The 112761-nt window shown below is 58.9% G+C and carries 102 protein-coding genes and 8 pseudogenes (1 of these 110 cut by a window edge); 59 read left to right on the forward strand and 51 right to left on the reverse strand.

The window, feature by feature from the left end; genetic code table 11:
• The 3 genes in view from HGP16_RS18920 to HGP16_RS18930 are tightly spaced (at most 38 nt apart) and all read left to right on the forward strand, a layout consistent with a single transcriptional unit that may run on beyond the window.
• Positions 1 to 274: the 3' end of a peroxiredoxin-like family protein gene (locus tag HGP16_RS18920; protein ID WP_168841550.1), read on the forward strand. The gene continues 377 nt to the left of window position 1, outside the view; 274 of the gene's 651 nt are visible here — the last part of the coding sequence; its start codon lies off the left edge, out of view; the stop codon is at positions 272 to 274.
• Between the two features lie 38 nt (positions 275 to 312).
• Positions 313 to 1119, forward strand: a complete 807-nt coding sequence (locus HGP16_RS18925; RefSeq protein ID WP_168841551.1) for an SDR family NAD(P)-dependent oxidoreductase — start codon at positions 313 to 315, stop codon at positions 1117 to 1119.
• A 14-nt stretch (positions 1120 to 1133) separates the two neighbouring features.
• Complete coding sequence (locus HGP16_RS18930) at positions 1134 to 1436, forward strand: putative quinol monooxygenase (protein ID WP_168841552.1); 303 nt, start codon at positions 1134 to 1136, stop codon at positions 1434 to 1436.
• A gap of 59 nt (positions 1437 to 1495) precedes the next feature.
• Here HGP16_RS18930 and HGP16_RS18935 read toward each other — a convergent pair whose 3' ends face one another.
• Positions 1496 to 2242, reverse strand: coding sequence for an alpha/beta hydrolase (locus tag HGP16_RS18935; RefSeq protein WP_205927533.1), 747 nt, complete (start codon positions 2240 to 2242; stop codon positions 1496 to 1498).
• A 199-nt stretch (positions 2243 to 2441) separates the two neighbouring features.
• Here HGP16_RS18935 and HGP16_RS18940 point away from each other — a divergent pair, with 199 nt between their 5' ends.
• Positions 2442 to 3140, forward strand: coding sequence for a thioredoxin family protein (locus HGP16_RS18940; RefSeq protein WP_168841553.1), 699 nt, complete (start codon positions 2442 to 2444; stop codon positions 3138 to 3140).
• A gap of 82 nt (positions 3141 to 3222) precedes the next feature.
• On the opposite strand, the gene HGP16_RS18945 is transcribed toward HGP16_RS18940, so the two are convergent.
• From HGP16_RS18945 to HGP16_RS18965, 5 genes are all read right to left on the reverse strand, one after another.
• The gene (locus HGP16_RS18945) at positions 3223 to 3360 is read right to left on the reverse strand and encodes a hypothetical protein (protein ID WP_168841554.1); all 138 of its coding nucleotides are present in this window, start codon (positions 3358 to 3360) and stop codon (positions 3223 to 3225) included.
• 143 nt (positions 3361 to 3503) lie between these two features.
• On the reverse strand, positions 3504 to 4208 hold the full coding sequence (locus tag HGP16_RS18950) for a glutathione S-transferase family protein (protein ID WP_168841555.1): 705 nt from the start codon (positions 4206 to 4208) through the stop codon (positions 3504 to 3506).
• A 75-nt stretch (positions 4209 to 4283) separates the two neighbouring features.
• Complete coding sequence (locus HGP16_RS18955) at positions 4284 to 4697, reverse strand: CopD family protein (RefSeq protein WP_168841556.1); 414 nt, start codon at positions 4695 to 4697, stop codon at positions 4284 to 4286.
• A 6-nt stretch (positions 4698 to 4703) separates the two neighbouring features.
• Positions 4704 to 5444 (reverse strand): haloacid dehalogenase type II, encoded by a 741-nt coding sequence (locus tag HGP16_RS18960; protein ID WP_312867322.1) that lies wholly within the window; start codon positions 5442 to 5444, stop codon positions 4704 to 4706.
• 36 nt (positions 5445 to 5480) lie between these two features.
• The gene (locus HGP16_RS18965; RefSeq protein WP_168841557.1) at positions 5481 to 6848 is read right to left on the reverse strand and encodes a 50S ribosomal protein L11 methyltransferase; all 1368 of its coding nucleotides are present in this window, start codon (positions 6846 to 6848) and stop codon (positions 5481 to 5483) included.
• A 191-nt stretch (positions 6849 to 7039) separates the two neighbouring features.
• On the opposite strand from HGP16_RS18965, the gene HGP16_RS34560 reads away from it, so the two are divergent.
• Positions 7040 to 7339: a carboxymuconolactone decarboxylase family protein gene (locus tag HGP16_RS34560; RefSeq protein WP_312867323.1), complete on the forward strand. Its 300-nt coding sequence runs from the start codon at positions 7040 to 7042 to the stop codon at positions 7337 to 7339.
• Between the two features lie 265 nt (positions 7340 to 7604).
• On the opposite strand, the gene HGP16_RS18975 is transcribed toward HGP16_RS34560, so the two are convergent.
• The 8 genes from HGP16_RS18975 to HGP16_RS19010 all read right to left on the reverse strand — a co-directional run bounded on the left by HGP16_RS18975 (position 7605) and on the right by HGP16_RS19010 (position 14184).
• Positions 7605 to 10226: an MGH1-like glycoside hydrolase domain-containing protein gene (locus HGP16_RS18975; RefSeq protein WP_168841558.1), complete on the reverse strand. Its 2622-nt coding sequence runs from the start codon at positions 10224 to 10226 to the stop codon at positions 7605 to 7607.
• A gap of 52 nt (positions 10227 to 10278) precedes the next feature.
• Positions 10279 to 10473, reverse strand: a complete 195-nt coding sequence (locus HGP16_RS18980) for a DUF2934 domain-containing protein (protein ID WP_168841559.1) — start codon at positions 10471 to 10473, stop codon at positions 10279 to 10281.
• A gap of 545 nt (positions 10474 to 11018) precedes the next feature.
• Positions 11019 to 11225, reverse strand: a complete 207-nt coding sequence (locus HGP16_RS18985; protein WP_168841560.1) for a hypothetical protein — start codon at positions 11223 to 11225, stop codon at positions 11019 to 11021.
• Positions 11222 to 11992, reverse strand: coding sequence for a hypothetical protein (locus tag HGP16_RS18990; RefSeq protein ID WP_168841561.1), 771 nt, complete (start codon positions 11990 to 11992; stop codon positions 11222 to 11224). The genes HGP16_RS18985 and HGP16_RS18990 overlap by 4 nt, the downstream gene beginning before the upstream one ends.
• A gap of 2 nt (positions 11993 to 11994) precedes the next feature.
• Complete coding sequence (locus tag HGP16_RS18995) at positions 11995 to 13089, reverse strand: Rieske (2Fe-2S) protein (RefSeq protein WP_168841562.1); 1095 nt, start codon at positions 13087 to 13089, stop codon at positions 11995 to 11997.
• Positions 13086 to 13247 (reverse strand): hypothetical protein, encoded by a 162-nt coding sequence (locus tag HGP16_RS19000; RefSeq protein WP_168841563.1) that lies wholly within the window; start codon positions 13245 to 13247, stop codon positions 13086 to 13088. Before HGP16_RS19000 ends, HGP16_RS18995 begins: the two co-directional genes overlap by 4 nt.
• Position 13248: 1 nt before the next feature.
• A complete protein-coding gene (locus tag HGP16_RS19005; RefSeq protein ID WP_168841564.1) occupies positions 13249 to 13464 on the reverse strand; it encodes a hypothetical protein in 216 nt (71 codons plus the stop codon).
• 6 nt (positions 13465 to 13470) lie between these two features.
• Positions 13471 to 14184 (reverse strand): SDR family NAD(P)-dependent oxidoreductase, encoded by a 714-nt coding sequence (locus tag HGP16_RS19010; RefSeq protein ID WP_246705564.1) that lies wholly within the window; start codon positions 14182 to 14184, stop codon positions 13471 to 13473.
• A gap of 248 nt (positions 14185 to 14432) precedes the next feature.
• Here HGP16_RS19010 and HGP16_RS19015 point away from each other — a divergent pair, with 248 nt between their 5' ends.
• The 5 genes from HGP16_RS19015 (at position 14433) to HGP16_RS19035 (ending at position 20342) form a co-directional block, all read left to right on the forward strand.
• On the forward strand, positions 14433 to 15761 hold the full coding sequence (locus HGP16_RS19015) for a tetratricopeptide repeat protein (RefSeq protein WP_168841565.1): 1329 nt from the start codon (positions 14433 to 14435) through the stop codon (positions 15759 to 15761).
• A 28-nt stretch (positions 15762 to 15789) separates the two neighbouring features.
• Positions 15790 to 16272, forward strand: a complete 483-nt coding sequence (locus HGP16_RS19020) for a hypothetical protein (protein WP_168841566.1) — start codon at positions 15790 to 15792, stop codon at positions 16270 to 16272.
• Between the two features lie 90 nt (positions 16273 to 16362).
• The gene (locus HGP16_RS19025) at positions 16363 to 17991 is read left to right on the forward strand and encodes a thiamine pyrophosphate-binding protein (protein WP_168841567.1); all 1629 of its coding nucleotides are present in this window, start codon (positions 16363 to 16365) and stop codon (positions 17989 to 17991) included.
• Positions 17963 to 19120: an OpgC domain-containing protein gene (locus HGP16_RS19030; protein WP_168841568.1), complete on the forward strand. Its 1158-nt coding sequence runs from the start codon at positions 17963 to 17965 to the stop codon at positions 19118 to 19120. The genes HGP16_RS19025 and HGP16_RS19030 overlap by 29 nt, the downstream gene beginning before the upstream one ends.
• Before the next feature lie 7 nt (positions 19121 to 19127).
• Positions 19128 to 20342 carry a CaiB/BaiF CoA transferase family protein gene (locus tag HGP16_RS19035; RefSeq protein ID WP_168841569.1) on the forward strand — a complete coding sequence of 405 codons (1215 nt, stop codon included), beginning with the start codon at positions 19128 to 19130 and terminating at the stop codon, positions 20340 to 20342.
• A gap of 168 nt (positions 20343 to 20510) precedes the next feature.
• Here the strand turns inward: HGP16_RS19035 and HGP16_RS19040 are convergent, their stop codons facing one another.
• From HGP16_RS19040 to HGP16_RS19060, 5 genes are all read right to left on the reverse strand, one after another.
• Complete coding sequence (locus HGP16_RS19040; protein WP_168841570.1) at positions 20511 to 21122, reverse strand: DsbA family protein; 612 nt, start codon at positions 21120 to 21122, stop codon at positions 20511 to 20513.
• A gap of 36 nt (positions 21123 to 21158) precedes the next feature.
• On the reverse strand, positions 21159 to 22985 hold the full coding sequence (gene dsbD, locus HGP16_RS19045; RefSeq protein WP_168841571.1) for a protein-disulfide reductase DsbD: 1827 nt from the start codon (positions 22983 to 22985) through the stop codon (positions 21159 to 21161).
• Positions 22986 to 23335: 350 nt separating this feature from the next.
• Positions 23336 to 23800, reverse strand: coding sequence for a YHS domain-containing (seleno)protein (locus tag HGP16_RS19050; protein WP_168841572.1), 465 nt, complete (start codon positions 23798 to 23800; stop codon positions 23336 to 23338).
• Positions 23801 to 23902: 102 nt separating this feature from the next.
• Complete coding sequence (locus HGP16_RS19055) at positions 23903 to 24448, reverse strand: hypothetical protein (protein WP_168841573.1); 546 nt, start codon at positions 24446 to 24448, stop codon at positions 23903 to 23905.
• Between the two features lie 135 nt (positions 24449 to 24583).
• Positions 24584 to 25393, reverse strand: coding sequence for a PHB depolymerase family esterase (locus HGP16_RS19060; protein WP_168841574.1), 810 nt, complete (start codon positions 25391 to 25393; stop codon positions 24584 to 24586).
• Positions 25394 to 25872: 479 nt separating this feature from the next.
• On the opposite strand from HGP16_RS19060, the pseudogene HGP16_RS34040 reads away from it, so the two are divergent.
• Positions 25873 to 26209: pseudogene (locus tag HGP16_RS34040) on the forward strand (DDE-type integrase/transposase/recombinase); the annotation flags it as partial.
• Between the two features lie 32 nt (positions 26210 to 26241).
• On the opposite strand, the gene HGP16_RS19065 reads toward HGP16_RS34040, so the two are convergent.
• Positions 26242 to 26961 (reverse strand): substrate binding domain-containing protein, encoded by a 720-nt coding sequence (locus HGP16_RS19065; protein ID WP_246705574.1) that lies wholly within the window; start codon positions 26959 to 26961, stop codon positions 26242 to 26244.
• Between the two features lie 18 nt (positions 26962 to 26979).
• Positions 26980 to 27153 (reverse strand): annotated as a pseudogene (locus HGP16_RS34045) (LysR family transcriptional regulator); the annotation flags it as partial.
• A gap of 140 nt (positions 27154 to 27293) precedes the next feature.
• Between HGP16_RS34045 and HGP16_RS19070 the strand changes: the two are divergent.
• The 3 genes from HGP16_RS19070 (at position 27294) to HGP16_RS19080 (ending at position 29729) form a co-directional block, all read left to right on the forward strand.
• Complete coding sequence (locus HGP16_RS19070) at positions 27294 to 28400, forward strand: NADH:flavin oxidoreductase (protein ID WP_205927534.1); 1107 nt, start codon at positions 27294 to 27296, stop codon at positions 28398 to 28400.
• A gap of 126 nt (positions 28401 to 28526) precedes the next feature.
• Positions 28527 to 28850, forward strand: a complete 324-nt coding sequence (locus tag HGP16_RS19075) for a hypothetical protein (protein WP_205927535.1) — start codon at positions 28527 to 28529, stop codon at positions 28848 to 28850.
• Between the two features lie 168 nt (positions 28851 to 29018).
• On the forward strand, positions 29019 to 29729 hold the full coding sequence (locus HGP16_RS19080; protein WP_168841576.1) for an SDR family NAD(P)-dependent oxidoreductase: 711 nt from the start codon (positions 29019 to 29021) through the stop codon (positions 29727 to 29729).
• A 21-nt stretch (positions 29730 to 29750) separates the two neighbouring features.
• On the opposite strand, the gene HGP16_RS19085 is transcribed toward HGP16_RS19080, so the two are convergent.
• Positions 29751 to 30638, reverse strand: a complete 888-nt coding sequence (locus HGP16_RS19085) for a LysR family transcriptional regulator (RefSeq protein WP_205927536.1) — start codon at positions 30636 to 30638, stop codon at positions 29751 to 29753.
• Positions 30639 to 30761: 123 nt separating this feature from the next.
• Between HGP16_RS19085 and HGP16_RS19090 the strand changes: the two genes are divergently transcribed.
• Entirely contained in the window at positions 30762 to 31460 is a 699-nt protein-coding gene (locus HGP16_RS19090) for a peroxiredoxin-like family protein (RefSeq protein WP_168841577.1), read from the forward strand.
• Between the two features lie 594 nt (positions 31461 to 32054).
• On the opposite strand, the gene HGP16_RS19095 is transcribed toward HGP16_RS19090, so the two are convergent.
• Positions 32055 to 33050: an IS110 family transposase gene (locus tag HGP16_RS19095; RefSeq protein ID WP_168841650.1), complete on the reverse strand. Its 996-nt coding sequence runs from the start codon at positions 33048 to 33050 to the stop codon at positions 32055 to 32057.
• 568 nt (positions 33051 to 33618) lie between these two features.
• Between HGP16_RS19095 and HGP16_RS19100 the strand changes: the two genes are divergently transcribed.
• A complete protein-coding gene (locus HGP16_RS19100) occupies positions 33619 to 34287 on the forward strand; it encodes a hypothetical protein (RefSeq protein ID WP_246705565.1) in 669 nt (222 codons plus the stop codon).
• 286 nt (positions 34288 to 34573) lie between these two features.
• On the opposite strand, the gene HGP16_RS19110 is transcribed toward HGP16_RS19100, so the two are convergent.
• Positions 34574 to 35206 (reverse strand): TetR family transcriptional regulator C-terminal domain-containing protein, encoded by a 633-nt coding sequence (locus HGP16_RS19110; protein WP_168841579.1) that lies wholly within the window; start codon positions 35204 to 35206, stop codon positions 34574 to 34576.
• A gap of 249 nt (positions 35207 to 35455) precedes the next feature.
• Here HGP16_RS19110 and HGP16_RS19115 point away from each other — a divergent pair, with 249 nt between their 5' ends.
• The 18 genes from HGP16_RS19115 to HGP16_RS19200 all read left to right on the forward strand — a co-directional run bounded on the left by HGP16_RS19115 (position 35456) and on the right by HGP16_RS19200 (position 55000).
• A complete protein-coding gene (locus tag HGP16_RS19115; protein WP_168841580.1) occupies positions 35456 to 36283 on the forward strand; it encodes a uracil-DNA glycosylase in 828 nt (275 codons plus the stop codon).
• Positions 36284 to 36288: 5 nt separating this feature from the next.
• The gene (locus tag HGP16_RS19120; RefSeq protein ID WP_168841581.1) at positions 36289 to 37911 is read left to right on the forward strand and encodes a GMC family oxidoreductase; all 1623 of its coding nucleotides are present in this window, start codon (positions 36289 to 36291) and stop codon (positions 37909 to 37911) included.
• Between the two features lie 10 nt (positions 37912 to 37921).
• Complete coding sequence (locus HGP16_RS19125; RefSeq protein ID WP_168841582.1) at positions 37922 to 38260, forward strand: NIPSNAP family protein; 339 nt, start codon at positions 37922 to 37924, stop codon at positions 38258 to 38260.
• Positions 38261 to 38366: 106 nt separating this feature from the next.
• Positions 38367 to 39389, forward strand: a complete 1023-nt coding sequence (locus HGP16_RS19130) for a BMP family ABC transporter substrate-binding protein (RefSeq protein ID WP_168841651.1) — start codon at positions 38367 to 38369, stop codon at positions 39387 to 39389.
• A gap of 127 nt (positions 39390 to 39516) precedes the next feature.
• Positions 39517 to 41112 (forward strand): ABC transporter ATP-binding protein, encoded by a 1596-nt coding sequence (locus tag HGP16_RS19135; RefSeq protein ID WP_168841583.1) that lies wholly within the window; start codon positions 39517 to 39519, stop codon positions 41110 to 41112.
• The gene (locus tag HGP16_RS19140) at positions 41109 to 42146 is read left to right on the forward strand and encodes an ABC transporter permease (RefSeq protein WP_168841584.1); all 1038 of its coding nucleotides are present in this window, start codon (positions 41109 to 41111) and stop codon (positions 42144 to 42146) included. The genes HGP16_RS19135 and HGP16_RS19140 overlap by 4 nt, the downstream gene beginning before the upstream one ends.
• Positions 42143 to 43036: an ABC transporter permease gene (locus tag HGP16_RS19145; RefSeq protein ID WP_168841585.1), complete on the forward strand. Its 894-nt coding sequence runs from the start codon at positions 42143 to 42145 to the stop codon at positions 43034 to 43036. Before HGP16_RS19140 ends, HGP16_RS19145 begins: the two co-directional genes overlap by 4 nt.
• Positions 43037 to 43052: 16 nt before the next feature.
• Positions 43053 to 43484, forward strand: coding sequence for a VOC family protein (locus tag HGP16_RS19150; RefSeq protein WP_168841586.1), 432 nt, complete (start codon positions 43053 to 43055; stop codon positions 43482 to 43484).
• Positions 43481 to 44419, forward strand: coding sequence for a nucleoside hydrolase (locus tag HGP16_RS19155; protein WP_168841587.1), 939 nt, complete (start codon positions 43481 to 43483; stop codon positions 44417 to 44419). The genes HGP16_RS19150 and HGP16_RS19155 overlap by 4 nt, the downstream gene beginning before the upstream one ends.
• Complete coding sequence (locus HGP16_RS19160) at positions 44416 to 45948, forward strand: amidohydrolase family protein (protein ID WP_168841588.1); 1533 nt, start codon at positions 44416 to 44418, stop codon at positions 45946 to 45948. Before HGP16_RS19155 ends, HGP16_RS19160 begins: the two co-directional genes overlap by 4 nt.
• 693 nt (positions 45949 to 46641) lie before the next feature.
• Complete coding sequence (locus HGP16_RS19165; RefSeq protein ID WP_168841589.1) at positions 46642 to 47676, forward strand: ABC transporter substrate-binding protein; 1035 nt, start codon at positions 46642 to 46644, stop codon at positions 47674 to 47676.
• A 5-nt stretch (positions 47677 to 47681) separates the two neighbouring features.
• On the forward strand, positions 47682 to 48494 hold the full coding sequence (locus tag HGP16_RS19170; RefSeq protein WP_168841590.1) for an ABC transporter ATP-binding protein: 813 nt from the start codon (positions 47682 to 47684) through the stop codon (positions 48492 to 48494).
• On the forward strand, positions 48485 to 49324 hold the full coding sequence (locus tag HGP16_RS19175; protein WP_205926496.1) for an ABC transporter permease: 840 nt from the start codon (positions 48485 to 48487) through the stop codon (positions 49322 to 49324). The genes HGP16_RS19170 and HGP16_RS19175 overlap by 10 nt, the downstream gene beginning before the upstream one ends.
• A 27-nt stretch (positions 49325 to 49351) precedes the next feature.
• Positions 49352 to 50710: an FAD-dependent oxidoreductase gene (locus tag HGP16_RS19180; protein WP_168841592.1), complete on the forward strand. Its 1359-nt coding sequence runs from the start codon at positions 49352 to 49354 to the stop codon at positions 50708 to 50710.
• A complete protein-coding gene (locus HGP16_RS19185) occupies positions 50707 to 51864 on the forward strand; it encodes a CaiB/BaiF CoA transferase family protein (protein WP_168841593.1) in 1158 nt (385 codons plus the stop codon). The genes HGP16_RS19180 and HGP16_RS19185 overlap by 4 nt, the downstream gene beginning before the upstream one ends.
• On the forward strand, positions 51861 to 52637 hold the full coding sequence (locus HGP16_RS19190; RefSeq protein ID WP_168841594.1) for an enoyl-CoA hydratase-related protein: 777 nt from the start codon (positions 51861 to 51863) through the stop codon (positions 52635 to 52637). Before HGP16_RS19185 ends, HGP16_RS19190 begins: the two co-directional genes overlap by 4 nt.
• 35 nt (positions 52638 to 52672) lie before the next feature.
• Positions 52673 to 53596 (forward strand): LysR family transcriptional regulator, encoded by a 924-nt coding sequence (locus tag HGP16_RS19195; protein WP_168841595.1) that lies wholly within the window; start codon positions 52673 to 52675, stop codon positions 53594 to 53596.
• 6 nt (positions 53597 to 53602) lie between these two features.
• Complete coding sequence (locus HGP16_RS19200) at positions 53603 to 55000, forward strand: amidohydrolase family protein (protein WP_168841596.1); 1398 nt, start codon at positions 53603 to 53605, stop codon at positions 54998 to 55000.
• Between the two features lie 18 nt (positions 55001 to 55018).
• Here the strand turns inward: HGP16_RS19200 and HGP16_RS19205 are convergent, their stop codons facing one another.
• From HGP16_RS19205 to HGP16_RS19230, 6 genes and pseudogenes are all read right to left on the reverse strand, one after another.
• On the reverse strand, positions 55019 to 55909 hold the full coding sequence (locus tag HGP16_RS19205) for a dihydrodipicolinate synthase family protein (RefSeq protein WP_168841597.1): 891 nt from the start codon (positions 55907 to 55909) through the stop codon (positions 55019 to 55021).
• A 21-nt stretch (positions 55910 to 55930) separates the two neighbouring features.
• Entirely contained in the window at positions 55931 to 56272 is a 342-nt protein-coding gene (gene fdxA / locus HGP16_RS19210; RefSeq protein WP_168841598.1) for a ferredoxin, read from the reverse strand.
• A 324-nt stretch (positions 56273 to 56596) separates the two neighbouring features.
• Positions 56597 to 56723 (reverse strand): annotated as a pseudogene (locus HGP16_RS34050) (IS6 family transposase); the annotation flags it as partial.
• 98 nt (positions 56724 to 56821) lie between these two features.
• Positions 56822 to 57522 (reverse strand): annotated as a pseudogene (locus tag HGP16_RS19215) (DUF72 domain-containing protein).
• A gap of 239 nt (positions 57523 to 57761) precedes the next feature.
• A complete protein-coding gene (locus HGP16_RS19220) occupies positions 57762 to 58403 on the reverse strand; it encodes an alginate export family protein (RefSeq protein WP_246705575.1) in 642 nt (213 codons plus the stop codon).
• Positions 58404 to 58736: 333 nt separating this feature from the next.
• Positions 58737 to 61091 (reverse strand): response regulator transcription factor, encoded by a 2355-nt coding sequence (locus HGP16_RS19230; RefSeq protein ID WP_168841599.1) that lies wholly within the window; start codon positions 61089 to 61091, stop codon positions 58737 to 58739.
• Between the two features lie 136 nt (positions 61092 to 61227).
• Between HGP16_RS19230 and HGP16_RS19235 the strand changes: the two genes are divergently transcribed.
• From HGP16_RS19235 to HGP16_RS19275, 9 genes are all read left to right on the forward strand, one after another.
• Positions 61228 to 62256: an ABC transporter permease gene (locus HGP16_RS19235; protein WP_168841600.1), complete on the forward strand. Its 1029-nt coding sequence runs from the start codon at positions 61228 to 61230 to the stop codon at positions 62254 to 62256.
• On the forward strand, positions 62256 to 63137 hold the full coding sequence (locus tag HGP16_RS19240) for an ABC transporter permease (protein ID WP_168841601.1): 882 nt from the start codon (positions 62256 to 62258) through the stop codon (positions 63135 to 63137). The genes HGP16_RS19235 and HGP16_RS19240 overlap by 1 nt, the downstream gene beginning before the upstream one ends.
• Before the next feature lie 3 nt (positions 63138 to 63140).
• Positions 63141 to 64787 carry an ABC transporter ATP-binding protein gene (locus tag HGP16_RS19245; protein WP_168841602.1) on the forward strand — a complete coding sequence of 549 codons (1647 nt, stop codon included), beginning with the start codon at positions 63141 to 63143 and terminating at the stop codon, positions 64785 to 64787.
• Positions 64788 to 64804: 17 nt separating this feature from the next.
• Positions 64805 to 66361 carry a hydantoinase/oxoprolinase N-terminal domain-containing protein gene (locus tag HGP16_RS19250; protein ID WP_168841603.1) on the forward strand — a complete coding sequence of 519 codons (1557 nt, stop codon included), beginning with the start codon at positions 64805 to 64807 and terminating at the stop codon, positions 66359 to 66361.
• Positions 66354 to 67487, forward strand: coding sequence for a DUF917 domain-containing protein (locus tag HGP16_RS19255; RefSeq protein ID WP_168841604.1), 1134 nt, complete (start codon positions 66354 to 66356; stop codon positions 67485 to 67487). Before HGP16_RS19250 ends, HGP16_RS19255 begins: the two co-directional genes overlap by 8 nt.
• Positions 67488 to 67528: 41 nt before the next feature.
• Positions 67529 to 69124: an ABC transporter substrate-binding protein gene (locus tag HGP16_RS19260; RefSeq protein ID WP_168841605.1), complete on the forward strand. Its 1596-nt coding sequence runs from the start codon at positions 67529 to 67531 to the stop codon at positions 69122 to 69124.
• 170 nt (positions 69125 to 69294) lie between these two features.
• The gene (locus HGP16_RS19265) at positions 69295 to 70371 is read left to right on the forward strand and encodes a DUF917 domain-containing protein (protein ID WP_168841606.1); all 1077 of its coding nucleotides are present in this window, start codon (positions 69295 to 69297) and stop codon (positions 70369 to 70371) included.
• Entirely contained in the window at positions 70368 to 71906 is a 1539-nt protein-coding gene (locus HGP16_RS19270; protein WP_168841607.1) for a hydantoinase/oxoprolinase N-terminal domain-containing protein, read from the forward strand. The genes HGP16_RS19265 and HGP16_RS19270 overlap by 4 nt, the downstream gene beginning before the upstream one ends.
• 91 nt (positions 71907 to 71997) lie before the next feature.
• Positions 71998 to 72942, forward strand: a complete 945-nt coding sequence (locus HGP16_RS19275; protein ID WP_168841608.1) for an isoaspartyl peptidase/L-asparaginase family protein — start codon at positions 71998 to 72000, stop codon at positions 72940 to 72942.
• On the opposite strand, the gene HGP16_RS34705 is transcribed toward HGP16_RS19275, so the two are convergent.
• From HGP16_RS34705 to HGP16_RS19305, 6 genes are all read right to left on the reverse strand, one after another.
• Entirely contained in the window at positions 72924 to 73163 is a 240-nt protein-coding gene (locus tag HGP16_RS34705; protein ID WP_168841609.1) for an RHS repeat-associated core domain-containing protein, read from the reverse strand. The two genes, HGP16_RS19275 and HGP16_RS34705, sit on opposite strands and share 19 nt — an antisense overlap.
• Positions 73164 to 73242: 79 nt before the next feature.
• On the reverse strand, positions 73243 to 74355 hold the full coding sequence (locus HGP16_RS19285) for an ABC transporter permease (protein ID WP_168841610.1): 1113 nt from the start codon (positions 74353 to 74355) through the stop codon (positions 73243 to 73245).
• Between the two features lie 2 nt (positions 74356 to 74357).
• Positions 74358 to 77129: a ribosome-associated ATPase/putative transporter RbbA gene (rbbA, locus tag HGP16_RS19290; protein ID WP_168841611.1), complete on the reverse strand. Its 2772-nt coding sequence runs from the start codon at positions 77127 to 77129 to the stop codon at positions 74358 to 74360.
• Complete coding sequence (locus HGP16_RS19295; protein WP_409526852.1) at positions 77126 to 78241, reverse strand: HlyD family secretion protein; 1116 nt, start codon at positions 78239 to 78241, stop codon at positions 77126 to 77128. The genes rbbA and HGP16_RS19295 overlap by 4 nt, the downstream gene beginning before the upstream one ends.
• A gap of 175 nt (positions 78242 to 78416) precedes the next feature.
• Entirely contained in the window at positions 78417 to 78677 is a 261-nt protein-coding gene (locus tag HGP16_RS19300; RefSeq protein ID WP_168841612.1) for a hypothetical protein, read from the reverse strand.
• 664 nt (positions 78678 to 79341) lie between these two features.
• A complete protein-coding gene (locus HGP16_RS19305; RefSeq protein WP_168841613.1) occupies positions 79342 to 80586 on the reverse strand; it encodes an acetate/propionate family kinase in 1245 nt (414 codons plus the stop codon).
• Between the two features lie 138 nt (positions 80587 to 80724).
• Here HGP16_RS19305 and HGP16_RS19310 point away from each other — a divergent pair, with 138 nt between their 5' ends.
• Positions 80725 to 83097 carry a phosphoketolase gene (locus HGP16_RS19310; RefSeq protein ID WP_168841614.1) on the forward strand — a complete coding sequence of 791 codons (2373 nt, stop codon included), beginning with the start codon at positions 80725 to 80727 and terminating at the stop codon, positions 83095 to 83097.
• Between the two features lie 615 nt (positions 83098 to 83712).
• Entirely contained in the window at positions 83713 to 86286 is a 2574-nt protein-coding gene (gene mgtA, locus HGP16_RS19315; RefSeq protein ID WP_246705566.1) for a magnesium-translocating P-type ATPase, read from the forward strand.
• 29 nt (positions 86287 to 86315) lie between these two features.
• Here the strand turns inward: mgtA and HGP16_RS19320 are convergent.
• From HGP16_RS19320 to HGP16_RS19350, 7 genes and pseudogenes are all read right to left on the reverse strand, one after another.
• Positions 86316 to 86935: pseudogene (locus HGP16_RS19320) on the reverse strand (alcohol dehydrogenase); the annotation flags it as partial.
• 56 nt (positions 86936 to 86991) lie between these two features.
• A complete protein-coding gene (locus HGP16_RS19325; protein WP_168841615.1) occupies positions 86992 to 87420 on the reverse strand; it encodes an EF-hand domain-containing protein in 429 nt (142 codons plus the stop codon).
• A 98-nt stretch (positions 87421 to 87518) separates the two neighbouring features.
• Positions 87519 to 89744 (reverse strand): copper-translocating P-type ATPase, encoded by a 2226-nt coding sequence (locus HGP16_RS19330; RefSeq protein WP_168841616.1) that lies wholly within the window; start codon positions 89742 to 89744, stop codon positions 87519 to 87521.
• Entirely contained in the window at positions 89737 to 90414 is a 678-nt protein-coding gene (locus tag HGP16_RS19335) for a methyltransferase family protein (protein WP_168841617.1), read from the reverse strand. The genes HGP16_RS19330 and HGP16_RS19335 overlap by 8 nt, the downstream gene beginning before the upstream one ends.
• Positions 90407 to 90673, reverse strand: coding sequence for a DUF2933 domain-containing protein (locus HGP16_RS19340; protein WP_168841618.1), 267 nt, complete (start codon positions 90671 to 90673; stop codon positions 90407 to 90409). The genes HGP16_RS19335 and HGP16_RS19340 overlap by 8 nt, the downstream gene beginning before the upstream one ends.
• 54 nt (positions 90674 to 90727) lie before the next feature.
• Positions 90728 to 92209, reverse strand: coding sequence for a multicopper oxidase family protein (locus HGP16_RS19345; protein WP_168841619.1), 1482 nt, complete (start codon positions 92207 to 92209; stop codon positions 90728 to 90730).
• Between the two features lie 110 nt (positions 92210 to 92319).
• On the reverse strand, positions 92320 to 92697 hold the full coding sequence (locus HGP16_RS19350) for a hypothetical protein (RefSeq protein ID WP_168841488.1): 378 nt from the start codon (positions 92695 to 92697) through the stop codon (positions 92320 to 92322).
• A 588-nt stretch (positions 92698 to 93285) separates the two neighbouring features.
• Between HGP16_RS19350 and HGP16_RS19355 the strand changes: the two are divergent.
• The 3 genes and pseudogenes from HGP16_RS19355 to HGP16_RS19365 all read left to right on the forward strand — a co-directional run.
• A pseudogene (locus HGP16_RS19355) lies at positions 93286 to 93444 on the forward strand (aldehyde reductase); the annotation flags it as partial.
• Between the two features lie 403 nt (positions 93445 to 93847).
• Positions 93848 to 94075, forward strand: a complete 228-nt coding sequence (locus HGP16_RS19360) for a hypothetical protein (protein WP_168841620.1) — start codon at positions 93848 to 93850, stop codon at positions 94073 to 94075.
• 126 nt (positions 94076 to 94201) lie between these two features.
• The gene (locus HGP16_RS19365) at positions 94202 to 94642 is read left to right on the forward strand and encodes a DUF4189 domain-containing protein (RefSeq protein ID WP_168841654.1); all 441 of its coding nucleotides are present in this window, start codon (positions 94202 to 94204) and stop codon (positions 94640 to 94642) included.
• Positions 94643 to 94917: 275 nt separating this feature from the next.
• On the opposite strand, the gene HGP16_RS19370 is transcribed toward HGP16_RS19365, so the two are convergent.
• From HGP16_RS19370 to HGP16_RS19380, 3 genes are all read right to left on the reverse strand, one after another.
• Entirely contained in the window at positions 94918 to 95790 is an 873-nt protein-coding gene (locus tag HGP16_RS19370; RefSeq protein WP_312867326.1) for a group II intron reverse transcriptase/maturase, read from the reverse strand.
• Positions 95791 to 96655: 865 nt separating this feature from the next.
• Positions 96656 to 97051, reverse strand: coding sequence for a DUF805 domain-containing protein (locus HGP16_RS19375; RefSeq protein ID WP_168841621.1), 396 nt, complete (start codon positions 97049 to 97051; stop codon positions 96656 to 96658).
• 786 nt (positions 97052 to 97837) lie between these two features.
• Positions 97838 to 98305, reverse strand: a complete 468-nt coding sequence (locus HGP16_RS19380) for a hypothetical protein (protein ID WP_168841622.1) — start codon at positions 98303 to 98305, stop codon at positions 97838 to 97840.
• A 627-nt stretch (positions 98306 to 98932) separates the two neighbouring features.
• Between HGP16_RS19380 and HGP16_RS19385 the strand changes: the two genes are divergently transcribed.
• Positions 98933 to 99352: a hypothetical protein gene (locus HGP16_RS19385; RefSeq protein WP_246705568.1), complete on the forward strand. Its 420-nt coding sequence runs from the start codon at positions 98933 to 98935 to the stop codon at positions 99350 to 99352.
• A gap of 117 nt (positions 99353 to 99469) precedes the next feature.
• Here HGP16_RS19385 and HGP16_RS19390 read toward each other — a convergent pair.
• A pseudogene (locus HGP16_RS19390) lies at positions 99470 to 99888 on the reverse strand (IS5 family transposase); the annotation flags it as partial.
• A 192-nt stretch (positions 99889 to 100080) separates the two neighbouring features.
• Between HGP16_RS19390 and HGP16_RS19395 the strand changes: the two are divergent.
• The 3 genes from HGP16_RS19395 (at position 100081) to HGP16_RS19405 (ending at position 101896) form a co-directional block, all read left to right on the forward strand.
• On the forward strand, positions 100081 to 100320 hold the full coding sequence (locus HGP16_RS19395; protein WP_168841623.1) for a hypothetical protein: 240 nt from the start codon (positions 100081 to 100083) through the stop codon (positions 100318 to 100320).
• A 207-nt stretch (positions 100321 to 100527) separates the two neighbouring features.
• A complete protein-coding gene (locus HGP16_RS34710) occupies positions 100528 to 100857 on the forward strand; it encodes a helix-turn-helix domain-containing protein (RefSeq protein WP_168841624.1) in 330 nt (109 codons plus the stop codon).
• A gap of 718 nt (positions 100858 to 101575) precedes the next feature.
• A complete protein-coding gene (locus HGP16_RS19405) occupies positions 101576 to 101896 on the forward strand; it encodes a low affinity iron permease family protein (RefSeq protein ID WP_168841625.1) in 321 nt (106 codons plus the stop codon).
• A 313-nt stretch (positions 101897 to 102209) separates the two neighbouring features.
• On the opposite strand, the gene HGP16_RS19410 is transcribed toward HGP16_RS19405, so the two are convergent.
• The 4 genes from HGP16_RS19410 to HGP16_RS19420 all read right to left on the reverse strand — a co-directional run bounded on the left by HGP16_RS19410 (position 102210) and on the right by HGP16_RS19420 (position 105748).
• A complete protein-coding gene (locus HGP16_RS19410) occupies positions 102210 to 103874 on the reverse strand; it encodes an alpha-amylase family protein (RefSeq protein WP_168841626.1) in 1665 nt (554 codons plus the stop codon).
• 218 nt (positions 103875 to 104092) lie between these two features.
• Complete coding sequence (locus tag HGP16_RS19415; RefSeq protein WP_168841627.1) at positions 104093 to 104257, reverse strand: DUF1328 domain-containing protein; 165 nt, start codon at positions 104255 to 104257, stop codon at positions 104093 to 104095.
• 96 nt (positions 104258 to 104353) lie between these two features.
• Complete coding sequence (locus tag HGP16_RS34430; RefSeq protein ID WP_281408231.1) at positions 104354 to 104488, reverse strand: hypothetical protein; 135 nt, start codon at positions 104486 to 104488, stop codon at positions 104354 to 104356.
• An 834-nt stretch (positions 104489 to 105322) separates the two neighbouring features.
• Positions 105323 to 105748 carry a DUF3592 domain-containing protein gene (locus HGP16_RS19420; RefSeq protein WP_168841628.1) on the reverse strand — a complete coding sequence of 142 codons (426 nt, stop codon included), beginning with the start codon at positions 105746 to 105748 and terminating at the stop codon, positions 105323 to 105325.
• 174 nt (positions 105749 to 105922) lie between these two features.
• On the opposite strand from HGP16_RS19420, the pseudogene HGP16_RS19425 reads away from it, so the two are divergent.
• From HGP16_RS19425 to HGP16_RS19455, 7 genes and pseudogenes are all read left to right on the forward strand, one after another.
• Positions 105923 to 106491 (forward strand): annotated as a pseudogene (locus tag HGP16_RS19425) (IS6 family transposase); the annotation flags it as partial.
• Between the two features lie 224 nt (positions 106492 to 106715).
• Complete coding sequence (gene bioB, locus HGP16_RS19430) at positions 106716 to 107684, forward strand: biotin synthase BioB (protein WP_312867328.1); 969 nt, start codon at positions 106716 to 106718, stop codon at positions 107682 to 107684.
• Positions 107685 to 107689: 5 nt separating this feature from the next.
• Positions 107690 to 108823, forward strand: coding sequence for an 8-amino-7-oxononanoate synthase (locus HGP16_RS19435; protein WP_168841657.1), 1134 nt, complete (start codon positions 107690 to 107692; stop codon positions 108821 to 108823).
• On the forward strand, positions 108820 to 109458 hold the full coding sequence (gene bioD, locus HGP16_RS19440) for a dethiobiotin synthase (protein ID WP_168841629.1): 639 nt from the start codon (positions 108820 to 108822) through the stop codon (positions 109456 to 109458). The genes HGP16_RS19435 and bioD overlap by 4 nt, the downstream gene beginning before the upstream one ends.
• Positions 109455 to 110726: an adenosylmethionine--8-amino-7-oxononanoate transaminase gene (locus tag HGP16_RS19445; RefSeq protein ID WP_168841630.1), complete on the forward strand. Its 1272-nt coding sequence runs from the start codon at positions 109455 to 109457 to the stop codon at positions 110724 to 110726. The genes bioD and HGP16_RS19445 overlap by 4 nt, the downstream gene beginning before the upstream one ends.
• A complete protein-coding gene (locus HGP16_RS19450) occupies positions 110723 to 111709 on the forward strand; it encodes a beta-ketoacyl-ACP synthase III (RefSeq protein ID WP_168841631.1) in 987 nt (328 codons plus the stop codon). Before HGP16_RS19445 ends, HGP16_RS19450 begins: the two co-directional genes overlap by 4 nt.
• A gap of 113 nt (positions 111710 to 111822) precedes the next feature.
• On the forward strand, positions 111823 to 112458 hold the full coding sequence (locus HGP16_RS19455) for a GntR family transcriptional regulator (protein ID WP_168841632.1): 636 nt from the start codon (positions 111823 to 111825) through the stop codon (positions 112456 to 112458).
• Positions 112459 to 112761 lie beyond the last annotated feature (303 nt).

The raw sequence follows: 112761 nt of genomic DNA on the forward strand, positions 1-112761 counted from the left end.
TTTGACATTCGAAGTGCTCAGCGACGCCGGAAATGTGGTCGCGAGGAAGTTCGGGCTCGTCTACAAACTATCTGACGACCTCGTGTTGGACTTTCCGTCGTTCGGCGTCGATCTCACCGCCATCAACGGCGATAACAGCTGGGAGCTGCCGATAGCCGCGACGTTCGTGATCGGTCGCAACGGCCGTGTGCGGCTTGCCAACCCTGAAACAGATCAGCGCAAGCGACTGTCTCCGGAGGCGATCGTTGACGCATTGGTGGCGGCTGGCGTGTGAGCCGAAACTGCATCCAAAGAGGAAGCGAGACGAAGAGCATGAATCTCGAAGAAAAGCGTGTTCTGATCACGGGTGGCTCGAGTGGCATCGGCTTGGCGATCGCGCGGGCCATGCTGGCAAAAGGCGCGAGGGTTGTTGTCACGGGCCGCAACGGCAAGCGGCTGGCGGAGGCGGTCGGGAGCCTCCAAACGGGCGGTTTGCCCGCTACAGGGTTCGTGGCGGATGTAGCGACGCAACAAGGTCGGGCTCTGACCCTGCAGGAGGCAACGGAAATCCTCGGTGGACTTGATGTGCTGGTGAACAACGCCGGCGGCGTTCGGGCCGGGCGTCTGGAAAACATGGCCGAGGAGGAAATAAGGACGATGGTCGAGGTTGATCTCGTCGCGCCGATCCTGCTGACGCAGGCCGCTCTTCCGCATTTGCGTGCGTCAGGCGATGGACTTATCGTCAATGTGACTTCCGGAATCGCTCTCGTGGGCGCGCCGTTCTATACGACCTATGCCGCCGCGAAAGCGGGGCTCTCAAGATTCGGCGAGGCTTTACGGCGAGAATTGAAAGGCGAAGGGATCCACGTTCTGACACTCTATCCCGGCGCAACCGATACGCCGATGATGGGAACCTCCAGAGCCGGGTCGGAGCTTGGCTTCACGCGAGAACCGGCGAGCGCCGTCGCCGATGCCCTGATCGATGGCATCGAGGCAAACGTCTTCGAGGTGATCCGCGGAGGGGAAGCGCGCGCAAAGATGATTGCCGCCAATCGCGACGATCCGGCGACAATCGATGAACGCTTTATGACGATGAAACCCGCGCTCGAAGAGGCGGTCAGCGACCACTTTGCACTCTAGAAGAGGAGACGACCATGACCAAAGTAGCTCTGTTTGTGCAGCTGAAGGCTAAAGCTGGAAAGGAAGAGGAGGTCGGCGCGTTTCTGAAAGGCGCGCAGGCGCTCCTTCCGCAGGAGCCGCTGACCGTTGCGTGGTTTGCGGTTCGCTTTGACGCCTCGACATTCGGTATATTCGACGCTTTCGAAGCCGAAGAGGGACGCCAGGCACATCTCAACGGGCAGATCGCAGCTGCCCTCATGGCAAGGTATGACGACCTATTCGAAGGTCCGCTCGACATCAAGCAGCCTCAAGTCCTTGCCGACCGATTACCCGGCTGAGACGCTCGCTGCGAAGCCGGGTGCCCGCCCGGCTTGGTATCGTGGGGACGCGGGGTCGATCAACGACGCGGGAAGGCACCATCGAGAAAGGCCATCACATGCTTCCAGTTTTCGGAGGCACCCTGTGGATCTTTGTCGATCCTAAGCGTCGATGATCCGTGGACGCCGTTGTGCGGAACATATTGAACCGCTCTATGATCCGGTACAGCCCGCGCCAGCGCTTTCGCGCTCAAAATCTCATCATTGTCCGGCGCGGACGTGATGAAAACCGGAATGGAGAGCTTTGCGGCTTCTTTCTCGATGGAATGGCCCGATATGTATTCGCCCGGCGAAAATGCAAGCAATGCCTTTACCTCGGGATGCCTTGCAGCAGCGACGAACACCAATGCCGAGGAATAACTTGATCCCCAGAGAGCAATGGGACCGGAATGTTGCGCATTGCCATAGGCTATGGCTGCCTCCAGATCCGGCAAAGCGTCCGCGTATCCGGCGCCAGCCTTTATTTTGGCTGCGGTCTGATTGACACTGCCCCAAAGATCGCCACCAGAGCGCTGGTCGATCGCAAGCGTGGCGAACCCCGCCCTATTGAGAACAGGCGCCAGGGGTGCATACTCCTGTCTGTTGGACCCTGCCATATGGAACAGCAGGATGGTAGCCCTCGGCTTACCCTCGGGGCGCTGGAATTCGCCATATATTTTCACACCATCCTTCGCATTGAAGGAGACTGGTTCGGCGAAGGCTAGCATGGCCAACGCGGCACAGATCGCTGTCGTCGTGCCCAGAACGATGGATCGGAACGGAATCATGGTCTCTCCCATAGAAAATCGTGATGACCCAACACATACGCAGGCGGTGGCCCAGTCGTTACGATGGAGCCAATCACTGTTTTGTCATCGCGATTTGACGGATCACGAAGATGTGACGCTGTAACTTTATCGCTGGCTCGAGCGAACTCCCTTTAGTCCGCCCGGATTGCCTGGTGCGGCCTCGGTTAGGAGCATCACCATGGATAAACCCGGCAGGATCGGCGGATCGATCCTCATGTCCTTGTTAACGGCCGTTGCGGCAACTCCGGTTGCGGCGGCTGACTTGCAGCCGAAAGTCGTCGAACTCTTCACCAGCCAGGGCTGTTCGTCTTGTCCTCCAGCAAACGCCAACCTCATCAAGATGAGCAACCGGAAGGATGTGCTCGCTTTGAGCTTCTCGGTAACCTACTGGGATTACCTCGGATGGAAAGATACTTACGGGAAGCCTGAATTTACCGAGCGTCAAGTGACCTACGAGCCCGCCTTGAAACAAACCGGACCTTTTACGCCGCAGATGGTCGTCAACGGTGCGTCCACGGTGGTCGGAAATGATCTGTCCGAAGTTGAAAAACTTCTTGCCCAAGCAGCTCCTCTGAAAGGCCCGGCTCTGGCGTTCAGCGGAGACCACATCGAAATCGGTGCGGGCGCTGAACACGCAAATGCCGACGTCTGGCTGGTGCGATATGATCCCCAGGTCGAGGCCGTGCCGATCGCGCGAGGAGAAAACGGCGGAGCAACATTGCAGCATACGCACGTGGTCCGTCGACTGGATCGGTTGGGCACATGGGATGGCAGCAAGACCTCATTCTCCCTGCCTAACAAGGTCGCGGGATTGAAAACCGCGGTACTCGTACAGCGCCCCGAAGGTGGCCCGATCCTGTCGGCGATCACTGACTGACGGAGTGACCAGACACACTCGAAAGCCCGGCCGCCGGAACAGAAAAAGAGCGAGCGACCGGCCGGGCGACTTAGTGGGAGTATCATGGCTCGCTAGGGGCGCGTGCCTCCAGCTTTATCTCAGATTTCGTGTCGACATTGGAGGCGATTGCAAACAGCTCCTCCACCGTGATCGTGACCTTCTGACGATCTGGCGCGCCAAGCCCGTAGAAGCTGACCACGCGGTCTCGGCAATCTCTTTCCTTGGATCGCAATGGATGCCGGCTGATTGATATCGGCGAAAACGTCATCCGTTGGTTGGGAAAGGCTCAGATTGTCGGCAAGGCTAAATCCTCAGTTTCCGATCCGGCAATCCCTGCGTCGCTTATGCTGTGGGTGGATAATTCGACGGAAAGAGAGCTCTTCTCGTTTCCTCGTCGTTTACCCGCTTGAATGCATGATCCTTTCCCACCGCGCGAGCGCGGGCGACCGCTGGACGCGCGTCGACTGTGCCAAAGAGGCGTTTCAGGTTCGGATATGTCGCAAAAGGATCTTCCGTCCCCTTAAGCACCCTCGACGCCCGGTCCAGCCATCCCCAAGCCGACATGTCGGCAATCGTATATCCACTACCGACCAAAAAGGACCGTCCTTCCAGATGGTCATTCAACACCTGATAGTGGCGTTCCGCCTCACGCCGATAGCGGTTGACCGCATAGTCGAGCCCTTCTGGTGCGGAATGCTGGAAATGCACCGCCTGACCGGAAAAGGGCCCGAGGCCAGTCGCTAGAAACATCAGCCAGGAGAGCAGTTCTGGCCGGTCTTCCGGCGAACCCAAAAACTGACCGGTCTTCTCAGCGAGGTAAATAAGGATTGCCGTCGAATCAAAAACCCGGGTCTCATTGCCACTAGGTCCGTCTGTATCGATAATCGCCGGCACCTTGCCGTTGGGATTGATCGACCGGAAAGCCGGCTGATGCTGCTCTCCCTTGCTGGTATCGACGGGCACCGTCTCGTAAGCCAGCCCCGCCTCTTCAAGAAAGAGCGCGACTTTAGCGGGATTGGGTGTGGGATGAAAATAAAAGCGGATCACTTGCGTCTCCTGTGTTTGTCACTCTTTATGCGCCGCGTTCGATCTATCTTCGCCACCGCACGGTCGGCTGCCTCATCAAAAGGGCTTGGCGATCGCTAGCCAGTCGACCGCCGCAAAGGCCAGAAGGATTGCAATTGGCGCCCTCCGGTAGAGCGCGATTGATCGTCGGCTCTGGAGAAACCGCTTCAAGGCCGATCCTTGGAAAAGGTGCATGCCGGTTAGAAACGCAGCGGGAACCAACTTGAGCAAGAGCCAGGATGAACTGGTCCAACCCGCACCGAATGCCATCGTCAAACCTGCCATCCAAACCACCGCGAGTGCCGGCGTCGTTACCAGGCCGTCCCACCGCAGAAGGTATTCGCCGAGTCGCCGGGCGGCCATGTCGCCCGGCATGATCGCGAGGATCCGCAGTGCAAATGCCATGGCAAGCATTCCGCTGATGAGGAGAACGACGGCAAAGACATGAACCGCTTTCACATAGAGATACATTAGGCGTCATGCCCCCGGGCTTTCAAAGATGTGCGGAATTTCCGCCAGCGAGCGCACGGTTAAATCCGCAGTGTAATTCAAGGTCTCGGCCCGACCGCGCAGAAGATCGAATAGAGCGCGCTCGTCGACCCGCCGGCGCATGGCCTTATCGCGATCTCCCGAACGCGCGACACGAATAACCGTGAACCCAAAACTCTTCGCCCCGCAAATATCGAAGCCGTTCGAAGACACGAAGACGACCTCGTTGGGCCTTACGCCGAACGTCTCACCGACCAAGGCATAGGCGTCTGGAGCCGGCTTGAACGCTTGTTTGGTGTCGACGCTTAGCACGCGATCGAAACACTGATCGAACCCGGAGAATTTTACAAGTTCGGCAAGCATCGCGGGACTACCGTTCGACAATATTGCGCGCTTGTGCGCAATCAGCCCATCGAGACAATGTCGCGCGTCATCATAAGGCCGCAGGTGGAAATAGGCAGCGGCTATGCACTCGACACGATGTGCCGTCGCGTCCAGATGGAGCGAACGAAGCGTATAATCGAGAGCACGCTTCGTCAGAACCCAGAAGTCCTCGTACTTGCCCATCATCGACGTGAGCCATGTGTATTCCAGCTGTTTCATTCGCCAGACGGCGGTGATTAGGCTCCCGTAGCCCGGAAACGCGGCCTCTACCGTTTGCTCAACCGATCCGATGTCGTAAAGCGTACCATATGCGTCGAAGACGAATGCCTTGATCCCTTGTCGCACCGATTTCCCTCTCACGAAAATGAGTTTGAAACGCTATCAGCCAGTGCGCGGCGCCGCCATCACGATCAGGCTGTTACGGTCATGACCGACAACGACCTTGAATGTCGAACCCTGCACGACTGAGATCGGCGCTGGAAATGGATGCAGGACCTGCAGCCATCCACCGTCTGAATAGTCGTCTGGATGGTTGGTGAATTCGATTCCTTCTGCAAGATCGATCTTCAGCCATTGCACGATGCCGGCGGCCATTCCGTTCGATGTGACGGGAATGTCGATGACGCGATATTCCCCGGCGTGAATCGGGACGGTTAGGTCGATGGTCTGCAAATCAATATCGTGCGACAGACGCTTCCATTCGGTCATCGTTCCGTGGATTGGAAGCTTATTCGGCGCGAGCGATGAAAAAGCGGAGACGTCAAAGCCAGAAACTTCGTCGACAAATGCGTATTTGCTTAAAATCTCGCTTTCTACGAGGCAACCGACCGCGGTCGCGCCTCGCGGAATGATAATCGCATCCGCGTTGATCAACCGCTTATGTGCATCCTCGAAGGTCTCGACAACATCCTCTGCGAGAAGATCACTCGACAGGATTTCCGATACGAGGATGTCGGCCCGGCAGTCCATATCCCTGCCGACAACAAGTTCGGAAGAACTTTTGTTGACCACGACGACGCGATCGGAAAGGCCATTTTGCTCTACAACTTTTCTGGCCGTTTCGGCGATAATCGGGACAACCTCACAGGTGACGACGTGCTTTGCCCCTGCTCTCGCCGCCATCATCGACAGCAGCCCACTGCCGGTCCCGATATCAAGAATTTGCGCATCCGGTCCCCGATCGGCGATCGCTTTGGCAATAGCCGCTTCGAACGCATCGTTCCGGGGAGCATCGTTCAGCATCGGAATATGCCAGAACGGCACGATGCGGGACGTCAAGCGACGAAGCTGGTGTTGCGCCAAGACGTTGCTCGGTTGATGTTGCACCAGGGCGCGGAACTTCTCCAGAGCATCATGTTGGCGATTGGCTTGGGTAAGCGCGACCGCGAGATTGTTGAGTGCGAGCATATTATCCGGGGAGCCCAGCGTTGCAGCTTCAAAACAGCTCACTGCCTCAGCGGCCTGCCCCACTTTCAGGTGAAGAGCGCCTTTTTCGAGAAGCGCGACCGGGTGGTCGGGACGAATCCGCAACAGGTCGTTCCAATATGCAATCGCGGCCTCGTACTTTCCACGCGCGCCTACCACCCCCGCAAGCAATGGTAAGATGTCCGGGATCCGGTAGCTTTGCTTCAACACTTCGACATAATACTGCTCCGCAGGTCCGAGATCGCCGGAGGCGTGGAATTTCATAGCTTCATTCAGGAATTCACGCGCCTTTGAGAAGTCCTGTTGCAAAGGTTCTGCCGTCATCAAATGTCCCCCAGCGACTAGATCGATCCTCGTGCATCTTCGCTGGCAGAACTAGTTTCGTTACAGTCGCTCGCAGAAATAATCGGAATTCGTCGCCTTCCCTGCGCCCGGACCGTCGCTCCGCCGTCCGCACACGCCTTCATGATTTCGAACCACAATCCCATTCTCTGAATTATCAAGAGATCATCTCCGTGAATTGCGCCTATCCGGCCGCTCCCGAAGGATATCTGAACCTCTCTAACACGCTGGCCAAGAGCAAGCTTGCAGCACCGACCCGCGAACGCATCGCGCTTGTCGTCGCACAGATCAAGGGTTACGACTATTGCCTTTCAGCCCATCACTACCTCGGCAAGAACCTTGCCAAGCTCGACGAAGCCGAAAACGCTGCCAACCCAAATGGTGCTTCGAACCATCCCGGGACCGATACGGCGGGGCGCTTTGCCACTGAGGTGGCACGCGAGCGCCGCCATGTCGAGGACCTCTCTGCATAGACGTGGCGCCGGCTACAGTGATGGCGAGATTATCGAAATCCTCCTTCATGTCGCTTTGAACATCTGGACGAATTATCTCAACGAAATCGCCAAGACCAATATTGATTCCCAGCACGTGACGACGAAGCCATGGCCTCCCGGGATTCCCCCTCGAGCAGGGGTTTCCGATCTGATAACGATTTGGCTCCGTTGACGACCGGCTATAACAAGGCGGCGGCCGAAACGACTTCGCGATATGCGGTCGCTCACACGGTCTAAGGTGACATTACCGCTGGATGAGGTTCGCGATAAGCGCAGTCCAGCCCGTCTGATGTGCGGCGCCAAGGCCCTTGCCGGTATCGCCGTGGAAGTATTCGTGGAACAACAGATTGTTGTCAATCACCGAATCCGACGTCAGCGCGGCGCGGCGTCCGTTGGCGTCTGCAATGAAGAGCCGTTGCAGGCGCCGACTCAGCTCGTCGGCGACGCCGGCAAGACTGAGCATCACACCCGAACCGACAGGGCATTCCACACGGTAGTCGTCGCCGAAGTAGGTGTGAAGCTTTTGCAAGGAGTCGATCAGCAAAAAATTGACCGGCATCCAGATCGGTCCCCTCCAATTCGAATTGCCTCCGAAAAGTCCGGTCAGGGACTCTCCGGGCGTATAGGTCGCGTCGAAGCGCATACCGGCAAATACGAGATCGCAAGGAGCCTTAAGATGGGCCTTCGACATGGATCGCACGCCAAAATCCGATAGAAATTCCTCCGGATCGAGCATTCGGCGAAGCAAATCTCTCAAGCGATCGCCATGCAGCAACGAAAGGAGGGCGCGTTCCCCGGATCCAGGTTCGGTCCACTTGGGAACAAGGTTTGCAAGCTGTGGTCGATGCTGCAGAAGCCAACGCAGACGTTTTGAAAATTCCGGAACCTTGTCGAGCATTGCCTGATCGAGAACCTCGACTGCAAAGATGGGGATCAGGCCAACCATCGACCTCACTGGAATCGCCTGGATTTCGCCCCCTCTCGTATGCAAAGTGTCGTAGAAGAAGCCGTCGGCCTCGTGCCAGAGGCTTTGCCCGCTGCCTGCCACGTCAGCCATTGCGCCGGCGATCGAGAGGAAATGCTCGAAGAACTTTGTCGCGACATCCTCATACACCGGATCTGTCATCGACAATTCAAGTGCAATGCGCATCAGGTTGAGCGCATACATTGCCATCCAGGCGGTGCCATCCGCCTGGTCGATCGAGGCACCGTCCGGCAGGATCTCCGAGCGATTGAACGGGCTGATGTTGTCGAGGCCGAGAAAGCCTCCCTGAAAGATATTCCGGCCCCCACTGTCCTTGCGATTGACCCACCAAGTAAAGTTCAGCATCAGCTTGTGAAATATTCTTTTGAGAAAAGCCGTATCGGCAATACCGGTAAGGCTGCGATCCGCCTGATAGACCTTCAAAGCTGCCCACGCATGAACCGGCGGATTGACGTCACCGAACTCCCATTCATAGGCAGGAAGCTGCCCGTTCGGATGCATGAACCATTCGCGAGTAAAAAGAACCAGCTGGTCTTTCGCAAAACCCGGATCGACAAGAGCGAGAGATACGCAGTGGAATGCAAGGTCCCAGGCCGCATACCAAGGATATTCCCATGTATCTGGCATGGAAATGACATCGGCATTGTTGAGATGGCGCCAGTCGGCATTTCGGCCCTTCAGCCGCTGGATTGGCGGCGTTGGCTGAGCCGGATCCCCCGCCAGCCAGATCGGGACGTCAAAATAGTAAACCTGCTTTGACCACAGCATGCCTGCGAGCGCCTGCCGATGGATTCCGCGCGCATCCGCATCACGGATACCTACCTGAACGACCTCGTAAAATTCATTTGCCTCCACGATACGCTGGTTGAAGATCGCATTGAAGTCTTCGAAAGGTTCGCTTGCAACGCCGTCCGGGCGCCAGCGCATCCGGATCTCGCGACTTCCAAGAGGTGGCAGGTCGAGAATAATATGAGCCGCTGCTTTCGTCCCGAGCCCATCGACGCTGACGGCGGTCTTCGTTGCGTTGACGACGTAGTCGTTGATGCCATCCTTGAACAGGCCCAGACCCGCCGAACCGAACAAAAGAGGCGCGTTTGTTTCGTTTTCACAAAACAGCAACTCCGCGGTACTGTCGCTGCTCCAGCGCCACGTCTTCTTGCCTGCCCGACACGCCAGCACGTCCCCGGATGCGGTCGCCTTGAGGATCGGCCGTTCGCTGCCCGGTTTCCACGACCATGTGTTTCTCGCCCAGACATGCGGCAAGACGTGGATACGTGCGGCGTGTGATGCAGCACTCTTGACCGATACCCGCATCAAGATGTCATCCGGTGATGCCTTGGCGTACTCGACCGTGACGTCAAAAAAGCGCCCATCGGCAAAAATACCGGTGTCGCCGAGTTCATACTCCGAGTCCCACCTGGAACGCTGTCCGTTGACCCGGATCAGTTCCTCATAGGGAAACGCCCCTTGGGGGTAGCGATAGACCATCTTCTGATAGGAATGTGTCGGGGTCGCGTCGAGATAGTGATAGACTTCCTTGACGTCCTCCCCATGATTGCCCTGTTCGTTGCTGAGACCGAACAGCCGCTCCTTGAGAACCTTATCCTGGCCGTTCCACATCGCCAATCCGAGGCACCATCGCATGCTCTGGTCACAAAAGCCGGCGATTCCGTCTTCGCCCCAGCGATAGGCGCGGCTACGTGCATGATCAAAGGTCAGCGCGTTCCACGCATCACCATTGGCGCTATAGTCTTCCCGGACGGTGCCCCACTGCCGTTCCGCGAGATAGGGGCCCCACCGGCGCCAGCCGACGCCGGTCACTATTTCGCGCAGGCGCCTGCCTTCGCTGGTTTCGAAGATCGATGAGATAGTTGAGGCCATGGTGGTCCCGTGTCAATTCGGGGGTCAGGGAAACTGTCCCCCGAAAGAATTACTAGTTCGTTGCGTCCGCCCCGGTCGTAACGGGATCGGTTTTGGAAATTGATCCAAGCGCGTCGGCACGCGCCTTGTGCCAATGCTCATCGGCCAGTCCTTCCGGCTGGCCATCCTCAAGCCACAGCAAATAAGCCCGCTCGCGGATGATGTCCTCGTCAATATCTCGTCTCGTCTCGTCGGCTGTTGTTTTCATGGGCGTATTCCAGATTTGCGTTTCGGAAAGTCCTCTTGAAGATCTTTCGTTTGCCAGTGAGCGACGAAAGATGGGACATCCCATATTCGCCGCCACAGCGCAAAACGTTACAGCACATCGCGTTTTTGGGTAACTCAAACCCAAGAATCTCAATTCTACAGTCGGTGGGTCAACGCGACCCGCGGCGGGCCAGGGTTCGTCGTATTCCGTCTATGCCATCACAACGGAGCCGAACTGTCCCTTCTCATCGACAAATGGGCGTCGGCCGATCCATGGCTTTGACCGACAGTTCCATAGAACCGGCTTCATCAAGGTGCGGATGGTTGGAAAGCCGGTGGCGCGGCATCTCATCAGAGTACATGTCGGCATGGGCCAACGCGCATTTTCACGTCACCTCGACCAGATAATCAGACGTCTCACGTTCGGCGGAGAGCATAATGGCAAGACACCGCAAGCGTGATAGATGTTCGGCGGGAATGTCACGCAATCGGGTTGCATCTCACATCGCTCGGCAATGGAACAGTCATACTGATCCTTTTGGTGGCTCACATCAGCTTCGTCATGAGGGCGTTCAGGCCCGAAAGAAGTCCAATCACCACGACGCCGAAGATTGCGTATCGCAGTTCCTCGAATGGTGTCCCGTCGAGATAATCGAGCGCATACTCCCAGATGAGCACGATGACGGCGATGGCGATGGCAGCCGCCAAAAGGCCAAACAGATGACGCCACCTGCCCTGGACAGGGACCGTCATGCGCCCGTTCCGTTCGCAAAGCGATCGACTCTGAAGATGAAGAGATCGTCCCGACGCTCGATGCGACCTTCAAGCACAACCGGTACACTCGTCTTGTCGAGTAGCCCTGCCGGCATAGGGCCACCATCTTTCGACGCGAGCATGAAGAAAATACGGCCGTCGACCGGTGCGGTGGAGACGAAGACCGGCGGAACGCCGCCGGAAATGCAAAGATTGGCGCAGGCCTTGTGCGCGAGGCCCGTCCCGGGCTTCATTGCCCCGCCTCCGCATTTCCCGTCACAGATCTCGCCGGTCAGCCGCCATCGTCCGAGATCCTGCGGGGCCGAAATCGCAGGCGCTGCGGGACTTTGCGGGTCAGCGGCCTTCAATTCATCTCCCCCGCCCACGAGAAGCATTTCGAGATCTCCGCGCTTGACGAAGATGCCGCCAACCCTTGCCGCTTTGCCCGCAAGTGGCAACGCTCGGTCATCGACGCCAAATTTGCCGGACCCTGCCAGCATAATGGCGCGCGCAGGTGTCGTACCATTTCCAGGCACGCGCAATATCGGATAAGGTTCGACCTCCATCGTGCCAGTCAAGTGCTCGCCGTGTAGCGCGTCGGCATAGCTTCCCGCGCCGGGACTTTCGGTATTAAGAGACAAAAACACCGATGCTGATGCCATGCCGGCGAGAAAGAATACCATGAAGCCGATCATCAGCGCTCGCACATCGGACGGCACCGTCTTGAAGTACCCGACGAAAAATCCTCGTTCCCTAGGTCCTAGCATCACTATCCACCTAACTTGGCTGAGCCGGCAACCGCGGCAAGCAACTCCGCGGGAATACGAAACGGCTCCATCTTCGTTCCAAGCGGCAGGGGCTCAGGATCGACGAGGACGCTCGAACCCTGCATTTGCACACGATATTTGCGGATACGCTCCCGGAACGGCGGCGGTGAACAGCCATCTTCAAGCCGATACTGATAGCCGTGCCATGGACATGTGATGAAACCGGCAATGACCTTGCCCTCGCCGATCGGCCCGTTTTGGTGCGAGCAGACATTCGATACGGCGGACAAACTGCCCTTTGAGCGAAAGACCGCGATCCGTTCACCGCCGGGAGAAGCGCCAATGATCGCCCTGCCCTCGGCGATCTCGGAAAGATCGCCAACGATGATCCAGGGCTCCTCCGGCGCCTTGGCGGAGGCGGCCGCATCTGCTGCCGTCTCTCGGCGCCCGGCGATCAGATGTAGCGTGCAGAGCAGCGCCAAGCCGCCAATCAGTAGCAAGCCGAGGGCAAGATCGTGACGATCGAGCAGCGCGCCGAGCGCCACATGGCAGACGATTGCGGCATAAGCGAAATAGACGCTCATGTGGATGGCCTTCCACAAGGGCGGCGTCAGAAAGGAAAGCCAGAAGTCATGGCTGGTGGCCGCGAGAACAGCCAAAACGACGAGCGCGAAGACACCAAACAGCTCGAACGGAAAGCCGACGACGCTTGTAAAACTGGTATTGCTTGTAAAGAGGGCCGTCAGTTGCGGGGTTGGACTGTAGGAAAAATACCAGCCGAAAACGTAATAGGAGTGCGTTGCCGCAACGATCGCCGTCATCACGCCGAAGTGGCGCCTGTTGTAAAGCAGCGGAATGAAGCGCGTATCGATGCGAGCGAGCGGCCCGATCGCCAGCACGATTGTAAGCATCAGCAGCGCCAGCGAACCGAAAGCGCGCATCCTCTGCGTCGGGAGATCGATATCGCGCAGCGCTGGTGAAAGCAACGGGCCGGCCTTCAGGAAAGTTAGGATGTAGATCACGATGCCGGCGAGCAGCACGCCATCGTAGATCATTTTGGTTCGGTTCCAGATGACCGGCTTGTAGGACACGCTCATGGCTGCCCTCCGCCCGCGACCTTGCCGTCGAGACGGATTGCCGGCGCGTCGGCCGGCAGTTTCGGCGCACTTGCAAAGATGATGGCAAGAAACAGCGGTAGAGCCACTGCAAGTCCAGCCCAGATCGCGGCATGGGCGCGACGATGGCGACGCTGCATCTTACCGTCCTCCCCTCACGAGGCTCAGCCAACGCCAAATGACGAGCGGCCAAAGGAGAACGAGGCCGGGAATGAGAAGGGGCCTCACCGCATAGGCATCATGAGCGCCCGGATCGACCTTGTCGAAGCCGTAAAGCAGAAACGCAGCAGCGACGATAAGCCCGACCCCGGCCCATAGCGACAGCGCTGCAGCAATCGGATCGGATGAATTGAGCATAGTCCCTCACACGCGTCCCATTGCCGGGATCGCCGCGCCCGTGACGATGCCGCCTGCTGGCGAGACAAGAAAACCAATAAGCTTGGCAATATCGGCCGGCTGAACCCAGGCGTCTGTCTTTGCGTTCGGCATCGCCGCTCGATTTTGTGGTGTATCGATCGTGCCAGGCAGGATGCAATTTGCGGTGATGCGCCGATCACGGTTTTCCGCGGCGATCGCCTCCGTGAGGCGGATGACGGCACTCTTCGACGCGGCGTACGCTGCCTGGCTGGCACCCGCCTTCAACCCGGGTGCGGCCGCGATGTGGACGATACGGCCGTAACCTGTGTCCTGCATGGGCTTCAGAGCTGCGGCACTGATTGCGTAGGCGGTCCGAGCATTCATCTGGAACATGTGGTCCCATTGGTCGAGGCCCTGCTCCTCGACCGGTCCGGTCTGGAAGCCGCCAACCGTGTTGACGAGCGCATCGAGGCGGCCAAAGGCATCAAGCGTCCGCCGAACAGCGTCCTGACAGGCGGAGAGGTCCGTGAGATCGATACCCTCAAGGTCCAGGATTTCGCCCTTCTGCCAACTGGCACGCCTATCTTGATCAAGCAAATGTCGTTCGACAGCTGCCACCTTTGCACCGGTATCAAGGAACTCCGCAACAACCGCGCCGCCGAGATTGCCGGCGGCACCGGTGACCATCACGACAAACTTGTTTCTTGATGCTTCTCCCATTGGCGTGCCCCTTTTCGCTCTACCGATCGGAAATCATAACTGCATTTGTACGAACTAGACATTCATTTTGTTACGGATGTTTTAAAACTTTTTCCAGCGTCATTGAATCCGAAGGCGATTTGCTGCGGTGGCGAAAAAAGTGTCGGCCGATGTAACGAACCCGGCGCCACCACCGTAAAGGCCATTGTCGGACCTGAGCTTCTGGTTTTCCCAATCCGAACTGAAAGGCCCTCCTGAAGGAGAATAGCATGAGACGTGATGCATACGACCTTGTAACCAGCACGGACAGCATGGAAGCACAGCGCGCGTTTGAAAGCGCCGTGTTCGGAATCGCGGCGCACAGGCCCAACACCGGTGCGGCACTTCAGGCGACGCTTGCGGCCGATCCGCACCATATCGCCGGTCATGCGCTGAAGGGATTTGCAAACCTGATCCTAGCCCGCTCCGAACTTACGACGGTTGCCGCTGGTGCCTTGGGCGACGCACGGACCGCGCTGCTGAAGAACAACGGTGGAACGACAGATGAGCGCATCCTGGTTGCAGCGCTTGAGGCGGCGGAGGCTGGCCTTTTCGCACAGGCCGCCCGTATTCTGGATGCCGGCTTCGAAGACCGCCCTGCGACCTTCCTTCCTTTCAAGCTCGCCCATGCGCTGCGGTTCATGGTCGGCGATGCTGCCGGTATGCTCGCTGCGAGTGCGCGCGCCGCGCGGCATATCGATACGGCAAGCAATGCGGCAGGGTTTGTCCTTGGCTGCCATGCGTTCTCGCTGGAAGAGCACGGGCGCTATGGCGAAGCATTGCGGATCGGCCAACGCGCCGTTGCGCTGCAGCCTGACGATGCCTGGGGATTGCATGCCGTCTCCCACGTCTTCGAGATGAAGGGCGACGCGAAGCAAGGGATCGACTGGCTCGAAGGCAGCCGCAAGAGCTGGTCGCGCTGCAACAATTTCTCGTTCCACATGGCCTGGCACCTTGGCTTGCTACACCTCGAGCGCGGAGACCACGACCGTGTACTGGCACTCTACGACGACGAAGTCCGTCCGCAACAGACAGATGACTTTCGCGATATGGCCAATGCGATTTCCCTCCTATGGCGCCTTGAGCAATCCGGTGTGCATGTCGGGAATCGCTGGGCGGATGTTGCGGAGATTGCCCGCCGGCGCACGAGTGACACGACGCTCATTTTTGCGGCACTTCATAACCTGGCTGCCCTGGTAGCGGTTGGCGACCGCGAGGGCGTCGCCGAACTTGTGGCTCAGATTGACGCCAAGGCGCTCGGCTTCGACGATCAGGCCCATATCGCAGCCGAGATCGGCGTTCCGATGGCGCGCGTGCTGGCCGGTCTCGACGCGCCTGCCGATCAAAGGATGATCGACCGGATGGTCGCCAATCTGCCCAAGATCGGCGGCAGCAATGCCCAGCGTGACTTTTTCGTCCTGGCCCTGGCAAAGACGGTGGGTGCGGGCGGCGATGGTGCCGCGGTCTATCGAATCGGCCAGATCCGCCAGCGGCTGAAGGCCGACGACCAGCTTTTCAAATCGATCGAACGCTCCGTCGGCATGCGCCTGTCGGCCTGAGATTATCTGTGGAATAAGGAGAACTTCAATGTCCATGATGGAAATGCAGAAGGCGAATGTCTTCCCCGACATCCAACCGACCCTCGCCCGAACAATCGTATTGTCGGGACTTGCCGCCGATATCACCTGGGAGATCTGGGCTCGCATCATCACGCCGCTTTGGGTCGGCGGACCGCTCGAACCCGCTGCACTGGTGCAATCGGTCTTCGGCTTCAACAACCTGCTGCTGGCAGAATTGATTCACGCCGTCGTCGGCATCATCTTATACCCGATCGGCTATCTGTTCATCGCTCGTCCACTGCAGAGATTGATTTTTCCGAGACTGCCGGTGCTTCTGACGGGTATCGGCTTCGGTACGGGCCTGTGGGTGTTTGCACTTTATGTGATGGCTCATCTCTTCGCCGGATTGCCTGCATTTCTCGGCTTCATCACGCTGACCTGGGCCTCACTGATCGGCCATATGCTGTTCGGCACCGTCGTCGCGTCCGTCGTCCGCCTGACGGAACGTTGACAAGTGTCGCAGAGGAGGCCTGTCCGGTCTTACCATCCACCGGACAGGCCTCTGACCGAAAGCATCCTTCAATCGAAATGGCTGTTTGCAATGTCTGAAACAGAAAACCCCACACGCGTCGCGGATATCGTTGCACGGACACTGCATGGACATCAGGTTCGCCACGCCTTCGGCGTGCCGGGCGGAGAGGTCGTCGCTCTGATCGACGCTCTGCAGGCCACCGGCATCGCTTTTAACCTGACACGTCACGAAACATCAGCCGCTATCATGGCAGCCGGTGCCAGCACCATCAGCGGCAATCCCGAACTGCTGGTGACGACCGTCGGTCCCGGACTTGCAAACGCAGTCAACGGCATTGCCGATGCGCTTCAGGAACGTGTTCCGCTGATTGTCATTTCCGGTGTCGTCGATCGCGCCACCCGGGCACGCTATACTCATCAGGTGATCGACCATGCCCAGCTCCTGCGTCCGCTGGTCAAGGCCTCTTTCGAAGTCGAACCTGAAAGCGCTGCTTCCACCGTCGCACGCGCTGTCGCGATCGCAACGGCCGAGCCGATGGGGCCGGTGCATCTGGATCTTTCGCCCTCGGTTGCAGCAATGATCGCTCCGAATGTCTCTGTAGCCATCCCTCCGAAGCGGTTTGCAGCAAGTGCTTCAGTGACGGATCCGGCTGTTCGCGCTCTCTCGGAACGCCTCCGTACGGCCGACCGGCCGTTGATCATCGCTGGCCTGGAGGCGGTACGCAGCAACGCGGGGCCGTCTCTGCAACACCTGGCCGAGACGATTGGAGCGCCCCTCATTACGACCTATAAGGCGAAGGGCATCATTCCCGAGGACCACCCGCTGTCCCTTGGTAGCGCCGGCCTGTCGCCGCTTGCCGACCGCGTCCTACTTCCCTTGTTCGAGAGGGCGGATCTGGTGCTCGCCTTCGGCTACGATCCAATCGAGATGCGGCTCGGCTGGCTCGACTTCGTGGCCGACCAGACGAAGCTCATCGATATTTCCAAAGCCCCCCGCGACCATGGGATGCATCATGCTGGAACGTGGATCTCTGCCGAACCTCGGAGCATATTACAAGCGCTCAATGGTTCGCTGGTGGAGCGCAAAGCCTGGGCCGGCGGTGAACCGGCTGAAGCGAAAGCCGAGCTTGATCGCGTCTTTTCAACCAGGCATGCGTGGGGCCCGCACGCCATTGTCGACCACCTGAATGAAGCAGCGGGGACAGATGGCCTTGTTACGGTCGACAGCGGCGCCCACCGTATTCTGCTCTCGCAAAAATGGCGCGCGGCAACACCGCTCTCCCTCCTGCAGTCGGCCGGGTTCTGCACGATGAACGCGGCTTTACCGCTGGCGATCGGCGCAAAGGTCGCCGACCGCTCGCGGCGGGTGTTTGCGGTCATGGGTGATGGTGGTCTGGAGATGGGTATTGGCGAACTTGCGACCGTTCGGGATCTCGGCCTCCCGCTGACGATCATCCTGTTCCAGGATCGCAGCCTCGCACTGATCGCCATGAAACAGGCATCCGCCGGCCTGGCGCCAGCGGGGGTCACCCTCGGTGAGACAGATTTTGCCTCCGTAGCGTTTGGGTTCGGTGGCTACGGCGTGAATGTGGAGACGATCTATGACTTCCGTAACGAACTTGAGGCTGCCGGCAGACGCAAGAGCTTCAGCCTCATCGCCTGCAAGTTTGATGCCAGCGCCTATGATGGCGCTTTCTGATGCCACGTCGGCGGTAACACCAGCCGGACAAAAAGTGAAGCGTCCTCGCGATCCGCGCCTCGACTTCTTTCGTGGCGTCGGCATGCTCATCATCCTGCTTGCGCATATACCGAGTGACGGATGGGCCCTTTGGATTCCCGCCCGCTTCGGTTTCTCCGACGCCACAGAGATGTTCGTCTTCCAGTCGGGCATGGCTTCCGCCATCGCTTTCGGCTCTACCTATGACCGCAACGGCGCGATTGCGCTGATTGCGCGCGTTGCTCAACGCGTATGGCAAATCTTTTGGGCACACATCCTGGTCTTCATAGTGGTCGCAGCCGCCATGGTGGTAGCAGGAACCCGATATGACGGCGTCACCTATGTTGATAGCCTGAACCTCATGCCGTTCATGAAAGATCCGGGTCACCTGCTAGTCGGGTTGCTGACGCTGACCTATGTGCCCAATTACTTCGACATCCTGCCGATGTATGTCGTCATCCTGGCGCTGATGCCGGTGATGATCTTCAGTTCGATAGCCGGGCGCTATCTGCCGTTTTTTCTGATGACGGCCTTGTGGGTTGCTACACAATTCGGCCTGACGCGTCTGCCGGCTGAACCGTGGTCGGATCGGCCATGGTTCTTCAATCCGTTCGGCTGGCAGCTTTTATTCTTCACCGGTTTCTTCTTGATGCGAGGCGTCCTGCCGGCGCCTGGCTATGACCGTCGACTGATGAGGCTCGCAATTGCTGTCGTTATCCTGACTGTTCCTTTTGCATGGGTTCGCTTCCAGGAACTCCATCCGTTCTTCCAACAGGCAGCCGCACGGATCGCGCCGCTGACCGACAAAACCGACTTCGGCCCGCTGCGCTTCGTCCATTTCATGGCACTGTGTTACATCGCCGTCCATCTGGTCGGCGAGAATGGATCGCGGCTGCGGGGACGGGTCGTCCAGGTCCTGACCGTCGTCGGTCAGCAATCGCTCGCGGTTTTCATCACGGGCATGCTGATCGCTCAGCCGATCGGTATCGCACTGGATCACGCCGGTCGCACGACCGCCGCAGAGGCCGTCGGGAATCTGTTCGGGTTCGCGACTCTTATCGGCACCGCCTATCTCGTCCGCTGGTTCAAGTCCTCTCCCTGGAAATCGTGAGGCATCGATGTCCGATCATCAAAAACCCGCCAGCCTCCAGGGTCTTCGCATCCTCGATCTCTCACGGATCCTCGCCGGTCCGACAGCGACACAGCTTCTCGCCGATCTCGGAGCGGATGTCATCAAGGTCGAGCGGCCGGGGGCAGGGGACGACACGCGCGGCTGGGGCCCGCCGTTCGTCCCGAACGCGGATGGAACCGACAGCGATCTCAGCGCCTATTTTCTTTCTGCCAACCGCAACAAGCGATCGATCGCCATCGATCTTGCAAGTGAGGACGGGATCTCTCTCGTCAAACGGTTGGCGGCGATCTCCGACGTGGTGATCGAAAATTACAAGCCAGGGGACCTCGCCCGCCGCGGCCTCGGCTACCAGGATATCAGCAAGATTAAACCGGATATCGTCTGGTGCGCGATTTCCGGCTTTGGCCAGACTGGGCCTTATGCCGATCGCACAGGCTATGACTTTCTGATCCAGGCGATGGGCGGGATCATGAGCATCACAGGCGACAGCGATACCAACGGCGGCCGTCCCGTCAAAGTTGGTCTCGGGATCGCCGACGTCATGTGCGGCATGTACGCGACCGTCGGTATTCTTGCCGCCCTGCGTCATCGCGACAGCACTGGCGAAGGGCAATACATAGATCTCGCTCTCTATGACACGCAGGTGGCATGGCTTATCAATGCCGCAACCAACCACCTCGTGTCCGGTAGCGTGCCAGGGCGTATCGGCAACCGGCATCCCAACATTGCACCTTATCAGACGTTTGCTACGGCCGATGGAGAGATTGCCGTGGCCGTCGGGAACGATCAGCAATTCCAGCGTTTTGCCGTAGCGATCGGCAGGCCGGAGCTATCTAACGATTTGCGTTTCCGCCGTAACCGCGACCGGGTTGTCAATATCGATGCGCTTGACGCGTTGATCTCCAGCGCGCTCGCACACGGCACCGCCGACGGATGGGTCGAGAAGATCCTTGCGGCAGAGGTTCCTGCCGGAAAAGTGGCCGATATCGGTCAGGTCCTGAGCGATCCGCACACGCTTGCCCGTGACATGGTCGTCACCATGCGGGCCGATAGGCTCGGTGACGTGAGGCTGCTCGGCAACCCATTGAAAATGTCCGCCACGCCGGTCCAGTTCCGACGACCTCCCCCTCATGTTGACCAGGACCGCCTCGATGTTCTCGCGGAACTCGAGGCGATCGAGGTCCGAGGGGAAAACGAATAGATGCGCTGCCTCCACCGGTTCTCGAAGAAGGTAGAGCCCATCTGTGGAGACGGATCTTCCGATGGGCAAAAGCTTGTCAGACGCCAACATTTATGGCGAAGACGCGACTGATGTGGGTGAGATCCTTCCCACTCTCACCAGACCGGCGGTCAAGTGCGAAGCCATTTCCTAGACGGCACGCGCTTGTCGTATGGCTTCAATCAGTTGCTCCTTCCCGAGCACGCCCGAAAAAGTGCTCTTTCCGATCACAAAGGACGGCGTACCGGCAAAATGAAAAGCCACGGCCTGATTGTAATTGCGGGTAAGGAGATCTGAAATCTTCCTGTCATTGCGCTGCACGGCCTCAGCGATCTCGGAAAGATCAAGACCAGCCGACGTCAGAAGTCTTTTGACGTCATCTTCACTGAGCGATGCGGGCGTTGCCATCAATGCATCCATGGCTTTCCTGTAGGCGCCGATCTCGTTCGCGCCAAGAACCGCCTGCGACGCGAATACGGAAACGTCGCCGAAGACCGGCCAGTCCTTCATGATCAACCTGACATTGCCATCTTCGGCAACGACCGATTCCACGTCTCGATAGCTTTTCTTGCAATAGGGGCATTGATAGTCAAAAAACTCGACGATGGTTACGTCGCCATGGGGGTTGCCAAGAACCGGAGCATCTGGATCGCGGAAAACATCGTCCTGCGTCAACTGTTGGGCAAGGCTCAGCCGAGGAGCCAAAGCAGCAGCAACGACGCCTCCGGCGGCGACAGAAAGAAATTGCCTGCGAATGAACATATCGTTTTCCTATTTTTGAATAATGCCGTCTTGGGCCTAGGGATCGGCTCTTGCGGCCAAAGCTGCTTTCAAGACTTCGTCTGCGCCGAACTCACCAATCAACCGTCCGACAGTGTGTCCGCCATCGGCCGGAAAGAAGATCATTGTCGGCGGCCCTACGACGTTCAGTTCGCGCATCAACTCACGCCGTTCAGGACTGATATCGGTCAGATCGACCTTGAATGTCTTCAGCGGCGTCAGCGCATCGGCGACGTCCGGCCTGGAGAAAACATTGCGATCGATCGAGCGGCAGCTCACACACCAATCGGCAGTAAAATAGACGAGGCTCGCCTTGCCAGCCGAACGCGCTGCATTGAGTTGGATGGCGAGCTGCGAGTTCGATGCGAGTGACGACATTTGGGCTTCCGGGTCCGCCCGCGAAGCGGTACGCACGCCGGCGAAGCCATCAAGCGGACGTAGCGGATCGACGGAACCTGCAGCAAAGCCGACAAGCAGCACCACCGCATAGACGGCCGCAAGCAGCCCCAGTGACTGCAAGCCCATACGAATTGGGGTCGTGCGGCCTTTCGCGACGTCAAATGCGCCCAAGAAAACAGCGATCGCCATGGTCCAGATAGCCCAGAGAGCAAGAGGTAGCCATTGCGGCAACACGGGTTGCGCCATCCAGATCGAAAAGGCGAAAAACATGAAGCCGAACACATACTTGACCGAAGTCATCCAAGCGCCAGCTCGCGGCAAAGCCTGAGCGCCAGCTGTTCCGAAAATCACCAGCGGGATGCCCTTGCCGAGACCGAGGGCGAAGAGCGTCGCCGCCCCGAGAACGATATCTCCCGTTCGAGCGACATACAGTAACGCACCCGCGAGCGGCGCTGTCACGCAGGGACCGATGATGAAGGCGGAGGAAAATCCGAGTATCGCGGCCGAACCAACCGAGCCGCCTCGCTTCTTGTCAAACCGGCTGAGACCCTTCACCCAGGCCGAAGGCAGTTGGAGTTCGAACATACCGAACATAGACAACGCCAGAAGAGCAAATATGCACGCCACGGCGGCGATCGTTATCGGCGATTGAAGGGCGATCTGCAGGTTTTCTCCCGTCCAGGCAGCCGCCGCGCCAAAAATCGCAAACGCCGAGGCGAGCGCGATTGCATAGCTTGCAGACAGGACGAAACCGCGCTGCGCAGTCAGCCTTTCTCCTTCGCGCGCGAGTGTGGCCGCCAAAATCGGATAAAGCGGGAAAACACACGGGGTAAACGCCAAGAGAAAGCCAAACCCAACGAAAGCGGCAAGGAGAAGCGGGACGCCCCCACGCGACAGGAAACCACCGACGATATCGTCCTCATTTGCCGCAGCAACTGCTGATCTAGCATCCACGGAGGTTGGCGCATCAGTAGCGCTGTCAGCCGTTGTCGGATTGGACCATGCTGATTGTCCGCCCATCGGTGGTGAAAAGACCGGCTGTTCGGAAACCGCAAGCGTTGTCGGATCGATGATGCGCCGAGCTGGAGGATAGCAGAGACCATGCTCCTGGCACCCCTGGTAGGTGACAGTCACGGACGAGCTCACGGGACCGAGCTCCGCATCGGCGTGATCGAAATAAACCTCAGATGTGCCGAAATTCGGGTCATTCTTTTCCGCTCCGGGCGGAGTTACGAGCGGAACAGAAGCGCCACCTGCGGTCTTGGCTGAGAGATATTGTCGGTAGAGATAATATCCTGGCGGCATCCGCCACAGCAGACGGATCGATCCGGACGACGTGCGATCCACTGAAAACTTGAATGCGTCGTTCATCGCAAGCGGCGTCTCGGCCGCGAGTACCGGGCTGGCGGCAAAGATGAATAAGAAGACAAAGGCCGGGAAGCGCATGCTTTGCTCGCAGAACGTGGAAACACTAAAAACGCCAGGCCGCTACGCGACGCGGGGCGACGGCTGGCCAACTAGTCGACCATTGTGCGAAGCAAGCCATCTGCGTCTTCCGGTTCGGCATCCAACAGGTCGGCACAGACCATGACGACCTCCCCGCCTGCTCCAGCCCGCAACGGTTGCCCGATCGATCAGGTTGTCAAGATCAGTGACAATCGATCTTTGACAATCGTGAAGTCGGTTCGGATGGTCATGGGAAATACGAGGTGCAGCGATCATGGCTTGGGACCTGAAATTGGTGATGTTCTGCCCGCCCGCGATCGCGGACGAGCGATGCTTGGTGACCGCGTCAGTCATGGAGCAGGCTGGGTCCTTACAGCATCCCAATTGGCATTTGCCTTTTTGATGTAACCGCCAATGTCGGACCGCCAAGTCTTTGCGACCTCGTCGTTGTAATTGAGATAGAGCTTATCATTGACGACGGTGAAAGCTTGCGGCTGGGTGGGCGCCTTGTGCCCCTCGGCGGTCCCGAAGGCGCAGTATCCACCATATTGCGGAGCATAGTGTCCCGGGTTCTTTGCAAAGGCATCGCGATGTGCAGCGGACGCGAAATAGAAAGTCGCGCCCTTGTAAGAGGTCGAGAACTCTCGCGCGCCCTTTACCGGCTTATGGTCGGTGAAATATGCGACAGCGTCGTAGCCGTTGATGGCAATGCCATCGGTTGTGAAGATTTCATCGGCGAAAGCGATCGACGCCGAAGACAGCGCGAGGACGGCTGCCGCCGCGAGAGGCACGATACGCGGGATGAACAAGGTCATGGTCTTCTCCTCTTAAGTTGACGAACAACCCCGATACGCAGATGGCCGGAAAGACGTTACAGGTCACAGCCTTCACGATTTTGTGCGTCCCTGTGCAGAAGCTCACTGCGAGCACATCGCAAGCACGACCTGAGCTCGAAGCTGCTGAATTTCCTGATCCTTCGCGGTAGACTCACGCTGCAGCTGATCGAAACGGGCATCGCCTGCCCGCGAAATCTCCCAAAATGTCACGCCGAAGACGACAGGAATGGTGGAGGCCATTTCGGGTTTGCCGGAAGGTTCTTGTCCAGTCGGTCCCTCCGCTGATGCGCGCCCCCAGAACTTAAGGGTGCAGTCGCTGTCAACATTGAGGCGAATAAAGGTCTCGACGGTGGCATCAGGTCGGCCGGTGGCATGGCGAAAAGCCGTCGTTCCAATGTGAAGCCGCAGTGTCGATGCATCGATGACGTGGGGCAGCATGGCGATGCCCGTCTCGACCTCGAAAGCAATTCCAGGGCGGACGCGGGAAAAATAGATAGGGATCTCGCGTTGGGATTGAACCAGGTGAGCGATGCTCGGTGTGATCACTTGCCCCCATGCGGCGGCGCCTTCCCCGAAATGATGTACGATGGCGTGGCCCATGCTGGGACAAACGATAGAATGCATCATGATCAAGTTCCTTTGTAACCTCTGGGCCGAACCTCTCGGTCAGATCTTGCCAAGGCCGAACACCTTGCTGATCATTAGTTCGCAAGATGCCGCCCGGTTGTTACAAGGATCATCAGCTAATTTTCGGAAAGAGGGTCATCGCGGAAAGCCGATCGCCGTCAGACCGGCATCGAGCATGTCGGCAGGTGCCTCGTGGCCGCCGGCATGGATACACATGATGCTGTCGCCCCGGATGCAGCCAGGCACATCGTCGCACTTGATTCCGTCTAGCGTGATCGCCTTTGCATCCTTCACGTCACATTTTGCGCGCGCACGCAGGATAGCCATGCTGTCATAGGCGTTGCCCTGGTGAAAGTTTGCGCCAATGGAGCGCCCGGCAAGCGGAAAGGTCTGATCCGCGGTTCCATGAAAATGGATGATTGGTGGAATGTCCGCGATGCAATCGTCAGCCCTTGGAAGGGGATCCCAGAAAACGCCAGAGAAGGTCACCATCGCGGCAGCTTTATCACCCTGTTGGCATGCCGTGTACCACGCCATCGAAGCGCCTATGGAAAAGCCTCCGACAATCGTTTTATCAGGCATGAACCCGTAGCGTTGTCGCAGATCGTCGAAGACGCTGGCGATGAACGTCTTTTCATCTCGTCCTGGGCGGGCGCTGTGGGGAAACGCCCAACTGCCATCGATGCCATCCACGGCAATATATGCAAGGTGATGCGACAGCGTCGTATCGACTAGCGGGCGTTGTTGCATCTGCAATTCAGCTGAGCTTTTGTATCCATGGAAAAAGACATAGGCACCACGAATGTCGCCGTCTTTCGGCAGCTCGATCCGATAGTTCCCATCTAGAACCCGACACGGGGTCGGCCCGCCACAAGCAACTGCGGCGAAAAGATGGAGCGGCAACACCATCAATATCAAAAGGCATAACAAAAGACTTCTGGCCATCGAGACGGTCTCCACTGAATGCAGTGAGATGCGTAGGCGCTCGTTTGATCCAAGACAATTTGCTTGAAGATCAAATTAGCGAGAGGGGTCATCAGGGACGGCGCTGTTTTCATCTTATTGAGACACTCTGACTTCATACGGAAGTAGCGATGCCACATGAGGTAGGGTCCCATTAGGGCGGACGTGCAAGAGCTTCGCACAAGCGGTTTCGCCCGTGACCGTCAGGGTAATTCGGCCAAGGTGTCGAGAAAGGCGCAAACGGCCGGGCTGGATCGGCGGCTTCGGGCCGCAGCGTCGTGATGTTGTGTCGATCTACGGCACAGTCCGCGAGCATCGAGACCAACGCTCCACTCCTCACCCATACAGCGGCCATAAAGCTCGTCGCCATTCCGATACCCGCGCCCGCAGCAACGGTCGCGAGTACAGCTTCGCTCGCATCGACGACGATGCCGAATGATGGGACGATCTCGATCTCTCTATTACGCTCCTATGAAGCAGCCCGCGCCAGGCCATGCCGCACGTAGAACACCGATCCCGCAAGGGTCTGAACACCGGGCTGAGAATTCACATGTGCCGCTGCGAAAACGGGAGCGGATAATGCAAGGCCTCCTATCATCAGGAGGCCTTCAGCGGTTTCGTCTCTGTCTTTTCCGCTGTCCGTAACCTCTTTGTCCCACAGCGCTCAAACCCTCCGCATTGCAAAACCGCGTTCACCGCATCCAGGCGATCGCACAGTGGGGCCGCTACGGCCGAGGCCATGCCCTGAGACCAATCCCCAGAGCCGTCTCCCGTCTATCCGAATTTAAGTTGAGGTGACATCGCCACGACAGGCCTTAATTGATGCGCAATCAAGGAATTGCGGCCGTCAGACGCCTTGGTTGAATATCCGTGAGCAACCGCTCCCGCAGCGCATCAATGAAAACTCGCACCCGGGCGGGCACGCGGGTACGGGTAGGGAAAACCGCCCAGATACCAATTCCGACCGGTTCGACGTCAGAAAGGACGATGCTCTGCAATTCTCCGCGTTCGATGAGTTTGTGGACGTCCCAGTAGGTCATCATGGCGATACCGACACCCGCGACGCACGCTGCCCGAACTGCATCGACCGTACTAGCTGAAAACGGACCGCTTACACGAACGCGATGAAGTTCGCTACCACGCATAAACGGCCAAGTGTCCATCGCGTGTAGTTTGATGCACGGGTGCGCCACCAGGTCGCCTGTCGTCGATGGTCTTCCATGGCGGTTGATGTAATCGGGTGACGCGCAAAGGGTATAGGGATTGTCGGCCACTTTCGTCGCAACCATGTCGGAAGGCTTCATTAGCGCGACGCGAACGGCAACGTCCAGACCCGTTGTCGCAATGTCGATAACACCGTCGCTGAGAGTCAGGTCGACGTGTAGCCCGGGATTGCCGGCGATCAAATCGGCCACGACGGGAACAACGATGGAGTGGCCGATAACGTTTGGAGCCGTAATTTTCAATACGCCTGAGAGGCCTGAGCGGCCGGAGGACACCGACTCAAATGCTGAATCGCGAGCTTCGATGAGTGTAATGGCATGGGGCAAAAAGGCCTCGCCCTCAGGCGTTAGCGAAAGGGATCGCGTTGTTCGGTGGAACAAGCGCGCGCCCAACTCGGCTTCAAGGCCTGCTAACCTGCGGCTGACTAGCATTGGCGTAAGACCCAACTGACGAGCCGCGGCCGACAGGCTGCCGACGGACGCGATGACACGAAAGAGAGTTACGTCCGCTAGGTCCATATTTTAACGCTAGGCGATATACTGCTTAGCGTCAATCCCATCTTCTCCCCTCGGCATTCAAAAGCTATTTCTAGAGCCAGCAGCCGATTATCTCTGACATTCATGCTGAGTACGGCCGATTTTATGCTCTGGAGGTTTGGATGATAAACATTGATACTAGCACGCTTTTCGCGCCGATCGTTATAAAAGGCCATCCTGTGAAGAACCGCCTCTCGGTCGCGCCGATGACACGCATCACCGCGACCGAGGACGGCCGGGCAACCGAGACGATGAGCCGCTACTACGAGCGCTTCGCGCGGGGCGGTTTCGGCGCGGTGACCACGGAAGGCATCTACACCGACCAGGCTTTCTCGCAGGGTTACATCAGTCAGCCGGGCATGACTGACGAGGCCCAAGCCAGCGCCTGGAAGCCGGTCGTCAACGGCATCAAGGCACATGGAGCGCTCGCGATCGCCCAGTTAATGCACGCCGGCGCAATCAGCCAGGGCAATCGCTTTCGAGACACCACGGTCGGGCCGTCTCCAATCCAACCCAAGGGCGAGCAGATGACGTTTTATGACGGCAAGGACCGCTACGTTTTGCCCAGCACGATGACGGAGGAGCAGATCGCCGATGCCATCACTGGTTTTGCCGGCTCAGCCGCACGGGCGATCGAAGTCGCCGGGTTTGACGCCATCGAAATCCACGGCGCCAACGGCTACCTGCTCGACCAGTTTTTGACCGACTACGCCAACACGAGAATGGATCGCTGGGGCGGTGCCACTGAGAACCGCGTGCGATTGATTCTAGAAACGTTCAAGGCGGTTCGTGCGGAGGTCGGCGCCAATGTCCCTGTCGGCGTCCGGATCTCGCAAGGCAAGGTGAACGATTATCATCATAAGTGGGCGGGTGCGGAGAGCGACGCCGAAATCGTCTTCGGCAGCCTCGCCGATGCTGGCGCCGACTTCATCCATGTTACCGAGTTCGAGGCCTGCAAGCCTGCGTTCGCCGAGGGTGGCCCATCATTGATGCGCCTCGCCAAGCGATACGCACCCAAAGCAGCGATCTTTGCCAATGGCAGTCTGCACAATGTTGAGCAGGCCGTGGCTGCGCTTAACGACGGCGCCGATGTCGTCACGATAGCGCGGGGAGCCCTGGCAAATCCCGACCTGCCTAAACGCTGGTCCAGCAACATCGCCCTGGAGGAGTTCGATCCCACGATCCTCGGTCCAATCGCTAACATCAAGGAAACTGAACTGGCGATGTGATGGCCGCGCTGCTGGCAACTGCCTCGAACGCAGATCGAGGTCAATCAAAATGGGTAGCGTTGCAATATTCTGGATGCAGCTTCTGGTGAATTGCGTCGTCTTGGCCGTCCTCGCGGCATGGTACCAATGGCCAACACTGGCCAATCTACGTCGCAATTCCGCTCCAATTCCGCTGCTCTGGATGCAGTGCCCCACTATATGGGAATGACGTTGTTGGTTATGGGTATGGTCGATCCGAAACTGCCCAACGAGTTCCTTTCCAGCGCGGCTTACGGTGATCTGTTGGAAGCGGCGCTGGCTCTCGCCTCCATCTTCGCTCTGCGGAGCAACTCGCGCGGCGCCGTTTTGCTCGTATGGGTGACCAATATATGGGGATTTGTCGATCTACTAAGGGGTGTACGTAGCGTCTTGCAGTTGAACGTTCCAAGCTTCAACCTGATCACCTTCTGATATATCTACACGTTCTACGCCCGCTGGTGATTATCTCTCATGCGATGATCTTCTGGGTTTTAATCAAGTCTGGATCATGGAAGAAGTAAGGCTTCAGCTATCGGCGTCAGGAAACAACATTCGCCGCATCGTCCGCAGCTTGGGGGCCAAGTAATTTAGGAGGCACAGATGGCAGAGCGCGCAACTGCGATCATCTTCGGCGTTGGCCCCGGCCTTGGCTGGGCGCTTGCAAAGCGTTTCGCGATAGAGACCATGCAGGTCGCAGTAGTCGCTCGGAACGAAGAGAAGCTGAATTCACTAATTCAGTCCGAAGGGGCTCACGATATTCGCGCTTATGCTGCCGACGTTTCAAATAGCGATGATGTCCTCCGGGTCTTCAATGATGTCGGTCGCGATCTCGGAGAACCAGATCTCGTCGTATTTAACGCCGGCGCCTTTCAAAAGGCCAACGTCCTCGACATCAATCCTGCCGACTTTGAGCGATGCTGGCGCATCGGCTGCCTTGGGGGCTTGCTCGTCGCGCAAGCGGCCGCACGTCGTATGATCAAGCGGGGACACGGGACAATCATCTTCAGCGGTGCGACCGCCGCGCTGCGAGGCAGCGCTGGCTTTGCCAACCTGGCCGTCCCGAAATTCGGCTTGCGCGCCCTCGCCCAGAGCATGGCTCGTGAGCTGGGACCCCAAGGCGTACACGTCGGATTCGTTGTTATTGATGGACAAATCGAGTCCGAACGCTATCGGCATCTGGTCGAAGAGCGCGGGGAGGATTCTCTCCTGGCATCGGATGCGATCGCTGAGCTTTATCTGCAACTACATCGACAGCCGCGCAGCGCCTGGTCCCACGAGATCGATGTTCGTCCATGGTCGGAGAAGTTCTAGCTTGCTGGACCGGCGGTGATGTTAGACCGCAGAGAAGTTTTCTTCAAACCAGCTAACGAAGGCGCGTGCTTTCGCCGTCGGCAGTCTCCCACTCGGATAGAGAGCCCACAAGTCAGCGCTCGGAAGCTTCCAGTCAGCAAGCACCGGAACAACGCTCCCGCTCGCAAGCTCTGGTTCCATCATCCAGCGTGCGCTGATCGCGACGCCAAGACCGGCAATTACCGCCTCGCGAACGCCCTCGGCCGCACTGCATGAGAGCCGGGTGGGAATGCGCACGGACGTATCTTCAGTTGCGCGACGAAAACGCCATTCCTCCGCCACCAAGCCCTGTGTGTAGACAATTGCAGTGTGGTCGAGGAGATCATCCGGAGCGGATGGTATACCCATTCGCGAGAGATAGGCCGGGCTTGCCACGACCAAGCGTTCGCAGCTTGCAAGTTTACGTGCGGTAAGGCTGGAATCGGGTAATTCGCCAGCACGCAGGGCCACGTCAATATTCTCGCCCAACAAGTCAATGTAGCGGTCATCCATGACGAAATCGACGCGAAGATTGGGATGCGCGTCCAAGAATGCGCCGATCCTCGGGACAATGTGTAATCTGGCGAAGGTGACGGACGCGCAAACGCGCAATCGCCCATCGAGCCCTTTGCTCAATCCACGAGCAGCAGTCTCAGCCTCATTGGCTTCCGCGAGTGTTCGGCGCGCGCGCTCATAGAAGGCCTGCCCAGCTTCCGTTGGGTGAAGTTGGCGGGTCGAGCGGACGAGAAGCCGAACCTGGAGATGATCCTCCAATGCCGCAACCAATTTCGACACAGCCGGCTGCCCAATCCGCAGATCCTGCGCAGCCGCCGAGAAGGAGCCCGTCTCAACGACCCGGACAAATACCTCCATCGCATGCAACCGATCCATATTACACCATATATTCTAATTAGGAATATATCCTATCGCCTCAGCCATCCTTCCGCAAGGATGAGGAATAGTTCATCTAGGCATTACGCCAGCAATATTGCTGGATGGACCAGGAGAATTTTGATGACCCTTCAGGAAACCCTAGCCACGATCGCGAAATCCGGCCTGCCACTGCAAGGCAAGCTCGATGCATTAAAATTCGAGTTTGATAACAACATCGCGCCGCCGGCGGCCGTCGAGGTACTGCACCGTGCCACCGAAGAACTGATCTCGTCCGGCGCGCAGAGCCGCGCACTGAAAGTTGGGGACGTTGCGCCAGAGTTCATCCTTCCTGATCCTGATGGCAAACTCGTCTCTTCCCGAGTGCTCCTCGAATACGGACCACTTGTGGTCACGTTCTATCGCGGCGCCTGGTGTCCATTCTGCAACTTCGACCTGAGCGCGCTTGAAGAAGCCCGTTCGGAAATCGAAGCGCGCGGCGCGACCTTGGTTGCGATCTCGCAGCAAACGGCGCCCAACAGCCGCAAATCACAGCGGCAGAACGGACTGGGGTTTCCGATCCTCGGTGACCATGGCGGCGAAATCGCCGCTCAGTTCCGCTTGCGCTGGACTTTGCCGGCCTATCTGCGTGAGGTCCAGAAGGGGCTCGGTGCGGACCTGACGCAGTTCAACGGAGAGGACAGTTGGACCCTGCCGATGCCCTCTCGATACGTGATCGCCCAGGATGGTACGATCGCCTACGCTGAGGTCAACGCAGACTATACGCAGCGCCCCGAGCCTTCTGCGATATTCCCGATTTTAGAACAGCTGTCGCGCCGGTAGGCCGACGATCCTTTGGCAATTCGCCCATTCAAGTCTTCGGCGCCTAAAATGCTGAAGACTATGCGCCCAAATCCAAAGTTCTATTTGTTGCGGGTTGCGATCGCCTATAACACACCAGGAAAGATAATGATAACGATGCCCCTTCCAGTAATCCCCTCGATCGAAACCGCCTCGGCTGTGGTGGCGTCGCTTTTTTAGTGTCCGCCATCGTCCAACATTTAACGAATACGATTAAGCGCGGCGCCCAGTCTGGCATGGCATCGTATGTCTGGATGGCGCCCGCTTGGCAAGGTGATTTAGGCGATGTTTGAGCTTGGCGGGTCGGGTGCAGTCATGTCTCCGGCCTGTAAGCGCGGTTTGATATGACCGCTGGCCCTGATGTTTTGCGCTCAAACCGATCCCTATCAACTTACCGCGCTTTGCCGCGCTATACGATGCCACGGGTACTTCGGTTCGTACGGTCCATTCCGCTTGTGCCTTCACATCACTCCTTCGTCACGCCGCCAACTTTTGTGCCCAAGGGCAATTCGAACAACGTCTTGCTTATTGCGTTGCCAGGTTTGCTTCATAGCTCCCGGCTCTGGTCATTATCGCCTATGCGATGCGCGCCATTTTATTCGCCAGAGCGACAGCCACAAGCTTGAAGGATTTCTTCGCCAGCAAGGCTCTTGCCCAGTCCGCCAGTGGCGATTTGGTTTTGCCATTCTTGATGCTGTAGAGCGCCGCATGCGCTCCGACCACCAAGAGCTTTCGCAAATGCCGGTTGCCCATTTTGGAGATCCGGCCAAGCCTCGGCTTGCCGCCGCTCGAATATTGTCGAGGCACCAACCCCAGGAATGCCGCGAACTCTCGTCCACCCTCGAAAAGGCCCGGATCTGGAATACTTGCCGATAGAAACGACGCCGTAATCGGCCCGATGCCGGGGATCGAGGCAAGACGAAGACTGACGTCATCCTTGCGATGTATGGCGAGGATCTCCTTGTCGAGTTTGGCAATCTCAGCTTCAATCCCAATCAGGTCGGTCGCCAGCGGCTGCAATGCGAGCCGCATGGTTTCCGGGAGAGCCTTCTCATTGGAACCTTGTCCCATTCTTTCCAGGATGAGAAGAAGGTCTCCAACATTGCGAGCGCCTTGCGCGACCACTATGCCCAGCTCTGCAAAATGGCCACGCAGTGCATTCATCAGTGCGGTTCGCTGCGAGATCAGCAGTTCCCATGCGCTATGCAGCATCAATGTCGCTTGCTGTCCTTCACTCTTCACTGACACGAACCGCATCGAAGGGCGAACCACCGCTTCGCAGATTGCTGCCGCATCGGCGGCATCGTTCTTATGCCTTTTGACGAAAGGCTTGACATACGCTGGTGAGATCAACCTGACCTCATGTCCCAGTTCCATCAGTGTGCGGGCCCAATGATGGGCTGTCGAGCAGGCTTCCATGCCGATCAGGCAGGGTGGTAGTTTTGTGAAGAAAGCGATCATGTTGGCGCGGCGCAAGGCTTTGCGCAGAACGACCGGCCCCTGCGCATCGACACCGTGCAATTGGAAAACATTCTTTGCGATATCAAGCCCAATTGTCGTAATATCGTCCATGGTGGGTGGCTCCTCTCTTGGGTTTTGCAAAAAACCATTTTGGCACATTCGATGCCGTCGGAGGGCGCCATCCACCACATCAAGTTAAAGGGCTCCGGTCACTCCGCCGTTTATGGTATGGCTCGGCACTCAACGTGCTCAGTGCCCGACACCTGCCTGGGCACAGCCGCAGACTTATTGAGCCATAACCACGCCTGACAGTTACAGGACGGACGCCGGCGCGGATCGGGGCATCTCGCGCATCTGTTTCAACATCTGAACCGCAGCTCAGATTCCCAATCCGCTTTGGAAGGAAGATCTGTATGGGCGCCCAACCACTCCATCGGAGCCAGAAGGAGGTGGGCAGCAGTACTTACCTCGTTACTCGGAAATCGGTTGTCGCGCGTCTGGCGGATTGTAAAAAAACGAGGCGCGCACTACAACTTATCTGGCGACGATTAGGATAGATAGCGCTCTGTTACACGTCGCGGCTAAGCGGCATTGGCGCGGATCGGCGACGGGCACCGAGACGCCTGATCGGAGATAGGTTGGGAATTTGCGAAAACAGCTTTCATTTCCGAGGTTTGATATGCAGATTACATGGCGCGCCGTTTTTCTGGCGACCACGACATTTCTTTGTGTCACCGCATTTCAGGCGCGGCGGCAGACGAACGGGCAGAAATGGTTAAAGGACCCGAATTATCCGTGCGCATCGGTCTCGCCGGTATCGCTCGCCGTCGGCCGGACCTATTGGGTCGGCGAATGCGCGGTCAATAAGGCAAGTGGCTTCGGAATGCTCAGGCGGCGCGACGGCGACCACGCCGGTCGCGCCTTTTATGGCGAGATGCGCGTCGGCGTTCCGGCGGTCGGCGTTATCGACAACGAGGGTTACCGCGTCGGCCGCTTCAAGGATGGCGACATCGGTGACGATGCGGAGCTTGTGTTTCAAGTCAGGATGGATGCATTCGAAGCGGCTGTCAGAGCAGCCCGCGAGGTTGATGCCGATATGCCAAACAGGGAAATCAGACTTCCGCCCGCCTGCACGAGGGGGTCGCGAAACAGCTTGAGGAGCAGATCGAATAATGTCGCAAGCTCTCATCCGGCCTTTGTTGCTCGCAGCCTTGTCGCTCACAATCTTGCCGGCCTTTTCCCGGGCTCAAAGCATCCCGTCAAACGGTCCAGCCCTTCCGGCGGAGGTCGAAGCCTTTGTCACCCGGCGGAACGACTGCGACCATTTCCGTGGCGAAGCCTCGCCTGATGCGGGCCGTCAGGCTCAGATCGACAAGGAGGTACGCCGGCTTTGCACCGGCACCGACGCCGCGTTGGCGCGTCTCCTGAAGCGCTATGCCAAGAACGCTGCAGTTCAGGGGGCGTTGGCAGATTACGAGTCAAATATAGAAAGACACTGAAGTCCTTCTTTTCTCCCAAGCGTGGGTGGTTCAGCATCGCAGCTCGAGAAACTCATGACACGATCGGATTTATCAAGACGAACAATAGATCGTCTGAGCGTTGCCCAGTCCTTCGCAAAGTTCTCGCTTTGCCAATCATGCCTTTGGCAATATGCCGCAGAGAAGGGTTTCAATAACGGTTTCTGCTGCCTTCTCGTAATCCTCCGCCTTGAGGCGACTTTTGCGCAAAGCGTCACATGCCAGCGGCTCGAAGTCGCTATAGAACTGCGTTGCGGCCCATAGCATGATAAACAGATGCCGAGCGTCGGTCGGCATCATCTTCCCAGCGGCTATCCATCCGTCCACGACCTCGACATGCCGATCCGTGACCTGGCGCATGTGTTCGCGATCCTTTTTCTTCAGAAAACGCGCGCCATGGATAATCTCACTGGCGAACAGGCGGGATTCTGCAGCATTCCTGCGCGTATATTCCAACTTCGCCCGCACGTAGTTTCTGAACGCGTCAGCAGGTTCGCTTTCGGCAGTTATCGGCTTGAGTGCATCGTCCCAGCTTTCGATCAGATGGGCGACGATGGCGGTATAAATCTCCTCCTTGGAGGAAAAGTAGTAATAGACGTTCGCCTTGGGTAGGCCGGACTTTTCCGCGATTTCCGCAATGCGCGTCCCATCGAAGCCCTTGCGTGAGAAGACGTCTATTCCAGCCTTCAAGATCAGCCGTCTGTTGCGTTCGCGAATTCGCTCTTCCTGGTCTCTCGCCGTTCTTGCCATGCCTGCTCCTCGCCTCCCGTCGCTTCCCGATCTTTCCAAGGCAGCACCAACGGATTTGCTCCATGTGTCGCCTTTCCGCTGGAAATGCAAGCTTCCGTCCTTGCGAAAATCCTGACCATATCGTCAGCTTTTTTTGACTGAAACGTCATTTTCTGTGTTCGTAAGTTGACACTTTGGTCAGCTTTTGCCTAGTCTTCTCGTCAACGATAAAGGGGACAACCGCTGATGCCGATGCGATTGAGAGATGCGATGGCGGAAACGTTGGGCGATTGGGAAGCCGACCTTCCGGTTGCCTGGCGCGCGGCGATCGGACCCATTGGAGATGATCTATCGGGCATTGACGCCGGACTGGAATTCGAAGCCTGGGAACCCATCTTCCCGGTGCGCCGCGGCAAGCACTTTCCCGGCCAGCCCAGCGGTGCTCACGCGCTGCGCGCCTTCGACGACATCGCCCCCGAAGCAGTGCACTGCGTGGTCCTCGGCCAGGACCCTTATCCGGAGCCCGGTTTTGCAACGGGCCGTGCCTTCGAGGCGGGCAATCTGGCGGGGTGGCATGAACTCGACAAGATGTTTTCGAAAAGCATCCGGGCCTACATGCAGCTGATCGTTGCTGCGCGCACCGGCAATGATGCTTATGCCCGCGCCTTCGACGACTGGCCGGCCACGCGAAAGTATCTGGAAAATCCGGAAAACGGCTTCGAGAGCACAGCTGAGATAGCAGATCGATGGGTGCGGGAAGGCGTACTCCTGCTCAATGCGTCGTTGACGCTCTCACGTTTCAAGGTGGATATCGATCCACACCAGTCTCGTGGTCACCTGCCCTTCTGGAGGCCGCTTATGCTGCGCATCGCCGAAATACTGATTGCGCGTGGCAGTCCACTGGTTTTCATCGGCTTCGGCAAGGCAGCCCAGAGCATTCTGGGAGAGGCGGGCCTGACGGAGGGCCTTTCCGGCCAGGTCGGCTGCGTACTGCGCGAACATCCAGCTTTCGCGGACGAGGTGCTTGGCAAGGAAAACCCTTTCACCCTTTGCAACAGCTATCTGGAGATGATGGGTGCGCAGCCCATCGCGTGGTGACGGCGATGGTTCAGGCAAATCACTACGATTTCATCATCGTCGGTGCCGGGTCGGCGGGTTGCGTGCTTGCCAACCGGCTCTCGAGAGATCCGGCAAACAATGTGCTGCTTCTGGAAGCCGGTGGCCGGGATCGCAACCCGCTGTTTCGCCTGCCCATGCTCATGGGGAAGCTGTTCCATTCGGGCATCTACAACTGGCACTATCATACGGAGCCGGAGCCCTATCTCAACGGGCGCTCGCTTTATTGGCCGCGCGGCAAGGTGTTGGGCGGCACATCGACGATCAACGGCATGATCTATGTTCGGGGCAACCGTCATGATTACGATCGCTGGTCGCAAATGGGCTTACCCGGCTGGTCCTATGATGAAGTGTTGCCGGCCTTCCGCCGATCCGAGGTGCACGTCGAGCGCAATGATGCGTTTCATAATGATGACGGCGAGCTGACGGTCTGCCGGGCACGCGGCTCCAATCAGCTGATCGATGTCTTCTGTGAAGCCGGCAGCCAGGCGGGCTATCCGCTGAACGACGATTTCAATGGCGCGAGCCAGGAAGGTTTCGGACGTTACGACTTCACGATCAAGAAGGGCAAGCGGTGGTCCTCCGCTTGGGCGTTCTTGCGCCCTGCGCTCGATCGACCAAACCTGACGGTTCTAACGGAGGCTGAGACCAGCCGGGTTTTGATCGAAAATGGCCGTGCCGTTGGTGTCCGCTATATCGTCGGCGGCGTCGAGGCCACCGCCCATGCAGATCGCGAGGTCATTCTGTCAGCCGGAGTCGTCAACACGCCGAAAGCGCTGTTGCTGTCAGGAATAGGACCTGCGGGTGAATTGATGAAGGTCGGCGTGAAACCGCTTCACGATCTTCCCGGTGTCGGCAAGAATCTGCAGGACCACGTCGACTGTGTTATGAGTTGGGAATGCCGCGAACCGATCACTCTTTTCGGCGATCTGCGCGCCGACAGGCTTATCCCGGCCGTCGCCCAGGGCATGCTTTTTGGCAAGGGCATCACCACGACATTTCCCTACGAAGCCGGCGCATTTATTCGTTCGAATGATGCCCTGGTAGCGCCGGACATTCAGCTGCATTTCATGCCGGCACTGGAAAAGACCGCGAATCTGCATTTTCCGAATCCGTTCCGGAAGCGCGCCACCGAGGCCGATCACGGTTTTACCCTGCGCGTCGGCCCGGTCAATCCGCTGAGCCGTGGCGAGATCACCTTGCGATCCTCCGATCCTGCGGACGCGCCAAAAATACAGGCCAACTACCTGCAGGCGGATTTCGACATTCGCACCATGATCGATGGCATCAGGCTGACCCGCGACGTGATTAGCCAGAAGGCCTTCGACAGATATCGCGGCCGGGAACTGGCCCCCGGCCCCCAAGCGGACACGGATGCCGCGCTGACGAAATGGCTGCGCGCCACGGCCATGACGACATTCCATCCCGTGGGTACCGCGAAGATGGGTACCGATCCGATGGCCGTCGTCGACGCGAAGCTCAAGGTCCATGGAATAGACGGCCTGCGCGTAGCCGACGCTTCGATCATGCCGATCATTTCGAGTGGCAATACCAATGCCCCTTCTATCATGATCGGCGAGAAATGTGCCGAATTCATCCTGACAGCATAGGACCGGACCGATGATCCTCGAACACCGCATGTACACGTTTCGGCCCGGTACGGTCGACAGATGGATGAAGAAGTACGAGGCCGAAGGCCTGCCGGTGCAGAAGCGGCATCTCAATACCTACGTTGGCCTATACGTCTCCGAGATCGGCACGCTGCATACGACGGTGCTGATGTGGGCCTACGACAGCCTTGCAGATCGCGAGCGGCGGCGCAAAGCCATGTACGCAGATCCCGACTGGCAGAAATTCATCTCCGAAGTCTGGGCGCTCGACGCGATCCAGAAGCAGGAGGTGATGATCATGTATCCGGCGCCCTCCTCTCCCGCCGTAACAACACAAACCGGAGAGTAATTACACGGTCGGAACCACCGGCCGAACCCGAAACGCAAGTCAGGCAACAAAATAAGGGAACATCACCATGACTGGCAACAACATTGGGACTTTCAAGAATATGACAATAGGCCGGCGCAGCTTTTTGCAGATGGGTGTGGGTGCCGCTGCACTGGGGCTTGCAGACGGCCTGATCCCCGGCCTGGCGCGTGCCGCAGGCGGTCTCGTCGCCCTGGTGCATACGCAGGCCGCGGGCGATAATGGCCCTGTCGATTCGATGATCGAGAAGCTCAAGCAGCTCGCAGGTGAAAAAGGCTTCCAATACCGCGCGGTCTACGCCCAGGACCCGGCTACCTACGAAACGGTATTCCGCACGCTGGCAGATGCCGGTGCGGCGATCATCGTTTCGACCTTCAACGAGGTGGCCGAACCCTTCAAGGCTCTCGCGCCTTCCTATCCCAACACCAAGTGGATTCAGCTCTTCGCTGACCCCTTCACTCCAACCATCGCGAATGTCGTCACAGTTTCATACGACTACTACCTGGGATGCTATCTCTCCGGTATGTTCGCCGCCAAGGTCTCGAAGACCGGCAAGATCGGCTATATTGGTGGTATCTCCATTCCGCCACTCAACGCCGATTTCAATGCGCTGAAGGCCGGCGCGTTGTCGGTCAACCCGAATGCTGCCGTTACCTCCGCCTTTGCCGGCTCGTTCCAGGATCCGGCGAAGGGTCAGGAAATCGCCACACAGATGTATAATGACGGCATCGACTATATCCAGACGGATTCGGCAGCGACCGACGGTGGCATCATCGCGGCGGCCAACGAGAAGGCCGGACGCATGGTATCAGGCATCTCGCCAGCCCAATACAAGCTCGGACCCAAGTCAGTCATTGCACTCGTCTCGCTGGATTTCGGCCAGTCTCTCTACAACGAGGTGACGAAAGCACTCGACCCGAGCTGGAAGGGTGACCATATGCCGACCGGCCTCGGCACAGGCGTCATCGACTTCATCGCTTCTCCGGTCTTTGCCAGGCAGGGTCCGAGCGAATTGGCAGCCGAGGCACAGGAAGCCTGGGCCGATCTCGAAAAGGCGAAGAAGGGCATCCTGGACGGAACGATCAAAGTGCCGTTCAGCACCACGCTCTGATCTGAGGCAAGGAGTTGGCGATCCCTACCCGGATTGCCCTGGGTCCGCGGCCCCGTCTCACTCGCCCTCGTCAGGGCCGCGAACCCGTCCGTCGATGGCCTTTTTAGTCGGATCTTTGGGATAAGACATGTCTAATTCGTTTCAACCCGCGCTGAGCCTCGGCAGCGTCACCGTGCGCTATGGCGAGGTGGCGGCACTTTCCGGTGTTTCCGTTGGATTCGCGCCGGGTCTCATCCATGCTGTCGTCGGCCAGAACGGCGCGGGCAAGACGACGTTCGCTCGCGTCGCCGCTGGCATCGTCCGGCCGGCCGACGGCGTCGTCAGCATCCACGGTCGCGCAATCCGCACCGGCGATGTCGGAGAAAGCCGGGCGGCGGGCGTGGAGCTTGTGCATCAGAGTTTTGCTTTGCCTCCCTCCTTCACTGTTGCGGAAGCTATGGAGTTCGGCGCAAGCGGCAAGGGTGGCATCTTCTCCCGAAAGGGTTTGGTCAGGCGCTGGACACCGCATCTCGAAAGCCTCGAAGTGCAGATCGATTTCGGCAAACGCATTCGCGATTTGCCGATCGAAACGCAGCAAGGTATCGAGATCGCCCGCGCGCTGGTGACGGATGCCAAAATCCTCGTCCTCGACGAGCCCACCGCTGTACTGTCGCCATCGGGCATCGAGACGCTTTTCGCCCGCGTTCGAAAGCTGAAGGAACGCGGCGTCACCGTCATCCTTATCCTTCACAAGATTCGCGAAGTTCTGGGTATCGCCGACACGGTGACGGTGCTGCGTGGCGGGAAGCTGATCGACGGCCCGCTCGCCTGCACCGATATCAGTGCCGAACGCCTCGCAACACTGATCGTCGGCGACGCCGTCCGGAACATTGGAGCCGACGACCGAAAAGCCCTGACCGGCTCGGAGACTGTTGATCATGCGCAAGGCCAAAGTTCGCTGGACGCAGCTCCTGTCCTGGCATTGTCAGGCATTTCCACCAGGCCGGACAGCGAAGGCACGGCGCTGGATGGCATCAATCTTTTGCTCAGGCCAGGCGAGATACTCGGCATCGCCGGCGTCGAGGGCAATGGTCAGAAGACATTGGTGCGAGCCATCGCCAATCTTGCCGACCTTGCTTCGGGTAATATCACACTGGGCGGCCACGACATAAGCACCAAACCGCTGACCGTCCGCCGTCGACTGGGACTTCGCATCATTCCCTTCGAGCGCAATGTTGAAGGGCTCAGCCTCACGAGTTCGCTCTGGGAAAACTGGAGCGCCCGCGACCTGCTCCAGGGATCACTGCTCCGGCTGGTCAATCCCTCGAAAATCCGAAGTCTTTGCGACAAGGCGCTCAAAGGATGGGACGTTCGCTATTTCTCGTCGCTACAGAAGGCTGGATCACTTTCAGGCGGCAATGCCCAGAAGGTCATCCTCGCACGCGAGATCGATCAGGACGCCAAGGTTATCATCGCCGCACAGCCGACACGCGGGCTCGACATTGGCGCCACAACCTTCGTCTGGCAATCGCTGCGGGCAGCGCGAGATCGGGGTTCGGCCATCTTGCTTATCTCCTCCGATCTGGATGAGCTGTTCGATATTTCCGATCGGGTGATGGTCATGCTGTCCGGCAGGTTCGTGGGCGAATTCGCTCCTGCGTACGATATTCAGGCTGTGGGTGCTGCCATGACGGGGGTGGGAGGAAGTGCGGCAAGACCGGCGGCTACGGAGGCATTCACATGAGGGACCGTATCCTCACTATCATTCGCAGTCTGATTTTCGTGCTTCTGGCCCTGGTGCTCTGCGCCATCGTCTTCCAGTTTGCCGGCTACGACGCCTGGCTTATGCTCACTTCGGTTGCTGACGGCGCCTTCCTGCATCCAGGCGCGTTGCAGCAAAGCCTTCGCTGGGCCCTGCCGCTGTTTATAACCGCCGCTGGTGTCTCGATCTCCTTTCGCGCCGGCTTCTTCAACATTGGCGCACAAGGTCAGTTCTACGTCGGCGCAATATGCGCGGCCTTTGCGGCCGAATGGCTGAAAGGCGGCCCCGCGGTAGTTGTCATACCTGCCTGTTTCATCGCAGGAATGACCGGCGGCGCGCTTTGGGCGCTATGGCCAGGTTTGCTGCGGCTTCGCTCCGGAACGGACGAGGTGATCACCACGCTCATGGGCAACTTTCTCGCAGGCCTACTGCTAATCTATGTCACCTCCGGCCCGCTCAAGGATCCATCCGGCTCCGGCCAGCAAGCCTCTAGCCGACCGCTCGATGCCGCTTATCGCATTTCCAATTCGCTTGGTCTGTCGCCGGCCATCATCGTCATCGCGGCGTTAGTCGGCATTGCCATGTGGTTGCTCGTCAACCGCACCGCCTTCGGTGTGCTGGCGAACCTTGCGGGCCGCAATGGCACCATGGTGCAGTGGCAGGGTGCAAAGCTCTGGCAACTGGGCCTATCCTCATTCCTGATCTCAGGCGCAATGGCGGGACTTGCGGGCACGATCGAGCTGATGGGTCCGAATGGTCGTCTTGCCTCCGGCTTCCTGCCGACCCACGGCTTTACTGCCATCCTGATTGCCCTGGTCGCTAATCTGTCGATTGTCGGAACCACGGTCGTCTCGCTCTTCTTCGGCGGGCTTGCCTCTGCTGCTCTCTATCTACCGATTATGGCGGGCCTGCCTGCAGCGGCCATCGACATCATCAATGCCGCCATCGCGCTCTTCATCACCGCCCGTGCCGGGTTTCTCGACCGGCTTCTCAAGATCGGAAGGCGCTCACCATGAACGACGTCATAATTGCCATCCTTCGATCCGGCACGCCGCTCGTCTATGTGACCCTTGCCGGCATGATTGCGCAGCGCGCCGGCGTCTGGAACCTCGGCCTCGAAGGCATCATGATCATCGGCTCGTGTGCGATCATTCTCGGCATCATGCTAACCAATTCCTTCTGGCTCGCCATGCTGATCGCTATCGTCCTCTGCGTGCTGGCTTCCGTCCTGCTCTGGTTTGTCATCGACCGGCTCAAGGCAAATCCGATCATCGCCGGCCTGGGCCTGACGGGGCTCGGCATCGGCGGCACAGCTCTCGCGGTGGAATCGATCTTCGGCAGCCAGGCGACCGTCTCTGCCCCTTTCGGCGCGCCGAAGCTGGGTCCGGCCTTTGGCGATTACGGAGTGCTTTCAATTTTCGTGCCTTCCATGCCCTTCGTCGTCTTAGGTCTGTGGGTGCTACTTAGACGCACACGCTTTGGCTTGCGGCTTGCAGCCTGCGGCGAGCACCCCTTCGCTGCGCGCTCGATTGGCGCCAACCCATCGCGGATGCGGCTGATTGCCCTTTGCATAGGCGGTGTGCTCTGCGCTCTCGGTGGAGCGGAACTGGCGGCGGGCAGCCTGCAGTTCTTTGCCCAGGGCATGACGTCGGGGCGGGGATTCATGGCTTTCGCCGCCGTCATATTCGGCGCCGCCCATCCCATCGGCTCAAGCTTCGCAGCACTCTTCTTCGCGGTCGTGGGTGCCATCGGCATTCGCGCCCAGCTTACTTTCGGTGACAAGGTTCCCCAGGATCTCCTACAGGCACTGCCTTACCTGGCCACCATCCTCGGCGTCTGGCTTTCGGGCAAGCTGCGCGGCGGCGCGAAGGCGGCGACCGGTTTTGCCGAACTCAAAGACCAATAATCAGGGAAGAAACATCATGAAATTCGCGCAAGTCCATCCGATCCAGGATGTCTGTATTCTCGTCACCGACATCGAGAGGTCGATCCGCTTCTATACCAAAAAACTCGGCTTCGACCTGAAGCACCGAGCACCCGGATTTGCTGATTTTACCGGCGCCGGCCTGACGCTGGCACTCTGGGAACGCAACCATATCGAACACCATGCCGGCGTACATGTGAAGGCAGGATCGGCATCCGCTGTGCTGATCGCCGTCAAGCTCGATAGCGCTGTTGAACTCGATCTGGTTCATGATCAACTGAAGGCCGATGGTGTCGAATTCGTCAGCCCGCCGGCCGATTATGCCTGGAACGCACGGGGTGCCTATTTCTACGGACCGGATGGCGAAACCTGGGAGCTCTACGCCTGGCTTGAGGGCGGTGCGCCGGGCAAGATTGAGGCGGCGGCATGACCCGCAAGCTCATCATTCTTACCGACCCAGGTCAGGATCAAGCGGCTGCAATCCTGATGATACTCGGTCAACGCGAGGCTTTCGACGTACTTGGCCTTGTGGCAACGGCCGGCAACATCAGCCTCGACCATACGATCACCAACTGCCTGAAGCTGGTGGAACTGGCCGGACGGCCCGATATTCCGGTCTTTGCAGGCTGCCCGCAGCCGATCATCCGGCCGCTGGTCATGGCCGAGCATGTTCACGGACCAACGGGGCTCGATGGCGCCCATCTGCCTATGCCGGCCATCAAGGCGCAGCAGAGACACGGCGTCGATTTCATCATCGACACCGTGCGGGCGCATCCCGGCGAGATTACCATCTGCTCCCTGTCTCCACTCACCAACCTTGCCGTGGCCCTGTGCAAGGCCCCGGACATTGCCGGGAAGATTGTCGAGATCGTCGCCATGCTCGGTGCCTATTTCGAGGTCGGAAACATCACGCCCACGGCCGAATTCAACTGCTATGTCGATCCCGAGGCCGCCGACATCGTCCTGAAGGCCGGTATCCGGACGACCCTGTTGCCGCTCGACGTGACCCATCAGATGCGTTCGACGCCGGAGCGCCTACAGGCCATGCTGGCATTCGGTAACAGATGCAGCGTCGCCACTGCCGAAATGCTGGAATTTTCACAGGCTTTTGATCTCGGGAAGTATGGCTGGGAAGGCGCGCCGCTGCACGGACCCTGCGTCCCGGCCTTCATGCTTGCGCCGGAGATTTTTTCGGGCCGGCAGATCAGCGTCGCGGTCGAACTGAATGGCACGCTGACTGCAGGCATGACGGTTGCCGACTGGTGGCAGATAACCGATCGACCGAAGAATGTGTTCTATGTCAGAGATGGTGACCCGAATGCCTATTATGACCTCCTCATTCGCTCGCTGGGAAACCTGCCATGACTGAGACCCTTGTCCGCGGCGCTAAAATTCTCTCCGTCGATGAGAAGCACGGCACTGTGCCTTTCGACGGCGATATCCTGATAGAAGGCACGACGATCAAGGCCATCGGTTCGAACCTCCAGGCTGAGCCGGGTGCACAGGTCATCGATGGCCGCGGCAAGCTGGTCATGCCGGGACTGGTCAACGCGCATACGCATTCGAGCGAGACGTTCTTTCGCGGTCGCTATCAGGGCATGCCGTTGGAAATCTGGCTGCTCTATGCCTATCCTCTCCTGATGAACGACGCGATAGGCGAAAGGCTCCTCTATCTCCGCAGCCTGCTGCTAGCGATGGAATCTCTCGGGAGCGGCGTGACGACATTCTGCGATGACTTCTTCGATCCGCCTGCGCACGATCTGGACCGCTTGAGCACGGTGTTTCGGGCTTATGATGATGTTGGCATTCGCGCAAATGTCTCAAGCGCGGTCATGAACATCCACACACTCGACGCCCTTCCCTACGCCCGGGAAGTCATGCCGCAGCATTTGCAGGACATGCTCGATTTCGGGCCGCCGATAACGACCCATGACTACATCGATTACTGTAGGTCCGCTTTTTCCGCCCTTCATGACCGCGCCGGCCGGCTGAATTTCATGATCGCACCTTCGGCGCCCCAGCGCTGCACGCCGGATCTCATGGTCGCATGCATGGATCTCGCGATCGAAAAGGACGTCCCTTATCACACCCACGTCCTGGAGACGAAGACGCAGGCTGTCACAGGTCACGAGATCCTTGGCAAGTCGATTGTTGCCCATATGAACGGACTTGGCCTGCTCAAGCGCAATACGACCTTTGCCCATTCGGTATGGGTGAGCGAGGAGGATATCGCGCTGATGGGGGAGGCCGGCATGTCGATCGCCCATAATGCCGTTTCCAACCAGAAGCTTGGCGCCGGCATAGCGCCGATCAGACGGCTATTGGACGCAGGGGTCACGGTAGGATTGGGGACGGACGGTGTCTGCTCCAATGACACATCACGCATTTTCGACGTCATGCGTGTCGCGGGCCTGATCCATAGCGCATCCGGCCCGGATTACTCGAAATGGGTAAGGGCCGACGAAATCTTGCGCATGGCCACAATCGGCGGTGCGCGCAGCGCGATGCTGGAAGAGATCACTGGGACGTTGGAGGTCGGCAAGGCAGCCGATCTTCTGATCCTCAATCTCAACTCTTATGCCTTCACGCCTTTCAACGATGCCACGCGACAGCTGGTCTTTTCCGAGAATGGCTCTTCGATCGAGACCGTGATGGTCGCGGGTCGTGTGGTTATGCAACATGGTCAACTGACCACGGTCAACAAGGCGGAAATCTTCGCCGAACTCGGCGAGCTGCTGCCCGCTTACCTTACCGAACACGCCGAACTTGAACGCCGAAACAGTATCTTCGAACCGACCATGGCCGAAATTCACCGTCGTGCGACGCTTCAAGACATCAACCTCGACCGTTACCAAGGAGACATGCCTGCTTTCGATGGCTCAAACCTGGCGTAATATAGCCGCACGGCGCATTGGCCCCGGGACGCACGCCCGTGGCAGTCCAGCCCGCCTCGAAAAAATGCCTATGTCTTGAAGGATGCGGACCGCTGACCGTAATTGCGCTGACCTTATTGAAGTTTGCTTTTCCCATAGGATCTAGCGACTGCGTCGCGGTGGTGCCCAATATCATCGTGCAAGGCTGGCCGCGGTGATCGGCCTCAGCCAACCGCAAGACGTTTTCGCAGCTTGCGCATTTGATCCAACAAGGGCCGTGACGTGCACCTTTCGGCCTCATCCGCACCCTCGCCCAGCCGGTGGCTGACGGCTCAATGATAATCGGGCCCTCCGGCTAGCAAAAGGATTCCAAGGACGCGAGCTGCTTCAAAGATGGACAAGCGGGAAGCCAGTTCGAATTGGATCCCCTCCAAATCCGGGTTTGCGCTGCCAGGATGCTCTTCACAAGAGCCGCCTGATTATCTGAAAATCCCTTTTCCCATATCTTCCCGCTCCCCCATCTCCGCCGGGAGTCCGCGATCGGCGGACGAACCTCCCGCATCGACCTAAACGAACCCGAGCAGGGTTGCCTTTTTGGCAATGGAGAATGCGCATAATTGTTCTTTATTAGAACACGGAATTCCCCCATCATCCGATCATTGGTGGATAACGAGACAAAAGTCCGATCGCCCAATCAACAGGGGAACTGTCAAAATGCCGCAATTCATGATGAATCGTCGCCGCTTCCTATCCAACGCTGCTGTAATCGGAGGTCTCGCCGCCACCCAGAGTCTCGTCAGCATCCGTGCCGGAAATGCTTCCGATATTGCCGAAGTACGCATGCAGCTCGGCTGGCTTGCTTCCAACGGGCTAATCGGCGAAGTCGCGGCACAGAAGAGGGGTTTCTTCACCGAGCAGGGCATCCATCTCACCATCGTCCCCGGTGGCCCGAATGTCGATGGCGTCGCCGGTGTGGCGGCCGGGCAATCCACGATCGGCCAGATCTCCTCAAGTCCCTCCGTCATGCTCGCGCGCTCGGCCGGCATGCCGGTTAAGGCGTTCCTTGCCGGATACCGCAAACACCCATTTACATATTTCTCGCTGAAGAAGTCGCCCATCCGCGAGCCGAAGGACATGATCGGCAAGACGATTGCCACACAGCCGACCGCCTTCATCCTTCTGCGCGCGCTCCTCGCCAAAAATGGCATTCCAGAAGACAAGGTGAAGATGGTCAACATGGGTTCCGACATGAACCAGCTGATCACCGGCCAGGCCGATGCCGTCACCGGTTGGGTGACGAACACCAATGCGCTGAAGGTGCTGGGCGATGAGCGTGTCGACATGATGCTCTGGGATGCCGGCCTACAGCTCTACGCCAACGTCTATTATACGACCGACGAAGAGCTCGACCAACATTCCGACGTGCTGGTGCGCTTCACCACGGCCGCCGCCAAAGGCTGGGGTTACGTTCGCGACCATCCGGAAGAAGCCGTCGACATGCTGGTCGACGCCTATCCCAATCTCGACAAGGCGAGCGAACTTGAAGCCGTCCACCCGGTCATCGATTTCTCCTTCGGCAATAGCACCAAGCAGACCGGCTGGGGCGCGATGAATAAGGACAATTGGGCAGCACAGATCAAGGCTTACGCCGACCTGAAACAATTCACCGGCACGGTACCGACAGTCGACGACGTCGCCACCATGGCGATCCTCGATGCGACGACCGAAATCCGCAAACAAATCGGGTGAACGCCATGATAAGCGCCGCCACCATAAAACAGTCGTTGCCCGTTGCCGAAACGGCAAGGCTCGCCGTCTCCATTCGCGATCTCGATATCCGCTTCGGCGACAAGGGCAACGAGTTCACCGCTCTTTCCAACGTGTCAGTCGATATTGCCGAGGGATCCTTCGTCACCATGCTCGGGCCATCAGGCTGCGGCAAGTCGACCCTGCTGCGCTGCATTGCCGATCTTGTTGACATCAGTGACGGCTCGGTCTCGGTGTTCGGCCGCCCGCCGCGCGAGGCCCGCGAAGGTCGTGATTTCGCCTTCGTTTTTCAAGAAGCGACACTGCTGCCGTGGCGTAGCGTTATAGACAATGTCCGCCTGCCGCTCGAAGTCGGCAGGCACGACAAGAGTTCCTACGCGGACCCCATGGAACTGCTGGCCCTGGTCGGCTTGAAGGGGCGCGAAAATGCCCTGCCGCATGAGCTGTCGGGCGGCATGCGACAGCGTGTGGCGATCGCCCGCGCGCTGGTGACCAAGCCGCGCATCCTGCTGATGGACGAGCCCTTCGGCGCGTTGGACGAAATCACCCGCGACAAGCTCAACGAGGAATTGCTGCGTATCTGGCGGGAAACGGGCACGACCATCGTCTTCGTGACCCACTCCATTCCGGAAGCCGTTTTCCTCGGCCAGCATGTACTGATGCTGCAGGCCCATCCCGGCCGTGTAAAGGAATTCATGAAGGTCGACCTTCCCTATCCCCGCGCGCTTTCCATGCGCGACACCGTCGATTTCATCAGAGTAACCGCGCATCTACGCTTACTGCTGGAGGAATGCATGTGAGCAACGCTGTGCACCCTGAAATCGGTGGTATTGGCAAAGCGCCGCGCAAGGCCGCGATCCTCGATGCAACCATTGGCGTTCTGTCTTCGAACATGCCGGCGATCCTGGCGGCCCTCGGCTGCATCGTGCTGTGGCAGGCCGTCATCTGGATCTTCAAGATCCCGACCTTCATGGCGCCAGCTCCGGTCGATGTCCTCTACGCGTTTCGCGACAATGCCGCGACACTAACGCGCAACCTCCTGCCGACGCTACTCGAAGCCGTTCTCGGTTTCGTCTTCGGCAATCTCGTCGCGATCATGCTGGCGATCTGGTTCGTTCACAGCGCGACGGCGGAAAGGGCCTTCTATCCGATTGCCGTCTTCGTCAAGGCGATCCCGATCATCGCCCTGGCACCGATCCTCGTTTTGATCTTCGGCAACGGCGTCGCCCCGAAGATCATTATCGCCGGCCTCATCTGTTTCTTTCCGACGCTGGTCAACATGGTCCAGGGTCTTCGCGCGGCCAGTCCGGCCATGCTAGACCTCATGCGGGTGCTTTCGGCCAGCAATTTCGAAATCCTCTGGAAGGTCCGCCTTCCAAGCTCCCTCCCCTTCCTGTTCGCAGCCTTGAAGATCGCGGCGACCAGCAGTGTCATGGGAGCGATCGTCGCCGAATGGATCGGGTCTAGCTTCGGGCTCGGCGCACTGATTATCGAGGCGACCTATAATTTCCGCTCGCCGCTTCTCTACGCGACGGTTGTCATTGCCGCCCTGCTCGCCGTGATCCTCTTTTTCATCGTCTCGATCGCCGAGGCGAAGATGGTCCGCTGGAAACCGGCCGGGCAGCACTGAGCGCTCAACAACATCAAGGAAACACCAATGACACAGGTTATTCATCAGCCTGCACGGGATATCTCTGTCGTCGATCGCTCCGATGTGGTGGTGGTCGGCGGCGGCCCGGCCGGGATCGCAGCAGCCGTCTCGGCCGCCAGGAACGGCGCCAGCGTCACACTTCTCGAACGCTATCCCTATGTCGGCGGGCTTGCCGCCGGCGGCATGGTGCTGGTGCTCGACGACATGATCAACGAGCTTGAGATCACCGTGCGCGGCATCTGCTTGGAAATGATCGAGCGTATGAAGGTTTGGGGCCTTTGCGTGACACCGACCGATCGCGACCGCCTGATCGAGTTCAGGGAGACGCCGGAGGCCTGGCAGCGCTGGGCACGCTGGGGTCTCTTCGACTTTCACACCAAGGCGATGCCGCACCCTATCTGCTTTTCGGCAGCGTTCGATCCCGACGCGTTCAAGCGCGCCGCCTATGACATGATCGGCGAAGCCAGGATCAAGCTTAGAACCCATAGCTGGTTCTCCTCGGCGATCGTCGAGGATGGAACGATCAAGGGCGTGATCTGCCAGACGAAGGAAGGCATGCAGGCTATTCTCGGCGATGTCGTCATCGACACGACAGGCGATCTGGACGTGGCGGCCAGCGCCGGCGCCGCCCATATCGAATCCAATTTCATCCTGACCACGGTTTCGCGCTGGGGTGGCGTCGATACTGAGGCCGCCGAGCGCTTCGAACGGCAGGAACCCGAAGCCTTCAAGGCGCTCGATCACGAGGCCAAGCGACTGATCGGCGGCTGCTGGTCCTTCTGGTGGCTAAAGACACCGCTGCCAGGCATCATCTGGCTGAACTGCCCGCATATGCCGACGCTGAGCGGCCTGAAGGTGGCGGACCTGACAAAAGCCGAGATCGAGGGGCGCTCGCGCATTGCGAAATTGCTCGAATTTGCCCGTCAGAAGATGCCCGGCTTTGAGAATGCCTATGTCGTCGATTTCGCGCCGCAGACCGGCGTGCGCCAGACACGGCAGCTGGAAGGCGCCTACGTGGTCACCAAGGACGATGTCATGTCGCGCCGTCACTTCGCCGATACCGTCTGCCGTGGCCGCGACTACTACACCCCCTATCGCGCAATGCTGCCAAAGGAGATCGATCAGCTGATCGTCGCCGGCCGGCATTATTCGGCAACCCCGCAGGCACAGAAATCCAGCCGCGAAATCCCGCCGTGTATGGCGATGGGCGAGGCGGCGGGCGTTGCGGCAACCGTCGCGCTCAATGCCGGAACGACTGTCCGCAGAGCCGATATCAGTACGATACAGAAGCAGATGCGAGCCCAGGGAGCCGACCCCGGCGACATCCCATCGGAGAACGCCACATATTTGGAGGCTGCAGAATGATGCCTTTGCCACTCGACGGAATCCGCGTGATCGATTTCACGCAAGTCATGCTTGGACCCTCCTGCACGCAGGTTCTGGCTGATTACGGCGCCGAGGTGATCAAGATCGAAAAGGTGAAGATCGGCGATCTGTCGCGCTGGTCGCTCGGCTCCGATCCTGATGGGCTGAACAATCCCGTCTTCTGCTCGCTGAACCGCAACAAGAAGAGCCTGGCACTAGATCTCAAAGATCCGGCGGCACAAAAATCCGTCCTGACGCTGCTGGAGACGGCCGACGTGGTCGTCAACAACTTCCGGCCCGGCGTCATGGAGCGCATGGGCTTCGGCTACGAGGACCTGAAGAAGATCAATCCGCGTCTGATCTACGCCGTCGGCACCGGCTTCGGATTGACCGGCCCCTATCAGCACAAGGGCGGTCAGGATGTGCTTGCACAGGCTGTCTCCGGTGTCATGCGCAGAAAGTCCGACAACAGCCATCCGACTTCAATCTATGCCACGCCGCTCGCCGACTATTCGGCCGGCATGCATCTCGTCCAGGGCATCCTGCTTGCCCTTCTGCAGCGCGACAAAACAGGCGAAGGACAGCAGGTGGCCGTCAGCCTCTACAACTCCATGATCGCCATGCAGATGCAGGAAGGCACGACGCATCTGATGCGGCAGAAAGATCTGAACTGGGGCGCATTCCCGCTGACAGGCGTCTTCGAAACCACGGACAGCGCCATCGTCATGGTCGGCGCGTTCAAGCCGAATCCGCTGCGCGACATCTGTGAGGCACTGGAGATCGAGGACCTGTCGCAATATCCGCACTACAAGGATTTCGACGCGCAGATGGCGCGACGGCCGGAGCTGCAGGCAATCTTCCGTGAGAATTTCGCCAAGAACCGCACCGCGCACTGGATCGCCCGACTGGAAGGCGTCGATATCCTCTGCGCGCCGGTGCGTTCACTCCCCGAGGCGCTGAAGGACGAGCAGACGATCATCAACAAGATGATACTTGAGGCAGGCGAGACCGCCGCTGGTCCGATCCGCTTGATCGGTTCGCCGATCGACATGTCGGCCGCACCGGTCACCGTGCGGATCGCACCGCCACAGCTCGGCCAGCACAATGAGGAAATTCTGGCCTCGCTTTCCGCGCTGCAGGGAGACGCCGCATGAGCGTTTCCTTCACCGTTGAAGACCGCGTCGCCCGCGTTACGCTTGACCGACCCGACCGGATGAATGCGGTTGATGCGGAGACCGAGGCAAGGCTGGAGTCGGTCTGGACAGAGATCGAGAGGCGCGACGACATCAGCTGCGTCGTCCTGACGGGCTCAGGCGAAAAGGCCTTTTGCGCAGGCGCGGATCTGAAGGGCGGAAGCGGCAGTTCTGGCGTCGACTACTGGACGGTCGGGCGAGAAAACGGCTTTGGCGGCCTCGCCTTCCGCCGCTCGCTCGACGTGCCCGTCATCGCCCGGGTAAACGGCTACGCGCTAGGCGGCGGTTTCGAGATGGTGCTCGGCTGCGACATCGTCATTGCTGTGGAAACGGCACAGTTCGGCCTGCCAGAAGCACGCGTCGGCCGGATGCCGCTCGATGGCGGCATGGTGCTCCTGCAGCGCAAGATTCCGTTCAACCGTGCCATGGCCGTGATGCTGACGGGGCGACAGTTCGGCGCGCAGGAAATGGCGAGTTTCGGCGTCGTCAACGAAGTCGTGTCGGCTGCCGAACTGGACGCCGCCGTCAATCGCTGGGTCGCCGACATCGTTGGCTGTGCGCCGCTGTCGTTGCGGGCGATCAAGCAGACGGTCAATCGCACAGCACATCTAAGCCCTGCAGAGGCGCAAGCGTTGCGGACGCCCGCGCTCATCAAGGCCTTGAAAAGCGAGGATGCCATGGAAGGTGTAGCGGCCTTCCGCGAGAAGCGGGCGCCCGTTTGGCGCGGCAGATAGGCATGCTATAGCTTCAAGATTGCCGAGGGCTTTTCATGCATGCCAGCATTCTGAAGTATTTCGCCGAGGTCGCACGCTCCGGATCGATCCGAAAGGCATCTGAAGAGCTGCATGTGGCAACGTCCGCCGTCAGCCGCCAAATCAAGAAGCTGGAAGACGAGCTTGGGACACCGCTGTTCGAGCGCTTTTCCGACGGTTTGCGCCTAACTTCTGCCGGCGAAATCGTGCTGCGCCATACCAAGGAGACGCTGCAGGACTTCGAGGTCATGAAGTCCAATCTCGGCGACCTTCAGGGAAAGAATACGGGCCGCGTCCATATCGCCGCCCTCGATAGCCTGCTCGTCACGTTTCTTCCTGATTTCATCAAGAGGTTTCATAAGCTGCATCCTGCAGTCGACTTTCGCGTGCGAGCAGGAGCCTACAACAATATTTTCCATTTCATGGCGGCTGGCGACATTGATATCGGCATCAGCTTTGATCTTGCAACCCCACATGACTTGAAGCTTGTGGGCTCGATCCGCACAGCCTTCATGGCCATGGTCGCTCCATCGCACCCCTTAGCGCGGGCGAAATCGGTGACCTTGCCAGAATGCGCCCAGTTTAAGCTTCTTCTGGCGCTCGACAGCGAAGTCGTCAGTTCGGCGATAGCGGTCGAACTTGCGGGGCTCAATCGAGTGGGGCGAACGTTGGTCGCATCCAACAATCCAATCCTCCTCAAACCATTAATCATGTCTGGTGACGGCATTGGTTTTTTTACGCCAGTGGGACTCTGGCCGGAAATCCAGACGGGCGAAATCGTTGCCATCCCGATCCGGGACTTCAAGCTTAGCATGGTGGATATCGGTATTTTCGTGCCGCGCGACCGGCATCTAACTCATGCCAGCCAAGCAGTTATCGAGCAGCTTAATACCGAACTGCGCAGGTTTGGCGAGGATTTGAGAACCATTGTCAGCAGATGAGAAAGCATGAAAAAGATCCGCCTGCTAAAATGTCCTGGTTATGGCCCGGCCACGCGCTTCGACACATTGACAGACCTACCATTGCAATTCGACGCTGCGACCGCGCGGCCCGGCGATCTGATCATGCCGTCACCTGTCAATGCTCACGATCATGGCTACGGCATCCGCACCCTTGATTTCGGCGCGACCGACGACGCACTGGAAGCTTGGATACCGGGCCTCAGACTGCGGCCGCGAACGGATGCCTACCTCGAAGCGCTCGTCGCCTTCGGCCGGCTTGCCAGAACCGGCGTCGGCGCGACCATGCATTGCCACAACTCCCTCAACGTTGATCGTCTGGTCGAGGAAGCAAGCGCCGTTATGCGGGCAGCAGGTGATGTCGGCATTCGGCTTGGCCTCTCCTGCCCACTGCTCGACAACGATGCCTGGGCCTATGACGGCGGCCCGCGGCGATTGCGCCCATTCCTCTCCGAAGGTGATTGGAATGCACTTGCCGGAACGATTCCGAACTATGCTCCCATTCACACACAGCTTGTTGCCGTCGAGGCTGTCGCCGCCGCAAATACCAATCCCCTCATCGATGTGCAGTATGGCCCGATCGGGCCGCAATGGTGTTCGAATGGGCTTCTGGAGGCGATTGCTGAGGCTTCCGCGCTGCGTGGCCGGCGCATCCATATGCACTTGCTCGAAAGCCCGCGGCAACGCTTCTGGCTCGATCGGCGTTTTCCCGAGGGCATCGTCACCTATCTCGACAAAATCGGCTTCCTGTCGTCGCGGCTCGCCATTGCCCACGGCGTCCAATTGCGCCCCGATGAACTCGAATTGCTTGCTGAGCGGGGCGTGCAGCTCGTTAGCAATCCCTCAGCCAATCTCCGCCTCCGCTCAGGCGTCGCCCCGATCACCTCCACGTTAGAGATCGGCGGCCCCGCCTTCGCCATTGGTCTTGACGGCACCGGATTGGATGACGATCAGGACCTCTGGCGGGAGATGCGGCTCCTCTATCTCCTGCAGGGCGGTCGCGGCCTGACGCGACGGCTGACGGCGCAGAATGTGTTCGATGCCGTCATCCGCGTCGGCGGCCAAGTGATCAATGCATACGAAGCCGAAGATTTCACCATCATCGACTATGAGGGCTTGATCACCGAAGCACTGTTCGACGACGCCGACGAAGCGGAAATCCTGTTGACCCGCATGAGCGCCAAATATGCCAAGGGGCTTGTCATTGCGGGCCGAGAGGTCATGCACCAAGGAAAACTGACAGGCATCGACTTTGACGCAGCCTTGTGCGAACTCCTGGCCCAGGCCAGAGCCGATCTGACAAGGCTTGAGAAGCAACGTCCTCTTGTTCGAGCTTTGTCCGAGGCCACGCGTGACTATTATGCGACCTGGCCGGGGATCTTATGATTTCGAGCCCGGCGGAGATCATGCGTCGACTACCGCGACGAGTCGCAACGCATCGAGGCTATCGAGCCTTTTCCTGTCAGTAATCGGCAATTGAGGCGGCAACACCCTGGTCCAGACCGGATTTCCGCTGCGCTTGCCAACGAGGTACTTGACCCCCGGAATAAGGGGATGAGCGGCGATGTTCTGCCGCAGACGACGCACCTGATCCAGCAGCTGGGCATTCTCCTGATCGTGCCATAGTTGTTGCGACGAGGGAGGGTCGATATTGACCGTCGCTGAGATGCAGCCCGCATAGCCATCGCGACCGGCATCGGCAAGCGCCGCCTCGCTGCTCGGGAAGACGCCGAAGCCGGCGATCTTGGCGAGCTCACGCGCATAGGCAAGATTGCCGGAACTATCCTTCGCCCCAAGAATCCGCTTTGGAAAAGCCTGCGAAAGCCGCGCTGACAAGGCGGGTGAAAACTCGATGCCGGTCAATTGCGGGAAGTTATAGAGGTAGATCGCGATCGGCGTCTCCGCCGTCCTTGCTACAAGCTCGGCAAACCACGCAAACAAGCCGTCTTCCTCAACAGGCTTGTAGTAATAGGGCGGCAGCACGAGCGCTGCCGCAAAACCAAGATCGAAGGCACGGCGCGTCAATGCAACCGTCGTTTCCAGATCCGGCGTGCCGGTCCCGACCATCAGCCTGCTGCCATCCAATTCCCGCGCTGCGGTCATCATGAGAGCGCTGCGCTGGGTGGCGGAAAGAGAGTTGGCCTCACCCGTCGTTCCTAGCACGTTCAGGAAATCGCAGCCATTATCAAGGCACCAGCGAGCGTGTTCGATGAAGGCGGCATCATCGATGTCGCCATGATAGTCGAAGGGCGTGGGCAGGGCGGCGATCACGCCGGAAATCCGGGTCTGCGTCACGAAAAGGCTCCTCCCATTTTATCAGATTCTGCGTTCCATCGGGCTACGATAGGCTGCCACGAAAGGATGATCGAGGCTGGTGACGCGGCTCTTGTCCCAACCGCCGGGGGCGCCCCATCCGGTGACGTCATTGGCAAAGAAATCGCGATTGACCTCGCGCAGGAACAGCCGCTCCGTTGGCATTTCCTCGTCCCACAAGATTGCGTCAACTGGGCAAACAGAAAGGCAGAGCCCGCAATTGATGCATTCCTCCGGCTGAATGTAGAACATCCTTCCGCCCTCATAGATGCAATCGACCGGACAGGCGACCGTGCAGGCCCCATCCTTCGTATCGATGCAGGGTTCAGTAATTACGTAAGCCATGTCCTTCGCCTCACGGCGCTCTGAACGGCGCCTTTAGCAAACTATGACAAACTAGAGCGTTCTTAAGAAGCGCCGATTTTCGGCTCTTTCCTTGCCGAAACGGCAATGCTCGGGCCAAGCGAGCGGTTCGCAATACAGATGGCGTAGGTCTTTCAGCCGGCATGCAGTAGCTGCTTGCTGGTCTACTCATCCGCTGCAATATCACGCGACAATCGCCTTTCTTTCGCAAGAAAGAGACGATGGGGAGCGGGAAAGTCGTGAAGCAGCTCGTGGGCGATGTCTCGTTGTTTCTTGGAGGCCTGAGCAAGGCGCTTGTTTTTGACGTCAGGCCGTTGCGCCGGTTACGGCTGCGCCATTGCGCGGACGCGATTAATCTGAAGGGAAAGGCTGAGCATTTCCAATGCGGGGGAGCGAAGAGATTTCGGAGTGCGGAAAAGATCGATGTGAAACGCACAGGTCAGGTATCCGCAATTTTAGGCTCTTGAACAGTTTCGAACCATCGATCCGGCCTCCCACTCTGCAATTATGATGCGCAAAAGTCTGAACACTTTAGTTTCCACCGCAGGTCGCCGCATCTGAACATCCTGCGGGCCGCATCGCAGATTTCAAAACCTGCATCGTCAGCGCGTTTTCGATTGCGGCTCCGGAAGCGGTATTATCGAACACGCACCAACCGTCCGGCGCCAAAAGTTTCGAGAACGATCGGATCTCCTCATCTGCGTAGCTCGAGTAGTAGATTTTCGGTTTACCGTGGAGACGAACGTATCGCGGCACCGTGTCGAAATCCTCCGCCGGCCACACCGGCGCAGGATCGGCGAGAACCCGGTCGATCGCAAAGCTTTTGATCAGATCCAATGCCTCGGCCGATGCCCAGCTCTTATGCCTTACCTCGATCACGATCGGTCCCTTATCGGCGCTCCTCATCGCCTGGAACGTCGTTTCGAACGCATCAGTGTCGAACGCCAGCGACGGTGGCAGCTGGCAGAGCAGCGGACCGCGTTTTTCTCCAAGGGGCGCGATCTCATCGAGAAATGTGTGGAACGGCTGGGCGATCCTTTCATCGCTCGAGTATGGGTAATCTCTTTGGGGATCTTTACCGCGAACCGGAAGTTCTCGGGAACCGTTTCGGCCCAGCGTGCGAAAGTTGATGTTCTGTGATGGCGGTGAAAGGTGGAATTGATCTCGACGCCATCGAACACCGAAGCGTATCGAGTCAAACCGCTTCCCTCCTGTGCAAACCGGCCGGCCACTTTTTTGGGAATGGACCAGGCCGCAGTGGCAATGATCGGCAAATCGACTTCCTCCGAGCTTTTGGGCGCTCGAACGAAACGAGGGAGCCAATGGCAGAGTTCCCGCTGCCATTACGCAACGTCCGAAACCAGGCTTATCTTGGTCAGACAAAGTGCTGTTTTGCGGCATGCCTTGGCGAGATCGGGAAAATTGCACTCATCTTATACAGGCCTAACGTTGGCTGCGGCGTAAGGTGCTGTTATGACCCAATCCGTTGGAATGGCCGCAGTCGTGTGTCGAAAGTAATCTCAATTTCTTGGCACCGCGGGCTGTACCTGAGAACAGGAAGGTTCTTAAGCGAGAAATAGAAGCCGTTCGCAAACAGCGGATTGAAGCTGCCAAGCGTGCCATCACTTGCGTTCCGGTCGCCAGACGCCACGTCGAACTGCATACCTATCCGCGGCGACCAGGTGAGTTCCTCGAAGGTGTAGCCGGTCCTCGCACCCAAAGCCCAGGCCAGAATGTCGGCTGAGCCGACCTGGCCAACCTGTCCCATCGCTTCCGCATCCCAGTCGAAACCGGCAGATTTGCCGGCCGTTCGGATATCGAGCACATGCCTGTCCTCCTCACCCGACGCGGTCAGAAGAGCAGCGTGCTTGCGCTGATAGAGCGCGCAATAGGCGGGCGCCTCGATTGTCGGCAAGAATTGCCCCTCGATGGGGCCGCCGCTGAACAGGGCATCGCCGCTGGATTGATCATCGAAGGGGTGGTCATCCCGATACTGAACGGGCTGGCTGACAAGGCCATAGAAGCGCCACGTTTCCGTCTCCCGCCCGGTCCAGACGGCATCGAACGCCTGGCAGACATTTGGCCCATCGCGGGCCGGTACGAACCGCTCCAGGGCCTGGAACTTCTCGCAATGACCGTCTCCCGCGCATAGGCACGGAGCCGGGGCGTCGGAAAACCCAGCATAGAAGGATAATCTAACATCTCGGCCCGTAGTCCATTGCCAAGGGGATAGCGGAGAAACTCGTTTCCAGCAGGGTCTTGCTATGCCGATTTGGAGATCCACGTGCTGTAATTGCGTAATCGGGTGATCACGGGTTTACAGGAAGCGGAGGAATGGAAAAGCCCAGCAGCAGGTAGCCAACAGCGCACGAGGTCGTGAACCCATAAAACTGATGGCGCGAAATCGATTGCGAAAGGTTCCTGGCTGGCGCGGATGATAAGGCACTTACAACCAGCCGAGCGCGGTTGCCGCTCGGATGGCTTCGGCGCGGCGATGACAGCCGAGCTTGCGAAACAGATTTCCGAGGTGAAACTTCACCGTCACCTCGGAAACATTGAGGGTGTGAGCAATGCGCTTGTTCGACATGCCGCTGGCGATCAGCTGGATCATCTGCACTTCGCGCTGCGAGAGGCCGCCCTGCAAGGCCTTCGCGTGCGGCGAATTCATCGAAGCGGCAAAGAGCGAAAGCGCGGTGCGGACATCGGACGAGGTCTCGATGAAGGTGCGGATGCGCTTGTTCTTGAGCAGCGGCGAAAGGAAGATCCGCTCCTCCGAGAGCACGCCGTTGCAGCCGAGCCGCGTCGCACCTTCAAGCGCGGATAGCAGGTGTGCGCGCGTCGCGGCATTGTCACGGCGCTGATAGGAAGTGTAGCTCTGCCAAAGCTGGAGCGCGACTTTCTCGCGGTTGGTGACTTTTGGGTTGGCGATCAGCGCATCGATCTGGCGCGACAAATAGGGGCGCGGCCCCGAAAGGCGCACGGAATCGCGCAACCATGCCATGGCGTAGGAAATCTCGTCCCGTCTCGTCAGGCGGGTCAGCTCTTCATTGGCGCTTTCGACCCAGTTGCGGCCGATGCGCATACGGACGGCAGACAGTGTTGCTGCCGCGTCACTCCAGCGATTGGCGTTCTGGTAGGCGATGGCGGTGCGGATCTCCATCATGGCGTGAAATTGCAGACCTTCCGACAGATGAATCCAGAGCCCATCGAGAAAACCGGGCCGGATCACCATCGGAAAATGATCGGCCAGGACCTGTGACGCATAATGAAGCGCGAACTGCATCAGGCTCGGCCAGATTTCGGCGGCAGCGAAACCATCAAACTCGTTCTGAACAAACTGCAGGAGATCGCGGGGCTGTCCGGCCTCATAGGCGATGCAGGCTTCGGCGAGCCGCAGCATACGGAATTCCGCCTCTGCCGCGTGCGGTACCTGTTCCAGTTTCTGCCGCGCCTCCTGGATGGCCCGACGTGCAAAAAGAGCATCGCCGCTCATCAGACGCAATACCGTCTGATGGAGATGGATGAAGAATTCCAGCAACGGCTGGCCGCCCATATGGCCAAGATAAATCAAGGTACGGGCAGCGGCGGCCTCCGCCTCGCGAAAATTCCGGCGGCGAATTTCGAATTCCAGCAGCGCGTTATAATAGGCCGCCCATTTGCCGTGATCACCCATCGGATAATCCGCCATGAACTCTCCGAGGCGGGTGATCATGGCGTCGGTCGGCATCAGGTCTTCGGAAATCATGAGATTGAGCCGAAAGGTTCGCGCCGCGAAGGAAAAACGCGACCCACGCAACAAGACCTTCAACGGATCGAGATAATCAGAACCCAGATGCTTGCCAACCAGATGGCGCACGCGCTGCAGCTCGCCAAGCTTCAGGAGTGTGCGGGCCATGGCAAAGAGTACGACCTCATTGGTCGCGATCATCTCATGGGAAAAGCGCATGATGATGTCGCGAAAGGTCTGGAGGCTATTTCGATAAATCAGTTCCAGGCCGCGGGCACGCTCCAGAATTTGCGCAGCATGGGCCTCGTGCCCGTGATCCAGAAGCAGGGCCATGGCGTCAAGTGGTCGTCCCGCTCGTTCAAAGGCGGAGGCTACCTCGACTACCGCGGCCGTCGTCTGAAAGCTTGCAAGCCTTTCGCTGGCGGCGATCGCAAGAAGCTTCAAGAATGCCGGGTGGTCATTTGGGGCTCTTGCAAGAAGGGGTGGCAATAGGCTTTCCCATTCTTCGTCCGGGAACGAGGTAGCGGTCTCGAGCCAGATTGAGAGGGACGCCGTCTGTCCCGGCGAAAGGTGTGCAAGGAAATTTTCGCGCAGATAGTCGATGGCCAGCCCTTCATCCTGCAGCAGCGTCAGCGGCAGAAATGCCGGCCAGCCGGCATAATCCTTGACAAACCGGTCTGCCTCTTCAGCAGGAAGCTCCCCCAGCTCCTGCCGGGAAAAAGTCAGATCACCAGCGTCGAGCGTGACCGCGCCCCGATGCAGGATAAGCCGCGCCAGACCACTGATGCGTTGATCGGGACGGCAGGCAACCACCAGAACGTCGATGGTCTCCATGAGCTGGGCGGAAAGGCGGGCCGATCGAGCTGAAACGGGTACGTCCCAGAAAAGCTGCCCAGCCTCGACATCGCTCATGCGCGGCTGCTGCAGGCTGCAAACCTTCCTGCCCATCGCCTCTGCGGCCATGGACAGAACAGTGGTCTTTCCGGAACCTGCAGGGGCGCGCAGAAAGATCACACCGGCTCGCTCTGCAGCGATGCGACGGCAAAGATGGGGCCGTGGGATCAATCTGTTCATGCGGGGTTTGTAAGCATATATCGAAAAATAACCTATACCATAAAGCTAAAAAACTATACCTTTGTCCTGTTGTTCATCGCCGGAAGATGCGGATTGTTGTTGCCAGGTTAGCTGGCGAACAAGGAACCTCCCGTCGATGCAGCAACATCCGTTGGTCGCGATCCTGACGCGGCTCGGCACTTTCATGCTGGTCATGATCGCGCTCTCCATCATGATTTTCGCGCTGGCGCGCGTCGTGCCGGGAGATCCGGCGCGCATGGCGCTCGGCCCCGCGGCAACGCAGGAGCAGGTCGATGCGCTGCGTGTTCGGATGGGATTGGATAAGCCGCTTCCGGTGCAATATGTCGACTATGTCGGCAAGGCACTGCGTGGTGATCTCGGCATGTCGCTGGTTTCGCAACGTCCCGTCACGACCGATCTGGAGCAGACGGTGCCGGCAACAGTGGAGTTGGTACTCGTCTCCGTGATCTTCATGTTTGTGGTGGCCATCCCGCTCGGCGTCACTACTGCGCATTTTAGGGATCGCGCGTTGGATCATATCGGCCGCATCCTGTCTTTGACCGGTGTGACCATTCCGAGCTTCCTATTTGCGATCAGCCTGCAATTACTGGCAGCTCGTTGTCTACCGAACTGGCCGATCATCGGCCGCCTCGATCACTCCTTGAACTTTCAGGCAGGGCCGACTGGCTTCCTTTTGGTTGACGGTTTGCTGGCAGGACGTGTGGATGTGTTCGTCGATGCGCTCCAGCACCTCGTCCTGCCGGCCTTTGCGCTTGCCATGGCCGGCATTGGCCAGATTACCCGCATTACTCGGTCATCCATGCTGGAGAACCAGCGCAAGGACCACGTTCTGACCCTGCAGAGTTTCGGCGTGCCGGAGCGGGTCATCATCTTCCGCTATCTCCTCAAGCTCTCGTCGATCGCGCCGCTCACGATCATGGGCCTCGAATTCGCGTCGCTGATCGGCAATGCCTTCGTCATCGAGATGGTGTTCGCCTGGGGCGGTTTTGCCTCCTACGGGCTGAACGCCATCCTGCAGAAGGACCTCAATGCCGTGACCGCCGTCGTGCTGGTCGCCGGCCTGTTTTTCATCGTTGCGAACCTGGTCGTGGACGTCCTGATCTCGATCATCGACCCGCGTCTGCGCCGCAAGGAGGCACGCTGATGGCCGACATAAAGATGCTTGACGCGTCCGACCGCAGGCTGAGCACGAGTTACATGATGTGGTATCGCTTCAGCCATAATCCAGCTGCGGTGATCGGCACGCTGATGCTCATTTCCGTCATCGTTCTGGCGGTCTTCGCGCCATGGCTGACGCCCTATCCCAAGCATGTGGGCGCCGTGGTCGATTTCCGCGCACGGCATGTGGCGCCCGACGCCACTCATTGGTTCGGCACCGACAAAGTCGGCCGGGATATCTTCTCCCGCACAGTTTTCGGCATGCGCGTCTCCCTGCTTCTGGTCATCGGCGTACTCGGCATTTCCGTGCCGATCGGCACGGTACTCGGCCTGATCGCCGGTTATTTCGGTGGCTGGGTCGAAAAGATCATCGCGGGCCTGACGAACGTCATGCTGGCGATGCCGCCACTCGTCATGGCGCTTGCCGTGTCGAACCTGCTTGAGCCGAACCTGATGAACGCGATGATCGCCATCACGCTGCTATGGTGGACATGGCATGCGCGGCTGATCTACTCCGTTTCCAAGTCCGTTGCGTCCGAAGATTACATCGAGGCGGCCCGCCTTGCCGGTGCCGGCCCAATGCACATCCTTTTCCGAGAAATCCTTCCGAATTGTGTTGCGGTTATTTCCGTCAAAACGACGCTGGATGCAGCCTTCGTCATTCTGTTCGGCGCGACGCTCAGCTTCCTCGGCTTCGGGGTGAAGCCGCCCATCCCGGATCTCGGCTCTATGGTCGCCGATGGCCGCCAGTTCATGCCAAACTATTGGTGGGAAGTCGTTTGCCCCGGTGCAGCCGTCTTCTACGTGACGCTCGGTTTTAATCTTCTGGGCGATGGCTTGCGCGACATGTTCGATGTGGAGAGCTAAGCCATGAGTGAGCCGCTTCTCAAGATCGAGGCCTTGAACGTTTCCTTCACTACCTATGGCCGCACACGCCAAGTGCTGCGTGACATCGCCTTCACCGTCGCAGCTGGCGAGCGCGTCGCACTGATCGGCGAGACCGGGTCGGGCAAATCCGTCACGGCAAAGGCGATCATCGGCACTTTACCGAAAAACGCTTCCATCGCCTCGGGTACGATCTCGGTCGCAGGGCGCAACGTTTTGAAAATGCAGCGCAGGGAGCGAGAAGCGCTAAAAGGCACGGCCTTTTCCCTGATCATGCAGGATCCGCTTTCCTCCTTCAATCCGGTCTTCAAGATCGGCACGCATCTCGATGACGTCATGCGTTTTGCCGACAAGCGCGACGGCGTTCGCTCGTCGAAAGCCGAGCGTCGGACGCGGATCGCCGCCGTCTTGCGGCGCGTGCAGCTTGCCGATGCCGCGCGTGTGATGAACGCCTATCCGTCCGAGCTGTCGGGCGGCATGCGCCAGCGCGTCCTGATCGGCCTTGCGCTTTTGCACCAGCCGAAGCTCCTGATCGCGGACGAACCCGGCACGGCACTCGACGTGACGACGCAGGACGAGATCCTGAACCTGATCAACCAGCTGGTGGTCGAGGAGAATATGGCCCTCCTCATGATCACCCACAATCTCGGTGTCGTGCGCAAGGTCGCGGACCGTGTGGTGGTCATGCATCACGGCGATATCGTCGAGGCCGGCCCTTGCGCCGAGATTCTCACCAGCCCGCGGCAGCCTTATACCAAAGCGCTGTTGGAAGCCGTGCCGCCTCTTTACGGCGAGCGCGTCAGCGATCTGCCGCAGAGCGACCGAGCGCCCATCGTCAAAGTCGAAGGCCTGAATAAGATTTATGGCAGGAAGCCGGGTTTCCATGCCGTTCGCGATGTGAACCTGACTTTGCGTCAGGGCGAAATCTTCGGATTGGCCGGCGAATCTGGCTCCGGCAAGACATCGGTCGCACGCATCATCATGGATCTGTCGCGCCCGACATCGGGCAGCGTCACCATTGATGCGCCGGCACCGGGGCGTGGCAAGCGGCCGACCCAGATCGTCTACCAAAACCCCGGCACGTCGCTCAATCCCAAGCGCAATGTCCAGCAAACCCTGTCACTGCCGCTGAAATCGATCGGTATGGATGGGCCGGCTCGTGATGGTCGAATGAAGCAGCTCATGGAGCTCGTGCGTTTGCCGCGATCCTATCTGGCAAAATACCCGCATGAGCTTTCGGGCGGCCAGAAGCAGCGGGTGGCGATCGCCCGCGCGCTGGCGGCAGAACCGAAGATCCTGATCCTCGACGAGCCGACCGCGGCGTTGGACGTCTCGGTACAGAAGACCGTCATCGAACTGCTGCTACAGCTGCGCGAGGAGCTCGGCCTCACCTATCTGATGATTTCGCATGACCTGTCGCTGATGCGCAATTTCTGCTCGCGTATCGCCATCATGCTGCGCGGCGAGATCGTCGAGGAAGGGCCGACGCCGAAGGTTTTTGCCGCACCCAATCACCCCTACACACGCGCGCTGATTGCCGCGATCCCTGTCGTCACTGATGAGGAGGAGCGTCAGAAGCCCGCAGTAACCGAGGAAGAGCGCAGGCGCTTCCTCGTCAAAACCACAGATTGATCGAAGAGGAGCCTGACGTGTATCGCGTTGGAATTGACGTCGGCGGCACCAACACGGATGCAGTCGTCCTGGAGGGAAAGATCGTTCTGGCCGGGGTCAAGGCCTCGACGACCGAGGACGTGACTTCGGGCGTAATCGAGGCATTGGAGAAGGTCATCGAGGCCTCCGGAATCGATCGTACATGCATTGCCGCCGTCATGATCGGCACCACACATTTCACCAATGCGGTGATCGAGCGCCGTCACATGGACGAGGTCGCAGCCATCCGGTTGAGCCTTCCGTCTGGCGCCGGCCTGCCGCCGATGGTCGACTGGCCCGATGACCTGCGCGATATCGTCGGCAATCATGGCTATCAGGTCAAGGGCGGCTACGAGTTCGACGGGCGCGAGCTTTCGCCGCTCGATGAGGATGCCATCGTGCGCATTGCCGGCGAAATCCGTGCAAAGGGCCTGAAGGCTGCCGCCGTGACCTGCGTCTTTGCCGGCATCAACGATGCCATGGAGCTGCGGGCTAAGGAAATTCTGCAGCAGCATTGCCCGGGCCTGCCGGTCGTCATGTCGAAGGACATTGGTCGTCACGGCCTGTTGGCGCGGGAAAGTGCCGCGATCATGAATGCGAGCCTGCTGTCGCTTGCGGAGCGCACGGTTGCCGCTTTTGGCAAGGCGCTGGCGACCGCCGGAATCCCCTGCCCGTTCTATATCACCCAGAACGACGGTACGCTGATGGCGGCCGATGCCGTGCGTGCCTTTCCGGTGCTGACCTTTGCCTCTGGCCCGACCAATTCCATGCGCGGCGCGGCGTTCCTCACCGGATTGAAAGACGCCGTCGTCGTCGATGTCGGCGGTACGACCTCGGATGTCGGCGCTCTGTCGCACGGCTTCCCGCGCCAGGCCTCCACAACGGTCGACATTGGCGGAGTCCGCACCAATTTCCGTATGCCCGACGTCTTTTCGATCGGCCTTGGCGGCGGTTCGCTTGTTGTCAGAGGTGACGCGGGTATCACCGTCGGACCGAAATCGGTCGGTTATCGCGTGCGCAAGGAAGCACTCTGCTTTGGCGGGTCGACATTGACCACCACCGATATCGCCGTTGCCGCCGGTAAGGCCGACATCGGCAATCATGCGCTGGTCACCAATCTCGACAAGACACTTGTCGAGGCTGCCGTTGCAAAAATCAACGCCATGCTGGAGGCCTGTGTCGAGCGGAGCCGCATTTCCTCGACGCCGGTACCGGTCATCGCGGTCGGCGGCGGCTCGATCCTAATGCCCGATCGTATCGGAGATCTCGAAGTGATCTTGCCGGAAAATTTTGCCGTGGCCAATGCGGTTGGCGCCGCCATTGCCCAGATCAGCGGCGAGACCGATCGCGTCTTCTCGCTCATCGACGGTCATACCCGCGAGAGTGCGCTTGCCGAGGCAGAAGCCGAGGCGCGCCAAAAGGCAATCGCCGCCGGCGCGCTTGCAGAAACTCTTGAAGTTATCGAGCGCGAGGATACGCCGCTTGCCTATCTGCCAGGCAACGCCACGCGCATCCACGTCAAAGTCGTCGGTGAAATGGGAGGCCATCATGCCTGAGACGCGCAAGGAGAAATATGACGACGCCGCCCTACGCCGGCTGACGCCAGAGGATCTGGATGCCCTCGAAATCGGTGCGGGCATTCTCGGCACCGGCGGCGGCGGCAATCCCTACCAGGGTAAGCTTCTTGTCCTCGAAGCCATGAAGGCTGGCTACGAGATGAAGGTGCTCGCAACGGACGCCATCGAACCGGATGCTCTGTGCATGTCGATCGGCGGCATCGGTGCGCCGGTCGTCGGTGTCGAGCGCATCCGCGAGGGGCGTGAGGGGTTGCGTTGCCTGCGCGCCATGGAAGAGCTGATACGCACGCCGATCGATGCCATCGTCTGCGAAGAGATCGGCGGTGCGAATTCGATGAACCCGCTCGTCACAGCGGCTCTCGGCGGCCTGCCGATCCTCGATTGCGACGGTATGGGCCGTGCCTTCCCCGAAATGCAGATGACGACCTTTTCGATCTATGGCCACAGCTCCACGCCTTCGGTCATGTGCGACCTGCATGGCAATGCCGTGATCTTCAGCCATGCCGTCTCGGAGGTCTGGCATGAGCGCATGGCGCGCGCCTGCGTCGTGGCGCAGGGCGGCGGTGCTATGCTGGCGACGGCGCCGATGCAAGCTCGCTACGTCCATCAGTACGGCATTCCGAAGAGCTTCACCAAGGCGATCGCGCTCGGCGAAGCGGTAATCCGTGCGCGCAAGGCGCAGGAAGACCCGATTGCCGCCGTTTGCGCCCTGGAAGGCGGTCGACGAGTGTTCAACGGCAAGATCACCGACCTGAAGCGCCATCTGCGCGGTGGTTTCGTCATCGGCGATTTGGAACTCGCTGGCTTCGATGACTGCAACGGGCAGACGGGGAACGTGGCGATCCAGAACGAATTCCTCGTTTTCCGCCGCGATGGCGTAATGGAGGTCTGCGTGCCGGACCTGATCGTCCTGCTCGATGTCGATACCGGCTATCCGATCACCACCGAAATGCTGCGCTACGGCCAGCGCGTCGCCGTCGTCGCCATTCCCTGCCACGAGCTGTTGCGCAGCGCGCGTGCGCTCGATGTCGTCGGCCCGACTGCCTTCGGCTACCCGGACATCACCTATTCGCCGCTGCCGGCTCCAGGCCGAAAGGCAGCCTAATCATAAGCGGGGCAGTTCCCGCATCAAAGAGGAGAACTAGAATGAAGATGGGTTCCAGAAATCTGCGTCTTTCGGCACTTCTGCTCGCCAGCGCCTTGGCGTTACCGTTGGCTTCGGTTGCTGCATCGGCGGCCGACAAGGTGTCAATTGCCGTCAACACGATGCAGATTTTCAGCTCGCTCGATCCGGCCAAGGTCACGGACTACACGGGCTATATGGCGATCGTGAATATGTATGACGCGCTCACGACCGTCAGCCCTTCGGGCGAGATCGTGCCCCATCTGGCAAAATCCTGGGATATCTCGCAGGATGGGCTGACATACACGTTCCATCTTCGCGATGACGCCAAGTTCCAGGACGGCACACCGGTCAAGGCTTCCGATTTCGTCTGGTCGATCCGGCGCCTGATCGGCATCAACAAGGGTCCCTCGAACCTTATCGTCGGCCTCGTGCAGCCCGACAACGTCACCGCGCCCGATGACGAGACCGTCGTCGTCAAGCTCGATCGCCAGTTCTCTCCGTTCATGGCCGTGACGCCGCTAATGATGGCGCTGAACGAGAAGCTGATCGAAGCCAATACCAAGTCGGACGACAAATGGGGTGAAGCCTACGTCGGCGAACACTCCGCCGGTTCGGGTCCCTACAAGCTTGTCAGCTACAATCGCTCCGCGGATATGGTGATCGCGCGCAATCTCGATTATTTCCTGGGCTGGACCAAGGGGACACCAATCGACGAAGTGCGTTTCGTCCAGACGAGCGACGACGCCACCGTCAAGGCGCTTGCCGAAAAGGGCGAGCTCGGACTTTCCTCGCACGGTCTTGGCAACGACACTTATGAAACCATCGGCAAGATGCCGGGCTACAAGTTGCTTCAGTCGACGACGGCCGGCGGCTTCGTCATCAAGCTGAACAGCAAGGTCTACCCGACGGACGATGTGCATGTGCGCCGGGCAATTGCCTATGCCACTGACTATAAGACCATCCAGGAAGCAATCTATCCGGGCTTCGACATGACCGGCCCGCTTTCGACCGTCTTCAAGGATGCGCACAACGACGACATCCCGCCCGGCGTCTTCGATCTCGAAAAGGCGAAGGAAGAGCTCGCCAAGTCGAAATATGCCGGCCAGAAAATCACGCTGGTCAACAGCTATGTCGCCTCGCTCGCCTTCGAATCTGAAGTGGCGCTGCTGATGCAGGCCAATCTCGAACAGATCGGCATCACGCTCGACATCAAGCCCGAGCCCTGGAACCGCATCGTCGAGCTCTCCTCGAAGCCCGAAACCACGCCCGCCTCGACGCAGGTGAACATTTCGCCCAACTATCCATCGCCCGACGCAATTTTCTATAACCAGTATCACTCCAAGGCTTCCGGGACCTGGATGTCGATGGAATGGCTGCAGAATCCCGAGGTCGACGCGCTGATCGACAAGGCAAGGGCGACCACCGACATCAAGTCGCAGAACGCGACCTATAACGAGCTGCAAGTCAAGCTCGCCGAGCTGCAACCCGATGTGTGGGCGGTATCGCCAAACCGGCGCTATGCGGCGAACAAGTGCTTGCAGGGCTATGCGTTCATTCCGATGCAGAGCTGGGATCTGAACTTCTCGAACTTCCATTGGGACTGCAAGGCGAACTGATCTTTGCCTGCACAAGATCTAAGCCCGACCCTTTTCGGGGTCGGGACAGCAAAAGCAATTCCAGGAAAAGTGCGGAGCGGTTTTTCGTCCGGAATTGCGAGAAAACAACAAGATAAAGCGGCTCAGAGTTTCCGTGAAAAGCTGAACCCCTCTATTGCCGAAGGTGAAACATGCTTCAGGATTTTTCCGAAGACGATATCGAGCCGCTCGCAACGGGAGCCTGGATTCTAGGAACCGGCGGCGGTGGCAATCCCTATATCTCCACCCTCAATCTTCGCAGGCTCTATGCCGAGGGCCGTCGCGTGCAGGTGATGGATCCCATGGCGCTCGACGATGACGATATGGTAGCCGTCGTCTCGAAAATGGGCGCACCGCTGGTCGGGCAGGAGCGCCTCAGCGACCCCGTGCATCTGGCGCGAGCGGTCGAGGTCATGGAGGACTATCTCGGAAAACCTTTCCGCGCGATCATGAGCGTCGAGATCGGCGGCTCAAATGCGTTGTCCTCCTTCCTTGCCGCCGCGATGCTGGGCAGGCCTGTTGTCAACGCGGATGCCATGGGGCGTGCCTATCCAGAGGCTCAGATGACCTCCTTTGCGATCGGCAATCTGCCGATGTACCCGCTCTCCCTCGTCGATGTGCGCGACAATGAGGTTATTGTTACAAAGGCTGCATCCTGGAAGTGGATGGAGCGGATTTCGCGCAAGGTCTGCACTGAAGTTGGATCCACCGCCGCGACCTGCAAGGCCCCGCGTACCGGCCGCGAGGTGAAGGAATGGGGTATTCACTACACGATCACCAAAGCGACTGAACTCGGCCGTACCGTCATCGAAGCGCGTGCGCGTCACGACGACCCGGTGAAGGCGGTTCTCGATCATGAAGGCGGCAAGCAATTGTTCCGCGGCAAAGTGATCGATGTGGCGCGAGAAACCACAGGCGGCTTCCTGCGTGGCAGGACAGTGATCGAAGGCGTCGATGCCGACAAGGGCTCCCGGATGGAGCTCGCCTTCCAGAACGAATGGGCTGTCGCCTTCCGCGATGGCGAGCCCGTAGCGATGACGCCGGATCTTCTTTGCCTGCTCGATACGATTTCAGGCAGCGCGATCGGCACGGAGTCGGTGCGTTACGGCCAGCGCGTGACCGTTGTCGCTCTGCCGGCGCCCGAGCTCTTGACCTCGCCTGCGGGAATTGCCGCCGTTGGCCCGCGTGCCTTCGGCTATGACATTGATTTCAGATCGGTATTCGCATGAAGCGCATTGGTATTGACGTTGGCGGCACCAATACGGACGCCGTTCTGATCGACGGTGGGAAGATCATCGCCTCCATCAAGGTTCCCACGACACAGGACGTCATGTCCGGCGTGAAGACGGCCTTGAGCTATGTGACCGGCGATGCCGGCACATCCGGGCGGCCGATCGATGCTGTCATGATCGGCACCACGCATTTCACCAACGCCGTCGTCGAGCGGGCGCGGCTGGAAAGAGTGGCAGCGGTCCGCGTTGCGCTGCCGACCGGTGCCTCTTTGCCGCCCATGTGCGACTGGCCTGATGATTTGCGCGCGGCTGTCGATCCACTCATCTTCATGGTTCATGGTGGTCATGAATATGACGGCAGTCCGCTCGTGCCGATGATCCCCGACGAGATCCGTGAAGCGGCCATGAAGATCCGCGATGCCGGCATCACGTCGATCGCCATATCGGCGACCTTCTCGCCGCTGACGACCGAATGCGAGGTCAGGGCTGCCGAGATCGTCCGCTCGGTAATCCCGGACGCGAGGATCACGCTGTCGCATACCCTCGGGCGGATCGGATTGCTCGAACGCGAGAATGTTGCGCTTCTTAATGCGGCGCTGCAGTCGCTCGGCAGGACCACGGTGCAGGCGTTCTCGGATGCGTTGCGCGAAGCAGGCGTTACCGCACCTTTCTATCTGACGCAGAACGACGGTACGGTGGCGCTGGCGGATGTCGCCGCAGCCAATCCGGTTCATAGTTTTGCTTCCGGCCCGACGAACTCGATGCGGGGCGCGGCCTTCCTGACTGGCTTGAGCGACGCCATGGTCGTCGATGTCGGCGGCACGACATCGGATGTAGGCTGCCTCGTCGGCGGCTTCCCGCGCGAGGCTAATAACATCGTCCATATCGGTGGCGTGCGCACGCTGTTCCGCATGCCTGATCTCCTGCCGATCGCCCTTGGCGGCGGAACGATCATCGATCCGGAAACGGGCAAGATAGGTCCGCGTTCGGTTGGCTATCGCATTCTGGCTGAGGCGCGCGTCTTTGGTGGCAACTCACTGACTGCCTCGGATGTCGCGGTTGCGGCCGGTCTGATCGACATTGGAGACAAGGATCGCGTTCGCGGTCTCGATCCGGCTTTCGTGAAGGCATGCCTCGAACGCATCCGCGACAAGGTGACGGATAGCTTCGACCAGATGAAAACGTCAGCCGAGGATGTGCCGCTGATTGCTGTCGGTGGTGGCGCCTTCCTGATCCCGGAAAAGATCGCGGGAGCGTCCGAGGTTCTTCGCGTCGAGAATGCCGGTGTCGCCAATGCGCTCGGCGCCGCGATGGCGCAGGTGTCGGGCGAGGTCGACCAGGTGTTTTCGGGGTTGAGCCGCGACGAAGCCATCGCCAAAGCGGAAGCCGAGGCGCAGGATGCCGCCGTTGCTTCCGGCGCGAGCCGCGAAAGTTTGAAGACGCTCGAAGTCGAAGATATCCCGATCGCTTATCTGCCTGGTGGTGCGCGCCGCGTGAGGGTGAGGGTCATCGGCGATATCGCCTTCAGCTGAATCAGGAGCGCCTGATTGTTACAGTCAGACATCATTCATAGGGGCGGCGATCGGTGAACAAGTTTGGTCGATGCCGGATCGGGAGCAGGAAATGACGAACATTGCGCTGGCTATTCACGGTGGCTGCGGGGTCATGCCGGAAGACAGCATGACGCCCGACGAGTGGGAGGGTGCGCGCCGTGATCTGGCCGCCGCTTTGTGGGCTGGTTATGCGCGGCTAAAGGCGGGTGATAGCGCGATCGACGCTGTCGAGGCTGCCGTCGTGGTCATGGAAGACAGTCCGCATTTCAACGCCGGGCATGGTGCAGCCCTCAACGAGAACGGCGTGCATGAGCTTGATGCGTCTATCATGGATGGAGCGACGCTGGACGCTGGCGCCATCAGCGCCTCGCGCGCGATCCGCAATCCCGTCAGCGCAGCCCGAGCATTGATGGAGGATGGTCGGGCCGTCTACATGACTGGCCCCGCCGCCGATCGCTTCGCCGAGGCCAAGGGGCTGCAGGTCGAGCCACAATCCTATTTTACCACGGAGAAGCGGGTCGAGGCGCTGGAGGCGATGAAGCGCCATGCCGTTGAGGGCACCGAAGGGACGGAAAACGAAAAGCACGGCACCGTCGGCGCCGTGGCCCTTGATGCTGCCGGCCATCTTGCCGCAGCCACCTCGACGGGCGGCTACAATAACAAGCCTGACGGTCGCGTGGGCGACAGCCCGGTCATCGGGGCCGGCACCTATGCGCGCGATGGTGTCTGCGCAGTTTCGGGGACAGGCAAGGGCGAGTTCTTCATCCGCTATGTCGTTGGGCACGAGATCGCCTCCCGCATCGCCTATCTGAGGCAGGATCTCGCAACTGCAACCGACGAGCTTATCAATCATGATCTGGCGCCGCATCAGATCGGCGCTGGCTTGGTCGCCATAGACGCTCAGGGCGTCGCCGTGGCGCCATACAACACGCCGGGGATGTTTCGCGGCTGGATCACACCCGAAGGCAAGGCCTTCGTAGCGACCCATGAGCAAATCTATGAGGTCGAGCCGTAAGAAAGTTGCCCAAAGTTGACCTTATGACGGCATTGGACGCAATCCTCCACAAATTGATAGGATTGCCCAAGAGGATCAGTTTTATAAAGCGGGTCAAGCAGTACATAAGTGTAAAGATTCGCGACGGAATCGGTTCCCTCCCCTACCGGATCCCTCGACAGCCAGCGTCCGGTATCGGAACTGTAGGCGCGAAACCAAGCGAGAGAGCACGACGCGATCACCCTCGCTAGTTCCCTCGCGTCCTTTGATCGTCTCGCGATAATGCTTACAAACGCCTTTCATCGCGACATGATGGCTATCTCATCTCAAGAACTGTCGGAACCTATAAAGTGAAGCTATAAAAAAGATAGCTGCGATCAATGCCAGCACAAGCAGTTGAGGCCAGACGACGCCAATTCCCGCACCCCGAAAAAGCACGCTCTGCGCCAGAATGACAAAATGGGTGTTGGGCGCGGCCAACATAATGGTCTGAATAATCTCTGGCATGCTTTCACGGGGCGTCATTCCGCCGGATAGCATCTGAAGAGGCAACAGAACCAGCATGAGGAGCATTCCGAATTGCGGCATCGATCCGGCAATGGTCGCCAGGAATATGCCCAGGCAGGTCGTTGCGATGACGTCCAGAACGGTCGCGAGCATGAAAAGTGCGATCGATCCTTCGATCGGCACTTTGAGCAGCAACTGAACGACAACCACGATGGAGAAGAAGGCAGCAGCAACTACGACCGCGCCCATTGACCAAATCTTGCTCAGCATGATTTCAGTCGGCGTGACGGGCATGACGAGAAGATGCTCGATCGTCCCGTGCTCACGTTCCCGGATCAGGGCCGCTCCGGCGAGGATGATCGACAACATGGTGACAGACGAGATGACGTTGTTGATCGCCCCGAACCACCCTTTATCGAGATCGGGATTGAACCGCGCCCTTAGGGCCAAATCGATCGAAGGGGGCTTGCTAGATCTGTAATGGTCAACGAATTCGTTGACCTGGCCGGAAACGATAGACTGAATGTAACCGCCGCCGGTAAATGCCTGCGACATTCGGGTCGCATCAATATTGAGCTGGATTGACGGAGATCGGCCCGCCAAGAGATCGCGTTGGAAGTTCGGCGGTATATCCACCGCAAAGGTGTCCAGGCCGGCGTCCATGCGATTGTCCATCTGTGACGCTGAAATCAATTCGGGAACCGCGAAATAGGGCGGGTAGAATGCGGTGATAACACGGGACGATATGGGGGATTGATCTTCATCGACGATCGCGATCGGCGCGTTATTGAGCGTATCGGGCGATGCTCGCGATGCCGTATAGACCGAAAGTGTAAACGCGTAGACAATCAGGATCATCATCATGGGATCGCGCGCGAGACCCCACAACTCTTTTACGCCTAGCCGCAAAACACTCTCGACACGCATCTTCAGCGCTCCTGCTTGCTGAGCAACAACACGCCCAACGTCATCACCACAGGGACCGCGAGGATTAGCGGGAAGAAGGACCCTGCCAGATCCGCGAGCCCCAAGCCTTTCGAAAACGTTCCACGAGAAATGGTGACAAAGTGGGTGGCGGGGTAAATCCGACCAATAAAAGCCCCCGCCCCGCGAAGCGAGGAAACCGGATCGGTGATACCGGAATACTGCGAGGCAGGAATGACCGTTGCCAGCACCGTGCCGAAAATAGCTGCGATCTGGCTGTTCATGAAGGTTGAGATCAGCAGACCCATGCTGGTCGCCACAGTTACGTACAGGATTGCTGCCAGGGCGAACGTCAACAGGCTGCCGGTGAACGGAACCGCGAATATAAAGACTGCAAACGCCGTCAGCGTCGCAAAATTGAGCATCCCAAGAGCGATATATGGAAGTTGTTTGCCAAGCAGGAATTCAAACCGTGAGACCGGGGTGGTATAGAAGTTGATGATAGACCCGAGTTCCTTTTCCCGCACGACGCTCAGGGCAGCCAGCATCGCCGGTATCATGAGAAGTAGAAGCGGGATGACGCCGGGAACCATGGCCACCAGGCTCTTGACGTCAGGATTGTAACGATAGCGCACTTCGAGTTGAAACGCTCCCGTCGATGAGGTTGCACTCAAACTAGCGTCCTGGACGCGTTGCGCGAGCCATTGCGCGTGAACGCCCTGCACATAGCCGAGGATCGTTTCGGCGCGAGAGGGCATTGCGCCGTCAATCCACACCCCAATCTGCACGTTGCGACCTCGCGATACGTCCCGACCGAAGGCCGGTGGGATCTCGACCGCCATGGTCAATTCCCCATTGCGCATGCGACGATCCATGTCGTCATAATCGACGATAGGCGGCTTCTCGCTGAAGTAACGTGAGCCGGCAATTTGGAGAACATAGTCCTGGCTGATCATCGTCTGGTCATGATCGAGGACGGCAAACGAAAGGTTTTCGACATCCAGATTGATGCCGTATCCGATCACGAACATCAAAATAACACTGCCGAGGATCGCCAACGTCGCCCGGATTGGATCCCGCTGCAATTCCAGGGCCTCGCGCCTGGAGTAGGCAAACATCCTGTTGAAACTGAATAGACGCTGTGAACGATCGTCTGTGGCATGGAACTTGAGATCTGAAGCCTCGGGACCGGCGGCGGGTGCTGTCGAAGCGATGGCCAGATTCGCATCTCCGCCGATTGCGTCTTCCAGATAGGCGATGAATGCATCTTGTAGGCTTTCGGCCGATCGGCTCTCCACGATCGCCACAGGGCTGTCGGTCACCAGGATCCTGCCCGCGTGCATCAGCGAGATGCGGTCACACAGGGCAGCCTCGTTCATGAAGTGCGTTGAAACGAAAATCGTCACATTGTCGTTTCGAGACAGATCGGAAAGGATCTGCCAGAACTTGTCTCTGGCGATAGGATCGACGCCGGACGTGGGCTCGTCGAGAATAAGGATGTCTGGGCCGTGGATCATCGCGACCGCAAGCGACAATCGCTGGCGGATTCCGAGTGGCAAGGCATCTGGAAGCGTATCGATGACATCAGCGAGATCGCAGCGTCGGACCATCTCCCGCATGCGGTCCGGGATAACTGAGGCATCGACGCTAAAAAGGCGGGCGTGAAGCTCCAGATTCTGCCGCACGGTCAGTTCGCTATAAAGCGAAAAGGCTTGCGACATATAGCCGACTCGGCGGCGCACCTCCATGTTGGCGGCATCAATCTCTTGACCGTAGAGACGCGCCGTACCGACGCTTGCCGGCAGGAGGCCGGTGAGCATCTTCATCGTCGTCGTCTTTCCACAGCCGTTGGAGCCGAGAAAGCCAAAGATCTCACCACGGGCGATACTCAGATTGACGTCGTCGACCGCCGTGAAATCACCGAAACGCATCGTCAGATGCTCGGCCTCGATGGCCGGCTCGCTGCCTGAGGCGCTCGATCGCGCCGGGATATGCACGTCGACATGGCCTATCCGCCTTTCTTCAGGCAAAAGGGCGATGAATGCGGCATCAAGATTGGTCGTTCCGGTTCGCTCCAAAAGGTCGGCCGGCGATCCGGTTGCGAGGACGCGCCCGGCGTCCATTGCAACCAGCCAATCGAAGTTGGCCGCTTCCTCCATATAGGCCGTGGCGACGATCACACTCATGCCGGGGCGGCCTGTGCGGATCGCGGCTATCAGGTCCCAGAATTGACGGCGGGAGAGCGGGTCCACGCCGGTCGTCGGCTCGTCGAGAATGAGCAGGTCGGGATCGTGGATCAGCGCGCAGCAGAGGCTCAGCTTCTGCTTCATACCCCCCGAAAGTTTGCCAACAGCGCGATCGGCAAAGGCTGAAAGACCAGTATCCTTGAGCAGGGATCCTATTCGCTGCCTGCGCTCGGCTGTGTCCTGTCCGAAAAGGCGTGCAAAAAAATCGATGTTTTCAAAGACGGAGAGCGTCGGATAGAGATTCTTGCCGAGACCCTGGGGCATGTAAGCAATGCGCGGAGAGGTGCGCTCGCGGTGCCTTGCATTGGCTATATCGCCGTCCAGAACTGTGATTAAGCCCTCTTGCACGACCCGGGCTCCCGCGATAAGCGACAGAAGACTGGACTTGCCGACGCCGTCGGGCCCAATCAATCCGAGCATTTGCCCAGCAGGCAAATTCAGCGTTACCCTCTCAAGCGCGCGTGTTTTTCCGTAGGAAAGCCCAACGCCTTGAAGACATCCAACAAGCGCGCGATTGCCGGCCGCGCTCATTGGACGACTGTTCCCTCAACATTCTTTGGCCATACAGCCTGAGGATCGAGCTTTACGTATGCCACTCCCGGCAGGCCGGTCTTGACCATCTGGATGTATTTGCGAAGCAGGTCTTCCGGGATTTTGGCCTTTATACGGAACATGAGTTTCTGGCGCTCGTCGGCCGTCTCGACTGTCTTTGGCGTGAATTGCGCCACATTGTCGACAAACGTCACCTTCGCTGGGATGACGTATTTGGGGGCCGCATCGAGCACAAGCCGCACGTCGGCTCCAAGCGCAACGCGGCCCGCCTGATCGGTGGGCAGGAAGAAGGTCATATAGACGTCGCTGAGATCGACGAGGTCAAGAACGCGCCCGCCAGCGGCAAGCACCTCGCCCGGCTGGGCAACCTTGTACTGGATACGGCCGGCGAGCGGTGATTTCAGGGTACTGTCATCGATATCGGCCTGAATGCTCTCTGCGGCGGCACGGGCTGCATCGACCGCAGCCTTGGCATCTATAACTTGCGCGTTCGACGAAGATAGCGCGGCCTCTGATGCGGCGACCTGAGCCTGCGCTGCCGAAAGCGCGGCCTTCGCAGCAAGGGCTGCGGCTCTGTCGTCGTCCAGAACCTGTTGCGCAGCGGAGTTTGACTTAACCAGCTGTTCAGATCTTTTTTCCTTGATCTGCGCGGAATCGAGTTCAGCCTGGCGTTGCGCTACCACCGCATCGGCCGATGTTTTCTCCGCCTGTCTTTGTTTGACGAGGCTGTTTGCGGTGTCGACACCGACCACTGCCCTCTGTACTTCCGCCAGAGCCTGCCGCGACTGTGCTTCCAGCTGAGCGATATCCATATGAGCGAGCACCTGTCCGGCTTGGACGAGGTCGCCCTCATCCACGGTGACATCCTTTATTCGCCCGGCGGCTTTCGTCGAAATGTCGACCTCGACTGCCTCGATACGGCCGTTTCCGCTCGCAATTCCCGCCGGCTGCCCTTGGCCAGCATATTTTTGCCAAACGACCCAGCCGATGACGCAAACTATCACGCCGATTACCAGCCAAACCCAGTTGCGGCGCAGACCGGCTTTTGTCATCCCGGCGACCGATGCTTCAGACGAAATCGACTTATCCATATGGTGAAACTCTATGTCATTGCTAATATAGCGGGATGGTATTGCGATCGAATTTGAAGGACAAAGCTCTTGTCTAAGTCATGTCAACAAAGCTGGCGAGCTCGGGGCCGGCATAGGAATGTCCCAGTAGGCGGGAGGCGACGAGGCGCGCTTTGACGCGCCGGGAGACAGCGATCTAGCCGGCTGGTGGCTCGCTTTGCGCGCCGACGGGAAAATTGGCATCGATCCGGCCCCAAAGGTCATCGACGGAAATATTGAACTGCTTCAGGACCGCCTCGCTCTGCGGCAGCTCGTAAAGCAGATGCTCGGTATCGACCTCGCGCTCGCCGGACGACTGGACGGCGCGCTCGGCTGCACGCTGGAGAATTTCCTTCGCCTGCTCGCTGAAATGGTGCTGCGGACCGACCGAATCGTGATCGGGTCGAGCCAGAGGCACTGAACCTTTGCTTTGGGAGCTTGCGGTCCCCGTATCGAATAAGTTGTCGAACGACCGCCGCGAAAGAGGGATTCCAGGGGCGATAGGCCGCGCTGACGTCGCGTCAGCTGCGCATAGTCGTGATCGCAAACGTTCAGCTGCTTCCGCCTGCCGTTCTGGACAACGGCGACGCGCTCGCTGGCAGGCCGCGCACTGAAAATGTCGGACGTGATTGCTGCCATTTCGTTTTCCTTCTCGTGGCGCGGCGTTCCCAGGCAGCAGGAGCCAGGAAGATTCTGGCACCCATCCTCGGGAATCCCCGCTTCTGTTGCGAACAAGCAACCGCTCTGACGTGCCGCAAGCTTGCCATGTTGGCACTGATCTTAATCAATTTGCGATGCATTCTGATCAATTCGTTGCTGGCGCTGCGAGCCGTTTCCTCGTGGATCGAAGCGGCAAACTGCGGCCGGATAACCTCAATGACTTGGGAGCGGCCAACAGCGCCTTTTACGAGCGGCAACTGCATCTGCCCGGCGCACCAGCAATTTGGACCGTCGAAAGAACGCCTCAGTAACCTCGCGCTTGATCCAGGCGGTTCTTCAATAGCCGTTGCACTAGGCGTGTATTGGCGACCGCCAGACGAAGCAGCGTCTGAACGGCGCGCCACCGTAAAATGTGCTTCAATCTATCCATTCGTTGGCCGGCTTCTGTCGAGACCCGGCAGGAAAGCCGCGGCAGGCGCTCTTGCCGACCGGTCAAGCGCTTCCGTCGTGTGAAGTGCAATCATTCGCTCCTCGTCGGTTGGTAAAACACGGATAATCACACGGCTTTCAGCCGTACTGATAATCGCGTCATGACGGGCATTGGCATCTTGGTCGACTGCAACATCCAGCCAGGCAAGCCGTTCACAAACCAGACGGCGAATTTCCACGGCGTTCTCGCCGATACCGGCAGTGAAGATGAAACCATCTAAGCCGCCCATAGAGCTCACAAGCGCGCCGGCTTCACGGGCAATGTGGTAGCAAAACAGCTCGACAGCTTCGATCGCGTGCGGATTATCGCTGCCGAGAAGCTCGCGCATGTCGCTGGAGATTCCGGATACACCGAGCAAGCCGGATTGATCGTAAAGGAGATGGGATAAGGCTGCCGGCGTCATACCGTGATGTTGGAGCAAATAGAGCAAAACGCCGGGGTCGATAGATCCGCAGCGCGTCCCCATGACCAGTCCGTCCAGCGCGGTGAAGCCCATGGTCGTATCGATGCTACGCCCGCCCTTGATAGCGCACAGGCTGGCGCCGTTGCCGAGATGAGCGACGATGATCTTGCCGGCGGCGAGAGCCGGATCGATCTCTGCCAGACGTCGGGCGATAAACTCATAGGAAATGCCGTGGAAGCCATAGCGCTTGACGCCCTCGGCGCTAAGGGCACGCGGTATGGCAAGCCGTGATGCGACCGGCGGCTGGTCATGATGAAACGCCGTGTCGAAACACGCCACCTGCGCAAGCTGCGGCCGCACCGCAGCGACGGCTTCGATGGCCGCCAGGTTATGCGGCTGATGCAGCGGCGCCAATGGGATCAATGCTTTCAAGGCTCCGAGCAGCGAAGGCGTCACACGAACCGGCCGATAGAACTGCGCACCGCCATGAACCACGCGGTGACCTGCGCCAATCAGCTCAGCGTCACCGAGATGCTCGTCGATCCAGTCGAGCAATTGCCTGAAAAAATCTTCATGCCCAAGACCCGAACCGTTTTCCCAGCGGTGCTCCGTCAGAACCCTGCCGCTCATGTCTTTCGCAATGAGGTGCGGCGCTGTCCCGATACCCTCGATCTTGCCGTGGACCTTTTGATCTAGCGCAATGCCATCATGGCTGAACACTGCAAACTTCAGGCTTGATGAGCCTGCGTTCAATGTGATGAGGGCTTTAGTCATTCAAACACCGTGAGAAAATCGTCACTGCCGGTAGGCCATTTTCTGTCAAACAGAAACTGACATCACCGGATAACGGTTTAAAAGTCTGTCTCACAAAAAGGCTACGTTTCGATCGCGTCAATAGGTTGAGGTTGAATAATGAATACGCTTTTTGAGAACCACCTTCCAGCGATACCGCAAGACGAATTGCTCAGGATGCACGCTTGGTGGCGAGCGGCGAACTATCTCAATGTCGGACAGATCTATCTCCGCGCCAATCCGCTGCTCAAGGAAAAGCTGACGGTCGAGCATATCAAGCCCCGCCTGCTCGGCCATTGGGGCACCTCTCCCGGCCTCAACCTCGTCTATGTTCATCTCAACCGGCTGATCAAGAAGTACGATCTCGATACGATCTACATGGCCGGTCCCGGCCATGGCGGCCCGGCGATCATCGCCAATGTCTGGCTGGAAGGCAGCTACAGCGAATTCTATCCCGAGATCACCAATGACGAAACCGGCATGCTAAAGCTGTTTCGACAGTTTTCGACGCCGGGCGGCATCCCCAGCCACGTCAGTGTGCCGACACCTGGCTCGATTCATGAAGGCGGCGAACTTGGTTATGTCCTGCTCCACGCCTTCGGGGCCGTCATGGACAATTCCGATCTGCTCGTCGCGGCCGTCGTTGGCGACGGTGAGTCCGAAACAGGCCCGCTAGCGGGCAGCTGGAAGAGCATCGATTTCATCAACCCGAAGCGGGACGGCGCAGTGTTGCCGATCCTGCATCTCAACGGTTACAAGATCTCCGGCCCGACCGTCTGGGCGCGCCATAGCGACGAAGATCTGAGAAAATTTTTCGAGGGTCAGGGTTACGCGCCATGTTTCGTGGAAGGCGACGATCCGATGATCGTGCATCAGAGCTTCGGCGCGGCGATGGAAAAAGCCGTCCTTGCGATCCGCGCCATTCAGAAGGCTGCCCGTGAGGATGGTGCCGACGAGCGGCCTCGGTGGCCACTGATCGTATTGCGAACACCAAAGGGATGGACCGGTCCGAAGATTGTCGACGGTATCCAGGTCGAAGGCACGTTCCGCTCGCATCAGGTGCCAGTCGCCGATATCCTGATCAATCCAGAGCATCTTCATATCCTCGAAGCCTGGATGCGGAGCTACAAGCCGGAGGAGCTCTTTGACGACCACGGCGCCTTCCGCCCGGAATATGCCGCTCTGGCGCCTGAGGGCAAACGACGCATGGGGTCGAACCCGCAGAGCAATGGCGGCGAGCTTACGCAGGCGCTCAAGCTGCCGAACTTTGAAGAGTTTCAAGTCAAGTTCGAGCAGCGCGCCCGGGAGCGCCTCGGATCGACGCAGATCTTGGGAAGCTATATCAGGGAAATCTATCGGAACAATCCGACGAACTTCCGCCTGTTTTGTCCCGACGAGACGAACTCGAACCGCCTCGGCGCTGTCTTCGACGTCTCCGACCGCGGCCTCATGAGCGAGATACGACCCGGCGATGATCACATCTCTCATGACGGCCGGGTCATGGAAGTGCTCAGCGAGCATTGCTGCCATGGCTGGCTCGAGGGCTATAACCTCACCGGCCGCCATGGTCTGTTCGCGACCTACGAAGCCTTTGCAATGATCGTGGATTCGATGGCGATGCAGCATGCCAAATGGATCGAGCACGCCGAACGCGTCTCCTGGCGCGCGCCGATCCCATCACTAAACTATCTCTTGACGTCAACCTGTTGGCGCAACGACCACAACGGTTTCAGTCATCAGGGGCCCGGTTTCATCGACACGATTATTCATCGCAAGCCGGCAGTGGCCCGCGTCTACCTACCGCCGGACGCCAATTGCCTGCTGTCGGTGGCCGACCACTGCTTTACCAGCCGCAACTATCTGAACCTCATCGTCATCGACAAGCAGCCACAATTGCAATGGCTGACGATGGAAGAGGCAAAGGCCCATTGCGCCAAGGGCGCAGGCGTCTGGGACATGTACAGCAACCAGCCGGACGAGCCAGATATCGTGCTCGCCTGCGCCGGCGACATCCCGACCCAGGAAACGATCGCCGCCGCCTGGCTGCTGCGGCGCTATGCCCCCGATCTCAAGGTGCGCGTCGCCAATGTCGTCGACCTAATGCGGCTATGCTCCTCAGCCCGGCATCCGCACGGCATGAGTGATACGGAATTCACCGGGATTTTCACGACAAAAGCACCGGTGATCTTCGCCTTCCACGGCTACCCCGGCGTGATCCACGATCTCTTGCACGGCCGGGAAGCACACGATCAGTTTCACGTGCGCGGCTATCTGGAGGAAGGAACGACAACCACCCCATTCGATATGGTCGTGCTCAATCGCATCAGCCGGCTACATCTATGCCTCGACGTGCTGCGCTATGTACCTGACCTACTGGTCAAAAGCCCCGAGCTGGCCGTCCATTGCAAGTCTCTCTTAGAAGAGCATGACCGGTACATCCGGGAGCATTTCGATGACCTTCCGGAAATTAGGGACTGGGTCTGGTCGGACTGATGAAAGAGTCTTTGCTGGCCTTTTCGGGATGGGTGTGGCCTACCGCGACTGGCGGAACAGTTTTGCCAATATCTTCATGCTCCCCTGTTTGCTTTCGTCGACCAGCGACGACAGCGCTCAGGGCCGGACAAAACTTCTGTCTTCGAACTGCGATTGATCGTCATAATGGGCACATTACTCCTCACACTTAACAAGTGGGAGACCGTGACCGGGGATTTATGGGGCCACTACACCCACGAAGAGCACGCGAGCGTTGAAATCCGCTTTCTTCGGAGCCTCGGTTACACTTTATGAAATCGGTAAGTTTGCCGCCTTCTTCATGAAAGAAGAAATCCTGGGTCTGGTTACCGGGAGGCCGATATGCAGATAGCCATATTCCGCGGTCGAGACAGGCGCGGTTTCGTCCCGTGGAAGATGCCTGTAAACCCAAAGGGCACCTATTGGCAGCGCTAATCGCTCGATTGACGTCCGCTTTCGACTTAATCGGCGTTTTCTCCCGCGCGACGTCCCGGGACTGAAAGAGGTCCACCGCAATGAATCGCGAGTTTTGACTGGCGTCAATGAAGCACTGGGATCGGCCGGCTAACATCAGTTGTATTCACGAGATCAATTGATATGAACGCTCCGCTTAGAAGTCGGGATTCCGCAAACCAAAATTCAATGATTCCGGCCTCGCCTTTTTGGTCGAAGACCGAAGACGTTCTAGTGGAAGATCTTCGTTCGCGGATAACCGGTCTTTCGCCTGAAGAGGGAACTTCCCGGTTAAAAGCCCACGGACCGAACACAGTTCTCGCTGTGACGCACACGAATGCCCTTCACATTCTGCTGCGCCAATTCCTGAATCCCCTCGTTCTCATTCTTATCTTTGCCGCGACGGTATCATCACTGGTTGGGGAGATGCATGACGCCATCATCATCAGCGTCATCGTCCTTGCGAGCTGCCTGCTCGGCTTTTCCCAGGAATATGGAGCGACGAAGGCGCTGGAGGCGTTGAAGAAAAGCATTTCGTTGTCCGCGACAGTTGTAAGGGGCGGAATAGAAATCCTCGTCCCGGCAAGTACAATCGTCCCGGGTGACATCATCAAGCTTGCGGCCGGCAGTCTTGTGCCGGCCGATGGTATGATCCTTTGGTCGCGCGACTTGAGTGTCAGCGAGGCCACTCTGACGGGCGAGACCTTCCCGGTCGGGAAGATGGCCGGCGTTTGTCCACCCGAGGCTCCGATCGCTGCTAGGTCCAATTGCGTTTTCACCGGCACATCGGTTCGCAGCGGTACGGCAACTGTCATCGCTGTCGAAACAGGTGGACGCACCGAGTATGCAACCATCGCTGGAGCAATCGCGAAACAGATACCCGAAACGGACTTTTCACGAGGTATACGCCGCTTCGGCTATTTGATGACACGCATCATGTTGGTGATCGTCATTAGCGTGTTTGTTGCCAACCTGCTCCTTCATCGGCCGTTGATCGACTCTCTCCTATTTTCTCTGGCGTTGGCGGTCGGCCTCACTCCGGAGCTTCTGCCGGCGATCATCAGCATGACGCTTGCCCGCGGCGCGCGCGCCATGGCCGCCGGCGGCGTCATCGTTCGCCGGCTGGACGCCATTGAAAATCTCGGGAGCATGAACCTTCTATGCACCGACAAGACCGGCACGCTGACGGAAGGCATCATAAAACTCGATGATTGCGTCGACCCCGGCGGCATGCACTCGCAACATGTCCACTTACTCGCCGTTTTGAACGCATCGTTGCAGGCGGGCCTCAAAAACCCGCTCGACGATGCTATACTGGCGTCCGGCGAGATTGGCGCAGATCTGAAAGCCTTCGTGAAGAAAGACGAGATTCCATATGATTTCATGCGCAAACGGTTGTCGGTCATCGTGGATGAGGCCGGCCAGGATGCGATGTTGGTCTGCAAGGGCGCCGTCGTCAATATTCTTTCCGTGTGTACCACCGTCAGATCAGGCGATGCTACCGAATCCCTCAACGAAGAGCAGCGCCTGCAAATCGACACGCGCTATCGCGATTGGGGCGAGAACGGCATTCGAGTGATCGCAATCGCCACCCGGTGCTTCGTAGAGAGCAAGGAATCCTATGACGTGGGCGACGAATGCGAACTTTGCCTCGAAGGCTTTCTCCTGTTTCTTGACCCACCGAAGGCAGGAATTAACAATGCCCTAGCAGGATTGAGACATCGTGGTATCGGCATCAAGATCATATCCGGGGACAACCGCTACATCGTCAAGCACCTGGCCGACACGATCGGGCTAAGGACGAAACGTGTTTTGACTGGCGCGGAACTGGTATCGATGAGCAGTGATGCATTGTTCGCCCGTGCGCCCAAAACAGATCTGTTTGTCGAGATTGATCCCAACCAGAAAGAGCTCATTATCAAGGCGCTGCGGCGGTCCGACCATGTGGTCGGATATATGGGCGACGGCATCAACGACGCTCCAGCCCTTCATGAGGCCGACGTCGGCATTTCTGTCGACGGCGCAGTCGATGTCGCCCGGGAGGCTGCGGATCTCGTCCTGTTGCGACAAGACCTCAACGTGCTGATCCGCGGTGTGGACGATGGTCGGAGAACCTTTGCCAATACCATGAAATACATATCGATCGCGACGAGCGCGAACTTCGGCAACATGATCAGCATGGCGATCGCCTCGCTGTTCCTCCCATTCCTGCCACTGCTCGCTAAGCAGATCCTACTCAACAACCTGCTTGCCGACATTCCATCTATGGCAATCGCCACGGATAGGGTCGATCGACAGCAAGTGCGGCGTCCGCGGCGATGGGACATTCGTGGCATCCAAAGATTTATGATCTTCTTTGGCCCGGTCAGTTCGTTGTTCGATTTCGTGACGTTCGGATTTCTGTTGTTTGTCGTCAACGTAACAACCAGTCAGTTCCGCACGGCCTGGTTTGTCGAATCACTCATTACACAGCTCGTGACCATGCTGATCGTTCGCACGACCCTGGCGGCATGGAAAGATGGACCGGGGCCTCTACTCCTTTGGTCGACGGCAATCATCACCCTCATCGCCCTCGTGCTCCCCTATTTTCCGCTGGTTGCGGGCATATTCGATTTCACGCCGCTGCCCATTCCGTTGTTGGGAGGGCTGATCGCGATCTCGGCAATCTACGCCGCCGCGCTCGAGCTGGTGAAGCGATTCTATTTCCGACAGGGATGAAGGTGTCGGCGGGACGGCAAGACCCGTTGTCATATCGGGTAGCTTGCCTCGGGCACCAATACCGCTGCCCCGACGAGACGCCCGGCACGTAGATCGGCGAGCACCTCGTTGGCCCTCTTGAGTGGATAGGTCGTGGTGTGGGTTCGCACGCCTATCATCTGGTCGATCGGGAAAAATTCGACCGCGTCCGCGCGCGTCAAATTGGCGACCGAAACGAGCTCGCGCTCCCCCCAACAAAGAACGGCATAGGGCATCGGCGGTATGTCGCTCATGTGAATTCCGCCGCACACAACTACCCCAGCCTTGCGAACCGCCTTAAGCGCTGTCGGCACTAGATCGCCGCCGGGTGCGAAGATGATGGTTGCGTCGAGCGGCACCGGAGCACTCTCTTCAGATGAGCCCGTCCATGCCGCGCCAAGCCCGAGCGCAAACTGCTGCGCCGCTTGGTCACCGGGGCGTGTAAACGCATAAACGTCGCGGCTCTGCCGATGCAGATTTGGATGAGGATATGCGCGGCGGCGGCTCCGAGGCTGAAGAGACCGATACACTTGCCGTCGTCGGCCTTATTGAGCGAACGCAAAGGATGCGTCGGCCACAACAGCGTCGTGAAGCCGCCGTCGCGGGTGTAGCCGGTGAATTGGGGCCGGTCATACTCAGTCTGGGGGAGGGAGTTGTCGATCCTCTCGATCATGTGTCCGGAGCTTACTACCGCCAGAAGGCCTGCATCTCTTCGGGCGTGACCTTGCCGTCGTTGTTGGCGTCCACCGTGTCGAAGATCCGCTTGTGGATCGCTGTCATCTCCTCGTAGGACAACGCGCCATCTCCGTTGGTGTCGGCGATTGCGAACAGGATCTTCATTATAGGTCCGTGCGCGCCCATCATCGGCATACCACCCATCATGCCGGGCTGCATCATGCCCCGACCCATCATATCACCTGGCATCATGTTAGAGCCGGGCATGCCTCCCTCGCCCTGTCCGCTCATACCGCCTGTCGCTGACGGCGAGGCCGCCTGCGTCGAATTCGCAGGGTGATGGGGATCCGTCTCGTTCGTCTGCGCGAAGGAGTAGCCGGCTCCGCCGATTGCGATTAGAGCGGCCAGCAGGACCGCGTTTGAAATTCTCGTCGTTCTCATTTCGTTTCTCCTTTGACTTAATCTCTTTTGCGCCTGCTTTCTGAAACGGAAGCAGAATGGATTCGATGTGGTGCTCGGCGGTCGCGCCGCCGGACCACCTAGTCGATCGCCGAGCGGCGCAGCCGCAGGGAGTTGCCGATGACGCTGACCGAAGACAGCGCCATGGCGGCTGCCGCGATGATTGGCGACAGCAGCAGTCCGAAGGCCGGGTACAGCGCGCCGGCCGCGATGGGCACGCCTGCCGCATTGTAGATAAAGGCGAAGAACAGGTTCTGACGAATGTTACTCATGGTCGCGTGGCTGAGCTTGCGCGCCCGCGCGATGCCCTGCAGATCCCCCTTCAACAGCGTGACGCCGGCGCTCTCGATTGCGACGTCCGTCCCGGTACCCATGGCGATGCCGACGTCGGCGGCGGCAAGTGCCGGGGCGTCGTTGACCCCATCCCCGGCCATGGCGACGACGCGTCCCTCGCTTCGAAGGCGCGCGACCACCTTGCCCTTGTCTTCCGGCAGGATTTCGGCCTCGACCTCTTCGATGTCAAGCCTTCGCGCCACCGCCTGCGCCGTCGTGCGGTTATCTCCGGTCAGCATGACGACGCGAATATTGTCTTGCTTCAGCAAACGCAGCGCTGCCGGCGTGGTCTCCTTGACCGGGTCTGCGATGGCGACAAGGCCGCCTACCCTGCCATCGATGGCGACGTAGATTACCGTCGCCCCCTCGCCACGCAGCGCCTCCGCCTCGGGCATGAGGGCCGAGAGGTCGACACCCGCTTCCGCCATGATCCGGTGGCTGCCGATGACGAGCCTCCTGTCGTCGACGGTTCCGATGACACCCTTGCCGACGGGGCTGTCGAATTCGCTGGCTTCGCCGAGCGCTAGTCCCTTCTCCTTGGCCGCCGCGACGATTGCTGCAGCAGGCGGATGCTCGCTGGCGCGTTCGAGAGTCGCCGCGATCCGCAGAAGTTCCAGGTCGTCTATATCGCCCGCCGCTTTCAATGCCGTGACCTTCGGCCGGCCTTCCGTCAGCGTGCCGGTCTTGTCGACGACGAGCGTGTCGATCTTCTCGAAACGCTCCAACGCCTCGGCGTTCTTGATGAGCACACCCATCCGGGCGCCACGGCCGACGCCGACCATGATCGACATTGGCGTCGCCAATCCGAGGGCGCAGGGGCAGGCGATGATCAGAACCGCGACCGCTGCGACGAGGCCGTAGGCGAAGCGCGGCTCCGGTCCCCATATCCCCCAGGCGACGAAGGCCGCGATCGCGATGAGGATCACGGCCGGGACGAACCAGCCGGAAACCTGATCGGCCAGTCGCTGGATCGGCGCGCGGGAGCGCTGGGCGTCGGCAACCATGCGCACGATCTGCGCCAGCATGGTGTCGCGGCCGACCTTGCCAGCGCGCATGACGAAGCCGCCGCTCTGGTTGAGCGTGCCGCCGATCAGCTTCGCTCCGACTTCCTTGATGACCGGCATGGATTCGCCGGTGATCATGGATTCGTCTACGGAGCTGCGCCCCTCGACGAGCTCACCATCGACCGGCACCTTCTCTCCCGGACGGACGCGCAGGCGGTCACCCACCACGACGACGTTCAGCCCCACGTCTTCGTCGGTTCCGTCCTCCCTGATGCGGCGGGCCGTCCTCGGTGCAAGGTCGAGCAGCGCCCGGATGGCGCCGCCGGTCTGCTCGCGCGCCCTGAGCTCGAGCACCTGTCCTAGCAGCACGAGGACGGTGATGACGGAGGCCGCCTCGAAGTAGATGGCAACGGAACCGTCGGCGGCACGAAAGGTGTCCGGAAAGATCTCGGGCACGGCCGTGGCGACGATGCTGTAAATCCAGGCCACGCCCGTTCCCATCGCGATCAGCGTGAACATATTGAGGCTGCGGTTGACGAGCGACGCCCAGGCCCGCTCGAAGAACGGCCATCCCGCCCACAACACGACCGGCGTTGCCAGTACGAGCTGGATCCAGTTCGAAAGCTGCACGCCGAGCAGCATGTGCAGGTTCGTGAGATGGCCGCCCATCTCCAGGGCGAGGACGGGCACCGTCAGCACGAGGCCAATTTGGAACCGCCGCGTCATGTCCACAAGCGCGGCGCTTGGCCCCGTCTCCGCGGTCGCGACCTCCGGTTCCAGCGTCATGCCGCAGATCGGACATGTGCCGGGGCCAACCTGCCTGATCTGCGGATGCATCGGGCAGGTATAGATCACGCCTTCCCGAGGCTCTGGCCCGGTGCCCGCCTTCGCGGCGGGCTTCTTCTCTTGGTGATGATGATCGCCAAGGGAGTGCCCATGGCCTTCATGCGCGTGATGATGATCAATCATGGATCGCTCCTCCTGGGCGACGTCCTGAGGCATCAGCCCGGCGGCCGAGCCGCGGGATGAACCGAGGAACGGTTCTCGCATAGATGTCCCACGCGGCGCCGAACTCGGTCCGCGAGGCCTCCTCCTCCCGTTTCGCCAGACGCACATAGACCCAGACCAGAACAGGGAACATGGCGAGGGTCACCAGGGTCGGCCACTGCAGCAGGAAGCCTATCATGATAACAACGAAGGCGTCGTATTGCGGATGCCGGACACGGGCGTACGGCCCCGTCGTGGCGAGGCGATGGTCGCGCTGGGCGGCGTAGAGCACGTGCCAGCTCGACGCGAGCACCCAGAAGCCGGCAATGATCAGGGCGTTACTCGCAAGATGGAACGGCCCGAAATGCGGATTGACCCCCCAGCCGAACATCATCTCCAGCAGGTGACCAGCATCGTGCGACCAGAAGTCGACGCCGGGGAAATGCCGTCCGAGCCAGCCCGACAGCAAGTATATGGTCAGCGGGAAGCCGTACATCTCGGTGAAGAGCGCGAGGATGAACGCGGAAAAGGCGCCGAGCGAACGCCAGTCCCGCTTCGTCTCGAGCTTCGTGAAGCTTGCGGCGAAGACGATGAACACCACGGAATTGAGGATCACCAGGCTCCAGAGCCCGTAGGCCGGCGCGTCAGACATCGTCGGCCTCCTTCTTCGGGTGGATGGTGCCGGTCCCATGGCCGGCATGGTCTTGACTGGAGTGGCCGGAATGACCGCCATGACCGTGATGCATGAACATGTGCGTCAGCGGGCAAGCCAAGATGAGGAGCCACGGCAGGATGCCAAGGACATGCACGCGGTGCTCGTAGGCGATGAGTGCCACGGCGATCGCGGCGAAGGCGATGAAGACGGTCCGGCTGTAGCTGCTCCAGGCTGATGAGGAATGGTTCTCGTCCATAAGATGTCTCTTTCGAAGGAGTTCGGAGAGGGCTTCGCGGTCACCGGAATCGCGTCAGCCAAGGCCGTCGTAGGTCACAAAAGCCATCATCCCCGTCGCCATGTGATACAGGTGATGGCAATGAAGCGGCCAGTGGCCGGGATTGTCGGCGTCGAAGGCCAGGATGACGCTCGCCATCGGCGGCAGCAGAACGGTGTCCCTGACTGCGCCCGCGACCGGTATTCCGTTGATATCGATCACCTGAAAATGGTGGCCGTGCAGGTGCATCGGATGCGCCATCATCGACATGTTGGCGATCGCGATCTCGATTCGCTCGCCGCGTTTGACGACGAGACTGTCCGCCCCGTTAATGCCCCAGGTGTAGGCGGCCATATCGCCTGTCAACGACAGTTGAAAGCGGCGATCTGCCGGACGTGCCGCCAGCGGGCTGATTGGACGCAGCCGCTGTTCCAGATCGAGGCCGAGAACCGGTCCCTTCGCATCGCCTTCGACCGCGATCTTGCGGATGGCCGCGCCACCGGTGGCAAGGACGACGCCCGTTCGTTCCGTAGCGCCTTCACGAAGCGCGAGGATTGGAAACGCCCCACCTTCCTTTGGAAGGTTGAGGCGAATGTCGAGGCGCTGGCCCATGGCAATGGGAAAGGACGTTCCGGTGACCGGCTGCACGCCCTGGCCGTCGACAGCGATCAGTTCCCCGGAGAGGCGGCCGGTGTCGATGGTGAAGGCGGTCGCGGTAGCGCCGTTGATGATGCGGAGGCGGATCCGACCGCCCTTCTCGACCCTGACGATTTCAGGATCATCGAACGTCCGGTCATTGGCGAGGTAAGCGTCGTAGTCGATGTCATTGAGGTCCATAGCCGCCATTCCCGACATCCCCATGTCTGACAGGTCCTTGCCGGACATCATATGCTGCATGCCGGCCATGCCCTGCATCGAACCGTGGTTCATCGGCATGGCGCCGTGCGCGGCACTTCCCTTCACCTTCGCTAGCAGCTCCTCCGCCGGTAAGAAGGAAAAATCGTGGAGCAGAACGACGACCTCCTGCTCGTCCCGCCTTTTATCGTCCGCAGTCCGTACGATGAGTGGAGCGGCGAGCAGGGTCTGCTCCTGCAGCGTATGCGCATGCATCCAGTGCGTGCCACCCGTGCCGACCGGAAAGGCGTAACGACGGGTTTCCGACGGCGTCAACAATGCGGCCGGATTGTCCGGCACGCCGTCGGTCGCCCAAGGGGGCGTCAGCCCGTGCCAGTGGATCAGAGTCGGTTCATTGATGGCGTTCACCAGCCCGACGTCGAATTCGGTTCCGGCGTCCAGTGTCAGTCCTGGCGTTCCGTCGGGCTGGAGAACACCGAAGACACGAGCGGACCTGCCTTTTACATCGATGGTCCTATATCCGACGGAGAGAATACTGGACGCTTCCTGTGCGGATGGGGTTTGGGCGTCCTGCGCAAAGGTGCGGATGGGACGGAGAGCGGCCGATGTGACGAGCGCTGCCGCGCCAACCATCAGGCCGTTGAGAAAATCACGGCGGTTCATTGTATTGATCCTTGGGTCGAGGTCGGGCAATGCCGACCATTGGTCTTGGGCGTCCGAAGGGAGGCCCATGGAATCGACCGGGCGCCGCTATGGTGCGGCCCGCGGCACCTTCAGACCGAAAGACGAGGAGGACCAAGCATGGGCGGAAGCGCCAGACCGCTGCCAGTCTGGTCAGCCCATGCAAAACGGAGGAAGGAACCCATGGCAGCGGGAGCATCCTCCCTATCGACGACCGCCAGGACGACGCAGAAGGTGCACTGAGCGACGCAGCAGCCATTATGGTCGGATGTATGAAAACGGCCCTGAAATGAAATCTGGGCGTTCTCCAAAACGGGAGACTGCACGAGGCTGGAGCGTTGTGTGTGATCCAGCTGCTCATGGCACGGTGTCGCCTGCATGCCTGCCGCTGGCACAAGGAGAAGCGCGAATGCGACCAGCATGGTCAGCACTGCGTTCATCCATGCGAACCCGCGGCGGTCGGCGGCCATGTGTGCGGCTCCTTATCCCTGATCAGCCGAAGCGTCGGATGATGACGTTGAATTGCGTTCGCCATTGAACGAGTTTGCTGATCTGCCTTCCATACGGCGATAGCTCGATCATCCGGCAATACGTCGTTGGCTTCCTTGATTCAGGTCAAGAATCGCGGATGGACATGTGACGATCGATTGGTCGCAAGTGGGATAGAAGCAAATTGCCGGCTAGAACAGATTTGGCTCAACCCAATAGCGCATTTGCAAAGCTGCTCACAAACGACTCAGCGATATCGACATTCCAGCCATGCTGAAGAAGATCGACCGGAAGATGCTCCGTTCGAAATAATGGAAAATGCGGTGAGCACGGTTGGATTGGACGAACCACCTAGATATTATCTGCAACACGGACTTGGCTTCAAGCTACACGACAAACAGATCCTCACAAATTCAGACAGCACGGTCGAGCCGACGTTGGATGGTCATAGATTGAGAACTGAAGATTGCAACTATCTCGCGATCGACACCGAGGGAAGCGGCGGACATCAGCCTGCACTCCTTAAGCTTGCGCCCTCGAGTTCGATTTGGCAGGCCAAGGCGCGACCAAGCGACCTGACCGGCAATGTTGCGCCCAACCAGCGCTCCAAGACGCTCGCGGAACGTGCTTCGTGGGAGTTCCGCGCACGCGTGGGCAATGGAATGGAGCTTGCCGCAGTCAACCCGACCACCGTGCTCGGCCCCGCACTCGGGCCCGACTATCCGCACTATTGACGGGTTAAATATGCGGTTAGTCAACGAGTCGAACTGATCCGGATCCGTATCAAGACGTGATGAAACTAAACGGCTTTTGTCTTGCGGTTCCTTCATTTCCGGGTTTGCGTCAAGAATACGCCACGCGACTTCGGTTCGTCCTGGAGGGCCTCCGGCATCGACGCCTCATAGAATGGCGTCGCCGCCAGCCAATGCTTGATCTCTTGACTTGGCCCTGCCCGCAGACTGCAGCCTGTTAGGGCGAATTACCTCAAATACGCGGCACAATCGCAAATCTTCCTGAATTAATTCACGACATGCTGGTGTCTCTCCGCGGGCGATTTCGGAAGAAGAGGGTTAATCTACCAACATGCAAAAAGATCCGCACAGCATGCGACCAATCCTGGGAGTATTTTCGATGGACAGCACGGTCGGCGCAACAGTAATCCTGAAGGGACGGTGTAACCTTCCCTTAGGTAAAGCGCTATGCGCTAAGATCAAAATTCCTGGCAAGGACATTATTGAAGCAATCGCATATAAGGATTGGCCTTACCCCAAGCCAGCGGCTAACGCGGGCTATCTTTTGTTGGGAATCTCGCAGACCGATCTGACCGACGGAACGACGATCACAATTGAGTTGCCGTAACGCGGCGCGCCGGGACACATAAGGTGTTTAGTCGCTGCTTGGTGAAAGTTCCGCGGCAGGTCACTCTTCTTATCGCGCGAAAAGTCGTTCCAAAAATTATCCGGGTCCCATTGAAGACGGCGAAGTATGGGCTATCAGATATACGTTCCATCGGTCATGTGGCGGGTGGAACGTCTTCAAGGGATCGTCACCATTATGAAAAGCATTGTTAGGATTGTGTTTCTTACCGCCTTCGCCACGGCCGCTGTTGCCGGTGGCGCGCTCGCTGGCGACAGCAAGTGGGGCGCATTTGCAGTTGATTCATCGGATAAGAGCAAGGAGCCCTATTACGGCGTCGGCGGCGGTGATACGGAGAAGGAAGCTTCCGACTATGCCATGAAGTTCTGCAACGAAGAAGGTGGCAAAGACTGCACACTCGCAATGACCTACGAACAGTGCGGAGCGCTGGCGTCGGACGGCAAGTCGATCGGCTGGGGTAAGGCTCCGACGAAGAAGAAGGCAGAGGAGCAGTCGATCCAAGGCTGCGATGGCGACAGCTGCAAGATTGTGGCCTCGGACTGCAACTGAATCGGGTAGGAGGGAGCCTTGCGGCATCCCTCCTCCCACACCCCCGTGCGAACGGTTCCGTACACGGCGGTTCATCGAGCGTGGTTTAGGCGTCGGAGTTCCTGTTGGAGTGAGACTAGCCCCAGCTGTTCGAAGAAGGCTTTTCGGAAGGCGTCATTCATGTGGCTGGCCCCGGCATTCCACCAGGGGCCGTGGCCGTTCCCCGCTGAGTCACGGGCACGCTGTTCCGTCAGTCCTCGTTGCCTCAAGCGCGTGGCGCGCGTGGCCGGTTTCTTTCATTGCCGCCACAGGATGCAGCGCAACCTGCGCCGCAGCCAGCCATCAAGGTCCTCGAGAATCCCCTTACTGTCGGTCAGCCGGAAGTAAGCAATCCAGCCACGCAGGACCGGGGTGAGGTCTTTGATGGTGGCGCCAAGGGCGCGACCGCGCCCGGCACGGAAGGCAGCCTTCAGCTTGCCCCTGAACCGCGCCACGCTCGACGCCGCGATCCGCAGACGCGGTGCCTTGTGGGCGGTCATGGTGTAGCCGAGGAAGATGCGCCTCCATGGACGGTCCACGGCACTCTTCGCGCCATTGACCGTTAGCTTCAGCCGTTCGGTAAGGAAGCAGGTGAGCGGGGCCATGACCCGCTCGCCGGCATGCTGCGAACGCACATAGACGTTGCAGTCGTCGGCGTAGCGGCAGAAGGCATGACCGCGCCGCTCCAATTCCTTGTCGAGATCGTCGAGCAGGATATTTGACATCAGCGGCGAGAGTGGACCGCCTTGCGGCGTGCCTTCGTTGCGTGCCGTTACGATCCCGCCCGTCATCAGCCCAGCCTGCAGGTAGCGGCGGATCAACCGCAGCACCTGCTTGTCTCCGATTTTGCGTGCCACGCGTGCCATCAAGACATCGTGGTTCACTCGGTCGAAGAACTTCTCCAAATCAAGATCGACCACAAAGCGACGGCCGCCGGCCACATAAGACCGGGCGGCGAGAACCGCGTCATGGGCGCTCCGCCCCGGCCGAAAGCCGTAGGAGGAAGCAGAGAAGTCCGGTCGAAGATCGGCATCAGCACCTGATGCATCGCCTGCTGGAGTCGGTCCAGGACCGTCGGGATGCCCAATTGCCGCATCCCTTTGCCGCCAGGCTTGGGGATTTCCACCCACGCACTGGCGCCGGTCTGTAGCAGTCCGCCAGCAGGTCTTCTCTGATGCGCGGCCAATGCTCCGCAAGGTATGGCTTCAATTGCTCGACAGACATCTTATCGATACCTGGCGCACCCTTGTTCGCCACCACCCGGCGGTAAGCCGCCATCATGTTCTCGCGGCTGAGGATCGCCTCCATCAGTCGCTCATTCGCCTCCGGTCGAGAGGATCGCGGCCCTGCCGTGGTGTCTGATGCACCCAATGCCTGCCGTCGCGGCTTCCGGCCGCTGCTCTCAGCTTGGGCACGGGGCATCCCAGCCCCGTCTTCTGCGTCTGTCCTCACCATCGAAAGACCGGCCTCCGTCCGGCACTCAAGTTCGGCCCTTCACCGCTTGGTCGGCTAATACGGCTTCTGCTGACCCCTGCCGCCCCATCCCGACGCCTCGCGACGCCGGTAGCACACCCGAAACCAGGGGCAGGTCGGCAGGTCTCCCAGGGTAAGACGCGTGACCTTCGTGCCATATACCTGTCGCATCTACGGCCGCATCCTCCGGGTGATATTGGACTTCAGGCATTTGTGCGCCTTCGTCCGGATGCGGTCGCCTCATATGCGTTTCCTGTTCGTCAGGCCGGCACTTTGCTTACAACTTCCTTCAGACCTCGCCTTGCAACGACGCCCTTGTTGTTCGGCTAGCAGTTCCCATCACCAGGGCCTGCAGAGGACTTTCACCTCCAAGTCTTCAACCGGATACCATCCCGGCCAAACGGTGCTCTCGCACCACGCGCCATGCCTGGCGCACACAAAAAAGCGGTGCCGGGCAGTCCCGGCATCGCTTTTGGCCTGAGTTTCACATCGTTCGAATGCTCTAATTGTGCTTTGGGCGCATTAGGCGGCGATCGCGTCCTCGCCAAAACGGTTCGTGCCCGTGGTGCCTTTTAGAAGCAGGACCTCCACCAGATACCAGATGCTACCAATCAGCGGGACGAATTGGATTAAGAAGAACCAGCCAGACTTGTTACGGTCATGTAGTCGCTTGACGGCGACGGCAAGACCCGACCAAACGCTGAAGATAATGTAGGCAAGACTAAGGACGATGTAGGGAATGGCTACGGCCCCTTCGACGTGGTACGTGCCGTCCTCGCTGATGGAGCCGGGAATCACGGACCAAAGGAGCGTGAAAACAAGGCCAACAACGGCAGCGGCGATAATGTGAATAAATACCGCGAACCACATCTTCTGGCGGTTGATGCGGCCCTCGAATGTAAAAAGAAGTTTTTTCATGATGTCACTCGATTGCAATATTTTCAAACTATTGATAGTTGCTCGGAAACCGTCAAAAAATTGATAATATTGCGCCTCTCGACAGAAAAAATTCTGCGTTTATTTTATACCAACCAGATTTATCTAATTTCCTTTAGCTAAACACGGAAAACAAGACAGCGGCATCCGCTCGAATTTACATCATTGATACTATCAATTTGAATATTACCTTGCTCATAAAATATAAACTACTGCTAAATCCGCAGGCGCTTGGCCGATCGATCCTGCTGCAACATGATCATCATCCCTGCGATGGTATCGGCCGTCGTACGGATTGTCCCCCACCCCATAGCGGGAGAGACCAACGCCGTACAAATGCTGGACTAGATCGCGGAAAGCTTGAAAACTCATGGCGACATTCTGCATGCCTCTCTGGCCGCAGAAAAATGCAATGCTCCGCTTACAAACTTCTGGCATCCTATCTTTAACTCGGAGCTACTTGGCAACGTCATCTATAGTTATGACTGCCCGGCCTCTCCGTGCCTCCCAGGCAACAGATGCGAGGCGACGTCAAACCTGCTACTTCTACCTTTCAGGCAAGTGGGGGAATTTTGGTTGACAGATTTTCGCCAAGGGCACGTAAAGAAGTGCGCATAAGCGCTTGCTCTGCGAGGTGGTTACCGGCTTACTTTGAATTGTCCTCGCATCTAAGTCTTTCGCCGTCGTTGAAGACTTTTCGGAGGTTCGGCTGACATAGATATGGCGGGCAACATAATACCCGCCATATCAGTCGCAAATGGGTACGGCTTAGTTAGCGGTCGGCGCCAACTGGGTGGTCATACACTCGGACAGGCCTACAAAGGCCTTCTCGCCCCCCTCGAGGCTGAAATCGACGGTGGTGCTGTTGGCGGTCAGGCTCAGCGACTTGCCGCTGGTCAGCGCCGCAACGGCTTCGGTCGTGTTCGGGACGTCGATCGTTGCCGTTGCTGCGGTATCAGCAGTCGACGAGAAATTCGTGGCCGTGCCGCCATCGACCGACCAGGAGCCACTTACCTGATCGCCTTTGGCGAAAGTGAACTTCGAAGAATTGGCAAATAGTGCGACCTTGTCGCCAACGGCAAGAAAGCCGACGCCTGTCGCGGTATTCTGAGCCAGGCAACCGATAAAGCTGTCGCCGTCTTTCAGCGGCGTGACGGAGAAATCGGCAGCATCGACGGACGCGGTGGTCAGAAGCATGGTGGCGAGGGTCATGGTTGTCAGCTGAAGTCTGTTCACGGCAATTCCTTCATTAGCGGGTAAAGTGATTAAGTGCTTGGTTACAAAGCCTCCAACCCCGGCTTGGACGGAACGGAGAATCTACGTTTAGCGAAACGGAAGCTCCGCCGAAACCCTCAGGTCGTTGCCCGGATTGTCGCTTCCACTTCAAACTTGGCAAAATGGTTTCGCTCCAATCCGCAAATAGAAGGTACCGGATATTTTCGTGGTTCATTTCTGGGGTGATTTGCTATTCTTGACGGCGAATGCTTCTCTACGTAACGGCGAGCAAGAGCCGCTATTGATTTGCCGAATTGATCACACAACCCAGGTCTCGATCGAGCTTGATGCTATCGCCCATTGCTGCCAAGCCCAGACCGCTTCAACAGAAAAACATCGAAAGTCTTGTCGCAACGCACCGACGGGACGCAAGGGTGGATCAAGCCGAGGGGCATCTCGTGCGAAGCTTCGTAAAGCCTAGCTATCGAGGGACGGCGGATGGACGATGACGTTCGCACCACGTTCGATGTTAGCGCGGGATTTGAAGTGTTCTTGTGCTGGCCCTAAAATGAGTCTCTGCTTTTGATGCAAAAGATGCGATGCTGGTGGCAAGGCAAGCCCGTTCAAGCGACTTTCTCAAGGATTAAAATGCACCGCCTCCTCCTTTCCGGCCTCATCACCATCATCACCGCCTCTGCGACATTCGCCCAGCAAGCAGATCACTATACGGCGATGAGCAACACAGCCATGAGCATCACCGGCGATGTCTGGCTCGACGATTTCAGTATCAAGTTCGAAAATGGAGAGACGCTCGAATTCTCCGATCTCGTCGCAGATCACTTCAACGCGAATGGCCGCTCGGTGCCGGCTTCAGTCTATCGTGTCAAAGAGCCGGCCGATCCGGAACTGCAAAATGGCAACCAACTCTGCGGCTCGGGCGACGTTACCTTTGTCGCATCGTGGGCCGATGGATCGGAGACGACGGCAATTGCCGTCTTCACCGGCAAGCGTGCGCCCCGCAGCAGTTCCGAAATGTGCGCGCTATATACCTATGAGGATCCCAAATAGGCCCTATCTGTTGCGCTGAGGGCTGACCCGGGAGATCTATACCGTGCGAGGACGATCTCTGGCGCTTCCGGGTACTCGCCGCAATTATGCCAGGTCTGGAGGGTCTTCCTCACTTTGTGGGCAGCCGAGACCACGCACAGCCATGTGGATCTTGGTGGTCAGGCCGCCGCGAGAACGGCCAAGGGCTTGATCTTCAGCCCCTTTTGTGCGCCGGCGGCGTGCCGATGGGCGCGAATGATGGTGGAATCAACGATCAGGTATTCGAAGTCCGGATCGTCCGACATCGCGACGAACATGCGCCACCAGATCCCCTTCCGGCTCCAGCGGCTGAAACGACGGAAGACACTGTTCCACTCGCCGAACACCTCCGGCAGGTCACGCCAGGGCGAGCCGGTACGCACAATCCAAAGCACCGCTTCCACAAACATGCGGTTGTCGCGGCCCAACGAACCGCGCGTGCGCTCGTCACCAATGATATGGTGCGATATCCGCTCCCACTGCTCGTCCCGAAGGTTCAGACGATCCAAAACACCCATGACTGCCTCCAAAAGACAGCCTTGAATCTGATTTGCTCACCTTTGGGAATCCCAAGAGTCCACACTGCCTAGGGTTGCGTCGCTTCGAGTGATTTTTGCAGATGCCGCTAAAATCCTATCCCACCCAGCCACGTCGCTGGAACTTCCCTCGCCGGCGAGGGTTCTCCTTCCCACAGAAGAAGGAGGAACATCATGACTGACGAACTCGGTGCTGGCTTCACAGGAACACCCGCAGAGCCACCGACAGGTGCCCGGAAGGTCGCAAAGGATGCGAAGGACGCTGTCGTCCGTGAGAGCACCGCCGTGGTCGCCGGCGCTGCTGAGCATCCGCACACGGCAACCGGGATCGTCCTTACGATCGGCGTCCTCGCCTTCGCGATTGGCTACGTTCTCGGGCGCGATGCGTCGTCAAATGATTCTCGATGGTGGTGAGGGGATTTGTGGCACGCTCCGAGCGCCATTCGCGTCCTGGCAGATCGTGCGAACTCGTTTATCTCGCCCTGCGTCAAGGAGCGGTACGCCGACCAGTCAACCTCTCTGGTCGTGAATACATCCTTTTATGCCATAGCCATTGTTGGGGACGCATCCAGGTGCGCTGCTCAACACCTTTGGATATCTTTGAAACTAAAGGATGACGAAATGCTATCTGGCAGGCAGATTTCGGCCGCTCGAGCGCTCATCGGCATGTCGCAAGCAGCGCTCGCTCTCGCTGCGAATATCTCAGTGCCGACGCTGAAACGCCTGGAAGAAAGCGAAGGCAAGGCGACCGGTATGCAGAATGATGTTGCCGCAATCCGCACCATCCTCGAAACGGCTGGCGTGACCTTCCTAGAGGCTGGCGGCGTTGCGTCCGGTCCGGGCGTCTCACTGCGTAAGGCTAGTGGTGTTGCGATCGATATGGACGAAAATGAGGTTGTCCAGTACCCCGAGAACTTAGAGAACGACGCACCGCCCGGCGCCGGGGGCTAGAACCGGGCTTGACCGCGTAAGCTTCCCCCAACAGCCTTCATCTGCAGCCAAAATCCGCGAGCACACCTCCACACCCAGGAAAAAATAAAAGAGATTTTCGGTGCGCGAGCGCCGGCGGCAACGGGACATGATTGGTTGTTTGATTGGTACTATGAGTGCAAGGTCCGCGGTGGCGCGAGAGCAAAGATGGACGATTGAGGGAAGACCTGCGGATCCAGCGCGCCAAGCTAATGTTTCACATCGAACAGATGACGAGCGACCTAGCCGAATTGGATTCCGGTGCGGTAAGGATCACCGTAGGAGGCAGAGCCTTACCATACATTCCGGAATACCAACGCCTTTAGGGGCCTCCAGCGCATTTACACGGAAACGTACCGAACGCGTTCTCACCTGACTCTCGTTAAGAGCCCGGTGCCCATGAAACAAACGACACCGAGCAAGGTCCAGATCGACTAACAGTTCGATGTTGGGGGCCGTTTCACAGAAGATATTCGGTTCAAGCGTCCGCCGGCTCCCCCAGATCGCAATCATTCGCAAGCCGGAGAGACGGGCGGCGATAGCCGATTTGTGATGCTGACCGACCTTCCGCGGATCATGAGCTCTCTCGCGAACCCTACGTCTCCTCGCCGGCCAAATCGATTGCACCTCGCGGGATTTCCAAAGTCGGAACACAAGCACGTCCCAAGGGTTCCATCTTCACGAAGATCGGAGATGCTCGATGCGATTTCGTTCATTGTTGACAGATCTGGGCACCTGGACGGCGAGCCCATATGCGTTCGCGATCGTCGCCATCTACGGCGTGTCCTGGCTGTTCTTCAGTCCCGAGACCCTGGAATGGCATGGCCTCGCCACGCTCATCACCTGGCTCATGACATTGTTTATCCAGCGCGCCGAACATCGAGACACGCAAGCCATCCACGCCAAGCTTGACGAACTTCTCCACGTCCACGGCGACGCCCGCAACGACATCACCCAGCTAGACGAAAACGAACCTGAACAGATCGAGGCGTTCCGCGATCAGCACACAAGGTCCGACTAGCGCCGTTCGCACCATCGCCCAGGACGACCACTGCAATCGGCATAGCATGACCGTCACGTTGCCAAGCGGGTCAGTCCTTCCCATTCCTTCCAGATCTACCTTGAAAGCCGTAGCAATGCCGAAGTCTTCGTTGACCTTTCGCACGTAGTCGCGTCCGACGATGTCTGGGAACGGGACATTGCTATAAGGACGTCCTCCGACACGGGAAGAGCGAACCTCTGACGCATAAACATAGCTCAATAGAGCAAAAGCAATAGCGTTTTCATTAGCCTAGATGTTGCCCATCCGACCTTTCTCCCCTCATCAAGCGCCATCAAACTTCCGATCGGCGTAGCAGATAGTCCAGGCCACCGAGGCGATACCAGCGATAGCCGTAAGCATCGAGCAGTAGCGTGTGACGTCCTTTGTCGTCAGCTTCGCTGTTGCCGCCGTCCATGATATCAATGAGCTTGTTGCCACCTGTCCCCTCCCCATCCAGTTGGAGTTCGAACTCGACCGGCTTAGGATGAAGGTTGTGCACGACCAGTACCGAGTTGTTCCGCCAGTCGTACCGAAGTGCGAGTATGCCGGGATCGCCGGTGTCGAGCGAGACGCAGTCTCCCCATCCGATCTCGGGGGCTTCTTTTCGCATCCGGATTAGGCGCTCCAGCCAGTTCAGCATGGAGTCGGCGTCACGCCGCTGGTCGGCGACGTTCACATGGTGGTAGCCGTATGGACCGTCGACGATCACGGGCAGCTCCGGCTTGGAACTCTTCGTAAAGCCCGCTTGCGGCTCGATCGACCATTGCATAGGCGTGCGCGCGCAATTGCGTTCCGGGAGGCTCAGATCATCGCCCATCGCGATTTCGTCGCCGTAGCGGATGACAGGCGTTCCCGGCAAAGAAAACATCAGGCTATAGGCCTGCCGGATCCGTCGCGGATCTCCATCCAGCATGGGCGCGAGCCGTCGGCGGATTCCACGATCGTAGAGCTGCATGTCTTTGCCGGGACCGAAAGCATCGAACACGGTCTGCCGATGCGTTTCGGGCAGACGACCGAGATCGAGCTCGTCGTGGTTGCGCAGGAACATGCCCCATTGGGCTGTCGCAGGCCGGACGCTTGTCTTTTCGATTGCCTTGACCAGCGGCCGAGCATCTGCCGAAGCCAGGGCGTAGAACATCGACTGGTTGACCTGGAAGTTGAACATCATGTGCATGCGGTCGCCATCGTCCCCGAAATACTCGAAGTCGGTCTCGGGAAGCACGTTGGCTTCTGCCAGAATGATGGCGTCGCCCTTTCGCCACTGGAGGAACTCGCGAAACCGCCGGAGCATGCCATACTGCTCACTTGGCTTTGTCACCTCCGCGCCCTTCTCGGCGATGACGAACGGCACGGCGTCCATCCGGAAGCCAGAGACGCCGAGTTGGATCCAGAAGCCCATGATCTTGAGGATTTCGGCCTGGACAAGCGGGTTGGCGGTGTTCAGATCGGGCTGGAAGTCGTAGAAGCGATGGAAGTAGTAGGCTGCGGCTTTTTCGTCATAGGTCCATGTTGATTTCTGGACGCCGGGGAAAACCATTCCCTTGTTTGCATTCGCAGGCTTTTTCTCCGACCAGACATACCAGTCTCGGTATCGTGAGTCCGGATCGGAGCGCGCCGACTTGAACCAAGCGTGCTCGCTCGAGGTATGATTGACGACAAGGTCTATCAGCACGCGAATGCCCCGCTGCTTGGCGGCATGAGTAAACTCGACAAAATCGCCGAGCGAGCCATAGCGGGGATCGACATTGTAGTAGTCCGAAACGTCATAGCCGTCGTCACGACCGGGCGAAGTCTGGAACGGCATGAGCCAGATCGCCGTCACTCCAAGGCCGCCTAGATAGTCCATCCGGCGCATCAATCCTTGGAAGTCACCGACACCGTCGCCGTCAGTATCCTGAAAGGAACCAACGGACAGGCAGTAGATGACGGCGTTCTTGTACCATAGGTCGTTGATCATATGTGCCACTTGTTCACTTGCAGTCGGAGTTAAGGGTCGCCGGATGGCCGGGAACAGCATTGTTGCATCGGCAACAGCCTTCAGGTCGAAAAGCGAGCGAAACAGACCTGGATTGCGCACGGGACATAACGCGGAAACCCGACGCGACACGCCGGGTGTCTCGTAATCATTCTGGTGAGGGATAGGCGCTTCTCATGCCATCATTCCCGCTGGGATGCCTAAACCCGACGCACCAGTCGCATCACGATCGATACGACGAACAAAATCACGAAAATGAAGAATATAACCTGGGCGATTGAAGCAGAAGCGCCGGCAATGCCACCGAATCCAAGTACTCCGGCAATCAGGGCAACGACGAGAAATACCAAAGCGTAGTAAAGCATTGCGATCTCCTTTTTGGGTGCTGCTGACAAAACGGAGATCGGTCGATTAGGTTCCAGCAACCATAAGCATAACCTAGCTGAAAGTAGGGGAAGGCGTCATGCTTGGCCGAAACGAAGTTCCTGATCGAGCGCCAACTCGTCTCCATCGCTAGGAACCGGCGGCTTGGCGGCATCCAGATAGAACGTGGTTGGTGCGGTCAGCGCGAACCACTGGCTGGCTCTCCGAAACATGAAGGCTGCTCCAGTCGGGTCCCTTGCAGGCAGCTCATTCCGGCTGCCTGCAGTATCCCTAGCTCGGCCTATAGCTGAGGCTGACGAGGCGATACGATCAGGGGAACGGCTTCTTTCAGTCGGCCCCTCAAACCGCCCGCTGTCCGAAATGGAGGCGCAAAGCAGTCGTCCCGCACTTTGGCTGTGGGGCCACTTTTTAAGACGACAACCCACAGCCAACAAAATCGGATCTGTTGATGCGATGAGATTCGAACCAGCGCTACATCACCGATGACAGGCGACATACGGAAACGGAACGATTGGCCAAGCGTTAAGAATTGCGGACCGAGCACTGCCGATTCGGATTCAAATTACCACCGAAAGACGAGACCGTCGGCAGAATGCTTCCATCTCACGTTCAAACCGGTCGAAGGCGTCACAGACCCAAGGCTCGTAAGAGTCAAAGATATTGTCGTCGCGCCGCATGAGACGCGATCTGAACATCTTTAAAAGCCGCAAGTCCACAAACCGCATCGCCTTCTACCGAAACTGAGCTTGCGACTCCATGACACCATCAACTCGCTGGCTGTCCATCATTAGAAACTCGAAAACCTAACGTACCCTGGAGGTGTTGCAAAATTGACTACAGCACTTGCGGCGTGCTTGCCATAGAGCGAGTGACAGCATGGATCATGCCATATCGATTTCGCCTCACGCATCGGCGATCGGAACAAGCAGCGACTGAACAACTCCTCTGTCTTCGACCGTGGGCGCTCCCGCCAGACAACACACTATATTGTGCTCGCAGCGCGTATCGTTACGCCCCCAAACTTTTTCGGGAAATTAGATAGTCTGCTAGCGGAGCAGGATGACAGTCCCAATTAGGACGACAAGGAATGCCGGTGGCAGAAGAATGACACTCGGAAGCCAGACGCCGAAGAGTGAGTCCGCTCGCGCATGGTCTGGATGAGCGGGGTCGTAGAGGATCGCCAGCCTGGAACCGGGGGCGTATACCTGAGAGGTTGACCCGATGCCGGATGTGAAGGACGCCTCGCGGCCGTCCGTCGTGCGAAAGGTGAACTTCGGATAGTACATGACCCCATAGCTGGTATTGCGCTCGATAGCGCCCTCGAAAATGCCCTCGGCCCGCTGTGCCTGCATAGCAAAACCCAAGCTGTGCCCGAAGGCGACAATACCAGGCACCAGCAGAAGCAGGCCGATGATCAACACGATATGCCCGCCCCTCCGGACGCTTACGTGATGCTGGTTGTCGTCGGGCATAAGGTTCCCTCCTCACAATGACCGCGAACTTATATCTGCCATATAGAGACACCAAGCGTTCCATGCTCGCCAATACCTCCCTCTCTGATAGATTCGAGCCTCACAACATTGTCCAGGGAGTGGGAAAAACTGGGGTAAGGATCTTCAGGGTCGTTGTCACGTTGTTAGTGGTTTAACGGTTGCTGTTTAGTAGAGTTCGATAAGCAAGCCGACGAACAGTTACAAGAACCACCGCTTTCTCCCGCAGATCATCGCCCATGCGGTGTGGCTGTGCTTCCGGTTTCCATTGAGCCTGCGGTTGGTCGAGGAAATGCTACTGGCGCGCGCCGTTGATCAGGACGGCCATGTTCTCGACGAGATCGTTCAGGCCCGACGCGATACCAAACCTGCCAGGCAATTGCTGGTGAGGCTGCTGAAGAAGCGGGCCTCGTCGCCCAAGCGCATCGTCACCGACAAACTGCGCTCATACGGAGCAGCAAATGGCAGGTTATGCCCCGCGTCGAACATCAATCGTACAAGGGCCTGAACAATCGCGCGGAGAATTCGCACGTTCCGCTTCGAAAACGAAAGCGGGTGATGCAGGGCCTCCGATCCGTCGGAGGCTTGCAGCGTTTCATCTCGGTCTTTTCAACAGTCAGAAATCTTTTCGTGCCGCCGCACGAGAAACGCACAGCCTCGTCACCCATATTCATCGCATCCTCGCCATGCCGCAGTGCAACGTCATCACTCGCGCAACTGCGTAAACTAGCCACAAGCGTCTCGTCGAGAACTACGCGAACAGCGTGACATCGCCCGCGATTACACAACTCCATCCGTTCTGCGTGGAAACCAACGCCTGATAATCCAAACGAATTTCTGAACTCCCAATTTACACTTGCCAAATTATCGATAATAGGTAATTTTTATCTATAATTTTATCAGGGAGCTTATCATCGTGAACAAGCCGAACGCAAATCAGCCATTCTCCATCGAAAACGAAGCCAAGGCGCCGCTGATCACGACACACGAAGCAAAAACTATCTATAATTTACCGTTCAATGATCTGCTCTTCCGAGCCCAGACCATCCACCGCGCGCATTTCGACGCCAACGCTGTGCAGATGAGCCGACTTCTATCGATCAAGACAGGCGGATGCGTCGAGGATTGCGGCTATTGCAGCCAGTCCGCCCACTATCCAACCGGCCTGAAGGCCTCGAAACTGATGGAGGTCGAACGCGTTCTGGCCGAGGCGCGCAAGGCCAAGGATGCGGGGGCGACACGCTACTGCATGGGTGCAGCGTGGCGCAGTCCGAAGGACCGCGATATGGATACGCTCGTTGCCATGGTCGAGGGCGTGAAGGGGCTCGGCATGGAGACCTGCATGACGCTCGGCATGCTGACCGAAACCCACGCGAGCGAACTTGCGGAAGCCGGCCTCGACTACTACAACCACAACATCGACACGTCAGAACGCTTCTATTCGGAAATCATCACGACTCGAAGCTTCGAAGATCGGCTCGATACGCTGGAAACCGTACGCATGGCCGGCATCAAGGTCTGTGCTGGCGGAATACTCGGCATGGGCGAGACTGTCGATGATCGGATCTCGATGCTGCTGACGCTGGCCAACCTGCCCGTGCCGCCCGAAAGCGTGCCGATCAACCAGCTCATCCCCATTCCCGGTTCGAAGCTTGCGGACGCTGAACCTGTCGATCCGATCGATTTCGTCCGCACGATCGCACTGGCGCGCATCCTGATGCCTGCCTCGCACTTGCGCCTTTCGGCCGGACGTACCGAGATGAGCGACGAAATGCAGGCGCTTTGTTTCCTCGCGGGCGCCAACTCCATCTTCGTCGGCGACACGCTGCTGACGACGGACAATCCCGGCGAGGATCACGATACGGCGCTATTCCGCCGCCTCGGCCTTTCTCCCATGCCGCTGGAGCGGGCGGTGTGACGACGATGCTTTCGGATTATGCCGCCACGCTGGAAGGATTGCGGCGCAAGGCGCGGCTGCGCAGCCTTGTACCGCAGCATGGCATCGACTTTACCTCCAACGATTTTCTCGCTCTTGCGGGCGCACCACGCCTCAAAGCCGCGATCATGGCTGCAATGGAAAGCGGCGTTCTGGCGGGGGCGGGCGGCTCGCGCCTGCTGCGCGGCAACCATCCCGAACATGAAGCGCTGGAAGCCGAAGCCGCCATATTTTTCGGCGCGGAACGCGTGCTGTATTTTGGCAGCGGCTATGCCGCCAATTCGGCGCTTTTCTCGACCTTGCCGCGGCGCCAAGATCTGATCGTCCACGACGCGCTCATCCATGCGAGCGCGCGCGAGGGGATTGCAGCCAGCAAGGCGGCGGCCGTCAGCGTCGGCCACAACGACGCGAACGCCTTCGACGAGGCGATCCGAAACTGGCGCGGCAACGGCGGCCGGGGCCGGCCCTGGATTGCGGTCGAAAGCCTCTATTCCATGGACGGCGACAGAGCGCCGCTTGCCGCCCTTGCCGACATGGCCGACCATCACCAGGGTTTTCTGGTGGTCGACGAAGCCCATGCCACGGGTGTTTTCGGCGCGGGCGGCAGAGGGCTGACCGCGGTGCTGGAGGGCCGGGACAATGTGCTTGCCCTTCATACGTGCGGCAAAGCGCTGGGCGTTTGCGGAGCCTTGCTTGCGGTCCCCCGTTTGCTTGGCGATTATCTGGTTAACCGCGCCCGTGCCTTCATCTATTCCACTGCGCCCTCGCCTCTCATGGCCGCTGGCGTACGCGAGGCCTTGCGCATGGTCGATGACGAGCCTGAGCGCCGCGATGCCCTGGAACGTCTGGTCGCCTTTGTCGGCGACGGATTGAAGAGCCGGTTGGGCATGGAGCCAAGCGGATCGCAGATCCAGCCGGTCGTCATCGGCGACAATGCGCGCGCGGTCCGAATTGCCGAAACTCTTCAGGCGGAAGGGTTCGACATCCGCGCGATCCGTCCGCCGACCGTGCCGGAAGGCACAGCACGCCTGCGGCTGTCGATCACGCTCAACGTTATTCCGCAGCAGGTTGCGAGCATGCTGGATTGCCTCAGTGCCGCCATGGAGGACCACAGGAGATGACCGCCCGTTTCGTGATAACCGGTACGGATACAGGCATCGGCAAGACGGTGTTTGCCGCGGCGCTGGCCGGCGCGCTCAATGCGCGATACTGGAAACCTGTACAATCCGGACTGGAAGGGGAAACAGACAGCCGCACCGTCGCCCGCCTGAGCGGGCTGCCCGCCGACCGTGTGCTGCCGGAAGCCTATCGCCTTTCCGCCCCGGTCTCACCGCATCTTTCGGCACGTCTCGATGGAGTGGAGATCGACCCGGCCAGACTTGGGCTGCCGGCCGGCACCGGTCCGCTGGTCATCGAGGGGGCCGGCGGCCTCATGGTCCCGCTTACGAAAAACACCGTCTTTGCCGACGTCTTCACCCGGTGGCGCATTCCCGTCATTCTCTGCGCCCGAACGTCGCTCGGCACCATCAATCACACGCTGTTGTCCATTGAGGCGCTGCGCAGCCGTAATATTCCTTTCCATGGCGTTGCATTCATCGGCGCGGAAAATGCCGACACCGAGGCGACCATCGCCGCCATCGGCCAAGCGGAGGTGTTGGGCCGGCTGCCGCTGTTGGAAAACCTGACGAATGAGACCCTGCGTCGCGCTTTCCACGAAAATTTCGACATCGTCGCCCTGACGGAGGGACGCCCATGACCCTCACCCCTGTCTGGCATCCCTTCACACAACATGCCCTCGAAGCGCCGATGAAGCGCATCGTCGCGACCGAGGGCGCATATCTGTTCGACGAGGACGGCAATCGCGTCCTCGATGCAATCTCGTCATGGTGGGTGATCACCCACGGCCATCGCCATCCCGGCATCATGGCGGCAATCTGCGAGGCGACGGAGGCGTATGACCAAATCATTTTCGCCGAATATACCCATGAACCGGCGGAAATCCTCGCCGAACGTCTGCTCGCCTTCGCGCCCTCCGAACTGAAATATGTCTTTTATTCGGATAGCGGATCGACGGCCGTCGAGGTGGCGATCAAGATGGCGCTCGGCACGTTCCACAATCGCGGCGTCGCGCGTGACCGGCTTGTCGTCATGGAACACGGCTATCATGGCGACACGATCGGCACCATGTCGGCGGGAGAACGTGGCGTGTTCAATGCGCCCTTCGAGCCGCTGCTCTTCGGCGTCGACCGCCTACCCTTCCCCGACCCCGGCCGAGAGCAGGAAACGCTCGATGCATTCGAAACGATCTGCCGCAAAGGAACGGTCGCCGCCATTCTGGTCGAACCGCTGGTGCTTGGCGCCGGCGGCATGAAGTTTTATGGCAGCGCCGTGCTTTCCGCGCTCAAGGAAATCGCCAGTCGATTTGGCTGCCTGTTCATCGCCGATGAGGTCATGACCGGCTGGGGTCGCACCGGCACACGCTTTGCCTGCGAACAGGCAGGCGTCACCCCGGATATCCTCTGCACATCGAAGGGTCTGACTGGAGGCGCCCTGCCCCTGGCAGCAACCCTTTGCACGACGGAGATTTTCGAGGCGCATCTATCTTTCGACCGGCGCAAGACCTTTTTTCATTCGAGTTCCTACACCGCCAACGCAATCGCCTGCGCGGCGGCCGTCGCCAATCTGCAGATCTGGCAGGACGAACCGGTGGACGTGCGGATTGCCGCGCTTGCAGCCCAGCACAACCAGCATCTCCAACGCTTCCAGAACGACACCAGGTTCGCAAACGTCAGGCAGTGCGGGACGATCGCTGCCCTCGATCTTGCGGTACCCTCCGGCGGCTATCTGGCTGACGTGGGGCCGCGCATGCGCCAGCTGTTTCGCGAACGCGGGCTGCTTGTGCGCCCCCTTGGGAATGTCGTCTACCTGATGCCGCCCTATTGCACCAGCGCCGCAGATATCGCGGCCGCTTATGATGCGATCGACGACGTCGCATCGATCGTCCTCAAGGAGACCGCATCTTGACGCCTATCTCCTCCCGCCTTGCCGGATTCGGTCACGCGGTTCCGTCCCGCATCGTCCAAAACGCGGAAATCGAAAGCCGGCTCGGCCTCGAGGCCGGTTGGATCGAAAGGCGTACCGGCATCCGATCCCGCCATTGGGCCAGCAAGGGAGATACGTTAAGCGACCTTGCGGCAGAGGCTGGCAAAATGGCCCTCAACGATGCCGGGATTGCGCCGGGCGAGATCGCCATGACCCTGCTTGCCACTTCGACGCCGGATCATCTCTTACCACCTTCGGCGCCGCTTCTGGCGCACAAGCTCGGTTTGCAAAATTCAGGAGCCATCGACCTTGCAGGCGCCTGTTCGGGCTTCCTCTACGCACTGACGCTGGCGGATAGTTTCGTGCGCGCGCATGGACGGGCTGTGCTCGTCGTGGCGGCCAATATTCTCAGCCGCCGGATCAACCCGGCAGAACGCGCCAGTGCCGTTCTGTTTGCCGACGGCGCCGGCGCAGTCGTGCTTGCCCCTTGCCGAAACGGGCAAAGCGGCCTCAAATCAGCAGCCCTTGCTTCGGATGGAAGCGGCTATGATCTGATTGCGATCCCGTCCGGCGGCAGCAACAAGCCTTTTTCTCCCGAAACCGCGGCAGACCAAGTGCTGATGACGATGCGCGATGGGCGCGAGGTTTTCTCACGAGCCGTCGATCTGATGACGCAAACCTCGCGCCAGGCGATGATTGAGGCAAACGTAGAAATCTCCGCTATCGACCGCTTCATTCCGCATCAGGCCAATCTCCGCCTTTGCGACGCAGTTCGCCACCGTCTCGAATTGGAGGAAAGCAAGCTTGTCAGCACGATCGCCGAATTCGGCAACTCTTCGGCGGCGACCATTCCGCTTTCCCTTTCCGTCGAAAATCATCACAAACCGTTCAAGCTAGGAGAACGCCTCCTCATGACCGCGGCCGGCGCGGGTTTGGCGGGCGGTGCCGTCATCTTTGCGGCATGAGGCGACGCGGTAGAACAATTACAATCGACGAAGGATATGGAGAATCAACAAGGAGGCAAGTAAGCTTAGATATCGAGTCGCTGCACATCCGTTTTAAAGCCGATGATAATCCAATGAGCGTTGCAAAAGATGATCCTATCGCTGTACGGATAAGCCGGACGCTCGCCGATCGCATTATCTCGGGAGAGATAGACGCCGGTGCCAAGCTTCGGCAGGACCATATTGCCGAGGAATCCGGCACCAGCCATGTACCGGTGCGTGAGGCCTTCCGTCGCCTCGAATCCCAAGGATTGGTGATCAGTCAGCCCCGCAAGGGCGTGCGCGTGGCCGGCTTCAGCTTCGAAGAAGTTCGCGAAGTTGCTGAAATGCGCGCCGCTCTCGAGGTGCTGGCGCTCCGCAACGCCGCACCTCACATGACAACGGCTATTCTGGACCAGGCCGAAGCGGCAGTCTATGCGGGCGACCGCGCGGTTGACGTGTCGGCGTGGGAGGAGGCGAACCGGGCATTCCATCGCATCATTCTGTCTTCCTGCAACATGCCTCGCTTGCTGAAAACAATCGACGACCTGCACGCTGCAAGCGCACGCTTCCTGTTTTTGGGTTGGCGGACCGAATGGGAGGCACCCACCGACCGCGATCATCGCGCAATCCTTGCGGCGTTGCGTGGCGGAAACATTGAAGTCGCCACAACGGTCTTATCGCGGCATGTGCAATGGGTGGGGCAAAGCCCCCGCCATATCCAGAACTAATATTGGCCTAGCCAGATCGCCGAATCCCTCATCTTTTGGCGCGCGTTCCTCGCCGCTCCAGCTGTTTAGCGCGTGCGCTCCTCCGCCAAAGCCGAAAGCAATTCAGAAATTTTTACTTTCCGTGACTTGGCATAGCGCAAAATCTGAGGAGAACCTAACAGCACCCGCCCGATGCTCTTGAGATCCCATCAGGGGTGAGTAGCGGCCTGCACGGTGGCAGAGTGAGGTCGCTAGAAAACTCTCTGGAGGCCAACCATGCCGATGACAGCAGATCAATCTCAAGCGCAGACCACTACTCTCGTC

The sequence above is a fragment of the Rhizobium sp. P40RR-XXII genome, assembly GCF_012641405.1.
In the GTDB taxonomy this organism is placed as follows: Bacteria; Pseudomonadota; Alphaproteobacteria; order Rhizobiales; family Rhizobiaceae; genus Rhizobium.

Excerpts from the sequence above, each read along its gene's own strand:
- HGP16_RS18925 (WP_168841551.1), top strand. The coding sequence starts at position 313 with ATGAATCTCGAAGAAAAGCGTGTTCTGATCACGGGTGGCTCGAGTGGC.
- HGP16_RS18930 (WP_168841552.1), top strand. The coding sequence starts at position 1,134 with ATGACCAAAGTAGCTCTGTTTGTGCAGCTGAAGGCTAAAGCTGGAAAG.
- HGP16_RS18935 (WP_205927533.1), bottom strand. The coding sequence starts at position 2,242 with ATGATTCCGTTCCGATCCATCGTTCTGGGCACGACGACAGCGATCTGT.
- HGP16_RS18940 (WP_168841553.1), top strand. The coding sequence starts at position 2,442 with ATGGATAAACCCGGCAGGATCGGCGGATCGATCCTCATGTCCTTGTTA.
- HGP16_RS18955 (WP_168841556.1), bottom strand. The coding sequence starts at position 4,697 with ATGTATCTCTATGTGAAAGCGGTTCATGTCTTTGCCGTCGTTCTCCTC.
- HGP16_RS18965 (WP_168841557.1), bottom strand. The coding sequence starts at position 6,848 with ATGACGGCAGAACCTTTGCAACAGGACTTCTCAAAGGCGCGTGAATTC.
- HGP16_RS18975 (WP_168841558.1), bottom strand. The coding sequence starts at position 10,226 with ATGGCCTCAACTATCTCATCGATCTTCGAAACCAGCGAAGGCAGGCGC.
- HGP16_RS18980 (WP_168841559.1), bottom strand. The coding sequence starts at position 10,473 with ATGAAAACAACAGCCGACGAGACGAGACGAGATATTGACGAGGACATC.
- HGP16_RS18985 (WP_168841560.1), bottom strand. The coding sequence starts at position 11,225 with ATGACGGTCCCTGTCCAGGGCAGGTGGCGTCATCTGTTTGGCCTTTTG.
- HGP16_RS18990 (WP_168841561.1), bottom strand. The coding sequence starts at position 11,992 with ATGCTAGGACCTAGGGAACGAGGATTTTTCGTCGGGTACTTCAAGACG.
- HGP16_RS18995 (WP_168841562.1), bottom strand. The coding sequence starts at position 13,089 with ATGAGCGTGTCCTACAAGCCGGTCATCTGGAACCGAACCAAAATGATC.
- HGP16_RS19000 (WP_168841563.1), bottom strand. The coding sequence starts at position 13,247 with ATGCAGCGTCGCCATCGTCGCGCCCATGCCGCGATCTGGGCTGGACTT.
- HGP16_RS19005 (WP_168841564.1), bottom strand. The coding sequence starts at position 13,464 with ATGCTCAATTCATCCGATCCGATTGCTGCAGCGCTGTCGCTATGGGCC.
- HGP16_RS19010 (WP_246705564.1), bottom strand. The coding sequence starts at position 14,184 with ATGGGAGAAGCATCAAGAAACAAGTTTGTCGTGATGGTCACCGGTGCC.
- HGP16_RS19015 (WP_168841565.1), top strand. The coding sequence starts at position 14,433 with ATGAGACGTGATGCATACGACCTTGTAACCAGCACGGACAGCATGGAA.
- HGP16_RS19020 (WP_168841566.1), top strand. The coding sequence starts at position 15,790 with ATGTCCATGATGGAAATGCAGAAGGCGAATGTCTTCCCCGACATCCAA.
- HGP16_RS19025 (WP_168841567.1), top strand. The coding sequence starts at position 16,363 with ATGTCTGAAACAGAAAACCCCACACGCGTCGCGGATATCGTTGCACGG.
- HGP16_RS19030 (WP_168841568.1), top strand. The coding sequence starts at position 17,963 with ATGCCAGCGCCTATGATGGCGCTTTCTGATGCCACGTCGGCGGTAACA.
- HGP16_RS19035 (WP_168841569.1), top strand. The coding sequence starts at position 19,128 with ATGTCCGATCATCAAAAACCCGCCAGCCTCCAGGGTCTTCGCATCCTC.
- HGP16_RS19040 (WP_168841570.1), bottom strand. The coding sequence starts at position 21,122 with ATGTTCATTCGCAGGCAATTTCTTTCTGTCGCCGCCGGAGGCGTCGTT.
- dsbD (WP_168841571.1), bottom strand. The coding sequence starts at position 22,985 with ATGCGCTTCCCGGCCTTTGTCTTCTTATTCATCTTTGCCGCCAGCCCG.
- HGP16_RS19050 (WP_168841572.1), bottom strand. The coding sequence starts at position 23,800 with ATGACCTTGTTCATCCCGCGTATCGTGCCTCTCGCGGCGGCAGCCGTC.
- HGP16_RS19055 (WP_168841573.1), bottom strand. The coding sequence starts at position 24,448 with ATGATGCATTCTATCGTTTGTCCCAGCATGGGCCACGCCATCGTACAT.
- HGP16_RS19060 (WP_168841574.1), bottom strand. The coding sequence starts at position 25,393 with ATGGCCAGAAGTCTTTTGTTATGCCTTTTGATATTGATGGTGTTGCCG.
- HGP16_RS19070 (WP_205927534.1), top strand. The coding sequence starts at position 27,294 with ATGATAAACATTGATACTAGCACGCTTTTCGCGCCGATCGTTATAAAA.
- HGP16_RS19075 (WP_205927535.1), top strand. The coding sequence starts at position 28,527 with ATGGCCAACACTGGCCAATCTACGTCGCAATTCCGCTCCAATTCCGCT.
- HGP16_RS19080 (WP_168841576.1), top strand. The coding sequence starts at position 29,019 with ATGGCAGAGCGCGCAACTGCGATCATCTTCGGCGTTGGCCCCGGCCTT.
- HGP16_RS19085 (WP_205927536.1), bottom strand. The coding sequence starts at position 30,638 with ATGGATCGGTTGCATGCGATGGAGGTATTTGTCCGGGTCGTTGAGACG.
- HGP16_RS19090 (WP_168841577.1), top strand. The coding sequence starts at position 30,762 with ATGACCCTTCAGGAAACCCTAGCCACGATCGCGAAATCCGGCCTGCCA.
- HGP16_RS19095 (WP_168841650.1), bottom strand. The coding sequence starts at position 33,050 with ATGGACGATATTACGACAATTGGGCTTGATATCGCAAAGAATGTTTTC.
- HGP16_RS19100 (WP_246705565.1), top strand. The coding sequence starts at position 33,619 with ATGCAGATTACATGGCGCGCCGTTTTTCTGGCGACCACGACATTTCTT.
- HGP16_RS19110 (WP_168841579.1), bottom strand. The coding sequence starts at position 35,206 with ATGGCAAGAACGGCGAGAGACCAGGAAGAGCGAATTCGCGAACGCAAC.
- HGP16_RS19115 (WP_168841580.1), top strand. The coding sequence starts at position 35,456 with ATGGCGGAAACGTTGGGCGATTGGGAAGCCGACCTTCCGGTTGCCTGG.
- HGP16_RS19120 (WP_168841581.1), top strand. The coding sequence starts at position 36,289 with ATGGTTCAGGCAAATCACTACGATTTCATCATCGTCGGTGCCGGGTCG.
- HGP16_RS19125 (WP_168841582.1), top strand. The coding sequence starts at position 37,922 with ATGATCCTCGAACACCGCATGTACACGTTTCGGCCCGGTACGGTCGAC.
- HGP16_RS19135 (WP_168841583.1), top strand. The coding sequence starts at position 39,517 with ATGTCTAATTCGTTTCAACCCGCGCTGAGCCTCGGCAGCGTCACCGTG.
- HGP16_RS19140 (WP_168841584.1), top strand. The coding sequence starts at position 41,109 with ATGAGGGACCGTATCCTCACTATCATTCGCAGTCTGATTTTCGTGCTT.
- HGP16_RS19145 (WP_168841585.1), top strand. The coding sequence starts at position 42,143 with ATGAACGACGTCATAATTGCCATCCTTCGATCCGGCACGCCGCTCGTC.
- HGP16_RS19150 (WP_168841586.1), top strand. The coding sequence starts at position 43,053 with ATGAAATTCGCGCAAGTCCATCCGATCCAGGATGTCTGTATTCTCGTC.
- HGP16_RS19155 (WP_168841587.1), top strand. The coding sequence starts at position 43,481 with ATGACCCGCAAGCTCATCATTCTTACCGACCCAGGTCAGGATCAAGCG.
- HGP16_RS19160 (WP_168841588.1), top strand. The coding sequence starts at position 44,416 with ATGACTGAGACCCTTGTCCGCGGCGCTAAAATTCTCTCCGTCGATGAG.
- HGP16_RS19165 (WP_168841589.1), top strand. The coding sequence starts at position 46,642 with ATGCCGCAATTCATGATGAATCGTCGCCGCTTCCTATCCAACGCTGCT.
- HGP16_RS19170 (WP_168841590.1), top strand. The coding sequence starts at position 47,682 with ATGATAAGCGCCGCCACCATAAAACAGTCGTTGCCCGTTGCCGAAACG.
- HGP16_RS19175 (WP_205926496.1), top strand. The coding sequence starts at position 48,485 with ATGCATGTGAGCAACGCTGTGCACCCTGAAATCGGTGGTATTGGCAAA.
- HGP16_RS19180 (WP_168841592.1), top strand. The coding sequence starts at position 49,352 with ATGACACAGGTTATTCATCAGCCTGCACGGGATATCTCTGTCGTCGAT.
- HGP16_RS19185 (WP_168841593.1), top strand. The coding sequence starts at position 50,707 with ATGATGCCTTTGCCACTCGACGGAATCCGCGTGATCGATTTCACGCAA.
- HGP16_RS19190 (WP_168841594.1), top strand. The coding sequence starts at position 51,861 with ATGAGCGTTTCCTTCACCGTTGAAGACCGCGTCGCCCGCGTTACGCTT.
- HGP16_RS19195 (WP_168841595.1), top strand. The coding sequence starts at position 52,673 with ATGCATGCCAGCATTCTGAAGTATTTCGCCGAGGTCGCACGCTCCGGA.
- HGP16_RS19200 (WP_168841596.1), top strand. The coding sequence starts at position 53,603 with ATGAAAAAGATCCGCCTGCTAAAATGTCCTGGTTATGGCCCGGCCACG.
- fdxA (WP_168841598.1), bottom strand. The coding sequence starts at position 56,272 with ATGGCTTACGTAATTACTGAACCCTGCATCGATACGAAGGATGGGGCC.
- HGP16_RS19230 (WP_168841599.1), bottom strand. The coding sequence starts at position 61,091 with ATGAACAGATTGATCCCACGGCCCCATCTTTGCCGTCGCATCGCTGCA.
- HGP16_RS19235 (WP_168841600.1), top strand. The coding sequence starts at position 61,228 with ATGCAGCAACATCCGTTGGTCGCGATCCTGACGCGGCTCGGCACTTTC.
- HGP16_RS19240 (WP_168841601.1), top strand. The coding sequence starts at position 62,256 with ATGGCCGACATAAAGATGCTTGACGCGTCCGACCGCAGGCTGAGCACG.
- HGP16_RS19245 (WP_168841602.1), top strand. The coding sequence starts at position 63,141 with ATGAGTGAGCCGCTTCTCAAGATCGAGGCCTTGAACGTTTCCTTCACT.
- HGP16_RS19255 (WP_168841604.1), top strand. The coding sequence starts at position 66,354 with ATGCCTGAGACGCGCAAGGAGAAATATGACGACGCCGCCCTACGCCGG.
- HGP16_RS19260 (WP_168841605.1), top strand. The coding sequence starts at position 67,529 with ATGAAGATGGGTTCCAGAAATCTGCGTCTTTCGGCACTTCTGCTCGCC.
- HGP16_RS19265 (WP_168841606.1), top strand. The coding sequence starts at position 69,295 with ATGCTTCAGGATTTTTCCGAAGACGATATCGAGCCGCTCGCAACGGGA.
- HGP16_RS19270 (WP_168841607.1), top strand. The coding sequence starts at position 70,368 with ATGAAGCGCATTGGTATTGACGTTGGCGGCACCAATACGGACGCCGTT.
- HGP16_RS19275 (WP_168841608.1), top strand. The coding sequence starts at position 71,998 with ATGACGAACATTGCGCTGGCTATTCACGGTGGCTGCGGGGTCATGCCG.
- HGP16_RS19285 (WP_168841610.1), bottom strand. The coding sequence starts at position 74,355 with ATGCGTGTCGAGAGTGTTTTGCGGCTAGGCGTAAAAGAGTTGTGGGGT.
- rbbA (WP_168841611.1), bottom strand. The coding sequence starts at position 77,129 with ATGAGCGCGGCCGGCAATCGCGCGCTTGTTGGATGTCTTCAAGGCGTT.
- HGP16_RS19295 (WP_409526852.1), bottom strand. The coding sequence starts at position 78,241 with ATGGATAAGTCGATTTCGTCTGAAGCATCGGTCGCCGGGATGACAAAA.
- HGP16_RS19305 (WP_168841613.1), bottom strand. The coding sequence starts at position 80,586 with ATGACTAAAGCCCTCATCACATTGAACGCAGGCTCATCAAGCCTGAAG.
- HGP16_RS19310 (WP_168841614.1), top strand. The coding sequence starts at position 80,725 with ATGAATACGCTTTTTGAGAACCACCTTCCAGCGATACCGCAAGACGAA.
- mgtA (WP_246705566.1), top strand. The coding sequence starts at position 83,713 with ATGAACGCTCCGCTTAGAAGTCGGGATTCCGCAAACCAAAATTCAATG.
- HGP16_RS19325 (WP_168841615.1), bottom strand. The coding sequence starts at position 87,420 with ATGAGAACGACGAGAATTTCAAACGCGGTCCTGCTGGCCGCTCTAATC.
- HGP16_RS19330 (WP_168841616.1), bottom strand. The coding sequence starts at position 89,744 with ATGATTGATCATCATCACGCGCATGAAGGCCATGGGCACTCCCTTGGC.
- HGP16_RS19335 (WP_168841617.1), bottom strand. The coding sequence starts at position 90,414 with ATGTCTGACGCGCCGGCCTACGGGCTCTGGAGCCTGGTGATCCTCAAT.
- HGP16_RS19340 (WP_168841618.1), bottom strand. The coding sequence starts at position 90,673 with ATGGACGAGAACCATTCCTCATCAGCCTGGAGCAGCTACAGCCGGACC.
- HGP16_RS19345 (WP_168841619.1), bottom strand. The coding sequence starts at position 92,209 with ATGAACCGCCGTGATTTTCTCAACGGCCTGATGGTTGGCGCGGCAGCG.
- HGP16_RS19350 (WP_168841488.1), bottom strand. The coding sequence starts at position 92,697 with ATGGCCGCCGACCGCCGCGGGTTCGCATGGATGAACGCAGTGCTGACC.
- HGP16_RS19360 (WP_168841620.1), top strand. The coding sequence starts at position 93,848 with ATGGACAGCACGGTCGGCGCAACAGTAATCCTGAAGGGACGGTGTAAC.
- HGP16_RS19365 (WP_168841654.1), top strand. The coding sequence starts at position 94,202 with ATGGGCTATCAGATATACGTTCCATCGGTCATGTGGCGGGTGGAACGT.
- HGP16_RS19375 (WP_168841621.1), bottom strand. The coding sequence starts at position 97,051 with ATGAAAAAACTTCTTTTTACATTCGAGGGCCGCATCAACCGCCAGAAG.
- HGP16_RS19385 (WP_246705568.1), top strand. The coding sequence starts at position 98,933 with ATGCACCGCCTCCTCCTTTCCGGCCTCATCACCATCATCACCGCCTCT.
- HGP16_RS19395 (WP_168841623.1), top strand. The coding sequence starts at position 100,081 with ATGACTGACGAACTCGGTGCTGGCTTCACAGGAACACCCGCAGAGCCA.
- HGP16_RS34710 (WP_168841624.1), top strand. The coding sequence starts at position 100,528 with ATGCTATCTGGCAGGCAGATTTCGGCCGCTCGAGCGCTCATCGGCATG.
- HGP16_RS19405 (WP_168841625.1), top strand. The coding sequence starts at position 101,576 with ATGCGATTTCGTTCATTGTTGACAGATCTGGGCACCTGGACGGCGAGC.
- HGP16_RS19410 (WP_168841626.1), bottom strand. The coding sequence starts at position 103,874 with ATGATCAACGACCTATGGTACAAGAACGCCGTCATCTACTGCCTGTCC.
- HGP16_RS19415 (WP_168841627.1), bottom strand. The coding sequence starts at position 104,257 with ATGCTTTACTACGCTTTGGTATTTCTCGTCGTTGCCCTGATTGCCGGA.
- HGP16_RS34430 (WP_281408231.1), bottom strand. The coding sequence starts at position 104,488 with ATGTTTCGGAGAGCCAGCCAGTGGTTCGCGCTGACCGCACCAACCACG.
- HGP16_RS19420 (WP_168841628.1), bottom strand. The coding sequence starts at position 105,748 with ATGCCCGACGACAACCAGCATCACGTAAGCGTCCGGAGGGGCGGGCAT.
- HGP16_RS19435 (WP_168841657.1), top strand. The coding sequence starts at position 107,690 with ATGCTTTCGGATTATGCCGCCACGCTGGAAGGATTGCGGCGCAAGGCG.
- bioD (WP_168841629.1), top strand. The coding sequence starts at position 108,820 with ATGACCGCCCGTTTCGTGATAACCGGTACGGATACAGGCATCGGCAAG.
- HGP16_RS19445 (WP_168841630.1), top strand. The coding sequence starts at position 109,455 with ATGACCCTCACCCCTGTCTGGCATCCCTTCACACAACATGCCCTCGAA.
- HGP16_RS19455 (WP_168841632.1), top strand. The coding sequence starts at position 111,823 with ATGAGCGTTGCAAAAGATGATCCTATCGCTGTACGGATAAGCCGGACG.